We start from the raw sequence: 113,994 nt of genomic DNA, 5'->3' as shown, positions 1-113,994 counted from the left end.
ATGGTCGGCAAAGATATTCGGCAGACAATCGCTGATCTGGAGCAGGCCATGCATAATGCCGCCGCCAACCTCGAATTTGAGGAAGCTGCCCGAATCCGAGATGAAATCCGCCGACTGGAAGCATCCGAACTGGAAATGGGAAGCAGCGCATCCATCGCCTTCAAGCGGCAGGAAAAACAACGCCGCCAACAGCGGCGCCCTGCTTAAGACGATGGTTATTCCTTAGAATACAGCCCCCTATCTTAAGGTATAATTAGGTAGTGCTAATTAATAGAACTTGAAGTAAGTGGGGTGAAATTATGCACAGAAAAAGACGATTGCCACAATTACGTAACCTTGCCGATAAAACCATGAATAAAAATTGTTATTTTTCCTATTGCAATCAATTATCATACTGTTTTAATTGATATATTTTGTATTTGCCTAAATTTTAAGCAAATACGACTTTTTGGCGGTTTCCTGCGATTCCTTGCCCTCTTCACTCCCCTTTTCCACATGGTTTTCCACAGGCTTCGTGGATTAACCAAACGGCACCTTGGCCGCCCGATTCTCACACTTCATTACAGCTTCTCGCTGGCAAACCGCTGATGTTGAGGTAAAGTAATGATATGGCAGAAAAAATCGAAAATATAACCGCATCACCAACAACAGATCTTCAGCGCGGGTTGAAAATTATTCGTGATACGGCCCGCAAACTGTCAGGTCAGCCTGGTGTCTACCGCATGCTGGATGGCGAAGGCAACGCCCTCTATGTCGGCAAGGCAAAGGCTCTTGACAAACGGGTGATGAGTTACACCCGAACCAATGCTCTCAGCAATCGGCTTACCCGGATGGTCGCGGAGACGATATCGATGGAGATCGTGACCACACGAACTGAGGTTGAAGCTCTGCTTCTTGAATCCAACCTGATCAAGACACTAAGACCTCGATATAACATTCTGTTACGGGACGATAAAAGTTTCCCCTATATCATGATCACCGGAGACCATGACTGGCCCCAGTTGGCCAAGCATCGTGGGCCACGTAAACGGAAGGCGGAATGGTTTGGCCCTTTTGCTTCCGCTAGTGCGGTGAATCGAACCATCACCGAGCTTACACGTGCTTTCATGCTCCGCACCTGTTCCGATTCAATTTTCTCTGCCCGTAGTCGACCTTGCCTGCAATATCAGATCAAGCGCTGCACAGCACCTTGTGTTGGGCGCATCAGCCCGGAAGATTATGCCGAACAAGTAAAACTGGCAGCCAGGTTTCTGAGTGGCGAGTCCCGAGAAGTGCAACGGGAATTTGCCGAACGAATGCACGCCGCCTCAGCCGAGCTCGAATTTGAGACAGCAGCCTTGTGGCGGAACCGTATCCGTGCCCTCACTACAATACAAGCGCATCAAGATATAAATCTACCCAGCGAGCTGAACGCTGATATCATCGCCATCCATCAGGAAAGCGGACGATCCTGCGTTCAAGTTTTCTTCATGCGCAATGGGTCGAACTACGGCACTAAATCCTATTTTCCCCGCCATGAGGCTGAAGATGGAAGCCCCCACGTCCTTGCTGCCTTTCTAGGTCAGTTCTATGATGACAAGCCAGCACCACCAGAAATTCTGGTCAACCTTCTGCCGGAACAAGCACCTCTTATCGCCAAAGCACTATCAAGCCGGGCAGATCGAAAGATACAGATCAGCGTACCGGCACGGGGGCATCGCCGCAATCTCATGCAGATGGCGGAACGCAACGCTCACGAAGCCCTTACGCGAGAGATGGCCCAGTCCAAGAATCAGCGAGCCATGCTTGAAGAGGTGCGTGACCTTTTTGATCTTGAAGACACGCCGGAACGCATTGAAGTTTACGACAACTCCCACATCCAGGGTAGCAATGCTGTAGGCGGGATGATTGTAGCCGGACCCGATGGTTTCATGAAGAACAGCTATCGCAAATTCAATATCGTCCGAGATGAAACCACTCCCGCATTTGGTGGCGACGACTTTGCCATGATGCGCCAAATGCTACATCGCCGGTTCCGCCGTGCAATGCGTGAAGACCCTGATCGCAAGACCGGTATCTGGCCTGATCTGGTTCTACTGGATGGTGGTAAAGGGCAACTTTCATCAGCACTTGAGGTGATGGATGATCTCGGCATTACGGATGTTCCCGTTGTCGCCATTTCCAAGGGACCAGATCGCAACGCCGGGCGTGAGGAGTTCCACCAGCCAGGAAAAGATCGTTTCTCCTTGCCTCTTAATACGCCAGTGCTGCATTTTCTCCAGCGGCTAAGAGATGAAGCGCACCGCTTTGCGATTGGTGCCCATCGGGCGAGAAGGCAGAAATCTGCCGTAAGCTCCCCACTTGACCAAATACCGGGTATCGGCGCAAGACGCAAAAAAGCTCTTTTGTCTCATTTCGGTTCTGCTCGGTCCGTAGCGCGGGCAGGCATACCTGACCTGATGCAGGTAGACGGCATCAGCCGGCATGTGGCTGAGACGATCTATGGCTGGTTTCATGACAACAGCAATTCATCCTGATGCCTGATAAGACTGGTCACAACTCTCGCCAGTCGCTAGAGTGTGCGTAGATTTTTAGGAAACGGACATGATCAGGAAACTGCCCAACACAATCACCATCTTCCGGATCACCTCCAGCGCAAGCATTCCACTGCTCATTGCGGCCGGAGATGAAGATCTGCGATTTTTCGGCCTTGTTCTTTTCACCATTGCAGCAATAACAGACTGGCTTGATGGCATGCTGGCTAGACAGTTTGATGCGGTCTCCAATCTTGGTCGCATGCTTGATCCCATTGCCGATAAACTACTCGTTGCCGGTTGCCTCCTGGCTCTAGCGGTGAGCGACAACTGGGGATGGTTGATGTTTCTGCCAGCGTTGTTGATACTTTTTCGTGAAGTTTTCATCTCTGGCCTGCGGGAGTTCATGGCCGGAAAACAGGTGGTGATCCACGTCACTCCCCTGGCAAAAATCAAAACAACCCTGCAGCTCATTGCAATAGGTTTTGCCATCGGCTCACCTCTGACACCCACAGAATGGTATATTGCCAATATTACAGTCGGACTGATGTGGACTGCATCTATCCTGACAATGATGACGGGGTGGGATTATTTCAGGAAGGCAATCAGCCATGACGCCTCTGCCTAATGCGTCCAGACATAGCATGGTGTTCGGCCTTGCCGGATTTTCAGGCTCCGGAAAGACAACTCTTGCAGAAAAATTGATCCGTATCCTGACCCAGCGTGGGTATAGCGTTGCAAGTATCAAGCATGCGCATCATGCCTTCGACCCCGACACACCAGGCAAGGACAGCTGGCGTCACCGCAAAGCTGGGGCAACACAGATGCTTATCTCCTCCTCCCTGCGCCGGGTACATTTCATCGAAACACCTGACAGGGATGAAGCCGACCTCAATACCCTGCTGGGTGAACTTATGCCCACCGACATCGTTCTTGTTGAAGGTTTCAAGGATACCGATTTCCCTAAAATCGAAGTCTGGCGGGCTGAGACAGGCAATGCTTTTCTTTACCCCGAAAGGCCGGGTATTTTTGCCGTCGCCGCCGACACACCCCTTCCAGACTGTCCCCTTCCGGTGCTCGATCTTAATGACGCAGCCACCATAGCCGACACACTCATCAAAGGCTTTGACTGATGGATGATAGCCGCCGCCACGACAAGCCGCTGAACGACGCCCTGGACATCATTCTTGATCAGGTTAAGACAGTAACTGAAACCGAAATCCGTCCGCTTGAAAAATGCCTTGGCCGTATTTTGAGAGAAGATGTCATCGCACCTATCAATGTTCCGCAGCAAGATACAGCTGCCGTTGATGGCTATGCCTTTTATGCCGATGACATTGCTGATAAAAACCTTCCCTTGCCTGTGCTCGGATCCATCAAAGCCGGCCACCCCTATCAGGGCACGGCTCACCGAGGGTCGGCGTACCGCATCTTCACGGGCGCCCCTATGCCTGCCGGACCGGATACAGTGGCAATGGAAGAATATTGCACCACCGAAGAAGACGGGAGGATAACCCTCCCTCACGGGATCAGGAAAGGGGCAAATTTCCGTCCAATGGGGGAGAATGTGCGCGCTGGCGATACCGTACTAAGGGCAGGAAGCCGACTTGGACCTTCAGAAATCGGGCTTGCCGCAGCGGTCGGTGTAGACCGGCTTGAGGTATCTTCACCACTCAAGATTGCTGTCCTTTCCATGGGAGATGAAGTCCAGGAAACAGGGAGCAAGCAAGGTTTTGAGAAAGGTATGATCCACGATTCAAACAGACCAATGCTGAAAGCGCTGATGACAACAGATCAGTTCAGTGTCCTTGATGGCGGGATTATTCCGGATGATCGTACAATTCTGACCAGAGCCTTTGCTGACCTCCTTGCCAATGCCGATGTGCTCGTCACTTCAGGCGGCAGTTCGGCAGGTGAGGAAGATCATGCAAGACAGGCGATTATAGATAATGGCGGACTGATTGATTTCTGGCGCCTGGCTATGAAGCCAGGGCGGCCGATGGCAGTCGGACGTATTGGTAACAAGCTGGTATTCTGCTTGCCTGGCAATCCAGTTGCCGCCTTCGTTTGTTACAGGCTTCTTGTTGCCCCGGTGCTGACACGACTTGAAGGTGGGACAATAAAACCGGTGATGAAAATCACTGTTCCAGCAGCCTTTTCACATAAACATAAACCTGGTCGCGCTGAATACCTGCGCGCACGGCTTGCACCTCGAGAAGATGGAATTCTGGCTGTTACGCTTCATGGACGTGCCGGTGCGGGCGTGCTTTCCTCATTGACCGGCGCTGACGGCCTGGTTGAAATTCCAGCCGATATTGGCGATGTTAAGGAAGGAGATCCTCTGCCCTTTATTCCGCTGAGAGAACCTGCGTTATGAAACTGATGTATTTTGCGTGGATGCGTGAACACATAGGCACCGCTCATGAGGAGCGCACTCTGCCAGATCGGGTCAAAACCGTAGCTGAGCTGATTGCTCACCTGCGTGAGCAGAGCCCGGGTCATGCTGCAGCACTTGGCAATATGGATGTTGTCCGCGTTGCCATCAATCAGGAATATTGCGATCTTGATGCTGCTGTTGCTGACGGAGATGAAATTGCTTTCTTTCCCCCGGTAACTGGAGGCTAGAAACATGCCGGTGCGTATCCAGCATGAAGATTTTGACATCGCCGTCGAAACCCGCATTCTTGGTCAACATGGACCGGGTGGATTTCCCGGCGCCATAGTTACCTTCACCGGCCTTGTTCGAGACATGGCAAAAGGTAGAGAAATTACTGCCATGACTCTCGAACATTATCCTGGCATGACCGAAAGTGAACTTTCGCGCATCCATGATGAAGCCATATCACGATGGCCACTTAGCGGTGCGGTGATCATCCATCGGGTTGGACGTCTCTTGGCAGGTGAACAAATCGTCTTTGTCGGTTGCGCGTCTCCACACCGGGATGCCGCCTTTGAGGCAGCCCGCTTCATGATGGATTTCCTGAAAACGGATGCACCCTTCTGGAAGGCGGAGGAGAGTGATGGTCGCACCACCTGGGTGGATGCAAGAGAAAGCGACACAGCCGCACGAGATCGCTGGAAAAGCTAGAAAGACCTCACACCCTTCCCCGAAATCAACTTTCCCCCCGAACCAGCGCAGCATACGCGTCCATGATATTTCGGCTGAATGCACCTGGGTTGAAGTTATATTCACCAATACGGGAAACAGGTGTGACTTCAGCTGCTGTCCCGGTAAGGAAACATTCCGCTACCTGACTAAGCTCTTCTGGCTTTATATGACGTTCAATGACATCATACCCCATATTCTTAGCAAGTTTGATGACAGTCTGGCGGGTAATTCCATTGAGGAAACAGTCGGCTTCGGGTGTATGTATCTTGCCATCCTCCATCAGGAAAAAGACGTTGGCGCCTGTCGCCTCAGCCACATATCCGCGATAGTCCAGCATCAGCGCATCATGGAATCCCTTTTTTTCTGCTCCGTGCTTGGAAAGAGTACAGATCATGTAAAGGCCTGCTGCCTTGGCATGAACCGGAGCCGTTTCCGGGCTTGGGCGTTTCCAGTCAGCGATTCCTAGCGTGATACCTTTCATCTTGGTTTCGGGATCAAAATAGCTGGGCCATTCCCAGGCTGCGATCAGCACATGTGTTTTGGATTGCTGGGCGGAAACCGCCATCATCTCGCTACCTCGCCATGCAACAGGACGAATATATCCATCAACGATATTGTTCGCCTCCATCACCGCCTTTTTAGCTACAATGATTTCCTCATCGGTAAATGGAATGGCAAAATCAAGAATGCGTGCAGATTCCCTGAACCGGCGAGTATGCCACTCACTTTCGAAGATCGCTCCGTTATAGGCACGCTCCCCTTCAAATACCGAGCTTGCATAATGTAGCCCGTGGTTAAGTGCATGCGTTTTTGCATCACGCCATTGGACCATCTCGCCATTGAACCAGATCAAGCCATCACGGTCATCAAAAGGTAGTATTGCCATGGTTGCAGCCTTTCGGAAGTCAGGAACACCATGCGGGTATCCCTTGCGTTATATTCTTGTCAAATTGAACATAAAGCGCGAAGATAAGTCAACATGACTGACATAAAAACGCATCATAATCCTCTTTTCCTCCGCGAAGATGAATTGCGCTACAGCATTGAGCTTTTGTTTTTCGCCTATCGTGATTTCACCGCCGAAGCCGATGCTATCCTCGAAAAACGAGGACTCGGCCGAGCTCATCATCGGGTGATCTATTTTGTTGGTCGCAGCCCCGAGATCACGGTCAGCGAGCTCTTGTCGATTCTCAATATCACCAAGCAATCGCTTGCCCGCGTGCTCAACCGCCTAGTCGATGATGGGTATGTCATGCTGGAACAGGGGGTTAGCGACAAACGCCAGCGCCTGCTGTCATTAACAGACAAAGGTTATGAGCTGGAAAAGGAACTTACAGATGTTCAGAAGAGGCGGTTTACCCGCGCCTACAAGACGGCTGGTTTTAACGCGGTGGAAAGGTTTTTGGATGTCATGCGGGAAATGTTGGATGAGGAGACCAAACCATTAATCCGGCCTGAACGTGTGGGTAGTTTCCCACCTGGAAAGTAATCTCATGACCTCGATAGAAAACCCTCACATTCTGGTGATTGACGATGACAATCGCCTGCGTGAACTTTTAAGACGTTTTTTACGAGAACAGGGCTTTCTTGTAACCACCGCAGCTTCTGCAGAAGAAGCCCGCATACGGCTTGAAGGCATGCATTTCGATATGCTGGTTGTTGATGTCATGATGCCCGGGGAAAGCGGCCTTGATCTGGTCCGGGACCTTAAATCTTCGGGCATGTCCTCACCCTGCCTGATGCTTACCGCGATGGGAGAGCCAGGTCAACGTCTGCACGGTCTTGAAAGCGGCGCCGCTGACTACATGACCAAACCGTTTGAGCCGCTTGAGCTTGCCCTGCGGCTAAGAAATATTCTGGGGCGACAGGCCACGCCAGATACTCCCACATCCGGAGAAAGCAGGATCGTCCATTTTGGCCCGCATCATTTTGATCTTGGCCGCCAGCTTCTAATGACAGGAGGACAACGCCGACATCTGACCTCATCTGAAAAAGCACTGCTTTCTTGCTTTGGGGAAAACGCCGGCAAGGTCTTATCTCGGGAGGGACTTTCAGCTATGCTTGGGGGCACGATGGAAGGCCGGAGCATTGATGTTGCCGTTGCTAGATTGCGTCGCAAACTTGAACCCAATCCAGGCAGGCCGATCTATCTTGTTACTGCACGCGGACAGGGATGGGTGCTGGAGACAGATAAATCCTTTGGGGAAGGATCCTGATGAAAGCCAATACCATACTGCCGAAAACACTGTTTGGCCGGATGCTGTTGATCATCCTGACACCGATGATCCTGGTGCAGATTGTTACGGTATTGATTTTCTATGAACGACACTGGGATACCGTCACCCGCTATATGGCCGGTAATCTTGCATCAGACATTCATGTCATCGTAGACCGCTTTGCCGTAGATCAGGGCAAGGTCGGCTTTAATGAAACAGCAGCCTTTGCCAGCAAATATTTTTATTTTAATCTTGCCTGGCATGAGAAAGCGATCCTGCCGAGAATTGAAAACGCTCCCTATACTTATGCCAGCGATATGCTCCATCAGTCTCTCGAAAGCAGACTGGGCAATCCTTATGTGCTTGATTTGCATCGTAATGATGATCTGGTGTCCATTCATGTCCAGTTTCCCGATGGGGTGCTTGAGATAAAATCCAGTCGGAAACGCATCTTCAGCAGCACATCCTGGCTGGTGATATTATGGACAGTCAGCACTTCGGTCTTGCTCTTTGCTATCGCCCTGCTTTTTCTTCGTGGGCAAGTGCGCCCGATCCGGCGACTTGCCAAGGCAGCTCGCCAGGTTGGTCTCGGCCGCCCGGCGCCGGACTACCGGCTTGAAGGTGCCCGTGAAGTTCGGCTTGCCGGGAGGGCCTTTCAGGCCATGCATCAGCGTATTCAGCGCCAACTTGTTGAACGCACAGAGATGCTGGCCCAGGTTTCCCACGACCTTAGAACACCACTCACTCGGATGAAACTCCAACTTCAGTACATCCCGGAAAGCGAAGACAAGGCCGGTCTGAAAAAAGATATTGCCGACATGGAAGCCATGATCACGGGCTATATTGATTTTGCCAATAGCGCCGTAGCCGAGCAGATGGAAAGTCGGGACGTGACCGAAATTGTCAAGGACAGCATTGCTGGCTTCAATCTTCCCGATACTGTCCTTGTGATGACCACGCCTGATACAAGTGTGCCCGCTATTCAACTCCGTCCAAGGCTGATCCGCCGTGCTATCGATAACCTGATCGGCAACGCCATCCGTTACGGTAGCCGAACGGAAGTCAGCATCGAACGCGATGAGGAGCAGATTCAGATACTCGTTGATGACGACGGCCCCGGAATTCCAAAAGAACACCGGATTGGTGTTCTCCGTCCTTTTACTCAACTTGACCCTAAAGGTGGCAGTAAAGGTGCGGGGCTTGGTCTTTCAATCGCTAATGACGCTGCTCTGTCCCATGGAGGGCTGTTGCTACTCAGCGACTCACCTATGGGCGGACTACGAGCACGACTTCAGTTGCCGATCTAATGCATCCTGGCGCCATTTGGCGCAGGCTTTTCCACACCGAGCAGGATAACGCGTCCTTTTTCATCCGAAACACCAAGTGTCAGCACTTCGGACATGAACGGCCCAATCTGCCTGGGTGGAAAATTGACCACCGCCATGACTTGAAGGCCGATGAGGTCATCTTTGGTGTAATGATCAGTGATCTGAGCCGATGACTTTTTGGTCCCAATCTCTGCTCCGAAATCTATCGTAAGTTTCCACGCTGGCTTGCGGGCTTCTGGAAAATCATCCACTGCCGTGATCGTGCCCAGACGTATATCGATCTTCATGAAATCTTCAAAACTGGCTAGATCCATGATCTCCTCTCTCGCGGTCATCCGGGATAAGTCGGAAAGAAACAGCAAGGCTTTCTGCCTGCTTCAGTCTTGTGTCAAGGGCACGGGATGTTGCCGCCAGGTCTGATGTCTCGTCTTTCATCCAATCACGTTGGCAGGTCAGCGCCACAGCAGAAAGACCTTTGACACGTAGCATGCCGGTCAGGCCGTCGCCAGCTCCACCTGCGAGCCGCAGAAGTGAATGCATGGCATGATTCAAGCGCAAGATCAGCATACCACCCAAGATCGGGTTCCTGCAGGATGCCTTGTTGAGATGGTTGATTGCCATCTTGTAAGGCGCATAGGCTTCAAAGCGAACGATCAGACCTTCTAGGATCTTTTCCCGCACACTTGCTTCGGGGTCTTCAGCAAAATCTTCAGCAAGACCGAAGATTATTTTATCATCCATATCGCGAATTCCCTGATCAACCAGCACCGACATATCAGTGAAAAGGCGATGTAGTAATCCAGCATCAATCCGGGCTTCGGTGGCAACCTCATCGAGGGTAAGTGTTTCAAACGGATGCGTGTTGAGGAGCGCTAGTCCAGTTTCCCCCGCCAACCGGCGGGTCGCATCTATATTTTTCGTAGTCTCAGTCATGCCCATACCTTTCAGAAGAGAGATAGGCACTCCATGGCTAATTGCCAAGTTCCCGTGAACGTTTCCTTGCTGCCAGAACGGTTTTTTTCATCAAGCTGAGAAGACCATCTTCAGCCATCAGCACGTCCAGAGCGGCCTGCGTTGTTCCTCCCGGACTTGTCACATTAACCCGAAGCTGACTTGCGCTTTCTTCACTCTGATCCAACAATGCGGCGGCACCAACGATGGTTTGTTCTGCCAACTCGGCTGCAAGTTCAGGCTTAAGGCCGGCATTGATTGCCGCCCCTTCGAGCGCTTCCTTCAGGTAAAATACATATGCAGGCCCTGAACCAGATACGGCTGTTACCGCATCCATATCATCTTCATCATCGAGGATTACTACCTGCCCGATGACCGAAAGCAATGCCCTTGCCAGATCAGCCATTTCAACAGGAACACCCTCTCCGGTAAACATAGCGGTAATACCGCGACCAATAGCAGCGGGAGTGTTGGGCATGGTCCGAATGATCGGTGCATCTTCAGCTATTGCATCTTTGAGCCACTGGACGGAAATTCCGGCGGCTATTGAAAGCCATACAGTATCTCTCCGGCTTACCTTGATGAGCGGGGGCAATGCCTCGGCCATCATTTGCGGTTTTATGGCAAGCACAATCATGTCCGGTGATGTCATATCCGAATTCATGCTATTACTGAACGTAACCTTGGGTTGACCAGCCATAGGGTGCGTTCCATCAAACGCCGGGTCAATCACGGAAAACCTAATGCTTTCATCCATATTTTTGAGCCAGCCAGTGAGCATAGCTGTCCCCATTTTTCCGCATCCCGCGAGAAGAATATGTGTCATGGTCTTTTTGTTTCTTTTATTCAGGCCGTACCGGCGGTTTCAAGGAATGCGGTATCCACCGCCATCTCGGCCGATACTACACCGGTGGCGATCTGAAACAAGGCCGGATATGCCCGCTCACATTCACCAAGAGAAATATCAATGAGGTCTTCGATTTGTTCGGGCGTTGCACCACCCGTTCCCCTGAGGGGTAGTGTATAACGGAAAAGAACCGATCCATCATCCGGCAGCAGATCAAAATGGCCAAGCCAGATCTGGCTGTTGATCCGCGTGATAACTTCACGAGCTTGATCCAACTGCTGGTCAATGATGAATATATCAAGGCCTGCACTGACGTGAAGTGCATCATGTTTATCCTGCCAGGTGAACGTCAGGTGATAATCAGACCATTTGCCCGGCACTTCAACGCTAATCTCATCCGGGCTGGCGTGATGCAAACGCCAGTCATTTGCATCAACAAACTGTTCCATCAACTCGATGGGATTGCCGAGGGGAAGTGTAGATTGGGGAATACGAACGTCCATGACGAACTCCTTTATTCAATATTCTCCCACAAAGGCGCGGCAGTAAACACAATATTTAGTAAATATCTCTTATCCCGACCACATAGTCTTGTGGTTTTATGTCTTTTCTGAAAAAAGCAAAGGTATCATCGCGATTCGCACAATCCATCATCATGGACCTTAGAAAAGCAACCCTGAGGCATGGTCACCATTAAAATATGAGGGTTGTCTATCCAGGCAACCCAGATCATCATCCAAGGCCGAATCACTCTGTGAAATTTGCCAGGATTACTGTTCACCCAGAAACTTTATGAGGTATGATATAGGGATATTTCACCACCAGCACATGCCACCATGTTGATGATGCAGCCCAGTCAATTCCCTGAACCTTATTTTGCGGCCATCCCCTTTCCGTTGATCGATCCTGTATTATTTTCGATCGGACCTCTTGCGGTCAGATGGTATGCCTTGGCCTATCTGGCCGGAATTTTGCTTGGCTGGCAGTACCTAAAAAGATTGACCGCCAATGAAAATGATTCTGTGGGCCATGCCCCGCTTGATGCACTTATCAATGCCAGTGTGATTGGCATCATCCTTGGTGGCCGGCTTGGGTATGTGATGTTCTACAATCTTGATTACTACCTGAGCCAACCGATTGAAATTTTAATGGTCTGGCACGGCGGGATGTCTTTTCACGGTGGAATGATCGGAATGGGCCTGGCGATCCTTGCAGTGGCAAGACGTCATGGTATCAACCCGTTGGCACTTGGCGATCTGATCGCTCTTGCTGCTCCAATAGGGCTCTTTTTTGGTCGGATTGCGAATTTCATCAATGCTGAGCTTTACGGCAGACCAACCGATATGCCATGGGGGATCATCTTTCCTGGTGGAGGCGATGCCCCACGCCATCCAAGTCAGCTCTATGAAGCCGGACTGGAAGGTCTGGTACTATTTTTCATTCTTCAGATTTTCTACCGTCGTGGGGCAAGACAATTCCCGGGATTGATGATCGGGGTTTTTCTTTCAGGTTACGGTTTGGCCCGCATCCTCGTTGAATTATTCCGTGAACCAGATCAGCAGATCGGGTTTTTGATCAATGCTGTGACCATGGGCCAGGTCCTTAGTCTGCCAATGGTCATCATCGGTGTGATAATGATTGTTTATTCACGACGGAAGCAAGCATGACCGGAACACCACTTGAGGAAGTTCTCCGTCAATTGATTAAAAAGGAAGGCCCCATAGGGGTCGACCGTTTCATGGCTCTTGTACTTGCTCATCCCGAACATGGGTATTACCGCTCCTCTATCCCCATCGGCAAGGAAGGCGATTTCACCACCGCACCGGAAATCTCACAGATGTTTGGGGAGCTTATCGGTCTCTGGCTTTATCAAGAAGCATGCAATCAGCGCATCTTACCCGAAAGCAGCGACAAAGGCGCCTTTCTTATGGAACTCGGCCCGGGGCGAGGCACCTTGATGGCCGATATCCTTCGCAGTCTTGCCGTGGTTGCCGAGGGGCTGACTTGGCCGGTTCAAATGATTGAAATCAACCCGGCGCTGAAAGTAGCTCAACAGAAAAAACTTGGTAAAGTCGGCAATGCGACACCTTCCTGGAAAGGGGATATAGCCCAATTACCAGCTCATCCCCTATTGCTGGTTGCTAACGAATTTTTCGATGCCCTGCCCATCCGCCAGTATATCAGCCGTAGAACCCGCTGGCACGAGCGTCAAATATTTCTTTTTGAAGATCAACTTGCCTTCACGGAAAATGAAATCCCGGCCACTCTTGATCTGCCATTACAACAGCCCGGGACAATTGCTGAAATCTGCCCTGATGCCGTGAAGATAACCGAGAGACTTGCAGGTCACATCACCCAGCACGGAGGGGCTATGCTCATCATCGATTATGGTAAGGAATCGCCTTTCGGCGACAGCCTTCAGGCAGTCCGAAGCCACCGGCCTGTCGATGTTCTGAGCAAGCCGGGTATTACCGATCTTTCTGCATGGGTTGATTTTGCAGCAATCCGCACCTCTGCCCTTGGTGTTGGCGCTCATGTTCTTGGACCAGTTGACCAGGGAAGTTTTCTCAAAGAGCTCGGGTTGTTTCAGCGCGCAGAACAGCTTGGCCTAGGTCAGCCCCCTGCCATACGTCGACAGATTGCCGCTGCCGTTGACCGGCTGACAAGTCCGGCCCAGATGGGCAGAGTTTTCAAGGTTATGGCCATTCTGCCGGCTGAAATCACATCGCCGGTAGCCGGATTCTGAGTTCTGTGGCAATGTATGGTAATGAACGATCAATTCCCGCCTTATCTCACCCACCCGCTTGTCGATCTTCCTGGCATACGGCATGGGTTCTTCACCCGTCATGGCGGGGTAAGTACAGGCGTTTATGAGAGCCTTAATGGTGGTCTGGGCTCAAAGGATGATGCCACCCATGTTGCAGCAAACCGGTCCCGCGCCGCCAACGCCATTGGCGGCAGTGATGATACGTTGATGGGACTTTACCAGATCCATTCGTCCATCGCTCTAACCGCCTGCCCCGGAGATGATCAACGGCGAGATGGTGATGCGCTGGTGACCTCCAGCAAAGGTCTGACACTGATAATTCTGACTGCGGATTGCGTGCCCATCGTTTTTGCTGATGCAAAAAATGGTGTTATTGGTGCCGCCCATGCTGGTTGGCGAGGAGCGGTCGATGGCATTGTTGAGGAAACAATCAAAGCTCTTCTAAGCCTTGGGGCAGAAGCCGCACAGATCCGCGCTGCTATCGGCCCGGCCATCCAGCAGCCATCCTATCAGGTTGGCACGGATCTGCGGGAAGAGGTCATGGAAGCAACATCCTGGGCTGAAGCCTTTTTTGAGGCTGATTCTGAGGCATCCCGATTTCGTTTTAATCTGCCTGGATATGTGATGGGAAAGTTGAACCGCCTCGGGGTCGAATCAGCAGCAATCAATGAAGATACTTACAGTGATCATAAGTTTTTCAGCCATCGCCGGGCCACACACCAGAAATTACCTGACACCGGACGACTGATGACAATGATTCGCCTCGATTAAGGCTAACCCCATATAAAGGTTAATGATATGCCTCATCTCTATATTTTTTTAGGCCTCTTTCTGCTTGGACTAGTCGCATCATGTATTTTGATGTAACAAAACTGCAACCTAGTCCTTGCCGAGACGGTGCCATATTGCTATCAAGAATTTTAATTTTTTAATGCGGATACAGATCTGATGAAGATTTTGGCCTGTAATTCCAATCGCCCGCTTGCTGAAGCCATTGCCGCTTATCTGGACAAACCACTGACGAAAGCCGATATCCGTCGTTTTGCGGATATGGAGGTGTTTGCCGAAATTCAGGAAAATGTCCGTGGTGAGGACGTCTTTGTTGTTCAATCGACCTCGTATCCAGCCAACGACAATTTGATGGAATTGCTTGTAACGCTGGACGCTCTCCGTCGCGGTTCAGCTCGCCGCATCACCGCTGTAATACCGTATTATGGCTACGCCCGGCAGGATAGGAAATCAGGTCCACGGACACCAATCTCCGCCAAGCTGGTGGCCAACCTGATTACTTCAGCCGGTGCTGACCGTGTGCTGACGATGGATCTTCATGCGGACCAGATTCAGGGGTTCTTCGACATTCCCACCGACAATCTGTTTGCCGCCCCTGTATTGACTGATGATATCAAGACGAATTACCCCAACGACCGGCTTGTCGTAGTTTCACCTGATGTCGGCGGGGTTGTGCGCGCCCGCGCCATTGCCAAGAGGCTGGATGCCGAACTCGCAATTATTGACAAGCGTCGTGAACGTGCTGGTGTTTCTGAAGTCATGAATATCATCGGTGATGTTGAAGATCGCCGATGCATCATGGTTGACGATATCGTGGATTCAGGTGGAACTCTCTGCAATGCAGCCCAGGCGCTCATTGATAAAGGTGCAATCTCTGTCGATGCCTATGTGACCCATGGGGTGCTTTCCGGCGGTGCAGTTTCACGGGTTGCGTCTTCACCGCTTTCGTCTCTGGTGACAACCGACAGCATTCTTGCGACCGAAGCGATGCGAGTCGCCAAAAACATTCGCCAGCTGACGGTTGCCCCTTTATTGGGTGAGGCTATCCTCCGGATTAACGAAGAGCGTTCTGTTTCTTCGCTATTCAACTAGCAAAACCAGTATGAAGTTGGTTTTTTTGCTTTTCTTTTAAGGCCCAAACCAGTAGATAGGGGCATACCCAGCCATGCACCCCTGGAGGCATGGCCCATTTGATGGAGAAAATCATGTCAGATACAATGACGCTCAGCGCCTCCAAGCGCGACCGGGCAGGTAAGGGGTCCGCCCGTGCGGCACGCAGGGCAGGACTCATTCCTGCTGTTATCTATGGTGACCGTAAAGATCCCCTAAGCATCAACCTGGATGCAAATGCTTTTGGCAAACTGATCAGCACGCCGGGAATTTTCAGCCAGATTCTCAACCTCGATGTCGATGGCGAGAAAAACAACGTGCTGGCCCGTGACATTCAGTTCCATCCTGTAACGGATGTTCCCATGCATGTGGATTTTCTCCGCATTGCCAAGGGAGCTACCATTGCCGTTTCCGTGCCGGTAGTGTTCCTTAATGAAGAAAAGTCACCAGGCCTCAAATCTGGCGGTGTGCTGAACGTTGTCCGGTATGAAGTTGAAATCAACTGCCCGGCCATGAGTATTCCAGAAAATCTGGAAGTCGATCTTGAAGGAACGGTTGTTGGAGATTCCATCCATATCAGTGCAGTATCTCTGCCTGAAGGCGTGGAACCGACCATCACAGACCGTGATTTCACCATTGCCACTATTGCTGCTCCGACCGTTTCCTCGGCCGAAAGCGAAACCGCTGAAGACGAAGGTCCTGCAGTGGATGAGAGTGAAGACGACGCAAGTGCGGATGACTGATCTGCCTTGTCGGCCAGACCAGCGGAGAGATTGAATGATCGTCCTTGCTGGTCTGGGCAACCCTGGCACAACCTACAAAGGTCACCGACACAATATCGGGTTCATGTTGCTTGATGCGGTGCATCAACTCTATACTTTTTCACCATGGCGACGGAAATTCAATGCCGATATCAGCGATGGGCGGGTTGAGCATAACCGATTGATGCTGATCAAGCCCCTGAGCTTCATGAACAAATCTGGTCTGCCAATAAAACAGCATCTGGATTTCACCAAGACACCAACCGATGATCTCATCGTTGTCCATGACGATATTGATCTCGCACCAGGTAAAATCAGAATAAAGACGGGGGGTGGACATGGTGGCCATAATGGCCTGCGAGATATTGATCGTCATATCGGCCAGAATTATACCCGCCTAAGGATCGGTGTTGGGCGATCACCTTTTGCCAGTCCATCGAACAAGATGGTTGATAACCATGTGTTGTCGGACTTCACCAAAGACGAGCAGGAAACCTGGGTTCATCCTCTTCTTCGCACCATGGCCGCTGAACTTTCACTGTTGCTTGGAGAGGATTCCAACGCCTTTGCCACTACGGTAGCTCGTCTTTGCCCGGCGCCTAAATCTATATCTGAAACAGTAACGGAAAGGGATGAAACCGATGGGGTTTAAATGTGGTATTGTAGGCCTGCCCAATGTCGGCAAATCCACCCTTTTCAATGCGCTGACGGAAAGTGCGGCGGCGGACGCCGCCAACTATCCATTCTGCACGATTGAACCGAATACCGGACGCGTTGCCGTCCCTGATGACCGGCTTGAAAAACTTGCAGCGATTGCCAAATCAGCACAGATCCTGCCAACGCAATTAGAGTTTGTGGATATAGCCGGGTTGGTGCGTGGAGCGTCAAAAGGTGAAGGACTGGGCAACCAGTTTCTTGGCAACATCCGAGAAGTTGACGCTATCGCTCATGTCCTGCGCTGTTTCAATGATGAGAACATCACACATGTCGATGGGTCCGTTGATCCAGTGCGCGACGCGGATACAGTTGATACGGAACTCATGCTTGCAGACCTTGATTCGCTTGAAAAAAGAATGGCGAATCTCGTCAAGAAAGCTCGAGGACAGGACAAGGAAGCCAAAGCCATGCTGGCCTTGATGGAAAAGCTCTACAAGGGTTTATCAGATGGGCATCCTGCACGCGCGGTCCCGGGGTTGACCGAAGAAGAAGCCCGCATCCTGCCCTCATTGCAGTTGCTGACATCCAAGCCTGTCCTTTATGTCTGCAATGTCGATGAAGCTTCGGCCGCAAACGGAAATGCTCTAACCGAGCGCGTACAGGAAAAGGCTACTGCTGAAAATTCGGTACTTGTTATTGTTTCAGCGGCGATCGAAAGCGAAATCATCTCTCTTGATGCGGAAGAGAAAACCGAGTTTCTTGCAGATCTCGGCCTTGAAGAAGCAGGCCTTGCCCGAATGATACGGGCAGGATATCAACTTCTTGATCTCGTCACCTTCTTCACTGTTGGCCCCAAGGAGGCTCGAGCCTGGACCGTGTCAAATGGTGCAACAGCCCCTAAGGCTGCCGGGGTTATTCATACAGATTTCGAGCGCGGCTTCATCCGGGCAGAAACTATTTCCTATCAAGACTATATCACCTGCAATGGAGAAAGCGGGGCTAAAGAAGCTGGCAAGCTTCGCATAGAAGGTGCCGATTACAAAGTTGTGGATGGAGACGTATTCCATTTCAGGTTTAACGTCTAGCACATCATTATTCTAGCGAATGGCATTGCTCTGGCGTACGGCCTTGCGCTCACGCCGCATTTTGGTGATGGCTTTCGCCTTGCCTTCGGTCAGGCAACTCGGGCAGACACATTTCCCCGCCAGATCAAAACTACCTCGCATATTTGGCAAATTCATGCACCAGCATGAGCCAGCGGGCGTAGACCCGCAGTTGAATTGCACACCGCATTCATCGCAGGTCAGTTTCTGCATCACCCCATCCCCCTTGAGTGGCCTGATGCAGACATCTTGTCATAGAAAAAACATCCTGACGATAAAAAAACCCGGCCATTCGGCCGGGCTTTTTTTTCCTGAACAAATACGGCTTATTTCTTTACGTCCGACCAGACATAGCGCATGGACCCATAGGAGACAAAGCACATCACCACAAGGAAGACCATAGCGGCAATACCTGTCCGCTTTCTCGCTTCCATTTCCGGTTCCGCCGTCCAGGCAAGGAATGTTACAACATCCGCCGCCAGAGCTTCGACAGAAGCATTGCTTCCATCTGCCAACGTGACATCATCACCATATAGAGGCTGCGGCATGGCAATCATATGCCCGCTATAGGCCGAATTGTAGTGCATGCCTTCCGGGACAGCCACCCCTTCGGGTGCCTCACTATAGCCGGTCAAAAGGCTGTAGAGGTAATTCGCCCCGTTGGGCCTTGCCTTGATCATCAAGGAGAGATCGGGGGGATAGGCACCGCCATTAGCTACTCTAGCTGCGTTTTCATTCGGGTAGGGATTAGGATAACGGTCCGCAGGAATAGCGGCACGGTTGAACATTTCCCCTTCTTCATTTGGTCCATCGACAACTTCAAACTCGGCGGCAATAGCCTTTATTTCATCATCGTTATACCCGAGATCGGCAAAGTTCCGGAACGCGATGTAATCAAGACCATGGCATCCGGAACAGACTTCACGATAGACCTGAAACCCACGCTGAAGTGACGCCTGGTCAAAATACCCAAAGGGACCACTGAACGTCCAATCACGCTCGGTTATTGTCCCGCCTGCGCCTGCTGCTGCTGCATTTTGCGCACCTGCAAGTACACCTGCTACCAGAGCAAGGCCGAGTGCCAGTATCTTGAATTTACGCATTGGGCTTCTCCTTCACAGCAGCGCTGGCACCACTCATCGCTCCGCCACCAAACACAGGCGATGAAATTGATTGCGGCAAGGGGCGTGTTCTTTCAACAAGGGAAAGAACGGGCAGGACAATCAGAAAGTGGAAGAAATACCAACCTGTCGCCAACCGGGAAAGAATCACGTAAATCCCCTCCGCCGGCTTAGCCCCAAGATAACCGAGAAGAATACAATCCAGAAGCAACAGCCAGAAAAAGACCTTGAAGACAGGACGGAACCGCCCACTCCGCACTGGTGATTTGTCAAGCCAAGGCAGGACGAACAGTACGGCGATAGCACCGAACATGAAAAGAACACCACCAAGCTTGTCAGGAATAGCCCGAAGGATCGCATAGAAAGGCAGGAAGTACCATTCCGGAACAATATGTGCAGGTGTCTGAAGCGGGTTGGCCGGAATGTAGTTATCCGGATGCCCCAGGAAATTCGGGTAGAAGAAAACCGCTGACGCAAAAATTGTCAGAAATACTACTGCACCGAACAGATCCTTCGATGTGTAATATGGATGGAAAGGTATGGTGTCCTGCTTGCCGTTAACGTCAATCCCAAGGGGGTTATTGGAACCGAACCGGTGCAGGGCAACAATATGAAGTATCACCACCCCAACAATAAGAAATGGCATCAGGTAATGCAGGGCAAAGAAACGTGAAAGCGTTGGATTATCAACGGAAAACCCGCCCCAAAGCCAGACAACAATGTTTTCACCAATGACAGGTATCGCTGAAAACAGGTTAGTAATAACGGTTGCACCCCAGAAGCTCATCTGCCCCCATGGCAGCACATATCCCATGAAAGCTGTTGCCATCATCAAAAGAAGAATGACAACACCAAGCATCCATAGCAGTTCCCGTGGAGCTTTGTAGGAACCGTAATATAGACCACGGAAAATATGTATATAGACAACAATAAAAAAGAAACTGGCCCCGTTCATATGGATATATCGGATCATCCAGCCATGGTTTACGTCACGCATGATGCGTTCAACAGATGCAAAGGCATGATCGACATGGGGCGTGTAGTGCATGGCCAGGATGATCCCGGTAATGATCATGATGACCAGTGCAAAGCCTGCCAGAGATCCAAGGTTCCAAAGATAGTTAAGATTCTTGGGCGTCGGATATTCATGCATCTCATGGTGCATGAAACTGAACACCGGAAGACGGTGGTCAATCCACCGAACAACAGGGTTCTTGAAATTCTGCATCTCCATCGGTCTTACTCCCCTCAACCAATCTTGATTACGTTGTCGGACACAAAGCTGTAGGGCGGCACTTCAAGGTTAGCAGGGGCCGGCCCCTTACGAATGCGGCCAGAAGTATCGTAATGTGAGCCATGACATGGGCAGAACCAGCCGTTGTAATCACCTTTGACCTCACCAATTTTCTGGCCAAGTGGCACACAACCAAGATGCGTGCAGATACCCTCAATAACCAGCAGTTCAGTTTTCTGAACCCGATCAGTATCAGCTTCAGGGTCACGGAGGTCATTGAGATCAACCTGGGCCGCCTTGGTGATTTCCTCATCAGTCCGACGCCGGATAAAGACAGGCTTGCCACGCCACTTCACGGTGATAGCCTGACCCACGGCAATGCCGGAGATGTCTACTTCAATCGAGGCCAGCGCCAGGGTATCGGCGGCCGGATTCATCTGATTGATCAATGGATAAGCAACAGCAGCAGCCCCAACGGCCATCATTGTGTTTGTAGCAACAACAATAAAGTCGCGGCGGCCTTTATTCTCGGCGGTATCGGACATGATTCCCCCTTACAATACCTCTACAGAATTATGGCCAGAATATACGGCGTAGACTGGTTGAAACCAAGTTGTTTATGCTTTGCATGATGGTCATCAGGCGCCAGTGCGACCAAATGTCCCTAAATCCGCCTGTTCAGGACAGGGCAATGGTAATCTCTCTCATGGCCAGCGAACTTCTGGCGGTAACGACATGAGAATCGCTTCGACATTCCCTCCGGTCTTGAGCCCGAAGACAGTTCCTCGATCATATAGAAGATTGAACTCAACATAGCGGCCACGCCGGATCAACTGATACTGCCTGTCGGCATCGGTAAAGGGAGTTTCCATCCGGCGACGAACAAGCAAAGGATATATATCCAGAAAAGCCTGACCGACCTCACGGGTAAAGGCAAATTCCCCATCGAAATCACCTTCATCCAGATAATCATAAAAAATACCCCCGGCACCGCGCGGTTCATCTCGATGGGCAAGGTAAAAATATTCATCGCACCATGCTTTATACGCCGGGTAATATTCAGGATCATACGCATCACAGGCGGTTTTTAGTCGGGCATGGAAATCCGTGATATCATCCTCATCGGGCATGATCGGTGTCAGGTCTGCACCGCCCCCAAACCATCGCTTGCCTTCTGTTCCACCGGTATTCAGGTATCGGGTATTCATATGAACGGCAGGCACAAAGGGATTCCGCATATGGGCTACAAGAGAAATGCCGCTTGCCCAAAATGCCGGATTATCAGCCGTACCAGGTATCTGGCCCTTAAATTCCTCGCTGAAATGGCCATGGACAGTGGAGATATTGACCCCGACTTTCTCAAAAACCAGCCCGTGCATTAGTGACATGATGCCACCGCCGCCCTCAGGTCTGTCCCAAGATTTACGATTAAACCGGCCCGGCGCACCAGCTTCAGGATGGTCTGCAGCATATTCATTCTCAATCGCTTCAAACGCATCACAAATCTGATCACGCAAGGTTCTGAACCACTCGGCAGTCTGTTCCTGTCGCGTTGTCCTCTCTGTTTCCGTGATTGGTGCTGACGGATCGTGTTTTCCCATGCCCCTACCCCTATTTTGAGGAAAAGTCCTATCGTGTTGATGGCAAGGCGTCCAGTGAATTCAGCAACTCATCCCTGTCAGGTTTGAAGCCCTGGTCAATCCAATATTCTTCAAGCGTTGCAAGTGCCTGGCCCAATGCTTCACCTTCATGAAATCCTCGATCCATCAGGTCGCCACCTGTGACAGGAAAGACCGGCACCTGCCAGTCTCGAAGCCTTTTAAAAACACGCATATCCACTCTATCGTGCACGCGAATAGCCCAGACTGAGTAAAGAAAAGAGATCGTTTTTGTGTCGAGCCGGTTGTCTTTGGTAATGCTCCACGCCTCACGCTGCCAGATTTGGCCCTCTAATTCATTAATGCTGGTACTGTCCATCGCTAATCGCAGGAGCTGATGTTCAGCATTCGAAAGACGAAGCCTCTCTGCCACCAGATCGGGGGGAGCATCACCGACAAGAAACCCAAGCAATAGAATTGGAGGAATACCTGATGAAAATTCTACGAGTTTTGAAAAGTTTTGATTGGAAAAACCGCCCGCAACAATCTCCTGGTCAATGCCGGTTGCGATCATTGCATCAATTGCGGCAACTGACCTTGTTTTCAGAATACCCTTGATTTCAGCAGCAATTCTTTCACCGGAAATTTGTCTTAACCCGGCCCTTTCCCTCTTCATAGCGGCCATTGCCTCCTCATCCGCATCACCACGGGAAAAACGAGCGAAAAATCTAAAATACCGCAGCATCCGTAGGTAATCTTCCCTGATACGCGTCGTAGGATCGCCAATAAATCGTACCTTGCCTGAATTGAGGTCTTCAACGCCGCCAAAAGGGTCAAAAATGCGACCTTCTGCATCGGCATAGATGCTGTTGATAGTAAAATCCCGGCGCGCAGCATCCGCGGCCCAGTCCGTACCAAACACGACTTCAGCATGGCGGCCATCTGTCTTGATATCCTGACGGAGCGTCGTCAGTTCAACTTTTTGTTTTGGCGCATTCTTCCCCTCGGCCATCACCGTGATCGTGCCATGCTTAATCCCTGTCGGGATTACTCTTAACCCTGCATTTTTCAATGCCTGGGCCGCTTTCTCCGGGGGAAGTGTTCCCGCCATGTCGATGTCAGCATCCATCGCGAGCGGAATTCCTGCAAGAAGATCCCTTACCACTCCACCAACGTATCTGGCTTCACCACCTGCCGCCGCGACAAGGTGGATAATCTGGCACGGAAGTTCAAGCCTGAGCAGGGTTTCCCGCAGATTGATAAAGGTCCGGTCTGTCATGGAAATTGGGATATTATTCCTCTGTTGCGGCGTCAAATGACCCGGGCTGTATCCCACCATCCTGCAATGTGGCAGGTTTGTACTGTGCATCTTTCGGAGCTCTTTGCCCATCTGCCAGCAGGAAAAGACCGATGATGAGCACGGCAAAACCGGCAATCCACGGCAATAACGACATTTTTTTATGCTCTTCGACAAGAACCTGTTCCTGCCCGCGCTGATATTTTGCAAGCAGCAGTCCAAGCACAGCTCCAACCAGCACGGCAAGCCCGATGATCAGATATCGGCTCATGTTGCTGTCATCCTTTCATGTTTTGTTTTGCTGTCAGAATTGGCAAGCCCGTTTTGTCTAGACTGAATACGCTCAGACCACTGAACCAGTATTCGTGCTGTTGCCCCCCAGATATACTCCCGCTCATGCGTGATTTCCCAAGATTGATACCGTTGCCCCTTGTATTCTCGCTGGACCGAACGATGCCGTCCAGGGTCAAGCAGCGGCAGAACAGGCTCGATGAGAATACGAGAAACTTCAGCTTCGGCTGGAACCAGATTGACTTTGGCATTCACCATGGCAAGCACCGGAGCAATGTGAAAATTCGCGGTGGTCACCACACCTGGCAAAAACCCCAGAACATCGACCTTGTGGGCAGGAAGAGCGATTTCCTCTTCGGCCTCACGCAAAGCTGCGTCCAGCACCGTCTCTCCCTCATCAATCTGACCACCGGGAAAGCTGATCTGGCCAGCATGATGGCGCAGGTCTGGTGAACGCTCGGTGAGAATAATTGAGTACCCGGCCTCCTCTTCTACCAGGGCCATCAGAACCGCTGATGCCCGCCTTCCTTCCGGAAGAGGATCAGCCGTCGGCTGAATTACCGCCGCCAGGTTATTAAGGGTAAAAGGCAAATCACTCATGATGGTCCCCAGCATTATCCACCGGTAAAGATAGCGAGAAAAATTGACCGGCACTCCAAATCCCGGCTTGTCCGTTTTCATCAATCTCAGCCATCTCGGCAAGTTCATAGAATACCGATCGTGAAAGCCTAGCTTCAAGACCTCCACGCACCAGCAGATATGGTCTCGGTTCATCAGGACGCGAACCTTCCCGAATGATCAGGGGATGATCAGGACCTAGAGACACGGCATCACCTATATTGGTAACAAAGCTGATCTCACGGGCCTTGCCTTCTCCTTCAGTGGCCATGGATGTAATGACAAAAGGCACATCCACCACATCAATACGGCCACGTTCAACCGGCGTGACAAGCCAATATTCTCCATTGTCTAGCCGTGTAAGAATACTGGCGAAAAGCCGAACCAAACTGTCCCTCTTTATGGGCGCACCTTGATGATACCAGGTGCCATCTACATCAATATGCATGGCAAAATCCTGCGCCGGGATACCCTTTTCATCAAGTTTCCGCACTAATGAGGCGAGCACTGACTGGTCAAGCTGTTTTCGTTTTCCTGAAGTCATGCTTTTCTCTTGCTTCATCCGGTACTGCACTCAATGGATATTTTACCTGATTAAGAGTCAAACAACATCCGCAATTAATTTTCAACTATTAAAGGTAAATTAATATATTTTTCGTATTATTGGTAGTCTAGGGGCTGTGTGGTACAGCTAAGAGAATATTCCCCATATCGAAAACATCTGAATCCGGAGAAAGCATCCAGATGCAGATACGAACAAATAGGGGAATACTCCCATGGACAAGCCCTCAAAAACCTACAAGCGGAAACGCCGGAAGCCTATCGTTGATGGCAATATATCCGGTAGTCGCGCCACCACCGTAATGAAAGCCATGAGCAACAGCCAGCGGCTTGAAATCCTCTCACATCTGATCAATGGCGAGGAGCGTAGCGTCAAGGAGCTGGAAAATATTCTTCAGAGCTTGAGCCAGTCTGCTCTCTCTCAGCATCTTGCCCGATTACGACGAGCACAGATTGTCAAAGCAAGACGGTCATCTCAAATGGTATTCTATTCCATCGATGACGCCAATGTGGAGAGGATTATTGAACTGCTGACACAAATTTATGATGATGATCCTGTGTTGCATAAGATGCCTTAATGAACATTTGTGCCCAGTATGGCCAGAAATGTGCTCAAACTATCACCTTATTGAAGCCTTAGTGCTCGCGCTATCGGGAAAAACCTGCTAGGAGTACTGGAATATAAGAATGTTGAAGACAATTCATGTATATCTACCTTCCTATAGCAGAAATCTCGATGAACGTGTTCACGATTATTGGCCTTGGTGCCATGGTCGGAATGCTCTCAGGTATTTTTGGCGTAGGTGGTGGATTCCTGATGACTCCACTGCTTATTTTTCTGGGCGTGCCCGCACCTGTTGCCGTCGGGACTGAAGCCAATCAGATTGTTGCTTCCTCTGTTTCGGGGGTGCTGGCGCATTTCCGGCGCGGCAATGTTGACATCAAAATGGGACTTGTTCTGCTTGCTGGCGGCCTTGCAGGCTCGACCCTTGGGGTTGCGCTATTCGCACTCCTACGGCAACTTGGCCAGATTGATGTTGTCATCAAAATCAGTTTTATCGTCTTTCTCGGCATTATTGGCGGATTGATGCTGGTTGAAAGCATCCGGGCCATGTTGCGTGCCCGCCTTCCGGGTGCACGCCGCGGCAAACTGCATCAACACAATTGGTTGCACGGCCTTCCCTTCAAAATGCGCTTCCGGAAATCAAAACTCTACATTTCAGCGCTGCTGCCATTCATGGTTGGAGCACTTGTAGGTGTTCTCTCGGCGATAATGGGTGTTGGCGGTGGATTTATCATGGTGCCAGCAATGATCTATCTGCTTGGCATGCCTACGGCTGTTGTGGTGGGTACTTCGCTTTTCCAGATCATTTTCGTGACCGCCAACGTGACTTTCCTGCAATCCGTTCAGACACAGACGGTGGATATCTTGCTTGCAGGACTATTGCTGTTTGGCGCAGTGATCGGTGCACAATTCGGGACCCGAATCGGTGCAAAACTTAAAGGGGAGCAATTGCGTGGCCTTCTTGCACTTATCGTGCTGATGGTTTGCGGCAAACTGCTTCTTGATGTTGTACTGATGCCCGAAGATCTTTTCTCGCTGGAGTTTCTACGATGAAATATCATCCAGCCTATATCCTGCATATGCTGATCATGGTCTTCAGCCTTGCCCTATCCGCCAGCACGGCCGAAGCCAAGGGAACCTTGGTGGCTGACCTTGACCAGAAAGAAGTCGGCATTACCACCGATTTCAACGGCACGGAATTGCTGCTTTTCGGAGCACTGAGCAAGAACAGCAATGATCAGATAGCCATCGTCATTTCAGGCCCTCCAAAATCCATGGCATTGCGTCGAAAAGACAAAGTGGCCGGGATATGGCTTAACACGGAAAATGCCAAACTGGTTGGTATCCCGAGTTTCTATCATGTTCTTTCCACCCGGCCGCTGGAAGAAATTGCAAGCTCGGAAGAGCGTCAGAAGAACCGCCTTGGATATGAATATATTCCGCTCACGCTGGCATCCGGAAGCCGCATTGAGGAAGGTGAGGCCGAGGAATGGAAAGATGCGCTTATTCGCAATATGGAAACTTCCGAACTTTGGGATAAGCGTCCGGGCAGTATTCAGGTGCTTGAGGGCGTACTGTTCCGAACAAATGTTGTCTTGCCGGCAAATGTTATCCCGGGCCAGTATGAAGTCCGGGTCATGCATTTCAGCAACGGAGTGATGGTCAACGAGGATATCTCAACGCTGGAAGTGGCCAAATCAGGCTTAAGCGCAACGATTTATAATATTGCCCATGAATATGCACCTTTCTATGGAATTTTTGCTATAGTGTTTGCGGTAGCTTCTGGCTGGTTGGCAGCCGTAGCATTCAGAAGATAGAAAACATGGCTAGGTCCAAAAAGACATCTGCTGTTACAAACGAACCTGTTCGGGTCTTTCTTGTTGTGGTCGATGATAGCGAAGAGCTTCACCAGGCACTTTACTATGCCTGCCGAAGAGCCAAGAGACTAAAGGGCAAGATTGCCCTGATGCATTGTATTCTGCCTGCCGAATTTCAGCATTTTGCCGGCGTCGGTGAACTGATGCGCGAAGAGGCCAGGGCTGAAGCTGAAAAATTGCTTCGGGCAAACAGCGAATGGGTGCAAGAACTGACAGGTGAATTCCCCATGGTCTATCTGCGTGAAGGTGACCCGAAATCAGAACTCATCAATCTGATCAATGAAGAAGAAGACATTTCCATCCTGATCCTTGGTGCCGATACCAAGGCCGACAGTACTGGCCCCTTGATCACCTATTTGACAACTAAAGGCGCCTCGCAGTGCCGTGTGCCGATCACGATCGTACCTGGCAATCTATCCGATGAAGATATCGATCAGCTGACCTGATCTTATCGTCTGTTCGGACCTCCTTATTCCAGCATGGTATTCATTCAGTCTGCTATTTTTTGTTGCAGAACACGTCTGGCTGCGTTTGTCTTTTGAAATGAATTAATCAACTTCTTCTGAAATCCGGAGATGCCTTTAATATGCCTAAACGTGTTCTAGTTGCGGGCTTCCAGCATGAAACCAACACCTTCGGTGCAACCACGGCGAAACTAAGCGATTTTGAGATGGCCGATTCCTGGCCAGGCCTTCTAGAAGGGCCAGAGGTTTTCAGCGGCCTAGAGGGAACATCGTTGCCATTGGCTGGGTTCATGCGGGCGGCAAGGAAAATCAATAATTACGAACTCATCCCCATCCTCTGGTGCGCGGCTGAACCAAGTGCCCATGTAACGGACGAGGCGTATGAAGACATCACGGGGCGTATCCTTGATGGAATTGCCAAAACCCATGGATTGGATGGGATCTATCTTGACCTGCATGGGGCAATGGTGACCATGAGCCATGACGATGGTGAGGGAGAATTACTTGGCCGAATTCGTGATTTGACCGGGCCTGAACTCCCCCTTGTCATCAGTCTTGATTCGCATGCAAACGTAACGGAAAAGATGGTTAAGCATGCTTGTGCCATCACCATGTACCGGAGCTACCCTCATCTCGACATGGCCGAAACAGGCAACCGGGCTTTTGAGGTACTCGGGTATCTGATGGATGGCGGCAGGGTTTTTCCGGCTTTCCGGCAGTCATCTTATCTCATCCCCCTACATGCCCAATACACCGGCGCAGACCCACTCCGGACAATTTATGACAAGGTGAAAACCATGAGCTCTCCACCCCAATCCTGGGCGGAACTTGCAACCGGTTTTCCGGCAGCCGATATCCATGACGCCGGCCCTTCCATCCTTGCTTACGCCACAACCGAACAGGAAGCGGCGATGATCGCTAACCACCTTTTTAAAGATCTCGAGGATGCTGAGCCGCAACTTGATGTCTCTCTCTTCAATCCAGCCGATGCCGTGGAAACGGCCATTAAGATCAACACACGAGAAAAGACACCCGTTATTCTTGCAGATGTGCAGGACAACCCCGGTGCTGGCAGCACGTCCGATACAACCGGCATTCTCGAAGCGCTGGTTGATGCTGAAGCGCAAGGTGTTATCCTTGGCATGCTTAATGACCCTGAAGTTGCGCTTCAAGCTCATGAAAAAGGGGTTGGCGCTGTATTTCGTACCGCGCTTGGCGGGAAAGCAGGTCCTCTTGCCAAACAATTTGAGACATATGTCGAAGTCCTTGCGTTAAGCGATGGCCGCTTTGCCTTCACTGGTGAGATGTATGCCGGAAGTGTAGCCGAAGCTGGTCCATCTGCTCTTCTGCGCATTGCGGAAACGAAAGCCGATGTAAGAGTTGTTGTTTCCAGCACGAGATGCCAATGCCTGGATCAGGCAATTTTCACCCATATCGGTGTCAGGCCCGAGGAGGCTTCAATCATCGTGGTTAAGAGTACCGTGCATTTCCGGGCAGATTTTGATGCCGTCAGCACCATTGTTCTCAACACAAAGGCGCCGGGTCTCACCCCGTGTGAGCTGGAGAGCATTCCTTTCCGCAAACTTCGCAAAGGGGTAAGACTGGGCCCACTCGGACGGATGATGGCGTAAGGCCCTGCTTTCTCTTTTGCAAGAATGAAAGCTCAGGCATCTCCGCCTAATTCCTGCCAAATCTCAAGAATCCAGTTCCGAATGATCAGGGCTTCAAGCCACCGGTTTGACATCTCCCGGCCATTAGCATCGGTCATGGCGTATTCCGGCGGGCCAAGCTCACAGAGAAAAACACACTCCCCTTCGGGATTACGTGCCCGCCAACTCGAAAGTCCTTCTTTCCACCACCCGCGGAACAACTCGACCCATTTCTGATGCTGGGGAAAATCAAGCTGCAACTGTATCTGCTGACGGCTGGCAACACGCCCCTGGAAACTGTCCGAACGATGGAGGACACGGCTTATGAGGGCCATTTCCTCCGGTTGGAGCGGATGCTTGAACTCCCGGTCGACGACATAATGGGAAAGATCAGCGCAAAGCCGCATCTCCGGCACAGCATCAATGAGCGATAAGGTTGAAAACAGATCATTGGTGATGCAGTTCCGGTGCGTTTCAAACTGAACAGGGATACCTACCCTGTCAGCCATTTCGATCCACTGCCGGATAACCGGGATCATGCCATCGACGGTAAGCGGAAATACCTGCCCTATCACGTCGACAAATGGTGAGCCGAAATCTTTCGCCATCACCAATGTTTCATGCAGGGACGCAACTGTCTTGGGAAAGGCCACAATAAGGGGCGTCAATCCATGACGTGCCATGATGGGCTGGACTTCCCTTGCCTGGGCAACGTCACCGGCACCAAGATCAATGGCCATCCCATCATATCCCGCTTCGGCAACCATTCGGCAGATATCTTCATAGGGCAGAACAATGCCGGTATCGTCATGCGGCATCATCGACCAGAGCGAGGTGAAAACCTTGAGCCGCCGTGCCATGGCAGGTTTACGCCTCAAGCCTGACCTGGCGACCGCCAGATGTCGGAACGATCCAGACTTCGTTCATCGGGAAGAAACTCTCATCCTGCTGGCGGAGCTTGCGAATAGCTTCAATCTGAAATTCAATCCAGCCCATGCGATGAACTTCCCCGCAGACATTCTCGATCTTGTCGTTGAGCCGCCGCAGTTTCCAGAAGGGGACTGATGGGAAACTGTGATGTGCCGTGTGGTAAGGCATCTGCCAGCAGAGCCAGCGCATGATGGCATTGGTGCGGGTTGATCTGGTGTTGTTAAGAATATCGTCGTTATGTGACAGCCCCAGATGCTCAATCGTGTTCTGAAGCTGGTGCACAGGCTTGGTCAGCAGCATCGGCAGGAGCCAGAACGTGACCGCGGCCCAGGTTTCGAGATAAAGGGAGGCCGCGAGTATGGCGGCATATCCCACCAGATGCCAGCGTGATTCGCGGGTAACCTTTGCTTCTTCATTGGCATGGATATAGGGCTCAATAATGATGCCGCGAGCACGACGAACAATACCGACAACACGATTGCGCCAGTAGGTCAGCCCTGACATCCAAAGAAGAAAGGTAGCAAGGGTGTAGGGCTCTCGTACCAGTTCACCATCCTTGTCCCAATCCTGGGTATAGCGATGATGCGAGTAGTGCATGATCAAGTCATAATCACGAGGGAAGAGCATGAAGAAGCCAATCAGGCGGCCAAAAAATTCATTGAGCCATTTTGTGCGGAATACCGTCCAGTGCGAAAGCTCATGTTGGGCGGCATAAAGGAAGTTCACCGCAACACCAAGGCAGAAACCTGTCAAAAGCACCCACCAGCTGCCCAAGGCAAGGCTGTGCGCATATCCTAACGCCACGATCAGGCCAAGATGGCTGCACATCTGGAGCATGCCCATAAGGTCAGACCGTTCATTCAACTCCTTGAGTTCAGCCGGGGTAACGATCTTCCGGCGGGAAAATACCTCTTCCATATGTCATTTCTCCACAATATGCGGGACCGGGTTTGTAATGGTTGATGTATTCAATCACGAAACAATCCTCTTGCGCAAGATCATCCTGGCGTGGTCTCATCATCTTTATTTCCGGCGTCTTGAAGTGAGGGTATCAATGAAAGCAGGTCTCTATCGTGAAAAGGGCGAGGCCCGTTCAGTTCTCCATATTGAAGACGTGGCCGTGCCCCAGATGGGAGCAGATGATGTATTGATCCGGATTCATACATCAGGCATCAACCCTTCGGACGTGAAAATGCGCGCAGGCCAGAGCCTTGGCGGCATGACCATGCCATATCCCGAGGTGATCCCCCATAGCGATGGTGCCGGGGTGATCGAAGCGGCTGGTGATGCGGTCAAGGGTCTTGCCGCAGGTGATCGCGTCTATGTCTTTAATGCCGGTTTCAAGCGTGCCTTTGGTACGGCCGCGGAAATGCTCGTCATTCCTGCCGAGCAGGTACGCCGCCTTCCCGATCGGGTTAGCTTTGCCCATGGGGCATGCCTTGGCATTCCAGCCATGACGGCGGTGCATGCTGTCACCCGGGCACCAGTGGTCGAAGGCAAACGAGTCCTTGTCAGTGGCGGTGGCGGCGTGGTCGGGCGTTACGCGATAGAGACAGCACGCGCGCTGGGTGCTGCAACCATCATCACCACTGCATCATCAGAATTGAGCAGGAGCACCGCCAAGAAGGCAGGGGCAGATCATGTTCTTGACTATCGGGAGGCAAACCTGACCGAAGCTATCCTCGATCTAAGCGGCGGGATAGATCACGCCATCGAGGCAGAGTTTGGCGTTAACGTCGCCATGCTCGGGCAGGTGATGGCCGTGAACGGCAGCATCGCCGCCTATGGATCAGCCCTGGAACGCACGCCAACCCTGCCCTTTTATGATTTCATGTTCAAGAACATTACCGTTCACATGCTCCTTGTTTATCTGCTGGACCGGCAAACACGCAACGCCGCCACCGACTGCATGGCCAAATTGCTCGAAGATGGCAGCCTGACCGAAAATATTGCCGCAACTTTCCCGCTTGATCAGATCGCTGAGGCCCATGAAATGGTTGAGGCGTCATCAAAGAGCGGCTCGGTTATCCTGTCACTTGCTTGAGGAGAAGCACGATGCGACATGTATTCATTACGGCTGGCGGGTCTGGCCTTGGTCTTGCCATGGCAAAGACCTTCATGGCGGATGGCGCAACGGTCGCCGTAACCGATATGGATGAAGCCGCCCTTGCCACGGCCAGTGCATCCCTGCCGGGCTTGCTTACCTATGAAGCCGATGCCTCGTGCGAAGAAGCCATGCGGGATGTCTATGCCGATCTTCGTTCACGTTGGGGGCGGCTCGATGTTGTCATGGCAAATGCCGGCATCGCCGGGCCGACCGCGGCGATTGAAGATGTCCGCCTTGAGGACTGGCGGCGATGTCTTGCCGTCAACCTTGATGGCGCCTTCCTTGCCACCAGCCTTGCCACTCCATGGATGAAAAGCCAGGCTGATGGCGTCATCACCCTGACGTCATCTACCGCAGGATTGTTCGGGTATCCTTACCGTTCACCTTACGCCGCGGCAAAATGGGGCATCATCGGCCTGACAAAGACTTTGGCCATGGAGCTCGGGCCACATAATATCCGGGTCAATGCCATCTGCCCTGGGTCTGTTGAAGGTGACCGGATGGACCGGGTCATCGCCAATGAAGCGAAAGCCAGAGGCATATCTGAAGAAGACCTGCGGCAGGGTTATGCGGACTGCGCCTCGCTTCGGCGATTTGTCACCGCGGAAGACGTGGCCAATATGGCACTTTTTCTGGCTTCGCCTGCCGCGCGCAACGTTTCCGGCATGGCGATGACGGTAGACGGGCATACGGAAAAAGTGACGCTCTGAAAAAAGCCAGCCGGACAAGGTCTCCATTCAATAGTAGAGGTTAACGACATGCTCGGCTTCGGCGAAAAAGAGCCAGCGTTCAACCATCAGCCCGATCACATGCCCGACAAGAAGCAGCACCATCAGCGGTATCACCTGGGCAGGCAAAAGAAGCGCTGCAAGCAAGCATGAAAACGGCAGCACAAAGCCGAGCATGACCATCAACCGGCGCAGTTTAGCGCTGTTGGCCCGGGCAACCTTGTATCCCATTTCCCGCATGACGAAATTTGCCTGTGTATGCGCGGGTTCAACCTGCCTGATCTTGACCGCATTCGGAAAACCCAGCGCCTGCTGAACCGTATAATCGTAAGGCGCTTCATCGATTTTCTTCCAGTAAAGGAGTTTCAGCATCAGCGCGATGGCACAAAGAAGCATGGCCAGTTTCATGACCTCACCGTTCGCTACGCCGCCAAGGGTAAGCAGAACCTGCAGGAGCAACGCTCCGCTAAGCAGGGAAAGCACGATATAGATCGGGGTGGTCAGCGGCTGATACCAGGCACGGATTGTTCTGAGGCTGGCGTAGATCATCCCGGTGCAATAGACCGTGATCAAGGCAAGAATTGCCGACGCAACCCCGAGCAATGGCCTGTATTCAACCGCGGCCTCAAAAACATAGCTAAGCCCCAGCAACCCCACCGGGATATAGGTCAAGAGCGCAAAGAGGCCTTCGCGCGAAAGCCAGGAGCTGCGCCATTGAGAGATGGCCCGCCATGCCCTTTCCGGATGGCCGAGATGTGTCATGGAGGAAAAAAGGCCGATGGTCACCAGCGCCATCGAAATCCCCAGAAGCACAAGCATGAAGGCTGAATTCACTTCCAGCAAGCCAAAGCTCTGGCCAAGGGCCGTCAGCAGCAAGAGCCCATATCCCAGACCGGATATGGTCGTGAAAATGATAACTGAATAAGCTGGATGCATTTCTATTCCCCAAGCATGGATATCTTATCAGGCCAGTTTCAGCCACTCAGCACTTTATCGGCCCAGGCAAAAAACTTCTCGCTCATGCTGCCATCGGTGCCATTGCCCACCTCTTCCAGGGCAACAGGCGGTGAGGTGACATGATCACGTTTTTTCCGGGGCGGCAGATATTTATTGACGGGTTTATACCCGAATTCCTCGAGCAGATTGAACCCGCCACGTTCGGCCACCAGCTTTGAGACATCGCTGTCGGCATCCCCGAGGTCACCGAAATGCCGCGCCCCGGTCGGGCAGGCCCGCACGCAGGCTGGCTGGCGATCTTCAGGGTCAAGGTTTTCATTGTAGATGCGATCAACACAAAGGGTGCATTTCTTCATCACGCCGTGGGACATGTCGTATTCACGCGCTCCATAAGGGCAGGCCCAGGAGCAGAGTTTGCAGCCGATACATGTATCCGGGTTGACAAGGACAATGCCATCTTCGGCGCGTTTATAACTTGCCCCGGTCGGGCAGACCGTCACGCAGTCCGGCTCTTCGCAATGCAGACATGAGCGCGGGAAATGAACCGTCCGGCTGGCCACCGCATCGGTGATTTCAAATCCATGGACACGGTTGAGCCAGGCGCCGGTCGGGTCCTTGCCATAGGGATCCAGATCTGTCAGCGGCGCCGAATAGCCCGACGTGTTCCATTCCTTGCAGCTTGTCACGCAACCCTGGCATCCGACGCATGTATCAAGATCGATGACCAGCCCCAGTTTTTTATCTGTTTTCTCGGGAAGCGTTGTCATTTCGCGCCCCCCTTCTGAAACTGAAGTCCATAGGCAAGTTCGGCTGGAATTTCGCCCGCGTGGCGAGATTCAAACGGCTCAAAATACGGCGCTGATGTGCCAGCTTCTTCCGGCAGAGCTTTGGTGATATTCACCCTGAGATCATACCATGCCGCCTGCCCTGTCACCGGATCGCTGTTGCTGAAACGGTATCCGCCTTCGCGTTCCGGCAGAAGTTCGGAGATCAGGTGGTTGAGCAGAAACGCCTGTTTCATTTCAGGGGCATCCTTATCAAGCCCCCAGGCCCCGCCACGTTTGCCAATGGCGTTCCATGTCCAGAGCGTATCCGGGTTGCATCCGTCCATCAGCGCAATCTGGCATTTGACGCGGCCGATATGACTGCTGATCCAGACCCAGTCATCATCGGCAAGGCCAAGAGCCTCACCCCGCTCCCGGTTCATGTAAAGACGGTTCACGTTGGTGATCTGCCTGAGCCAGGCATTCTGCGAGCCCCAGGAATGGTACATATGCATGGGGCGCTGGGTGATGGCATGGAAAGGATAGTCATCGATTTCTATCCGGGTTCCTTCAAAGGTCGGGTACCAGAAGGGGAGCGGATCAAAATAGGTCTTGATCCTTTCGCGATGGGTTTCAGGGGGAATGATATCGCCATGCCCTGCCGCAGCAAGACGGAATTTCTGCAATGTCTCGCTGTAGAGTTCAAAGACGATCTGATCTGTTGAACCGTTGAAACCTACGGATTTGGCCCAGTCCAGATATTCCTTGTTGGCGTGTTTGTAATAGCGCATACCGGCGGGCAGCTCATGGCTGTGAAAACATCCGTTTTCAATATAGCGCTGGAGCTGATCTGGATTGACCTCACCCACGCCATAGGATTTGCCATCCTTGCCGCGCCAGCCCGTGAGCGGCCCGATCCCCGGGCTGCGTTCATGATTGACAATGTAATCAGCATATCCGCCTGGATATTTCGCCGTTCCATCCTCGTTCGTCATGCCGGGCAGACCAAGCCGGTGGCCCAGATCAAGCAGCACTGTCTGGAACGGGCGGACATTGCGATTTGGTTCAACCACCGGCTGGCGGATGGCGTCATTCGCGGAATCCGGCTCCGAAATCGGACGGTCGAGCATGGAAATGCAGTCCCAGCGCTCAAGATAGGTTGTGTCAGGCAGAATAAGATCAGCGTAGGGAACCGTTTCCGAATAGAAGGCATCGGAATAGATGATCTTGGGGATCACGTATTCATCCCCGCCGGGCTTCATGGCGGTCAGGTGATCGAGGGTGCCGCCCACATTCATGGAGGAATTCCACCCCATATTCGCCATATACATGAAGAGAAGATCGATATCATACGGATCTTCCAGACCGGCATTGTTAATGACCATATGCATCAGCCCATGGGCGGAAACCGGTGCATCCCAGGAATACCCTTTGTCAATGCGCAAGGGCGCGCCTTTCCCGTCCACCAGCAGATCTTCCGGCCCAGTCACAAAGCCAAGGGGCGGGCCGGGCAGAGGCGTGTTTGGCTTGACCTGGCCTTCCTTGCCGGCAGGCCTGATGCCGGGCGGGATTGTTTTGGGGTAAGGCGGCTTGTAACGGAAGCCGCCGGGGCAGTCGATGGAACCTATCAGTATCTGCAGGAGATGGATGATGCGGCAGGTGTTGAAACCGTTGGAATGGGCCGAGATGCCGCGCATGGCATGGAAGGATACCGGCCGACCCGTCATCGTCTTGTGGTTGCGGCCAGCCCAGTCCGTCCATTCCTGCTTGATGGTGATTTCCCTGTCGAACGCAGCTTCGGCAATCTCCGCGGCAATGCGCTTGATCGTCTCGGCGGGAAGCCCGACATCGCCTGAGACATTTTCAGGGCTGTATTTCGGATCAAGGAAACGCTCGGTAATAAGGGACATCACCGGCACCACCATCTCGCCTGAAGGGGATTTGAACTCCCCGTGGAGGGCAGGTTTTATCTTGATATCCTGAGCGTCCCTGAAGGATTTGCTGTTCTTATCATAGGCCAGGGGTTTGTTATCACCATCACGCAGGATAAGCCCGTCATTGGCTTTGCCGGGGTTCCGGATCACCAGCCAGTGCACGTTGGTATAGCGCAGAAGATAGTCGATATCGATGCGGCCAGCTTTCATCAGCTCATGGATAAGCGCGGAGGCAAAAAGCCCGTCCGTTCCGGGGCGCAGGCCAAGCCATTCATCGGCGATGGCCCCATATCCGGTGCGGACGGGATTGACCGCAACCACCTTGGCGCCACGTTTTTTCAGCTTGCCCAGGGCTTTCTTGATGGGGTTGGATGAATGATCCTCGGCCACGCCCCAGAGCATGAAATATTCGGTCAGGTCCCAGTCAGGCTCACCAAATTCCCAGAACGACCCGCCAAAGGTATAGAGGCCCGCGGCAGCCATATTGACCGAACAGAAACCGCCATGGGCCGCAAAATTCGGGGTTCCGAACTGGCTCGCCCACCAGCCCGTCAGCGCCTGACTCTGGTCACGGCCGGTGAAGAATGCCAGTTTTCTCGGGTCTTTTGACCGCACCTCGCTCATCCAGGTGGTTGCAAGCCGGAGCGCCTCTTCCCATGAAATTTCCTCAAATTCGCCGGATCCCCGCGGGCCGACACGTTTGAGCGGCGCGGTCAGCCGTGCCGGCGAGACATGCTGCATGATCCCCGATGCACCCTTGCCGCAAAGCACCCCCTTGTTGACCGGGTGATCTCGGTTGCCTTCGATATACCTGACCTCACCATTCTTGAGGTAGACCTTGATCCCACAACGGCAGGCGCACATGTAACAGGTGGTGGTTTTGACGTCGTCGCCCGGATTTGTATTCAGTTCAACAAATGGCTGGTTGAGGTATTTCTTGTCTGGCGCTTGCAAATTCATCTCCCCTAACACGCAAATTCCGGCCCGAAGCCCCGGGCCTGAATTTATCGCAATGAACATCCGGCGGACAGGTTCCCACCCTGGCAATCCATTGTCTTGTCGCACCGTCCCCCATAAGGAAGGCCGGGCCGCGCGATTGATCCTAGCATGTCCACGGCGCGGATTGAAGACATCGTTTACCCCCGTTTTCGGGCTGAAACATCAACGAGATCCCTGCCATCGGGCGAAATGGGTTCGTTTCGGGAAAAATGCAATTCCGGGATGCCTTTGATGGATATTCACTTCGCTAAAACGTGAAATATTATTTATAATCAACGTTTTAGGTGATTTTCTTATATATTCCTGTTGTTGCTGATCAATGTAGCGGGCGGATGGAAAAGGCTGATCTGTTCCGCCAGCCTTTTCCGAATTACATGCCCTTGTGGATGGCGTATCCGATGCGCTGGACTAGGCGTTCAGTTGCTGGTCCAGTGTCTTGCGGAAGACATCAACAATCTCATCGATATGCTGGCGTTCGGCGATGAAGGCTGGCGCCACGATCCCGACATCGCCGGTGAACTTGACGTGCATTCCGTTCCAGAACATGTCTTTCTGCATCTGCTGGCCGCGGCTGCCCGGGACGCCGTTGCTCTTGACCTCAACCCCGGCCATCATGCCGATCCCCCGGAGATCCTGGACCATGGGATGATCTTTCAGGGTCCAGATCGCATCGAGGAAATAGTCGGACATCGCGTTGGCGCGTTCAAAAAGACCTTCGTCTTCGTAGATCTTCTGGGTTGCAATCCCCGCCGCGCAGGCAGCCGGATGCGCCGAATAGGTATAGCCATGGAAAAACTCAATGGCATTTTCAGGCGCGGCATTGGTCACGGTCTCGTAAATCTCATCCTTGACGGCGACGCCGCCCATGGGGATCGCGCCATTGGTCAGGGCCTTCGCCATGGTGGCAATATCCGGGGTGACGCCGAACTTATGGGCCGCAAACGGCGTGCCCATCCGGCCGAACCCGGTGATCACTTCATCAAAGATCAGCAGAATACCATGGGCATCACAGATCTTGCGCAGGCGATCAAGATAGCCCACCGGCGGCACCAGCGTTCCGGTGGACCCGGCCACCGGCTCAACAAATACCGCCGCAATCGTGCTGCCGCCATAGCTGTCGCAGATGCGCTGCAGATCATCGGCGAGATCGGCACCTGTTTCCGGCTGGCCGCGGACAAAGGACTGATCGGCGGTATAGGTGTGGCGGATCATCGAGATATTCGGCAGGGTAAGGTTGAAGGTCTCCCGGTTTTTCACCATCCCGGCAAGAGATACCCCGCCCATGTTGACGCCGTGATACGCACGCTCACGACTGACAAAACGTGTCCGCTGGCCATCACCACGCGCGCGGTGATAGGCAAGAGCGATCTTCATGGCCGTATCAACCGATTCCGACCCGGAATTGGTGAAGAAAACATGATTCATCGGCTCCGGCAGAAGGCGGGCGACACGTTCGGCCAGCTCGAAGGATCCGGGGTGGCCAAGCTGGAAATGCGGCGTGTAATCGTTCTCGCACATCTGCGCGTAAACAGCGTCGGCGATTTCCTTGCGCCCATGTCCGGCCGGGCAGCAGAACAGCCCCGATGAGCCGTCGATCAGCTTGCCTCCCTTGTAATCCCAGCAATACATGCCTTCGGATTTCACAACAAGTCTCGGGTTGGCCTTGAAATCACGGTTGCCGGAAAATGGCATCCAGTGTTCTTCGAGTGAATTTGTCTCAAACGGCGGCATAGCTGTCTCCCTCATCCCTACATGATGTTAGCATTTGATGTTAGCATATCATGGCGGGGTTCCATATCGGAACCCGGGCATGAATACATACCCTGCACCTTAAAATGCTAGCCACAAGATTGCCCATGTGATAGTACCAGATATGTCTTTATCTGGTACCAGAAGGAGATGCCAGTCATGATGCGCGGGATGCCCTCCTGGATGTTTGAGCTGGATCAGGCAAGCGGCACCACCAAACAGACACAGATCCGTGAATATTTTGTCAAGGCCATCCTCAATCGCGGCATGATGCCGGGGGATGCGCTGCCTTCAACGCGCCAGCTTTCCGAGCATCTCCATGTATCACGCAACACCGTCATTCTGGCGTATCAGGCGCTGACCGACAGCGGCTATATTGAACCGGTGAGCCGTTCCGGTTTCATCGTCAGTCAGGATGCCCCCGTCTCGCCCCTGCAGGAACAGGGAAATTCCAGCCAGACAACGGATCAGGTCACCTGGGCAGATAAATTCATCCATACACCCCGGCCGCTCAATATTGTCAGCAAGCCGCTCAACTGGCGTGAATACCGCTACCCGTTCACCTATGGGCAGGCGGATCTGCATCTCTTCAGCCATTCGGAATGGCGCGACTGCGCAAGACAGGCGCTCGGGATGCGGGATTTCGGCATCACCGCCGGTGATTTCGGCTTCAATGATGATCCCCTTCTGGTGGATTATATCTGCTCGCACAGCCTGCCGCGCCGCGGTATCCGGGTCAAACCCGAACAGATACTTGTCACCATGGGGGCGCAGAACGCGCTTTTTCTTCTTGCCCAGCTGCTTGTCGATGAGACCCGGCAGGTCGTGATTGAAGATCCGTTCTACCCGGATTTGAGGGAGCTGCTGAAAAAGAGAACGCCTCTTATCCGCCGTTTGCCCGTTGATGACGACGGTATCGTGATTGATGATGACGTGATTGCCGCCTCGGATATCGTCATCGTCACGCCCAGCCATCAATGCCCCACCACCGCCACCATGAGCCGGGAGCGGCGAAACCATCTGCTGAGCCTGGCCCAACGGCATGATGTGCTGATCATCGAAGATGACTACGAGTTTGAAATGAACTTCCTCCAGACGCCGTCGCCGGCGCTCAAATCACTGGATGAGAGCGGCCATGTGATCTATGTCGGCAGTTTTTCCAAATCTCTTTTTCCGGGGCTCAGGCTTGGCTATCTGGTGGCATCGGAGACGTTGATTGCCGAGGCCCGGGCCTTGCGTCACCTGATGCTGCGCCACCCGCCCGGCCAGACCCAGCGCACCGCCGCCTATTTCATGGCCCTTGGTCATTACGACGCGCAGATCCGGCGCTTGCGTCGGCATTTCGAAACCCGGCGGCAGATCCTGAAATCCGCCCTTGATCAGGCCCCGCTGCTCAAGGAAACCGGGTCACATTTCGGCGGCACCAGTTTCTGGGTCAGGGGGCCTTCCTGGCTCGATACGCGGAAACTTGCCGAACATGCGGCAAAGCAGGGCGTGCTCATCGAAGCGGGCGACACGTTTTTCGGTGAGGCCGACCCGCCACGAAACTACCTGAGGCTTGCCTATTCCTCGATCGGGGACAGCGAGATCAGGCCAGGCTTTGCGAAACTGGCCGAAAGCGTGGAGGCGATGAAAGCAGCAGACGGACGATGAATTCTGGCACCAGAAATGCCAGAATCTGGCGCTATGCCATGGCACCGGGCATTGGGCATGCTCAATCATGTCGATCTCCGTATTTGTACAGATCCGGCAAATACGGTACTGTAACGTCCAGAAGGGTTGGGGAGCATGTCATCATTTCTTTCAGATAGATCACCCGTCTGTCCGGATGACCTCCTCATCCGGGCGCGGCAGGCACGAGGTGCACCGATGCGGCTGGCGGTGGTCAGGGCCTCGGCGTCGCTGCCTATAGTCACCGCAAAGCAGGCCTATGAAGAGGGAATTGCAACACCTCTGCTGATCGGTGAAGCGGTGAAGATTCGCGCCGAAGCCGAGGCCATCGGCTGGTCGCTCGACAGCATTGAAATTCACGACTGCAAGGGTGAGCAGGGCGCCATCGATGTCGCCATCGCCCTCACCGGCGCCAACAAGGTCGATGCCTTGATGAAAGGGCATCTGCATTCGGATGTCTTCATGGGGGGCATTGTCGCCCGCGATGCCGGAATTCGCGCCGAAACCCGCATGGTTCATGTCTTTGCCATGTTTCCTGCCGATGGCGGCAAGCCCCTGCTGATCAGCGATGCGGCGGTCAATGTCACGCCGGATACGAAAACCCGCCAGCAAACGGTCAAGGTGCTGGCCCGCACAGCCATCGCGCTGGGGATTGAGACGCCGCGGATCGCCATCCTTTCCGCCACCGAAACACCCATCGCCTCCATCCCCTCCTCCCTTGAAGCGCGCGAGCTCTGCGACTGGGCGAGGGAAAACGTGCCGGACGCCATCGTCTCCGGGCCGCTTTCCTTCGATCTTGCCATCTCGCCGGACGCTGTCGCCATCAAGGGATTTGCCGGCGATGACGTGGCCGGAAAGGCCGATGCGGTGGTGGTGCCGGAAATCACCGCCGGCAATATTCTGTTCAAGGCCATGGTCTGGTTCAACGGATCCTGCGCCGCCGGGGTGGTGACCGGCGGGAAAGTCCCGATTATTCTGACAAGCCGCGCCGATCCGCCATCGTCACGGCTTGCCTCGATCGCACTTGCCGCGCTCTTGTCCTAGCGGGCAAGAAGGATCTGGTGATGCTGGCGAATCAGCGCATCCACCTCGGCCGGAATATGGCCGGGATGGAAGGTTTCAAGAATACTGTCCTTGCGCGCCGATGCCTGAGCCACGAGATCAGGCTTGCCGAGTTCTTCCCATTCCTTGGGTGAGGACCTGTCCGCCAGCTGGGGATAGACATATTCGGTCTGCATCACCCCGATGGTGGCATCATGGCCGAGGTAATGCCCGGGCCCGCCCATGCACACATCCTTCATCACCTGCAGGCTGAGCGTCTTCTCATTCACCTCGACCCCGCGCACGCAACGCATGCACTGGCCGAGCATGTCGTTATCGATCACCAGGCTTTCAAGGCAGAAGCCAAGGAGCGAGGCATGCATGCCGGCGCTTTCATAGACCATGTTGAGCCCGGCAAGGCCGGCCATGACGGCGGTGCTCCCTTTCTCGTAGCCCGACTGGGCATCGGGCATTTTCGAATCCGCCATGCCTGATGCGGCGCCGGAAGGCAGATCAAAATGATTGATCATCTGGGCGCAGGCGGCGGTCAGCAACCCCTGCTCGCCCGAGCCGCCGGACATCGCGCCGGTTCGGAGATCGGAGACAAAGGGCCAGGTGCCGCATATCGCCGGATGCCCGGGGACCATCGCGTTGACATAGACAAGACCGGCCAGCACCTCGGCAACCGCCTGGGCAACCGCGCCTGCAATCGAGGCCGGTGCCGTGGCCCCGGCCTGCCCGGCCGACAACAGCAATACCGGCATCCCGCCCTTTATCACTTCTTCCATGACAAGGCAGGATTCAGTCGCAAACCTTAGCGGCGGCACCACAAAACAGTTGGAGTTGGAAACGAAAGGACGGGCCCGCCAGCTTTCTTCGGACCCGGCAAGCTTATGAAGCATTTCAATGGCTTCGGGGACAAATTCAGCCTCGGTGAAGCTCACGCCGACATGTTTGCGGGTCCCGGCAACACAGGCGTAAAGCGTGTTGATATCAAGGTCTTTCGCATCGACGACGTCACGGGCAACCATGGGGCGCTGAAAGAAATGGATATTGTCCATGTTTTCAACAATCCGCGCCGCATCGTAGATATCCTTGAGCGTGCTTTCCCTGTAGGCGTTGCCGTGAACATCAACCACATGCACCGCCGCCCCGGCCGTGCCGAAATGAACTTTCGTGCCGGAGAGATGGAGATCAAACTTCTCCTCCTGGCCGTGAAGGGTGATGTTCCGCGCCGCCCTTGCGATCGTATCCTCGACAAGCGCCCGGGGGAAACGCACCCGGCCATCATCTCCGGCGATTGCGCCGGCTTCGGTCATGTAGCGAATGCCGGATTCCGGCGCCTGGGAAAGACCGATCTCTTCGAGAATCTGAAAGACCGTATCCTGGACCGCGTTGACGGCGGCGGCATCAAGCGGCCGGTAGGTTCCGCCCATCAGCCCCGGACGAACCGGACGCAAGGCATCGGCAAGTGGCGCCGCCCGCAGGCTTTTGCGCGCTTCACGCCCGCCTGCACGGCGGGATCTGGGAAGTATGTGTGTCTCTCTCATGGCAGCATCTCTCTTGCGTTGGATATTTCAGGGTCAGGATTTCATCCGTTCGGCGGTCGGGTCATACATGGGCTTGAGACTGACTTCGGCTGCAACCCTCTCTCCCGCCACGTCGATCATATAATCAGACGCAAGCTGGCTTTCGCCGTCTTCGCCATCACGGCAGGGAACATAACCCATGCCGATCGCGCCGCCGAGATGATGCCCGTAATTGCCCGATGTCAGGTAACCGACGATTTCGCCATCCCGTATCACCGCTTCGTTGTGATAGAGGAGCGGCACCGGATCCTTGAGGCGGAACTGCATCATCCGGGCCTTGAGCCCTTCGTCCTTCTTGCGCATGACGGCATCGCGGCCGATAAAGTCGCCAAACCGGCCGGATTGTTTGCCGATCCGGGCTGCGAATCCGAGACCCGCCTCAAGCACGTGATCTTCGCTTGAAATGTCATGGCCGAAATGCCGGAAGGCTTTTTCGATCCGGCAGGTGTCAAGCGTATGAAGGCCGCAAAGCTTCAAAGGATGATCTTCCGCCCGCCGCATCAGCGTATCAAAGACATGAACCGCCATGTCAGCGGATACATAAAGCTCCCATCCCAGCTCGCCCACATAGGAGACCCGGTGGGCCCGCGCCTTTGCGTAGCCGATCTCAATCTCCTGCATCGTTCCGAAAGGGAAATCCACGTTGTCGAGACGCTGCGGGATCATCGGCTGAAGGAAATCCCGGGCTTCCGGCCCCATCACCACCAGCACCGATTCCATCGCCGTCACATCCATGGCCATGCAGCTGGCGCCATCGGGAATGTGGCGGGTGATCCAGTTCAGATCCCGGCGGATTGTCGCCGCCGGGGTCACGACGATGAAGCGGTCCGGATCCAGCCTCGTGATGGTCACGTCGGCTTCGATGCCGCCATGGGCATTGAGGAACTGGGTATAGACGATGCGCCCCGGTTCGACGGCAACATCGTTGCCGGCAATACGTTGCAGCACCGCTTCGGCATCGGCGCCGACGACCATGATCTTGCCAAAGCTCGACAGATCGAAAAACCCGACCTTTTCCCGGACGGCTTTGTGTTCGGCGGCGTTATGCTCAAACCAGTTCTGCCGCTTCCAGCTGTATTCATAGGCAGGGGCCTTGCCTGCTGCCATCTGATCTTCGGGCAGGAACCAGTTGGCCCGCTCCCAGCCATTGACTTCACCAAAACAGGCGCCCTGATCTTCAAGGCGGTGGTGGATCGGCGAACGGCGGATATTGCGGCCTGTTTCAAACTGCCGATAGGGGAAGTGATCGGCGTAAAGAAGCCCGAGGGTTTCGCTCACCCGGTCATGAAGATAGCTGCGGTTGGTCTGGAACGGCTGCATCCGGCGGATATCGACATCCCATAGATCCATGGGGGCATTGCCCTTGTCCATCCATTCGGCCAGCACCATCCCGGCACCACCGGCGGACTGGATACCAACCGAATTGAACCCTGCCGCGACAAAGAAATTCCGCAACTCCGGCGCCTCGCCGAGAATATAGCGGTCATCGGGGGTGAAACTTTCCGGGCCGTTGAAAAATGTCTGGATACCTGCCTGCCCCAGAACCGGCAGCCGCATGACGGCTTTTTCAAGGATGGGCTCGAAATGGTCGAAATCTTCGGGCAGGCTGTCAAATTCAAAGTCTTCGGGGATGCCGTCCATCCCCCAGGGCTTGGAGTTCGGCTCAAACGCCCCGAGCATGATCTTGCCCGCATCTTCCTTGTAATAGGCGCATTCATCGGGCACGCGCAGAACCGGCAGGTTGGATTGCAGCCCGTCAATCCCTTCGGTCACAATATAGAAATGCTCGCAGGCATGTAGCGGCACGGCAACCCCGGCCATCGCCCCGATTTCACGCGCCCACATACCGCCGCAATTGACCACGAATTCAGACCGGATCGTGCCGCTTTCGGTTTCAACCCCAACGGCCTGCCCGTTTTCCTGCAGGATGCCCGTGACCTTCACCCCCTGAAGGATGGTCGCGCCGCGCATCCTGGCGCCCCTGGCCAGCGCCTGGGTGATGTTCACCGGATCCGCCTGGCCATCCTTCGGCAGCCAGACACCACCCACCGCATCCTCGACGTTGAGACCGGGATAAAGGCGGCTGATCTCGGCTGTATCGATCTCGGTGATCTCAACCCCGAAGGCCCGCGCCATGGCGGCGCTGCGGCGAAGCTCTTCCATCCGCTCATCGGTGAGCGCCACGGTGATCGAGCCATTGCGCTTGATGCCGGTGGCGACGCCGGTTTCGTCTTCAAGGCTGAAATATAGCTCCTGGGAGTATTTCGCCAGCCGGGTCATGTTCTGGGTCGCCCTGAGCTGGGCGATCAGCCCGGCCGCGTGCCAGGTTGTCCCGCAGGTCAGCTGTTTGCGCTCCAGCAGCACCACATCCGTCCAGCCAAGCTTGGTCAGGTGATAGGCAACCGAACAACCGACAACACCGCCACCGATGATGACGACCCTTGCATGGGTGGGTAATGACTCCGACATGATCTAGCCTTTCAGTTTCAAGTTCGCGGCATCATAGAGAACGCCATTTTCAACGAGGCGGGCTTTCCTCTCGCGGCCAAGCACATCAACAACCAGTTCCGGCGCCGCCCCCTGGAAAGCCGTTTCATCGACGACGCCATAGGCGATCGAGGCGCCTGTCCGATGGCCGTAACCGGCCGAAAGCACCAGACCGGCATCCTTGCCATCCGCCCGGATAACCGAAAGATAGACCGCCTCACCAAAAGGTTCACCATCGGCCGGATCCTCAAGGGTCAGCGTGACGAAGCGGCGTTTGACGCCGCGCTGCTCTTCGGTCTGCAGCGCCGTCTTGCCGATAAAGGCCTGCTTGCCGGTATTGACCCAGCGCCCGAGGCCGCTTTCAAGCATCGTGTAATCCGATGTCAGATCCGATTTCCAGGAACGGTAGCCTTTCTCAAGCCGCATCGAATCAAGGGCCAGCATGCCGAAACAGCCGAGATCATGCCCGGCCCCGGCTTCCCAGACCGCATCCCACGCAGCTTTCAGCTTTGCCATCTCGACATGGATTTCCCACCCCGCCTCACCGGCGAAGGAAACCCGGATGGCTGTTGCCGGAACGCCGCCTGCATCAATCTGCTGGTGGGTAAGCCAGGGGAAGGCCTGCTGGCCCATATCCGCGCCTGTCAGCGCTGACATGATGGCCGGTGCCTTCGGCCCGGTGACGAGAAGGGTGCCGAGATCACGGGTGATATCTTCAAGCCTGACCGATCCATCGGCGGGCAGATGCGCGTTGAGCCAGTCCCGATCATGCCAGTAGGCACCGGCGCCGGTGATCAGCCAGTATCTGTCTTCGGCAAAACAGGTTGCCGTCATTTCGGTCAGCACCTTGCCCTTTTCAGAGGCAAAATAGATCAGCCCGATCCGCCCGGGCTTCGGCAATCGGCCGGTGACAAGACCTTCAAGCCAATCCCTTGCGCCGCTCCCCGTCAGCTCAAAGCGGGAGAACCCGGTGAGGTCCAGCACCCCGGCATGTTCCGCCACATGACGGCATTCGGCCCCCACCGTATCAAACCAGGGCTGGCGGTCATAACTGTCCGCCATATGTTCGCTTTCGCCCTGACGGGGGAACCAGTCCGCCCGCTCCCAGCCGCCATAGGCCCCGAAAACCGCGCCCTTTTCCTTGAGGGTTTCATAAAGCGGCGAGGTCTTGGCCGGGCGGCCGGCCGGCCACTGGATCTGCGGGAAATGCATGGCGTATTCATGGGAATAGGTCTCAATGGCCTTGGCGATCGAATAGGCCCGGTCCACGTGATCGGTGAATCTGCGCGGATCGACGGCCCAACTGTCGGTTTCGGGCTCACCCTCGATGATCATTTCCGCCATCAGTTTGCCCGCGCCGCCGGCCTGAACGATGCCGAAGGTGAAGACGCAGCATTCAAACGCATTGGGCACGCCGGGCATGGGGCCGATCAGCGGCAGGCCATCCGGCGCGTAGGGGATGGGGCCGTTGACAACCCGGGTTATCCCGGCACTGCCAAGAATGGGAACACGCCTGCAGGCATCATCGATATACCATTCCAGCCGTTCGAGATCATCGTTCCAGAGCTGGAAGGAGAAATCATCGGGGCGCGGGTCATCGGCGGTGATCCAGTGTGCCTTGCAGTTTTTCTCATATGGGCCGAGCAGAAGACCATCTTTTTCCTGGCGCAGATAATAGGAGGAATCCGGATCACGCAGGAGCGGCAGTTTCCTGTCCCGCGCGGTCAGTTCGGGGATGCTTTCGGTCACGAGATACTGATGCGCCAGCGAGACACAAGGCACATCACGGCCGAACATCCTGCCGATTTCATCGGCGCGGTAACCGGCGGCATTGACCACATATTCGCATCGCACCTCCCCGATCGGTGTCCGGACAAGCCATTCGTCCTTGACGCGCTCAACACCTGTCACCGGGCAGAAGCGGATGATCTGGGCACCAAGATCACGCGCGCCCTTGGCCAGCGCCTGAGTCAGCTGGGCCGGGTCAATATCGCCATCAAGCGGATCCCACTGCCCGCCTTCGAGATCGTGAGTCTCAAGGAAGGGATAAATCTCCCGCATGTCGGCGTTCGACATTTCCTCGAATTCGATTCCCATCTGCCGGCCCATCCGCTCGACATGGCGGAATTCTTCCATGCGCTGGCGGCTGTGGGCAAGGCGAATTGCCCCCGTGACATGATAGTTCATCGGATAGTCCACCTCTGCACCAAGGCGGCGGTAGAGTTCGGTTGAATAGGACTGGATCTTCATGATCGTCCAGGAGCCGACATAGTTCGGGCAGTTCCCCGCCGCATGCCAGGTCGAGCCCGAGGTGAGTTCGTTCTTCTCAAGGAGAAGACAGTCGGTCCATCCCATCCTGGCCAGATGATACAGAACCGATGTCCCGACCGATCCACCGCCGATCACCACGACTCTTGCCGTCTTCGGCAGCGTGCCGGTGGCCTTGCTTGTCTGATCCTGCTGCTTGTCTGTCATGATGTCCTCTTTCGTCCAGAAATTTGTTCAATCAGTAGATTGGCGGCGCGATGACCCAGATCACCACGGCATCTTCGGTGCCGGTGTTCTTCCAGGACATGAGCTCACCCGAAAAACGGAAACTGTCACCGGGGTTCAGCGTGTAGCTCCGCTCCCCGACACTCAGCTCCAGATTCCCCGAAACGACATAGCCCGCCTCTTCGGTCGGTCTGGTGACCGGCGCCGTGATGGCCGAGCCGGGCGCAAAAACAGATCGCACCATTTCAAAAGACCCGCCAAGATCCGGCGACAGCAATTCCTCGGTCAGGCCCATGATGTCATCGGTGATCTTGCGGCGGTGGCCGGCGCGAACAATCGTGTGTGCCTCCCCCTCAACCGGGGAATGGGCGAAAAAGAAACTCAAGGGAAGGCCGAAAATTTCAGCGATCTGGCGGATATCGCTCAAGGAAGGCTCCGAAGTGCCGCGTTCCATCTGGCTCAACCAGCCAACCGATCGCTGAAGGCGGCCGGCAAGATCCGTCAGCGTCCAGCCGCGCCCCTGACGAAGCGCGCGTATGTCCTGCCCGATCTGACCTGATGACCGTTGCAATTGCAGATTTGCATCAAGGGAATCCAGCATGGATGATCCGCACAGCTCATGAAAATTTACAAAATATTTTCACGAAATTGAAAAAGGCGCAAGAAATTTCACCAGACCCCGGGTGAAAAATTTTTCTAAATCTGTTGCTATTGACGGCAATCAATGGAATAAGGACGTGGCATTATGATTGGGTGTCCCTGCCATGGTTGAAACGCTGCTCGATTTTGAAAACATCAGCTGGATTGCATTTTTTCAGGTGGTGATGATCGACCTGATCTTTTCAGGCGACAACGCCATCGTGATCGGTATTGCCGCCGCCGGTCTGCCGCCGGAACAGCGCCGCAAGGCCATTTCCATCGGCATTGCGGCCGCGGTTGTCATGCGGATCATTTTTGCCCTTGTGGTGGTCTGGTTGCTGACGATGCCCTGGCTGAAGATCGTGGGGGGTGTTCTGCTGCTCTACATCACCTGGAAACTTGCCGACGAGCTCAGGAAAATCTCCCGCGAGAAGGAAGATGGCGAGGCCGCCGAAGCCGAACCCCGATCCCTGATGCAGGCAGCCTGGCTTATTCTGATTTCTGATCTGTCGCTGTCGCTCGACAACGTGCTGGCCGTGGCCGCGGCGGGCAAGGATTCGCCCCTTGTCATCGTCATCGGGCTTGTACTTTCGATCGTGATGATGATTTTCTTTGCCACGCTTATCGCAAAGACGCTCAGGAAATATCCGTTGATCGGCTGGGTCGGCGCGGCGGTGATCCTCTGGGTTGGCGTTGACATGGTCTATAGCGGCGTGCTGGACACCTTTCCGGGTATCCTTTCGTGATCCGCTTAAACACCGCCCATTAAGACGGCTTGACGATACGCCCCAAGATTGGCAGTAAAGGGTATCTTTACTCGTAACCCAAGGCATTTATCCTATGCGTTTTGTCTTCCCCCATATCATCGGAGCTCTGTTTTTCGCCATGACTGCAACTGCCAACGCTGCCGGCACGCTGGTGCTGGAAACCACCAAAGGGGAAGTGCGCATCGCCCTTCTCGAGACACTCGCCCCAACCCATGTGGCCCGGATCAAGGAACTTGCCAGCGACGGGTTTTATGATGGCATCATCTTCCATCGCGTGATCGCCGGATTCATGGCGCAGACCGGTGATCCTACCGGGACAGGCATGGGCGGCTCCGGCCAGAACCTCAAGGCCGAGTTTTCCGATTACGCCTATACCTATGGCACGGTCGGCATGGCTCGGGCCATGAATCCCGACAGCGCCGACAGCCAGTTTTTCATCTGCTTTGACGGCTGCAGCCACCTGACCGGCCAGTACACGGTATGGGGACAGGTGGAAAGCGGCATGGATGTCGTCGAGCAGATCAATATCGGCGAGCCGCCCGCAAGCCCCGACAGCATCATCAAGGCCAGCGTCGAGGAATAGCGGGTTTCAGGCCGCCCGCAGCCGCCAGATTTTCGGGACAGCCAGCAGAACGACGGCAAGCCACAGAAAACCAAAGGCCAGCAGATCAAGCTGGCCGAAGGGCTCATCGTAGATCAGCACCCCCAGCGTCAGATGCAGGCTGGGCGCAAGATAGAAAAGAAGACCGGCAATCGCCATGCCGATCTGCCGTCCTGATGCGATATAGAGGATCAGCGGAATAACCGTCACCAGCCCCGTGGCCAGCGCAAGACCGATATCAGCAGGCTTGCCGCTCGTGAAAACCGCCTCGCCGCTTGCGGCCATAACCCAGAGAATTGCCGCCGCTATCGGCATGTAATAGATGACCTCGACAAAAAGCCCCACCACCGGGCCTGTCTGCCGCGTCTTTCCCAGAAGCGTGTAGATGGTGAAGGTGATGGCCACGGTGACGCCGATGAGCGGAACTCCGCCGCTGCCAATCGTCTTGACAAGGAGCCCTGTCGCCGCCGCCGCCACCGACGCCCATTCCAGCCGCGAGAGGCTTTCCTTGAGGTAGAAAACCCCGAGCGCCACCACCATCATGGGATAGATGTAATAGCCGAGGCTTGCCTCGATGATCTGGCCCGTATTGACGGCGTAGATGAAGATATACCAGTTGATGAAGATACAGCCGCCGCCAATCACCGCCGAGAGCGATTCGCGCCGGGATTTCAGCGCCGCTTTCATGCGCTGATACCGCCCGGTCAGCACGATATAGATGAACATCACCACCGCCGACCAGAAAATGCGCTGCAGCATCGTCTCAAGGGGGTCAAAATGAGACATGGCCTTGAAGAAAACAGGTGTCAGCCCCCAGAAAACACTGGCGAGGACGCCGATAACAAACCCTTGATACACGAAAACCGGACTCCTCAGCAGGCGGGGGAAAATTTTCTTAAAAAACCATATTGCCTGACTGCGCGTAAAGATAGTATGATTTTCACGAAATAAAAGGAAAAAGTATGAGCGTTGCATCAGATCGACAGAAGATTGAGCGGTGGCTCCAATCCATGCCGGACACCGAGAGCGTTGCCGGTTTCGTCCCCGGCCCGGGTATCAGCAAACTCGACATGACCGTGGATATCGGCCAGCTCAACGCTGACCTCAAGGCCATCCTTGAGCGCGCAACCTTTCATGGCGACACGTTCAAGGTGCTGCCGGTGAACCACCGCCCGGGCAGCCATGATCCCGGTGCAACCGATCTTTCCGGGCGATACTATCTCCGGATGGAAAGCGGCGGCGATGAAATCGCGATGGAAGACCTGGTGGATGAAGCCGCCTATACCGAACTTGACCCCCTATTCAGGGGCACCTCTTTTGAAGATGTCTTCAATGAGCTGAAGGCGCGGTTCACGCTCGGCCGGATGCGGGTGCTTTCAAAAGTGGTGTATAGTTGCAATTCCTGGCACCGCGACCCTGAACCGCGGATACATATCCCGCTTGTCACCAATCCCGGGTCACTTTTCATCGTCAATCATCACGCCACCCATCTGCCTTGCGACGGATCGGTTTATTTCACCGACACAAGAGGGTATCATACCGCTCTCAACGGCGGCTTTGAGGACAGGATCCATATCGTTGCCGCCATCGCCAACTCCTGATCGGGAATAGTGTTTTGTACCCTCCCAGCATTGCCCAGAATACACGCCATCGAACCAACAGCATGATTGACTTCCGCAGCGACACCGTCACAAGGCCAACCGCCGGGATGATGGCCGCGATACAGGAAGCCGAACTCGGCGATGATGTCTATGGGGATGACCCCGCCACCAACAGGCTTGAAGAGATGGCCGCCGAGATGTTCGGCAAGGAAGCCGGGCTGTTTTTGAGCAGCGGCACCCAATCCAATCTTGCCGGCGTGCTCGCCCATTGCGGCCGCGGGGAGGAAATCATCATCGGAGAAGGATATCATATTCAGGCCTGGGAGGCGGGCGGCACCAGCGCGCTGGGCGGGGTCGTCATGCATACCCTGAGACCGGATCATCGCGGCGCCCTGCTCAGCGATGATATCCGGGCCGCCATCAAGCCCGATGATTACCATGCGCCGGTAAGCCGTCTTCTTTCGGTGGAAAATACCGTGAGCGGCGTCGTTCACCCGGTTTCCTATATGGATGAAATGGCCAGCACCGCCCATGAAAGCGGGCTCAGCCTGCATTGCGATGGCGCCCGGTTGATGAACGCCGTGGTTGCGCTCGGGGTCGATGCCGCACGGCTCGTCAAAGGGTGCGATACCGTTTCGATCTGCCTTTCCAAAGGGCTGGGCACGCCTGCAGGCTCGGTCCTTGTCGGTGACAAGGCCACCATCGCCAGCGCACGGCGTATCCGCAAAATGCTGGGGGGCGGGATGCGCCAGAGCGGTATCCTCGCCGCCGCCGGGATTTACGCCCTAACCCATCATGTGACGCGCATGGCCGAAGATCACCGCCGGGCAAAATGGCTTGCCGACGCCCTTTCCAGCCTTGATGGCGTCCGGATCGATGTGGCGGCGGTGGAGACGAACATGCTTTTTGTGACTCTCGATGAACGCATCGCCGTGGAGGAGATGGCCGGGTTCATGGCCGATCAGGGGATCATTCTTTCCGCAGGACGCACAACACGGATTGTCACGCATCTTGATATCGATGATGCCGCCTGCGAGGCCCTCAAGGAAGCGATGGCCGCGTTTATCGCCCGGTATGGAGGCTGAGCACGCGGATCGTGTTGGTGGTGCCAACCACCCCGAAAGGCGTGCCGGCAACCACGATGACCTGATCACCCGGTTTGCCCATCTGATTTTCGAGCATCAGCCGGCTGATCCCTTCGAGGGCATCGTCAAAACTCGAATACACTTCGGTGAGGATGCTGTTGATCCCCCAGAGAATATTCATCCGCTGGCGGATATCCTGGCGCGGGGTCATCATCACGATCGGCAGGCGCGGCCGTTCCCGGGAAAGCCGGACCGCCGTTGCCCCTGAGGACGAAAACGCCACCACTGCCGCGGCATTGATATGCTGGGCAAGCGACGTGGCGCTTTCGGCCACGGCATGATAGGTGGTGTGGCCATCGGCGCCGCTCATCTCAAGATTCTCGAAATACCCGCTGCGATGCTCGGTTTCCACCAGAATGCGATGCATGATCGTCACCGCCTCAACAGGATACGCGCCCGAGGCGGTTTCAGCCGAAAGCATGACGCAATCCACCCCGTCCATCACGGCCGTGGCGACATCGGATGCCTCGGCACGGGTGGGAGTTGGGTTGTCGATCATGGATTCGAGCATCTGTGTTGCGACAACAACAGGCTTGCCGACTTTCCGGCAGATCCGCGTGATATCCTTCTGGGCGCCGGGCACCTGTTCGGGCGGCAGTTCAACCCCGAGATCACCCCTTGCGATCATGACCCCGTCGGCGGCGGTGATGAGATCATCGATGATCCTGAGCGCCTGGGGCTTTTCAACCTTGACCATGATGGACGCCTTGTCCTTGATGATGCTTCGTGCCTCGATAAGGTCGCTCACCCGCTGCACGAAGGACAGCGCCACCCAATCCACGCCGAGCGACAGGGCAAAATCAAGATCCTTGCGATCCTTTTCGGTCAGCGGCGAGATATCAAGGCTGACATCCGGCACATTGACGCCCTTCCGGTCGGTCAGCGCCCCGCCAACATCCACCCGGGTTTCGATAATATTCCTGTCCACGCCGGTGACGGTGAATTGCAGCTTGCCATCATTGACCAGCATGCGATGGCCGGGAAGGATCGCATCAAAAATCTCCTGATGCGGAAGCATGACGCGGGAATCACTGCCGATTTCATCCTTCAGATCAAAAACAAACTTGCCCCCTTTCTTGAGGACAACACCTGCTTCGACCTTGCCAATTCTAAGCTTCGGGCCCTGAAGATCGGCAAGAATGGTGATGGGCTGGCCGCATTCTTCTGCAAGAGACCGGATCAGCCGGACACGCTCGGCATGGTCAGCCTGCACCCCGTGGCTGAAATTCAGCCGGAAAGCATTGGCGCCGGCGGCGATCATGTCCCGGATCGTCTCTTCTGAACTGCTGGCCGGCCCCAGCGTGGCAAGTATTCGTGTCGCGGAAGCCGAAAGGCCCATTTTCCTGTTCTCCTTGCGGGGGAAATCCTCCCCGCCTGCGACAACCTGGTATTTGTTGGCGCAAAAACTATCACTACTATAAACTATTGGATCTTACATCATTATTGTTTCATCCGAGCAACAAAATGGAAACAGAAAAGCTGTATCAGGAAAAAATCCTCGCCTTCGCCCGTGAGGCGCGGCAACATGGCCTCCTCGATGAGGCCGATCATCATGCCACCGTCTCCAACCCCACCTGCGGCGACCGGGTACGGCTTGACCTCAGGATTGCCCCGGATAACACGATCAGGGCCGTTGGTGCCAAGGCCGATGGCTGTGCCTTATGCGAAGCGGCGACCGGGCTTGCCCTTGCAACCCTGATCGGACGTGATGCGGCAGGTCTTTCAATCCTGGCCGAAACAATGGAAGCCTGGCTTGCCGGCAGGGGCGATGCCCCTGATCTTGAGGATTGCGGCGTTTTCACCCCGGTGAAGGATTATTCTTCCCGCCATTCCTGCGTCTGCCTGCCCTTTCGCGCCGCGGCCAAGGCTGTCAGCCCGGATGCCGACTGATCCGGATCACCCGTTGGTTTCTTTCCATTTGGTGATCGCCGCCCGCAGCTCATCTTCTTCATCGCAACCAAGCCAGCAGATCTTTTCGAGTCGCTCAAGGAGTTTCAGCGCTTCATCTGGCCGGTTCATGGTCAGGTAGAGTTCCCCCATATATTCAAGCGCGCCCTTGTGTTTGGGATCGAGCGAAAGCGCCTTGAAATAATGTGCCTCGCTTTCGGCAAGCCGGCCCAGTTTGCGCGCCGAATAACCGAGAAGATTATGGATATCGGCATTGTCGGCGTCGCGAAGGGCTTCGGCGGAAAGCAACTCATAGGCCTCCTCGAACCTTTCATCGGCAATCGCTTTTTCCGCTTTCTTCAAAGTATCGGATTTCTTGCTGGTGGTGTAGGTGGTGCCGCTATCGCCGCTGCCTGCCGCATGGGAGAGAGACGGCAGGCTGAACCCTGCCAGCGCAAGCATGACCGCAAGAGCCAAACGTGCGAAAATCGATGTCATCTGTGCTCCTTTCCCCGAGGCCATGGTCAGCGTCCCTTCCATACCGGATCACGTTTTTCGGCAAAGGCTTTCGCCCCTTCGAGATTATCCTCGCTGTCGTAGAGAATATCGACCGTCGCAAGCTGGCGGCGTGTCACCCTGTTCATGATATCCTGAAACGCCATGGCCTCGGCTTCACGCACCACTTCCTTGATCGAGGCAAAGACAAGCGGCGGGCCGGCCGCAAGATCAGCCGCGATACCGCGGACATGATCCATCAGGCTTTCGGCCGGAAGCACGGCATTGACAAGCCCGTGATGCAAAGCCTCATCGGCCTGCATCCACCGGCCGGTAAAAAGCATTTCCATGGCGATGTGATAAGGGATGCGTTTGGGCAGTTTGATCGTGGCCGCATCGGCAAGCGTTCCTGCCTTGATTTCGGGCAGGGCAAAACTGGAATGCTCGCTGCAATAGATCATGTCGCAGGAAAGGGCGAGTTCAAAACCGCCGCCCACCGCCATGCCGTTGACCGCTGCTATCACCGGCTTGTTGAGCCCGCGCAATTCCTGCAGCCCGCCAAAACCGCCGACCCCGTAATCGCCATCAACGGGATCACCATCCGCCGCCGCCTTCAGGTCCCAGCCCGCGCAGAAGAACCTGTCACCTGCGGTGCTGACAATCGCGACCTTCAGATCCGGATCATCACGGAATTCCCGGAAGGCTTCGCCCATCAGGCGACTTGTGGCAAGATCGATGGCGTTGGCCTTGGGGCGATCGAGAACAAATTCAAACACCCCGCCATTCCGGTGTGTCCTGATAACATCAGACATGGTTTTCCTCCATCCTGTATTCTAGCTAGCGTAGCGGATCAGCGCGTCAACCGCGAGGACACCTTTCCCCTCACCCCGGACGAGCACGGGATTGAGATCAAGCTCCATGAGATCAGCCTCATGGCTGAGGGCAAAACGCTGGACCGCATCAATCAGATCCAGCAGGGCATCAATATCCGCCCTCGCCGAGCCGCGAAACCCATGAAGAAGAGGCGCCATCCGGAGCCCCTCAAGCGCGGCCCTGACCTCCCCGCGGGAGGCCGGCAGCATCAGCAATGCCGTATCCTGAAGCATTTCAGCAGCAATGCCGCCGGCTCCAATGACGAGATGAAGACCAAGCACCGGGTCTCTCGCAACGCCAACCAAGACTTCGGCCAGCGCATCCTCGACCATCTCCTCGACCAGCACCGGCCCGTGCGGGGCAAATTCAGCCCATGCCCTTCGTATATCCCCAGGATCGGACAGGCCAAGGCGAACCCCGCCGGCTTCGGTTTTATGGGCAAGACCGCTTCGCTTCATCACCACCTTCTGCCCATCGGCAAAGGCAAGCGCCGCATCGAGGCTTGCCATGATCCCGCCTTCCGGCACCGGCACGCCCGCGGCCTTGAGCTCTTCCTTGGCCGCGGTTTCGGAAAGAGGTGCTTCCGGGCGGTCAAGCCTCGTTATTCCAGTCGGCCGGAAAGAGGAAGGCCTGCTGGCCTGACGCAGGGCCGCCAGCGCCTCCATCGAGGCGTCAAACCCCCGCAAGGGCGCGATCCCGTGCTCGATCAGCCACCCCGCCACTCGGCGAGGCAGGCAATCCGGCAACGACGACAATACCGCCGCCCTTGAGCCGGTGTGATCTCTTGCCGCAAGCCAGGCATCAAGGGCGATCTGCCAGTCTTCGGCGCGGCCGAGATGCGTCGAGGGAAAATCAAGGATCAGCACGCTGATGGCCTGACCTGCCTGCATCGCGGCGGCAAAGGTCTTTTCAAGCCTTTCGCGATTGCCCCAGTCAAATGTATGGTAATCAAACGGGTTGCTGACGGTCACCAGCGGGTTGACCGTGGCGGCAATCCGCGCCGATGCCGCGGCATCCAGCACGGGCATGGGAATCCCGTGCCGCTGGGCGGTATCGGCAATCAGCGACGCCTCACCCCCCGAACAGGACAGGGTAAGGATGCTCACCTCATCAAGCCTGCCGAACGTGTGGGCAAGGCCGAGCGCGGCAAGAAAGGCTTCTATGCCATTCACCATCCCGACGCCAAGCCGGGCAAGAAACGCCCCGGCAACCGCGTGGGAACCCGCCAGCGAGGCGGTATGCGAAAACGTCATCTGCCGCGCGCCTTCCGAGGCGCCGGCTTTCATGGCAATCACCGGTTTGCCGGCTTTCCTCGCCAGATGGACGGCATCGGCAAAACCGGCCGCATCGTTGAAACCTTCAATGTGAAGCCCGATGGCGCTCACCCGGTCATCTTCGGCGACGGCCCGGACAAGCTCCGCCATGCCGATCATCGCCTGATTGCCAAGTGTCAGCATATAGGCAATGGGCAGGCCGCCTTCCTGCATGGTCAGGTTGATCGAAAGGTTGGAGCTCTGGGTGATGATGGCCACCCCGCGCTCAACCCGCGTGCCACCGTGAACATCCGGCCAGAGCAAGGCACCATCGAGATAATTGATCATCCCATAACAGTTCGGGCCAAGCACCGGCATGTCACCTGCCGCCTCGACAAGACGCTTTTGCAATGCCGCGCCATCCCCGACCTCGGCAAAACCAGAGGCAAAGGCCACCGCTCCGCCTGCCCCCATGGACCTGAGCTTTTCGACCATTTCAATGGTGAGGCTGCGATTCACCCCGAGGAAACAGGCATCAGGCGGCTCGGGAAGCGCGTCGATATCAGGGAAAACCGGCAGGCCGGAAATCTCCTTTTTTTCAGGATGCACCGGCCAGATGCCACCTTCAAACCCCATCTCCTTCAGCGAGACAATCACCGCCTCCGCCCAGCGGCCGCCAAGAACGGCGATGTGACGCGGGCGAAGCAGCCGGTTCAGACCAGACCGCACCATGGGCAATACCTAGCCTCCCAGCCGGCGCAGAAGATCACGGCTGATGATATGACGCTGGATTTCGGAGGTGCCGTCCCAGATCCGCTCCACCCGCGCATCACGCCAGAAACGTTCCAGCGGAAAATCATTCATCAGCCCCATGCCGCCATGGATCTGGATGGCTTCATCGGTTACCCGGGCAAGCATCTCGCTGGCATAGACCTTGGCCGAGGCAATCTCCCGGTTGGCTTCAAGCCCTTCATCGAGGCGCCAGGCGGAAGCCAGGGTGAGCCAGTCGGCGGCATCGATTTCGGTTATCATATCGGCAAGTTTGAAACTCACCCCCTGGAATTTCCCGATCTGCTGGCCGAACTGCTTGCGGTCCACCGCGTATTGCATCGCCAGATCAAAAACACGTCTTGCCCGCCCGACGCACATTGTCGCCACGGTGATCCGGGTTGCATAAAGCCAGGTGTTCATGACCTCGAAACCGCCATCGACTTCGCCCAGCACCTGGGATGATGGCAGGCGGCAATCTTCAAATTTGAGAATCATGTTGTCATAGCCGCGATGGGAAACCGACCGATACCCCGGCAGAATTTCAAACCCAGGATGGCCGCGATCCACCAGAAAGCAGGTGATCCGCTTCTTCGGGCCTTTTGGGGTCTGGTCTTCGCCGGTTGCAACAAACACGATGACAAAATCGGCATGCGCGGCACCGGAGATGAAATGCTTGGTGCCGTTGACTACCCAGTCATCGCCGTCGCGCCTGGCGGTGGTTTTCATCCCCCGGACATCTGAGCCAGCGTCAGGTTCAGTCATGGCCAGTGCATCCATCCGTTCGCCACGAATGGCCGGAAAAAGATATTTTTCGCGCTGCTCTCCCTCACAGGCCATGAGGATGTTCTGCGGCCGCCCCCAGAAATGCGTCAGCGCCATGGAGCCGCGCCCGAGCTCACGCTCAAGCAAGGCAAATTCCAGATGGCTGAGCCCGCCGCCGCCGACCTCTTCGGGGAAGTTCGGGGCATAAAACCCCATGGCCAGCACCTTGGATCTGATCTCCTGCGCGATCTCTTCGGGCACATGGCCAAGCCGTTCCACCTCATTTTCATGGGGATAGATTTCACGTTCGACAAAATCCCGAACGGTGCTGACAATCATGTCCTGTTCTTCGGTAAGTCCAAACTTCATGTCAATCCTGCCTTTTTCGTCTGATCCCGATCCGGGCGCCAGCCGCATCGGGGCGCGGCATGTCACGCTGGCGTTCGGCAATGGTATCAAGGACAGATTTCATGGCTGAAGGCATTGCTGATCCCCGGCCTGCCTCCATATCCACATGCATCAGCATATGCTCGCCGGTGGCCAGAAGATTGTCCTTTTCAACCCCGATCATCCGATGGAAGAGATGGAGCCGTTTTTCATCATGATCCACCAGCTGGGTTTCAACCCGTATCGGCTTGCCTGCCGCCACTTCATCCAGATGCCGGATATGCGTTTCGATCGTATACCAGGATGCGCCGGAAGCCGCATAGGCCGGCCCGCCCCCGATCCAGACAAGAAGCTCATCGGTCGAGGTGCTGAATACATCAAGATAGCGGAATTCGGTCATATGGCCGTTATAATCGGTCCAGTCCGCATCGACGATGCCGGAAAAGGTCTGGAGCATGCTGCCTTCCGGCAGGGTATTGACCCCATCCGCGACGCTGGCTTTCGCCGGATTGTGCAGCAGCGCGCCGGCGCCCCAGTTGTTGCGATGAAGCACCTTGAGGAAGTCGACAAGGTTGTTGTCGCGGATCTGTTCAAGCTCGGCCACCGAAAGACCTTTTGCCTGGGCATCGCTCTGTTCGGCGATCATATCGATCAGCGCATCATCCCATTCCGGCACATCCATGAGCCTGGTCCATGGCCATTTGAGCGACGGGCCGAACTGGGCAAGGAAATGCCGCATGCCGGCCTCACCGCCGCCAAGACGATAGGTCATGAACTGGCCCATCTGCGCGTAGCGCATCCCGAGGCCATAGCGGACGACATCATCTATGGTCTCCGCCGTGGCGACGCCTTCCTTGATCAGCCAGAGAGATTCACGCCACATGGCTTCGAGCAGGCGATCCCCGACAAAGGCGTCGATCTCCTTCTGGATATGGACCGGTTTCATGCCGATTTCAGCATAGGCTTGCATGGCCCGGGAAATCGCCTCAGGCGAGGTTCTGGCGCCGCCGACAATCTCCACCACGGGCAGCAGATAGACCGGGTTATAGGGATGGGCCACCATGACCCGGTCCGCCCTCGGGGAATCGGCCTGAAAATCCGTTGGCAGAAGGCCTGATGTCGAAGAGCCGATAATGGCCCCGGCGGGGGCGGCGGCACCGATTTCAGCATGCACCTTCTTTTTTATATCAAGACGTTCAGGCGTGGATTCCTGAATAAGATCAGCGCCGTCCACCGCCTCGGCAATGCTTGAGACAAAGCGAAGCCGGCCGCGCCTTCCCAGCGCCTGCCCCTGCCATAGCCTGGCCATGGCCCGCTCCGCATTGGTCAGGAGCGCGGCAACCTTGCGTTCCGCTTCCGGATCCGGATCAAAAACATCAACATCGACCCCGGCCAGGATGAGACGGGCCACCCAGCCGCCGCCGATCAACCCGCCGCCAATGGCTGCCGCCTTACGCACGCTTCTCATCACACCCTCACCGTTTTTTCAATTTCAGCTTTGCCCGTACATCTTCGGGCGTCATGACACGGATATTCATGGCTTCAAGGATGGTCACGGCACGTTCGACCAGCTGGGCGTTGGAGGCAAGCTCCCCGCGCCTGAGGTAGATATTATCCTCAAGCCCGACCCGGACATTGCCGCCGGCGATCGGTGCCAGCGCCGCATAAGGCAACTGGCCGCGGCCGATGGAAAAGGCGCTCCAGATCCAGCCTTCAGGCATGTTGTTGACCATGGACATGAAAGTGTTGATATCATCAGGCGCGCCATAGGGTATCCCCATGCAGAGCTGCACCATCACCGGATCATCGATGAGGCCCTCGCTCACCAGCTGCTTTGCCAGGACAAGATGGCCTGTATCGAACACCTCGATTTCCGGCCGCACGCCAGCTTCCTGCATCTGGCCTGCCATGGCCCGCAGCATCGACGGCGTATTGGCCATGATATAATCGCCATGGGAGAAGTTCATCGTGCCGCAATCAAGGGTGCAGATCTCAGGCAGGAGGGTGCGGACATGTTCGGTCCTTTCGGAGGCCCCGACCATATCACTTGATGGATGAAGAGGAAGCGGCGCTTCGGCCGACCCGATGATCAGATCCCCCCCCATGCCCGCGGTCAGGTTGATCACCACATCGGTATCAGCGCTGCGGATACGGTCCACCACTTCACGGTAAAGCGCGACATCACGGGCTGGAGCGCCGGTTTCCGGATCCCGCACATGGCAATGGGCGATCGCCGCGCCTGCCTTGGCGGCCTCAATGGCGTCATTGGCGATCTGCGCAGGCGTGACGGGCACCAGATCGGATTTGCCGGTGGTGTCCCCCGCACCGGTCAGCGCGCAAGTAATAAAGACTTCGGTGTTCATCGTCATGACCTTCTCCATAGGACAGTATGAGAGAACATCATTGCCCCAGGTTCAGTCAAATGAAAACCATTTTTCACTTCCGCGCTAATCGCTGGTGGTGAAACGGTCAAGGAAAGCGCGACTATGGGCGGGGATGGTATCGTCCATACCACCTTTTTCAAGATAGTTCCGGTAGTTGCGGGCAATCGTCTTGCCAAGCTCGACCCCGGGCTGGTCAAAACTGTTCAGCCCGAGCATCCAGCCCATCACCGCGGTCACATGTTCATAATACGCAAGCAGGCGGCCAAGGCTGAAGGGTGATGTCTCATCCCAGGTCAGAAGCGTTACCGGACGCCCGCCCGCAAAGCCCTCTTCCGGCCTGCCAAGACAGAGCGCATCCGCCTGCGCCAGCATCTGTATGATCAGAAGGCGATGCTGTTCTTCCATCGCCGGATCATCCTTGCCCAAAAGACTGATCGGCCGCATCGGGCCCATCACGTCCGTCGGGGTGATCATCCTGCCCTGATGCAGAAGCTGAAAGAACGAATGCTGGGCATTGCTGCCGGGCTCACCGAAAATATAGGGCGAGGTCAGCAAGGTGGCGGGCCGGCCCTTCGCATCAAGGCTCTTGCCGTTTGATTCCATTTCCAGCTGCTGCATCCATGCAGGCAGGCGGTGAAGCCGCTGATCATAGGGGATGATGGCCTGGCCCGGCCGCCCCAGAACAGACGTGTTCCAGAAACGAAAGAGTCCGGCCAGAAGCGGCAGATTGCTCTCCGCCGGGGCGGCGGCGAAATGACGGTCCATGGCCTCAGCCCCGGCCAGCATTTCAACGAAACCTTCCCGTCCGATGGCAAGCATGATCCCGAGACCTACCGCTGACCAGAGCGAAAACCTGCCGCCGATGCCTTCATCCATCGTCAGGATCGATGAAAGGGAAATACCCTGCCCGAGCGCAGCGCCTGTATTTGACGTGATGGCAAAAACCTGCTCATCCGGCGAGGCGCCGCCACGTTTCAGCCAGTCCCTTGCCATCCTGAGATTGGCCATGGTTTCCATGGTGGTAAATGTCTTTGAAATGGCCAGCACGGCGGTGGTGGCGGGATTGAGCATCGCCAGCGTGTCGCCAAGATGCGCGGGGTCGATATTGCTGACGAAATGGACGTCCGGGCCCTGATGGAAGGGACGCAAAGCTTCCACCGCCATGGCCGGCCCTAAATCGGAGCCGCCGATACCGATGGAGACCACATCTTCGATGCCAAGGGCAAGAATACGTTCGCAAATTTCGGCCATGGCATCGACATTTGCCCGGGCCATCGGGTTTTCCGGATCACGCAGATGGGTATGCAATACCGGCCGCATCTCGGACCGGTTGATCACCGCACCGGCAAACATGTCATTCCGGCTGGCCTCGACCTTGCGGCTTGAGGCAAGTTCAAGAAGAATATCCACGCCTTCGGTCGTGATGGTCTGGCGGGAAAAATCAACCTCAAAATCATCGAGCGAGAAAACAAGCCGCTGCTGCCGTGATGCGCTTAAAAGCTGATCGGCCATGGCGGCACCCTCACCTGGCATCTCGGCCCGGGCCCGCTCAACCATTTTCATGAAATGCTTATCCGTCGACATGGGGGAAATATGCACGATACATGTTTTCGACGCAAACAAAGTCTCACCCCTGTCCATGATTGCGATATGGTCCGGGATAGGCCATCATGAAGCATGTCATCGCCAACCGTTCTCTTTATTTCACATGCCCCATCCGCGAACACGCTGCGGCTGCGGCAAGGTGCCGTTACCCGCATCACTGATGAGACCGATGTTGAGCTGATCACGAAGCCGCCGCTCGAGGCCGGTGCGGGTGATGTTCTGGCCGCGGATGCTGTTCTGATCGGCACCACCGAAAATATCGGCTATATGGCCGGGGCGACAAAAGACTTTTTTGACAGATCGTATAATGATCTGCTTGAGGTGAAGGCCGGGCTGCCCGTGGCGGTCTATATCCGGGCCGGTCTTGACGGCACCGGCTCACGCCGGGCCATCGAAGCCATCCTCACCGGTCTTCGCTGGCGGCTGGTTGCCCCGCCCCTCATTCTTCATGGCGCCTGGCAGGACAGTTTTGTCCCCGCAACAGAGGAACTGGCCCTGACCCTTGCCGCCGGCGTCGAACTTGGTCTTTTTTAATCTATCAACTTACTCTTGACGGGTATATACAGCTACGATGAACGGCTCTCTTCTCCATCGTGCGTATTCAAACGCTCCCCTGATGCTTTGCCTGGCGACGCTGGGCTGGGGCGGCAATACAATCGCAAGCCGCCTTGCCGTCGGTGAAATCTCACCCATGGCCCTGATCTTCCTGCGCTGGGCCGTGGTGGTGGTCATCCTGCTCTTCACCCATGGACGGCAGATGAAGGCCGCGTTCCCCGTCATACGCGCCCGGCTGCCCTGGATCGCCCTGATGGGCGGGCTGGGCATGACCGTATTCAATGCGCTTTTCTACATTGCCGCGCATACCACCACCGCGGTCAACCTCGGCATCATCCAGAGCACCATGCCCGGGCTGATTCTGTTTGGGTCCTTTCTGGTATACGGCACCCGGATCAACAGCATTCAGGGTATCGGGCTTGTTATCGCCTTTGCCGGGGTGGTGGTGATCGTAACACAAGGCTCGCTGGAACAGCTCTTTCACCTTACGTTTAATTCAGGTGATCTGCTGATGCTGCTGGCCTGCCTTTTTTATTCGGGATATACGATCGGCCTCAGAAACCGGCCGGAAATCGGCGGTATGGTCATGATGGGATATTTTGCCATCGCCGCCTGGATTACCACGATCCCGCTCATGCTGATCGAAGGCCAGATCACCGGTATCCTGTGGCCCGATCTTGATGGCTGGCTGATCATCCTCTATGTGGCGATCATGCCGTCGTTTCTATCGCAGGTCTTCTTCATGAGGGGGGTTGATCTCATCGGTCCTGGCCAGGCCGGGCTCTACACCAACCTGGTGCCGATTTATGGTGCCATTCTGGCGGTCATCATCCTTGGCGAAGCCCTGCACCTCTACCATGTGGCCGCCCTTGGCCTCGTCTTCTTCGGTATTTATCTTTTCGAGGTCAGGAAGACACGGGTGTCCAACTGATCCCAACTCAACTTCAGCCTTCAACCAGTTTGAGGTTCATGGCGCAGTCCTTGCCATTCTTGGATGGCATCATCTCATATTCGATGGCCTGACCTTCGATGAGTTCCTTCATGCCCGCGTCCTGTACGGCCGTGATGTGGACAAATGCATCCGCACCACCTTCTTCAGGCTCGATAAACCCGTAACCCTTGGTGACGTTGAACCACTTGACTTTACCCTTAGACATCAACTTATCCTCTTTACACCGGCCATATGGCGGTTTGACATTGCTCTCGCATACTCCGCAGGCCCGTTTCGGGAACATCGCGCAGTATCCTACCCTAAATGGTGCAAAAATCACCCCGGACAAGGGATCTTATGATTTTTTCAGTTCCAGCGCTTCATAGAGGATGGAAATATCCTCCTTCTGCCAGCCGCATTCCTGCAGAAAGGAAATCTGCTCCCCGAGCAGTTCAAGCGCGGGCAGCGAAAGCCCCCGGGCATGTGCCGAGGCGCGGGCGATCTCGATATCCTTGTCCAGAAGGCGGGATTCCATCCCCGGCGTGAAATCTCTGGTGATCATTTTCGGGCCCAGCAATTCCAGCATCCGGCTGCTGGCAAATCCGGACATGAGCACGTCCCGCACGGCATCAGGATCAGCCCCGTGGGCACCGGCAAAGCGCAATGCTTCGGCCACCCCTTGTATCGTGATGACCTGGGCAATCTGATTCGAAAGTTTGGTGATCGCACCCTGGCCAGATGCCCCCATATGGATCCGCTTTGCCGTGTAGAGCTCAAGCAGGGGAAGAACGCGCTCAACATCCTCTTTCTCACCCCCCATCATCGTGGCGAGCGTGCCTGCCTCGGCCCCCACGGCCCCGCCTGAAACCGGTGCATCGACAAACCCCGTGCCAGATTCCCTGAGACTGGCATGGACGTCGCGCGCCGTTGCCGGATCGATGGTGGAATGATCAACCACGATGAGGCCGGGCCGGGCGGCGGTGAGGATGGCATTCTCGCCTTCAAGGGTAAGGTTTCGCACATCCGGGCCTGCCATCACGTTGAGAAGAACAATATCAGATCGTGCCGCGAGATCGGCCGGGGTTTCGGCGATACTCGCGCCCGCATCGATGAGAGGTTTCAGCTCATCTTTGAATATTTCGGGCCGCCGCGCGTAAAGAACCAGCTCATATCCTGCCTTGCTGACATGACCGGCGATGGGCCGCCCCATCATGCCAAGACCGATACATCCGATGCGGGGCAGATCAGCTGTCTTCATCCGATATCTCCATTCCTTGCTGCGGGTGATGCCGCCATCAGGGGGCAATGGCTTTTCATGATATTGATATCCCCGAGGTTTGACCAGCCTCTGCAAAAGCCTGCCCCTCCTTGCTTGAATTTCATCCAGCCTGCTCTATTTCCAGGATTGCGGGGCAAGCAAAATCCCCCTTTCTTGCCCTGCACCTTCTGTTTTCTCCTTCATTTTCTTGCTCTTTTCCAGATGCTCCGGTATACAAAAATGGATGTCAGGGGCAAGGATTGTTAATCTGTCGCTCCCCATTTTATGTAATCATTTGCACCTTGATAGCGAGAACCACATATCCATGATCACGGCTGCCGAACAACTGATTGATACAATTTCGAGATCAGGAACGGATACTATTTTCAGTCTTTCCGGCAATCAGATCATGTCCATTTTCGATGCCGCAATCGACCGGCCTTTATCCCTGATCCATACCCGCCACGAGGCCGGTGCTGTCTGGATGGCTGATGGATATGCGCGCAGTTCAGGCAAGGTTGGTGTTGCCCTTGTGACCGCCGGTCCCGGATTTACCAACTCGCTTGGGCCGCTTTATCCGCTGCGGCAGTCGCAGTCGCCTGTTCTTCTTTTGAGCGGTGACAGCCCGGTATCGAAAGATGGCCAGGGGCCGTTTCAGCAACTTGACCAGTCCGCCGTAGCGTCAGGGCTTGTCAAACAGAGCTGGCGCTGCACCAACGCCGCCCGGCTTGCCGACGACATTGCCGGCGCGATCGCCCTTGCCAGATCCGGCCGTCCCGGGCCCGTGCATCTGGCCCTGCCCGAAGATGTCCTCACCGCGGAAACCCTGCCGTCACCCCCGTCCGATGAGAGTTTTCTGCCTGAAAACATGCCGCTTACAAACGCGGATGTTCATTCCATCCTGTCTATCCTTGACGGGGCTGAAGCACCCTTGATCCTGACAAGCCCGATGCTGCACCCCATCCGCTCCGGTGATCTCGCGGCCAGACTGATGAAAACCCTGCGCATCCCGGTCATCACGATGCAGAACCCGCGCGGGCTCAATGATCCCGGGCTTGGGCAGATAAAGAAAATCCTGAAAGCGGCAGATCGCATCCTGCTTCTCGACAAGGATATCGATTTCACTCTCGCCAGCGGCGATGAAGACGTCATACCGGCGGCACGGGTGGCGCTGATTGCCGCCGAAGCTGAAACCATCGCCCAGGCAAGCACGCTTATCAGCGGCAGGCTTTCCTGGGGCTGCATGGCCGACCCGATCAGTGCCGCGGAGACATTGCTGGACCAGCAGAGCAAGATCAAGGGGCCGCAAAAATGGTTTGAAACTGTCCGGAAAGCCCTTGCCGAACGGCCGAAACCGCCGAAAGCCGCCTCATCTCCTGTGGCCTGGGATTTTCTCAATGCGATTCACCAAATGACCATCGGGGAAGAGCCGCCCCTGCTGGTGGTCGATGGCGGTGAGTTCGGGCAATGGGCGCAATCGGTGCTGCCGGGTGAGCATATGATCATCAACGGGCTTTCAGGGGTCATCGGCGGGGCCATCCCGCAGGCGATCGGGGCTGCAATGGCCAATCCGTCGCGGCGGGTGATTGCGTTCATGGGTGACGGGACGGCGGGTTTTTCCTTCATGGAAATCGAAACAGCCCGGCGTCTTGCCCTGCCGATCACCTTTATCATCGGCAACGATCGCCGCTGGGGAGCAGAAGTCGAGATCCAGCTCAAGAAATATGGCGCCAGCCGCGCCGAAGGATGCTGGCTTGACGATGACACATCCTATGACCGGATGGCGCAGGCGCTGGGGGCAAAAGGTGTTCTTGCCCGAACCGCCGATGAAGCCGCAACGGCGCTGGCCAAATCGCTCAAATCCGGTAACACCACGGTGATCAACTGCCTGATGGCTGGCCTGCCCGCGCCTACACTGGGCTAGATCCGCGCCTAAAACCCTAGGGCTGGCGGGCCATGACGTCCCTCACCGCAGGCAGGGCGCCGACGTCCGCGATGATGCGCCGTATCCGGGGGCGTGAGGCGAGTTCATCCGCAAGGGTTTCATCCCAGAAGAGAAGCATATAGAGATAGAGATCCGCCGCGCTCATCTTCTCGCCGGCAAGATAGGGTTCCTTCCGGGCTTCGATCAGATCATAGATGGTGCGGCGATCGGCTTGCGCCACCGGCCTGACGCCATCCTCGGGGCCGAATCTGTCCGGATAATAATAGCGAAGATTGGCGTTATAGAGCGAGGAGGACAGAAACGACAGCCACTGCAGGCATTGCAACCGGTCAGGATTTCCCCCGGGGGCGATCATCCCGGTTTCGGGAAACCGTTCCAAGAGATAGAGCGTGATCGCCAGGCTTTCACAAAATGCATCACCTTCAGGCGTCACGAGCGCCGGAATCTGGCCGGTGGGTGAAATACGCCGGAAGGCTTCACCATCACGTTCTTCCTTTTCCAGGCAGATCAGCTCATATTCAGCGCCGGCCAGCGCCAGCAGATATTCGGCGATGAGCGAGCCTGCGCCGCTGATCCCATAGACACGAAACGGTTTCATGCTGACCCCCTTTAGGAGAAAGCCTATCTGCGATTGCAAGAAGGATCAATCCGAAACCGCGCCATCATGGGCTGTTCTGAAACATTCATGAATGGCCTCGATCAGATGCGCCTGCCGACCCACTTTGGGAAAGGCCAGCCCGAGATGGCGTTCGGCATCACCGGCCAGATCCATCACCCGGATCGATGCCGGAAGCCTGGCGGCACGCGAAAGCGGGATGACCGAAACACCAAGCCCGTTTTCCACCAGCGCCACCACCCCATCAAGGGTGTCGATCTCCATCGCCGATGCAAGTTTCAGATTCTGCCGGCGAAGGGCTTTTTCAATCAATGCGCCCACCCGTGCCCTTGGGTTAAATCTGATATATGGTCCCTGCCGCAGGCATTCGGGCGCCCGGGTATGCGGATGATCCGCAGGAACAATCACCACCAGCGGCTCGGAGATGACCTGCCGGTATTCAAGCCCACCGACCGGCATGTCCGGCAGGCTGAGACAGGCGCAGTCCATCTGCCCGGCCAGAAGCCGGGCCTCAAGCTCATGGCTGAGGCCGGGGGTGATGGTGACGATGAGTTTCGGGAAACGGGCGTGAATACATTTCAGCGCTGCCGGCATCACCCCCGCAAGCGCGGTATGCACCGTTCCCATATGAAGATGCCCTTCTTCAAGCTCGGCAGATTTTCGAGGTTTCAGCACCGACCACGCCTCAAGCACGGCATCAACCCGGTCAAGATAGGCAAGCCCATCACGTGTCAAGGGTAGGGGTTTGCGTCCACGATCAAAAAGCAGCATGCCGGCGAAGGTTTCAAGGTTGCGCATCTGCAGGCTGACGGTGCTGACCGATACACCCATTTCTTCGGCCGCCGCATTGAAACTGCCATGATTGACAACCGAGCGGAAGGTTTCGAGGGTCTTGATATCGGGCATGACTACATCAGCTCGTCTTTCCGGTCATCGGTTTCACCATAGCGGTGCAGGGCGGGCGGCTTCAGGCCGTCGTAGAGCGAGGCCAGTTTCGCGTTGATGATCTCACCCTGGCGGGCAAAGAGCGAATTCCCCTCAAAGTCACTGTCGACGATGAATGGGCCGAATTTTTCAACTTCAAACATCCACATGGCCTGGGCGATGCCAAGCTCATCCAGCCAGTGGACCGCGCTGACGCCCTTGACGCCGCGGCCGAGCAACGCCCCGGTGCCATAGCCAACCGTGGTCAGATACACCGCCCCGCGCGGCGCAAGAATGTCCTTGTAATCCGAAAGCGGCATCCCACCCTTGCCGATCACCAGTTTTGTGCCGGTCAGGTCCAGCCAGTCCGCCATCCATTTGGAAAACCGGAAAGATGCCGTCGCCGTCACCCCGCCGATGGAATAGCCGCCCCTGCCATCGGGGGCCGCCGCCGGTGAGCAATGGAAATTGACGTTGCTCAACGTGGCCAGATCCGGAACCGGCAGATCTTCCCCGCCGCCCAGAACGCGGTTGTAGACACCTTCCCGCGCGGTATAGACGATGCCGTTGAGATAGGCGACATCCCCGGGTTTCAGCCTTGCTATATCTTCAGGCCTTGCGGGAAGATCAAGGTGATGCGTTGTCAGTTTCGTTGCCGTCATTCTATGCCCTCCCGCCGCATATAGGGGGTGAACCAGTCTGGATTCGTTCGGTAGGTGATGCTTCCGTCGGCATGGATGCGCGCCGTTGCCCGCCGTGACGACAGGCAGAATGTATGAACACTCACCGGCATGCCGCCGGTATGGGTGTATCCGACCTCGATATGGCAATCCACCACCATCGATGAGCCGACAAAGCCCATGGCACCCATGCCGATGGAATTGCCAAGCTCGATCAGCTCGCCTTCAAGTTCGGCGATCTTATGGTCAGGGTTGCGGTCACCGACGACGCGCAGGCAGGCGGCCTGCTTGCCCAACTGCATGCAGGTATCCTTGGAGCCGCCGATGCCGACACCGACAATCGCCGGCTGGCAGGCAAGACCGCGTTTGCCGAAAGCGATCAGCGTGTCGAGAAAGAATCTCTTGATGCCGTCGATCCCGTCACCGGGGAAAAGCATCCGGTAGTCGCTGCCGAAAAGCCCGCCCTTGTGCACGGTGGTGATGTCGATCCAGTCGGCATCCGGCTCAAAACTCCATTCGACTTCCGGGGCATTGATGCCGAGGTTGTTGTTATGCTCGGTCCGCCAGAGGGGATGCACGCGATTGGGCCTGAGCGGCACCTCACGGGTGGCGCGGGCGGTGGCTGCACGCAACCCCCGATCCAGGCCGACGAAACTTTCAACCTTCGCCCTGTCGCCGATCTTGACGTAGTATCGGGGCAGACCTGTATCAGCGCACATGGGGCGGCGATCTTCGGTTGCGGCCTCATAATTTTCAAGCATGGCCCGGAGCACAAAAGCGGAAAGATCGCCATCCTCCTTTTCGGCCATCCCCTTGATGCCTTCGAGATAATCTTCCGGGATATCAATCGCCGCCTTCTGCATGATGGTGAAAGCAGCTTCTTCGATCGTGGCGGTGGTGATGGTCATGGCTCTACTCCGCGGCATTTCCGGGTGGCGTGGCGGCGGCGCCGTCGATCAGGCTTTCGCCCGGCCGGACAATGGAAAAATCAACTTTTTCCATCGACAGGGAAAGTTTGCCATCGGCCAGCCTGACTTTGGTATATCTGGTCTGGTCAAGATCACCTGCTTCGGGGTGATCTTCACGGAAATGGGCGCCGCGGCTGTCTTCGCGAGCCAGCGCCGAGGCGGCAATCACCCGCGAGGCCAGCACAAGCGAGCGCAGGTTGAGCCGGTCATGCCAGGTGAGATTGAAGGCACGACTGCCATCGGGAACCCCCATCTTTTCAATCTCGGCAGCAAGATTTTCGATCTCTTTCATCCCGCGTTCAAGACCTGCCCGGGTGCGGATGATCCCGACATCATCCCACATGATCTCAGCCAGACGGTCGCGGGCCGCGAAAATATCACCAGCGGGAAGACTGAACGGCGCTTCGGCCTCGGCCACCGCCCGGTCGATTTCCGCTTCATCCGGGTCTCGATGCCTGGCCACGCCCCTGACATAAGCTGCCATGCTGTCCCCGGCTATGCCGCCGAACACCGTTGAATTGGCAACACCGTTCCCGCCAAGACGGTTGGCGCCATGCACGCCGCCGCAATCCTCGCCCGCGGCGAAAAGCCCGGGGATGGCGGTGGATGTATCGATGTTGAACTCAACCCCGCCCATCATGTAATGCGCCGTCGGCACCACTTCCACCCGGCCGCCGGCAAGATCAAATCCGCAATCGCGGCAACGCTTCACCATGCCGGGAAACGCTTTTTCAACCTTCTCCGGCCCCAGATGCGCCATGCTGATATAAACGCCTCCCATCGGTGTCGTTCTGCCTTCACGCATTTCCTGATAGATGCCGCGGCTGACGATATCCCGCGTCGCCCGCTCCCCGGCCGGATCGTATCCTGCCATGAAACGTTCACCTTCGCCGTTGAGCAGATACCCGCCGGCACCGCGAAGCCCCTCTTCGAGCACCGTTCCTGTCATGCGGGTATCCGGCCCGCCCAGAAGCCCTGTCGGGTGAAACTGCACCATCTCCATATCACGAAAGGCGAGCCCGTAATCAAGCATCATCGCCACGCCATCGCAGGTCTTGTCGCCCGAAGGTGTGTGATACCGGTACATCGTGGGCCCGGCACCGGTCGCCATCAGCACGGCTTTGGCGCTGACATAGCGATAACTGCCCTCGCGCATGTCAATCAGCATGACCCCGGCAATGCCTGAGCCATCCTTCGCGGGAACAAGCCTGATGGCCCGGTGCTCTTCGAGACGTCGCACCCCGGCCTGCCGGACTTTTTCCATCAGCCTGTTGATGATCTCAATCCCGGTCAGATCAGCCTTGTGCGCTGTGCGATCAAAACTCTGGCCCGCAAAAGCCTTCTGGTGCAGGGTGCCATCGGGGTTGCGGTCAAAGAAACAGCCGATTTCATTTTCAAGTTCCTGCACGCGTTCCACCGCCGTCTCGCAGAGTTTCCACGCGAGATCCTGCCGCGGCAGCCATTTCCCCCCGACAATCGTATCCATGAAGTGACGTTCGATACTGTCACCGGGCTGGAGCGCGACATTGTACCCGCCCTGAACCATCCTCGTGCAGCCGCATTTGCCGACCAGCCCCTTGACGGCAAGTGTCACGTCAAGTTCAGGGTTGGCCTGTTTGGCATGCAGGGCGGCAAAGAGACCGGCCCCGCCGGTGCCGATGATCAGAATATCCATCTCATGGCGTTCTATTCGCATCACCCAACCCCGAGGATAAAGCCGATCCCGGCCAGAACAGCAAGGATGATCCCGCCGCCGATCCAGCCGGAACGCAGATCCCCCCGCCATGGTGCCCATTCGAGCAGCAGCACCCGCAGGCCCAGCATCAGATGCAGGGTCAGGAGCACCACCAGCCCCCATTCGGCGAATTTGACCAGCGGCTGATCGGTCCAGGCAAGGACGCGATCGAGCCGCGCCTCACCTTCGATCGCAAGCCCGAGGACCAGAAAATGAAAAGGCAGAAAAAGCGCCAGCGCCAGACCGGAAAGCCGATGCAGAAGAAAGGCAAGATATCCGGCGCTGCGGCGGGGCGAAGCGTGATTGCTCGCCATCATGTCAGCACTCCTGAGACCGCCAGCACCGCCCTTCCGCCAGCGATGAGGAGACCGGCAAAAAGCACGGCGGCAAGCCTTCCCGCCCAGCGGCGCGGCAGTCTTCCCCATTCCACCAGAATTTTCCGCAATCCCAGCGGCGCGTGGATGGCAACAGCAACGACAAAGAGGCCATAGAAGACTGTCCAGATGGTAACGCCTTCGGTCCGTGCGAGGATTTCTTCGGCGCTCAACCCGCCACGTACGGCGTAGAGGATGGTCAGAAGATGAACCCCGACAAGCGGCGCCATGATAACGGCGCTGAGACGCTGCAAGGCATAAAGACGAGATTCGATCATGGATCAACCCCGATCATGGCAAGAAGGCTCATTTTCTTGAGGCCGGCGATGCTTCGCGTCGGGCTGAGCCCGACCGGGCAGGCGGTCATGCAATTGCCCTGGCTGTGGCAGTTGCTGCACCCCCCGGGGCCAAGAGCCGCCTCAAGCGTTGCCTTCCTTGCGGTGTGGCGTTCGTCATTGACCAGCGACCAGGCGCGGTTCAGCGCCGCCGGGCCGAGATATTCGGCGTTCCATTTCACCACATCGCAGGAAGCATGGCAGACACCGCAATTGATGCATTCAATGGCGGCATCGACCTCGCCGCGGCGGGGTGAAGACGGATCCACCCGGGCCGGCGCATCCCGGCGGCTGCGGGCGCTGATGAAATCATTCCCCGCCGCACCCCATTTGTCAAAAAAGCCGGTCATGTCGCAGGCAAGATCCTTGATCCGCGGCATATTGGCCAGCGGCTCAAGCGTGACCGGCCCATCCCCGAGGCTGCGGATATGAGTCCGGCAGGTCCAGCGGGCGCGGCCATTGACGGTCATCGCGCAGGACCCGCAAACCCCGACACGGCAGGCAAAACGATAGCTTAAACTTGGATCTTCCCGACGCTGGATTTCGGTCACCACATCAAGCACGGTCTGATGCGCACGGGCGGGAATCCGGAAGGTCTGAAATTCCCCTTCTTCCGCGCCGCGCCAGACCCGCACGGTCAACATGTTTTCATCTTCCCTGTTCATGAAACCAGTATAGATACTATTTAGAAAATCGAAAATCTTTTTTTTAAGTTCAGTTTTATTAAATATATGCTTTCTTTCTTGATCCCTTTCCCGGCTGATCTAGACTGGATGGAGATACCCCTTACCCTTGCCGGAGACCAGATACATGACCAGCCCCGCAGGAACCCCCTCATTCCGGCAGCTCTGGCCGACGCAGTTCATGTCGCTCGAGCTGCCCGGCCATGACGCCGCCAATCCGGTTCTGGCTGATCTTGTGCTCATGGCCAATACCGAACGTGACGACATGACGGCGCGGTATCTTGACGGCAATCTCTTCGAGTGGGATCACCCGGCGGTGCAATGGCTGCGGCAATGCTGTGACCGCGCCATCATGGATTATGCCCGCGAACTCGGCATCGATTATGAGATGAGCTGGTCGGTGCAGGCCTGGCCAAATGTCAACATGAAGGGCGATTACCACAACCTGCACAACCATCCCCATTCCTGGCTGAGCGGAACCTATTATGTTTCGATGCCCGATCAGGCCGAGGCCGAAACCTTCCGCTCCGATCTCAACCCCGGGGCGATCAGCTTTTATGATCCGCGGCCGCAGGCCAATATGAACGCCATCCGCAGCGATGGTCAGGTTGACCCGGAACATCGCGTTCTGCCGCGCTCAGGTGATCTCTTTTTATGGCCGTCATTTCTGCATCACTTCGTGCATCCGAATATGGTGGATGCGCCGCGCATTTCAATTTCATTCAATGTGGTGTTGAAATGGCGCAAGGAATACCTGCCCTATTGATGCGGCAATATCCCGTTTTGCCGCCAGCCTGCCAGTACCTCGGCAATCATCCGGGCTGAGACGGCGAAATTGACGCCGGCATCAATATCGGCTTCCTTGGTGAAAATGGCATCGACCATGCCGATCAGCCTGCCCTCTTCATCGACGAGCGCGCCCCCCGACGCGCCGGGGTTGACGGCGGCATCGGTCTGGATGAAATCCTCAATGGCGTTAAAGCCCATGCCCTGACGCCCCGTTGCCGAGACAACGCCGCAGGAAAAGCTCAACCCCAATCCGAAGGCATTGGCAATGACGCAGACATGACCGCCGATCTCCGGTGTCTCCGGGTTGAGCGATAGCGGCGCAAGGCTGATCCTGACCCGCAGAAGCGCAAGATCCCTTTCATCATCAATGGCAAGCATCTCTGCTTCGGTGAGGCTCCCGTCATGGGGGCGAACGGCAATCTCTCTCGCCCGGGAGACCACATGGGCGGCGGTCAGGATGAAGGCGTGATCACCTTGGTGATCTATCACGACGCCGCTGCCTTCAGGCGCAACCCCCGGCGGCGCCCCAAAACCCGGTTTTGCATATCCCGGCCAGGTGGGCAGAACCGACACCACGGCCCCATGCGCCTTTTGCCAGGTTTCCGGGCCGTGATCTGCCATCGAAGGCGAGAGGTGTTGCCCCAGCATCACCAGCAGGAGGAGAAATCCGCCACAGATACGTATTGTTCTCTTCGGCATCGGCCTTCGCTTTCCCGGCGCCATGGCGGAAACCCGGGATCAGTTCAACCGCACCGCCATGCCGGAATAGACGCTCGCCGAATCTGCCCCGAGATTGGTGAGGATGAAATACGCCACCACGGCAATGACGATGGCAACTGCGCTGGAAATCGTAATCATGTTCATCAGACTCTCCTGATATCGTTGCTACTGAAGCGTCGCCTGCTTCAGAAAATTGATCAGATCTTCACGATCCTGTTTGCGCTTCATGCGCTGGATCGGCATTTTTGTTCCTGGCGTCACTTTATCCGGTCCGTCACGGAACAACAAGTCGATCGTCTCCTCATTCCAGACGATGCTGGAATTCACCAGCGCGTCCGAATAGGGATAGCCTTCAAGACTGCCGGCGCGACGGCCGAACACCCCGAAGAGCGTTGGCCCGGCACGGCGCTTGCCATCGGCCACGAGCGTGTGGCAGACACTGCATTTGCGGGCAAACTGCCGCTCCCCGTTGCTGAGATCCTTTGGCGGATGAAACCGCCTCTCGCCCGCGGTTTCGGAAAGAAATTCAGGCGGGTAGTCATTGATCTGCCAGCGGGTAAGGTGATCATCGAGCCCGGCCACCATGAGCGAGCCATCATCCGGCATCAGGACAAGCCCCCATACCGGCCCGTCGGCGGCGCGAAAATCCCTGAGCAGGGTCCAGGTGGAGGTATCGGCGATCATCACGCGGCCCTTGGCATTGCCAAATGCTATCTGGCCTGTATCCGGATTGAGATGCAGCGACAGCACGGGGGCCCGGTCCTCGCCTAGGCTGATCAGCTCATCGCGGGTATCAAGGGTGATGACTTTCATCGCCCCGTCGGTGGTGCCGTAAGCCAGCATATTCCGGTCTTCGAGCACTTCCATGACATTCACGCCCCAGCCATTCCGGACATAACTGCGCAGAAACTCCCCATCGCTCAGCCGCCAGTACCTGATATGACCATCGTAGCCGGCGCTGAAGACATGGGCGCCGTCAGCGGAAAAATCAACGGCATTGACCGGGCCTTCATGGCCGGTGATGAACCGGGAGCCCCCGGGCGAGGCAAGATCCCAGATCCCGATGCTCCCGTCCCAGCTGGCGCTGGCAAGCCGGGTGCCGTCATCGCTGAAATCAAGATCAACGATCTTGCCCTTGTGTCCCTTGAGGATGCGCGGCGTGACCGTATCGGGAGACGCCATGGCCTCATCCAGCCGCCAGAGCAGGATCTGGTAATCATCACCGCCGGTGGCAAGCCATTTCCCGTCCGGGGAGAATTCCGCCGTGTTGACCCCCGCATCATGGCCGATCAGCGAGGCGATTTCCTTCATCTCCGCAACCGACCAGAGCACGGTCGAGTAATCGAAACTGGCGGTTGCCATATAGAGCGAATTGCCGGCAAGAGTCATGCCCTTGATGGGCCCGCCATGGGCGGTATAGGTCTCAATGGCCGATACGGGCGCGGCAAAGAAAAGGGCGCCTGCCGATATTCCCATGGCGGCCTTCATGCCTTGCCTGAGAACGTGTAACAGACGCCCGATCATGGAGACCCTGGCCCTTATTCCGCCGGACCCGGCCTGGTTTTCTTGGCACCCTTCATTTCTTCAACCCAAAGACCATGGTGCTCTTTTGCCCAGTTTTCATCAACCTGGCCGGAATACATCGCATCAATCGCGCCTTCCATCCCGACCGAACCGATATAGATATGGGCAATGATCATGGTGATCAGCACCAGCGAGACGATCCCGTGCCAGACCTGATTGAGCTGCTGTTCCTGCAATGGAGTCAGATCCGTCGGCAGATCAAAGCCGATGCTGTTGAGGATGCCGAATGTCTTGGCAAACATCGCCGTCTCGTACGGGAACATGAGCGCAATGCCCGACATGCTCACCGACAGCCCGCCGATCATCACCGCCCAGAAAATGATCTTCTGGCCGGCGTTGAACTTGCGCGCCGGCGGATGCATGCCCTTGACGAAAATACCGCCGCCCTGCTTGAGCCATTCGATATCGACCTTGGAGGGAACATTATCCCGCACCCAGCGAACAAACGAGAGGGCAAGCCCGGCCATGAAGGCAAAGGCAAGATAGTTATGGGCATATTTGCCCGCCGTCGTGAAGGCACTGAACGCTTCCGGCCCGATCACCGGCAGCAGCACATATCGGCCGTATAGAAGGTTGAGCCCGGTAATGGCCAGAATGACAAACGAACCTGCCATCAGCCAATGCGCGAAACGATCAAGGGCGGCAAAGCGTTCGATGGTCTTGCCCGAAGCCCCCTTATCGATGGTGATCTTGCCACGCCAGGCATAGAAAACGGCGAGAAGAACGATTATCCCGATCACGCCGGTGGCGCCATAGACCGAGACAGGCCCGTTGCGGACCGCGCGCCAGTTGTCGCCTTCGGACTGGATCATGATCTTGGCAAGTTCATTCTTGACCGCGGCGTTGCCGGCATTTCCTTCGCGGATATATCGCCACAGATCCGCATCCGAGTTAACCCCGAGGGTCTGGCCCGGCACTTCCCCTGCCGTCTGGGCGAGAGCTTCGGGTGAGACGGCAGATATTCCCGCGGCAATGACCAGCATCAGGCACAGGAAACTCAGCTTTTTCAATAGCATAATATGATCCTCCCGGGTGTTAGTAGTAACTTTGCAGTCGGCTTCGCTGTTCCAGCTTGCTGACGATCTGTTCCGGCAGCTTGCGATCAGGCGTTCCCAGATATGTTCCTTTTTCATAGGAAAGAATTCGATTCTGCTCTTCCTTGCGGCATCCGGAGACACCGGCGGCCAAGGTCACCACAAGACCCGACATGAGAAGAAGGTGAAAAGCATAACGCATGGTTTCAACTTTCAGCACTATCGTGGGTGAAACTGAATTCACCGGATGAATTTTTGAAAAAGGCGGAACCCCGAGAAGGGTTCCGCCTCATGATTACGCCGGATCAGGAGCCCTTGATGGAATAGGCTGTACCCCATCCCCAGGCACCGGAACCAAAGCCCCGGGCGACAACACGCTCACGGAAGATGTTCGACACCTGGTCGCCATCCCCGGCAAGCAGCGCCTTGGTTGAGCACATTTCTGCACAGATCGGCAGTTTGCCCTCAGCCAGGCGGTTGCGGCCATATTTCTGGAACTCGGACTCGGACATGTCATCTTCCGGGCCACCGGCACAGAAGGTGCATTTGTCCATCTTGCCCCGCGAGCCGTAATTGCCTGCCTGCGGATACTGCGGCGCACCGAAGGGGCATGCATAAAAGCAGTAGCCACATCCGATACACAGATCCTTGGAGTGCAGGACAACGCCCTGGTCGGTCTGATAGAAACAGTCAACCGGGCAGACGGCCATGCAGGGTGCATCCGAACAGTGCATGCAGGCCACGGAAATCGACCTTTCACCCGGCTTCCCATCCTGGATGGTTACCACCCGGCGGCGGTTGATGCCCCATGGGACTTCATGCTCGTTCTTACAGGCGGTGACACAAGCGTTACATTCGATGCAACGTTCAGCGTCACAGAGGAACTTCATACGTGCCATATCATCCTCCCTTAAGCACGCTCAATGTTGCACAGGGAACACTTGGTTTCCTGCATCAGCGTCACTGAGTCATAGCCATATGTCATGGCGGTGTTAGCGGATTCCCCAAGTACGTAAGGGTCAGCCCCTTCCGGATACCTGGACCTGAGATCTTCACCTTCGAGATGACCACCATAGTGGAATGGCAGGAAGGCCACGCCCTTGGCCACACGCTCGGTGACCATAGCCATCACCTTGATCCGTGCCCCTTCAGGCGAACTTACCCAGACCATGTCCCCATCCCTGATATCGAGGGAGTTGGCATCGCGTGGATTAATCTCAACGAACATGTCCTGCTGAAGTTCAGCAAGCCACGGGTTGGACCGGGTTTCGTCACCCCCACCTTCATATTCGACCAGACGGCCGGATGTGAGAATGATCGGGAACTCCTTGGAATAATCGTTCTTCTGGATCGACTCATACATGGTCGGAAGACGATAGAGTTTCCGGTCACTATAGGTTGGGTAATCGGCCACCAGATCGCGACGGCTTGTGTAAAGCGGTTCACGATGCAGCGGAATCGGATCCGGGAATGTCCAGACCTTCACCCGTGCCTTGGCGTTACCGAACGGCGCACAGCCATGCTTGATGGCAACACGCTGGATACCGCCGGAAAGATCAACCTTCCAGTTGGTCTTGTCCCCGGCAACCGCTTCAATCGCCGCCCGCTCATCCGCCGTAAGATCACCATCCCAGCCCAGTTTCTTGAGCATGCCCATGGTAAACTCCGGATAGCCGTCCTTGATTTCGGACCCCACCGGATATGAGCCTTCGGCGAGCAGGTTGTTGCCTTCGTGTTCCACCCCGAAACGGGCACGGAAGCAGAGACCGCCTTCAGCAACGGGCTTGTTGGTGTCATAGAGCAGCGGCGTGCCGGGATGCCCCATTTCAGCTGTCCCCCAGCAAGGCCAGGGCAGACCGTAATATTCACCATCAAGCGGGCCGCCAACGGCCTGCAGCGTGGTCCGGTCAAACGTATGCTGATACTTCATATGGGCCTTCAGGCGCTCCGGTGACTGGCCGGTATAGCCAATCGTCCAGAGACCGCTGTTGAACTCACGCGTGACATCTTCGATCAACGGCTCGTCGTTGTTGACCGAAATGTTGCGGAACATTCGGTCAGCAAAGCCCAGTTTCTTGGCGAACTTGTAGATGATCGTGTGGTCAGGGAGCGAATCGAAGGACGGCTCAATCACCTTTTCACGCCACTGCAGCGAGCGGTTCGATGCGGTAACCGATCCATAGGTCTCAAACTGCGTCGTTGCCGGCAGCAGATAGACCCCATCGGTCCGGTCGGAAAGAACAGCCGAGACGGTCGGGTATGGATCGATGACCACCATCAGATCCAGCTTTTCCATCGCGGCCTTCATTTCCTTCATCCGGGTCTGGGAGTTCGGGGCATGACCCCAGAACACCATCGCCCGGAGATTATCCGGCTGGTCCATGTTGTCTTTGTTTTCAAGAACACCATCAATCCAGCGGGAAACCGGAATACCGTTTGAATTCATCAGGTTCTTGTCCTTGCCATCCTTGTCCTTGATGACGGCAAAGCGAGCCTTCAGCCATTCGTAATCTTCACCCCAGACACGCGCCCAGTGCTTCCATGACCCTGCCGCCAGGCCGTAATAGCCGGGCAGTGAGTGTGAAAGAACGCACATATCTGTTGCGCCCTGCACGTTGTCGTGACCACGGAAGATGTTGGCGCCGCCACCGGCAACACCCATGTTGCCAAGCGCCAGCTGCAGCGCACAATAGGCACGGGTGTTGTTGTTCCCGTTGGTGTGCTGCGTGCCGCCCATGCACCAGATGAAGGTGCCCGGACGGTTATTGGCCATCAGCTGGGCCACCCGGCGAAGCTGGGAGCCCGGAACACCGGTGACACGCTCGGTTTCCTCCGGCGTCCATTTGGCAACCTCGGCCTTGACGTCTTCCATGCCGTAAACACGCTGGCGGATGAATTCCTTGTCTTCCCAGCCGTTTTCAAAAATGTGCCACATGATGCCCCAGATCAGGCCAACATCGGACCCCGGACGGAAGCGGACATATTCATCCGCATGGGCCGCGGTGCGGGTGAAGCGCGGATCACAGACAATCAACGGAGCGTTGTTCTGCTCCTTGGCCTTGAGCACGTGCATCAACGACACCGGATGCGCTTCGGCAGGGTTGCCCCCGATGATGAAGATCGCCTTGGAATTGTGGATGTCGTTATATGAATTGGTCATCGCCCCGTAGCCCCAGGTGTTGGCAACACCTGCAACCGTGGTGGAGTGACAGATCCGCGCCTGGTGATCCCCGTTATTTGACCCCCAATAGGCATAGAGTTTGCGGAACAGATAGGCCTGCTCGTTATTGTGCTTGGCCGAACCGAGCCAGTAGACGGAATCCGGGCCGGACTTCTCGCGGATGTCGAGCATCTTGTCGCCAATCTCGTTGATGGCGTCATCCCAGCTCATGCGCTGCCATTTGCCGCCGACAAGTTTCATCGGGTATTTCAGGCGACGCTCACCACTGGCGGTTTCACGAACAGATGCCCCCTTGGCGCAATGCGCACCAAGATTGATCGGGCTGTCCCAGCCAGGCTCCTGGCCTGTCCAGACACCGTTCTGAACCTCTGCCATGACGGTACAGCCGACCGAACAGTGGGTACATACAGATTTCTTGATTTCAGTTGCAGCGGAAACGGCATTTGCCGCGGCTGGCTTGACGCTCGCCCCGGATAGTGCCACCGCACCGGCGATCCCGCCGATAGCAAGACCTGACCCGCGCAGAAACGCACGCCGGTCAACAACCTTGTCGGTCGCCTTGCCGCTGAAAGATTGAGAAAGGGGGCCTTTCGCTACCCCAGACTTCTTTCTAAGCATTGGACTCTCCCTGTTAAAGTATAAAGATCTAGAAACGAGCTGTCTTGTAGAAGGTCTTGACGTGCTCGGTTTCCCGATAGCCTGACCCGGAGACATTCATTTCCGTCTCTGCCGACGCGGCACCGGTCAGCGCAGCCGCCCCAGCCGCAACAGCACCCGCTGCCGACAGCTTGAGGAGATCACGACGATCAGTGACCATGTCCTTGTTTTCAGTGTTTTTCATCACTTCCTCCAACGTTGTGTCCCGAAGGACGAGATTGCGAAAGGGGCCTCTCGCTACCCTGTCGCATCCATATTGAAAGCCTGGCTTTCAATATCCATGAAGAGCTTGCCAATCGTTCCCACCGGCGCATAGAACACCGCGCTCTTTGCCGCCTCGATATCGCGGAACAGCAGGCTTGCCCAAGACGAAATATGGTTGTGAAAAAAGGCCGCCTGTTCCCCGATAGAATACGGGCGGCCGAAATCACCCCTGATCAGCCCCGCCATGATATCCATGAGCGAGGCAATATGATCTTCGGGCTCTTTTACCCCCTCAACCCTTGAAATCCCGATGGCGGCCATGTCGCCGCGCAGATTGGCAAGGGGTTTCTCATTGAGGAACCCCGTCAGGTAATAGGAGGCAAAAGGCAGAATCTCGCCACGGCCGACACCAATGAAAAGGGAGATGTATTCTTCACGGATGGCCGAAATATCAAGGCTTTTAGCCAGTTTGGCGAGGGTGGAGAACGCGGAACCAAGGGGTGTTGTATCGCCGTCTAGACTCGCAACATAGTTTACGAGATCCGCCTCCGGCTCCTTGCGCAGGATACCGCCGATCAGATCATAGATATCGGCCCGCATCATATCTTCGGTCATGATGTCAAACGGTGCTACTGACCCTTGTTTCAACATAATTTCTCCCTATTAAAACTCTATCATTAATCGAGCGATTGACAAGACCTAATTTTAGAAAGCCTAAAATCTACTGCTTTCGGAAAACCTGGCGGCGGGGACGAAGAGATGCCGTCTTGCCGGGGCCTGATGTCTTTTCAGGGAAAGTGTCCTGCCGGGTGGCAGGGGGATGCCCACCCTGGCCGGGAGGAACAGCTGCTGGAGATGTCGCTGCATCCTTGAGGACATGATCGGCCACCGGGGATGAATCCGGATGGGCGGCCTCATCTGAGGCATCATCCTTGCCATGGCCTGTTTCATCCACGGCAGGGTCTTCATCGGTGGCATCAACCTGCTCATTCCCGATCTCGTTGCTGGGCTCCCTATCCTCTTCGGGCACTTCGGCGGGGGCGTTTTCACCTCCGGCGTCTTCCTTGAGGATGTCTTCGGCTTTCCTGAGGTATCCTTTGCCGACCTGATACGCGGTCTGCATGCCTTCGATTACGGTTGCGGCATCGGTGTAGTCTTCGCCATATTCCACCATTTCATCCACCACCCCGAAGAGCGGGTTGAGCCGCCACAGCCGCCTGAGGGCCAGCTGTCGAAGCCGGTCCGGTATGCCCGCATCAAGGAATTTCTCCAGCGTGTTCTCATCATCGATCGTGGCCGGATCCGGCAGTTCATGCCGGGCCAGGAGCTCATCGTCGGTCAGCGCCGCATCCGCATCATCGGCGGCGTCAATGCTGGCCGCGGCCGGATCAATTTCATCATTGGCTTCAGGCGAATCGTCGGCAAGGTGTTCACCTTTTTTGATTCTGGATTTTCGTTCCGCCCATCTGGAAAGACGTGATTTCTCGCTCATGCACGCTCACCTTCAGGTCGCTTTTGTTTTGCCGGCCGGCGTGCGGAAAACATCACCCGGTTTATTGATCCGGGGGTCGCCCCTCGCGGCAAAGACTTCATCGGTATCAACACGGTCACGGCGCCGTTTCCTGAACACTTCAGGCTGATAGTAGGTTTCAACAAACTTTGTCACCAGATCACTGATCGGCCCGGCCAGAGGAAGCTTTTCAACCTGATCCTCGCCGCAATCTTCGTAATCCTGGATGTGATACGGGGAAAGGCTGACCTCAACCAGCCTGATCCCGGCCTCGGAGACTTCATCCTCGACCTCATCACTGCGCAGCACCACGTAGATCGACGGATCGGATGAGGCGAGATTTTCAGCATAGGCTTCGGCTTCGGCGTGGTGCAGATCAATCGCGGTTTCAGCCGTGAAAAGCTCACCTTCCTCCGTGCCGCTGTTTTCCCGCAACGGCAGAACCGCAATATTCTTCAACGGTGCATCACCCTGGCCTTCATTCAGGTCTTTCAGCACCATATCCACCAGCCGCCACCGATGATCAAGCCAGGGATTATCGACCGGCTCCTTCAACAGGATAACCTGAACGCCATAAAGAAGATGCTTTGACGGTGGTGATGTTTCCATGCCTTGACCAGTCATCCTGTCAGCAGATGCAGTGAAAATTTCGATCTTGTTCATCTTCGAAAGACGGCCGCCGGAATTCGATTTGATGACAGGCATTGCCTTTCGCTGGAATAATTCTACAGTATTAGCATCTGCTGAGAAGAGCAAGCACCATGAACAAAGATTGCAGGTCGGAAAAGATGTTGCCAATCCGTTTCGTAATGGGGAAATGTTGATGAAACATAAGGCCAGGGAGATACTGATCTGCGATTGCGGTGGGACCATGCCGATTGACGGCAAGGCCCTTGCCAACGCCTGCGGCGGCACCGGAGATGAAGTGGCGACAAGCCTCTGCCGCAGCCAGACCGACCGCATCCTCCGCGCGCTTGAAGGTGATGCCCCCGTCGCCATTGCCTGCACCCAGGAGACCGCCGTCTTTGAGGCCCTTGCCGAAGAGGCCGGAAAGCCTGCCCCTGATGTGTTCAATATCCGGGAGCGTGCCGGATGGTCCGATGAAGCGGCCAAGGCCACGCCGAAAATGGCGGCGCTCATCGCCGAGGCCATGCACGGAACGCCCGGCCCGGCCAGCATGGCGCTCATCTCCCATGGACGCTGCCTGATCTATGGCCGGGGGGAAGAAGCTCTTGAGCTTGGCCGGATGCTGAAAGATGATCTCGGCGTCACCGTGATGCTGACGGACCCGGAAAACACCGCCCCCGACGCCGCCATGGCAGGTATGGTGGTGACAGGACGAATCACTTCGGCCAAGGGATATTTCACCCATTTCAGCATCACCATTGATGATTTCGCCGAAGCGCTGCCGAACAGCCGCGATGCGTGGAAATTCGAGTCGCCAAGCGATGGGGTTGAAACAGGATGCGATATCGTGATTGACCTCACCGGCGGGACACCACTTTTCACCGGCGCGCATAAGCGGGATGGCTATCTTCGCGCCGATCCTGATGATATCGCTTCCCATGCGGCGCTGGCGGTCAAGGCAAAAAGCCTGATCGGGGAGTTCGAGAAGCCCCTTTATGTTCGCACCGATGCTGATCTCTGTGCCCATAGCCGCAACGGAATCACCGGCTGCAGCCGATGTCTTGATGTCTGCCCGGCCGGCGCCATCAGCACGGCGGGCAATCATGTGTCGATCGATCCCGGCATCTGCGGCGGCTGCGGGATGTGCGGGGCTGCATGCCCATCAGGTGCCGTCCAGACCATGACGCCGCCCGCCGAACAGACCGCCGGGCGGATGGCTACGCTGATCGATGCCTATGAGGCCGCTGGCGGCAAGACACCCTCTCTTCTGCTCCATGATGAAATCTATGGTGAGGAAATGATCAGCCTCCTGGCACGTCATGGACGCGGCCTGCCTGCACGCGTGATTCCGCTTGGCCTGCACAGCGTCGCACGGACCGGCCATGATACGATCATCGCGGCGGTGGCGCTCGGCTTTGAGCAGGTCTTTGTCCTGCTTGATCCCAACAAGAGCGATGAAAATCAGCCTGTCCATGATCAGGTCGAGCTTGCCCTGACCCTGCTTGCCGGTGCCGGTATCGAGACCGAAGGGCGCATCACGATCATCGACGATGCCGATCCGGACAAGGTGGCCGAACATCTTTATGGCACCGCGCTGCCGAAAAAATTCAAGCCCGCGCCCTTCGCCCCGGCCGGAACACCGCGCGGCATGACGCGACTGGCGATGCGCGGGCTGGCCAAGGCAAACAAGGCACCTTCGGAGATCATCCCGCTACCGGCAGGTGCCCCTTATGGCCAGGTGAGCGTCGATACCGACAACTGCACGATCTGTCTTTCCTGTGTCGGGGCCTGCCCGGCGGGAGCGTTGCAGGACAATCCCGATGCGCCGCAACTGCTCTTCCGCGAGGATGCCTGCCTGCAATGCGGCATCTGCGCTGCCACCTGCCCGGAAAAAGTCATCACGCTGGTGCCGCAATTCAATCTCGGTGATGCGGCGATGACCAACCAGCTCATCATTGAAGACGAGCCCTTTGCCTGCACGTCCTGCGGCAAGTTCTTCGGCACGAAACGGTCCATCGAGGCTATTGTGGCGAAACTGGAAGGGCACAGCATGTTCACCGGAGAAGACAAGCTCAACATGCTCAAGCAGTGCGAGGACTGCCGTGTCAAAAGTCTCTTCGGCGGTGAGGAAAAAATGGCGGATGTGGGGGAGCGGCCGAGGCCACGCACCACCGACGATTACCTCAACTGAAGATCACGCCGTTTCACCGGCAGTCTGGTCCGGGCCTGCCCGGTCAGGATGATTTTTCCGCCAGCGGCAGATTGACCAGCACATTCTGCGGCTTTGCCCGGACAATCCCCGCCGGATTCATGGCAAGGCCCATATAGACCGGGGCATTGAGATACTCCGCCTCAAACCCTTCGGCGCTGGTCAGCTGAAAAAGGCAGAGAATCTGTTTGAGCCGGTCTTCCTCCACCTCCTCCCCCCGGAAGAGATCATTGAGGATACGGGTGGAATCGACATCAAGCCCCAAATGCCAGCGCCAGTTGTCGTCATCGATCCTGACCATCGGCGCAACCCGGGTTGAAATCCGCAGGAAATGGGCAATCCAGTCTTCCAGCACCCGGCAGAGCGCATCGAGCGCCGGCTGGGTGAAGGCGATATCAACCGACATGTTAAAGAGATCATGGCGCTGCCAGTATTCGCCCGCGGTCTCCGAGGTCATGATATCGATCATGACGTTGCGGGCAGCATCTCCGGGTGTTTCATCCATGGCCTGCTGATAATCGGCCTGAAGCTGAACCGTGGTGCTGTCGGCCACCATGATGCGGCCGTCATCAATCGACACGCGCTGATCCCGAAAGAGAATCTCCGCCGCCCGCAGTTTCATCGGGTCGGTTTCGCCATCAAGGATGTTGCGCAGAATGATATGCGCCATATGTTCCATGAAGAGCGGGGGAAACTGAACCGTGGCGCCCCGTGCCGCCGCCAGATAGGCGGCCTCCAGCGTGTCGTGCCGGCTGAGGAAATCACGGAAGCGCAATACCGCCCGGTAATTATGCGCAACATCCGGGTCTTTAATCGCCTCAAGTTCGGCTTCATCAACAAGGCTGAACGGCGATTTGCTGAGTTTGCCATGAAGCGCTATCTCGGCATCGCAGCTTTCCTCAACCAGCGCGAGTTCCGGCCGGGTAAAATAGGCGGCCATGAAGTCTTCGCTCGGAATCATCCAGCCCTCGCTGTTCCGATCCAGGAGATGCCATCCTGATGTGAACCAGAAATCCTGCCCGCTCATGGCTTTTGTTCCTCGCCGCTGGTGCTGTTTTCATCCTCGATCATGGTCCAGATTTTCTGCTCCGCGCAACTCTCCGCCTTGGGCAGATGCCGGAACTTTTCATGAATACCATCCGGGGCAAGCTCACGCATGACGGTGAGCAGGGTGCCTTTCTGATGATCACGGCAAAGATCAGCCATGAAGGCGATTTCCTCATCCGCGGCGGCGCCTGCCGCTTCCCGGGACGGGGCGCCGAAATCCCGCATAAACCGGTCAATCAGGCTTTGGCGGATTTCCGCAAGATCCGCCGGGCTCACCGATGCCACGGTGACGAAGGTGGAATAACCGAAACTCGATATCCCCAGAAAACCGTTGGCGAAAGCCTGGCGCAGTTTGCCGGTGATATCTTCCGGGGTGAGATGATGGAAGGTGAAGGTACCTGTCAGCGCCCATTCCCCCTCGTCAGCGGCAACCGGAAAGATGTTGAGATCGGACGGATCAAACCGAATGGTGCGGGCAAGTTTCATGACGATGCCGACCAGACCGACGGATCAAGGAGACTAAGGCTGACCGGCGTTCCATCGCGCCGGGCAAGCCCGGCACCCTCGCCATCGACGCCCATCCATTCGAGGCTGGTATCAACCGTGGCGCAAGCCTCGTCAAGACGGGACTTCCACATATCATGAACCGGCCGGAAGCCTTCATCCTCCCAGCGGTGGAGCCAGACCAGAAAATGACGGCAGACCGATTCGAGCAATCTGGTACGGGAGACATAGCTGCCACCTTCTTCGGAAAGACTTGTTTCATCGGGTATCGTGCCTGTCTCTCCTTCGGTGAGCTCGCCGCGAAGGGCAAGGGAGGCATGGACAATCATCCAGCCCGGGCAGCCGTTTTCATCACCGGCCGCATCAATCTCAATCCCGCACCAGCCGGCATAGCCGCGATTAAGCAGGATCGCCCCCGGAAACCTGTAGGTCACGGCAACTTCGGGCGGCGCGAGCGCCCCGATCGAATCACCAAGCGCCACCATCAGCACATAATGCATCTGGACCGCCTCAGCCGAGGTCACTTCAGGGGCGAGCGTAACCGCCATCCGGAGATGATCCGCATCAACGCTGTAGCAAACAACCCCGACTTCCCCCCGGGCGGCAACCGAAACCGCCTTTGCCAGCACATCACGATCTTTTTCCACCTCAAGCGGGGTCAGGAGCGGCGGCAGTTGCGGCGCGGTGTTGTCATCAGCCGGATCAGGTTCGTAATAGAGTGACATATTTATCCCTGTTGCGGCGCATGCTGGAGATCGGCAATTTCCATCAGACGCCGGGCAATTTCCCGATATTCCATGGCCTGGGGGGATTTTGGCGCCGATACGACAATCGGCGTGCCGGAATCCGACCCTTCGCGAATATCCAAGGATAAGGGGATTTCACCCAAGAGTTCAAGACCCCGGCGTTCCGCCTCACGGGCCGCGCCGCCCTTGCCGAAGATATGATCTTCGCGGCCGCAATCCGGGCAGACCCATTTTGCCATGTTCTGGATCATGCCCAGCACCGGCACGCCGGCTTTCTGGAACATCGTCAGCGCTTTCACCACATCAAGCAGGGCGATATCCTGCGGGGTCGAGACGATCACCGCGCCGGCAAGACTGACCTGCTGGGCAAGAGATATCTGGATATCACCGGTGCCTGGCGGCAAGTCGATGATGATGACGTCAAGCTCCCCCCACACAACCGCATTGAGCATCTGGGTCAGCGCGGACTGCACCATCGGCCCGCGCCAGATCATGGCGGTTTCATCCGGCACCAGCAACCCCATGGACATCACCTTGACGCCGTAATTTTCAAGCGGCGTGACCATATCCCCGCCTGCCGCGGCGGGACGCCCGCTCACCCCCAGCATGCGGGGCTGGGACGGGCCATAGACATCGGCATCCAGAATACCCACCCGCAGCCCTTCGAGCCGGAGGGAGATGGCAAGGTTGACCGCGGTGGTGGATTTGCCGACCCCGCCCTTGCCTGAGGCCACGGCAACAAACCGGCGCACCGAGGAGGTGAGCTCCTTCTCGCGGCCTTCGGGTTCGGCCTCCTCCATGGTGGCGGCTATATCCCTTGCCTGATGGGCGGTGACAATCACCGTTGCGCTGGTCACCCCGTCAAGGGCAAGAACGGCATTCTCCGCGGCCTTGCGTACCGGTTCCATCGCCGGGCCGCGATGTGGCGGCACCGTCAGCATGACGGCAATATTGCTGTCCTTGATGGTGATGCCATCGACAAGCCCAAGGGCGACGATATCCTTGCCCTGGGACGGGTCCATCACCCCGGCAAGGGTCGCGAGAATCAGATCTTCGGTCAGATCGGTCATTTATCGCCGCCGCCGCATCAGCCCCGGTCCGGCCCGATCAGTGTCGCCGAGACTTCATGGGTGAAATTCAGCTCCGGGATGCTGATGGTGGCCGTGATCGGCAATTCCGCCCCCGGCTCAATGCCCGCCATGGCCTTTTCAAGTTCCTGATGTGTTGTCACGCCGAGCTGTTTCAGAAACTTCCGAATAGCCATGGTATAGGCGTCGTCATTCATGTCATTTTTTTGCATGGGTCTTCCCCTCCCGGATCAGAAAAGGTGTTCATGTTGAACACCTGATATGCCAATGATTTATTTTCTTTCAAGTGTATCCACATAAGCGAGGATATTTTCAACATCCATCGGGGTGAGCACGATCTCATGACTGAAGGCGGGCAGATTTTCGGGCCGATCTTCGGAGACGCCTTCAATCCGGACCAGCGACGGATGCGGCGGCAGGATGAAAAACACTTCAAACCGCGCCCGCCAGTCCGGCAGATTTTTCATCGCCTCAAAAGACGGGGTTGAACCGATCCCGCCATAGGGATTGATATCGCCGATCACATGACACCGGGTGCAGTGTTCGCGCACAAGCTGCCGCCCCGCATCCGCGCCGGCGACAGCCGGGCCGCTTGTACAGTTGAGAAAAAGAAGAGCACCCAGTGCCGTAACAGATCGTCTCATCACCGGAGCTTTCACACCGTGGGATCCGCCATGTGTTCACGCAGCATATCCGCATATTGCCGCGTCATGTGTTCGATGAAACTGTCATGGTTGTCCGTATTAAGGACATTCTTGCCGACATGGGCGTTGTAGCGGGCGGCGGCATAAAGCATGGCGTAATGCAGATCGGTTGCAACGATCTTCTTGTTTCGCGTATTTGCCAGCGAGATGAACTGATCGGCAACCTTGAGAAACTGATCCGTCCCAAGCTCGCCACTGCGCGGGTTTTCCGGCCTTATATGCCAGTCCTTCAACGTCATGATCATCTCCCTTCAATGTCATTGAAAATGGTGAAAGGTCTTTTGTTCTCTGGTAATACGTTATATGACATCGCCATTGAAATACACCGTTGAGATCCACCACGCGTCAAAAAGCGACAGGAAAACTTGATCATGGCCTCTTTCAGGTACCTTTGCTGCATCGCAGCCGCAGTTCTTGCCAGTTTCGCACCTGCCCAGGCAGCGCGGAATTCGATCACCCTCGGCATGCAGCTTGAGCCGCCGCATCTCGACCCGACCAGCGCCGCCGCCGGAGCGATCGATCAGGTTCTTTACGCCAATGTGTTCGAAGGACTGACACGTTTTGCCGCCGACGGATCGATCATCCCCGGGCTTGCCCGGCAATGGGAAATCAGCGGCGATGGCCGCATCTACACGTTTGACCTCGCCCCGGACGTGACCTTTCATGACGGCTCCCGCATGGATGCACGCGATGTCAAATTCACCCTCGACCGGGCCCGGGCAGAAACATCCGCCAATGCCCAGAAGGGGTTATTCACCGGCATTTCCTCTATCGATATCCTGAGCGATACGCGCGTGCGGATCACCCTTGCCGAACCCGATGGCCAGTTTCTTTTCAATCTTGCCTGGGGCGATGCCGTCATCGTGGCAGAAGAGAGCATTGCCGATATCAGGACAACCCCCGTCGGAACCGGCCCTTTCCGTTTCAACCGGTGGATCAAGGGTGACCGAATCATCCTGAAACGTAACCCCGATTACTGGGGTGAACCTGCCCTGCTCGAGGAGGCGACCTTCCGGTTTATCGCTGATCCTTCGGCCAGTTATGCCGCCATGATGGCGGGTGACATCGATGCCTTTCCGGGGTATCCGGCCCCGGAGACACTCGCCCAGTTCGAGGCTGACCCGCGCTTCCGCGTCACCCGGGGCTCCACCGAAGGGGAAACCATTCTGGCCATCAACAACAAGGCGGAGCATTTTTCAGATCGCCTTGTCCGCAAGGCCGTCGCCCATGCCATCGACCGGCGGGCGATCATCGATGGCGCCATGTTCGGCTATGGCACGCCGATTGGCACGCATTTCGCCCCGCATCATCCTGACTACCTCGATCTGACGGAAATCTCGGAATACGATCCGGGGAAAGCCCGTGCCCTCCTGGCCGAGGCCGGATATCCCGACGGTTTTGCAACAACGCTCAAACTGCCGCCTCCAAGCTATGCCCGGCGTGGCGGTGAAATCATTCAGGCGCAGCTTCGCGACGTCGGCATTTCGGCCGAGATCATCACCCTTGAATGGGCGCAGTGGCTTGAAGAGGTTTTCCGCGGCAAGGATTACGGCCTGACCATCGTCAGCCATACCGAACCTTTCGATATCGGCATTTATGCCCGGCCGGACTATTATTTCCAGTACGACAACCCGGCGTTTCAGGACCTGATGGCTCGCCTGAAAAAAGAAAACAATCCGGCTGAACGCCGCCGACTGAGCCAGCAGGCCCAGCGCATCATCGCCGAAGATTATGTCAACGGGTATCTTTTCCAGCTTCCCCAGACCGGGGTGATCAACCGTAAGATCGTCGGGTTGTGGGAAAACGCACCGACCCAGGCCACGGATCTGACAGCGGTTTACTGGCAGGACTAGTCGCTTTATCCTTTGACGCCGGGCTGCCATGAGGGCGCCCCTGTCCGGAGCCGTTATCATGCTTGCCTATCTGGTGCGCAAAGCTGTTCTTCTTGCCGCGAGTCTCTTGATGGCATCCCTTCTGGTGTTCGCGCTCATCGAGGTTATCCCGGGCGATCCCGCTGCCTATATGCTCGGCATCAATGCCCGGGCTGATACGCTCCTTGCCCTGCGGGCGGAACTCGGCCTCGATGCCGCCGCCCCCTTGCGATACTGGCAATGGATCAGCGGCATGATGACCGGAGATTTCGGCATTTCCTACACCTATCGGGTGCCGGTGCTGGATATTGTGCTTGAACGTCTTGCGGTATCGGTGCCGCTGGCGCTTTATGCGCTGGTGCTGGCCGTGGCCATGGCCTTTCCGGCCGCGATCATGGCGGCACATCGCAAGGGATCACGCGGTGACCGCGCCTTGCTGGTGATGACCCAGATCGGGATAGCGGTGCCGAATTTCTGGCTTGCGATACTTCTTGTGTATGTGTTCTCCCTGATGCTGGGATGGTTTTCGGCAGGCGGGTTCGACGGCTGGAGCGAAGGCGTTGCGCAAGGGATGAAGGCGCTGACCCTGCCGGCCATCGCCCTTGCCCTGCCCCAGGCGGCCATCCTTGCCCGGGTCATGCGCGAATCCCTGATCGAAACCTTGCGCGAAGACTATATCCGGACCGCACGGGCCAAGGGGCTTACCCGATTTCAAGCCCTCTTCCGCCACGGGCTCCGCAACGCGCTCATTCCGGTGCTGACCATTCTGGGGATGCAGTTCTCCTTCCTGCTGGCGGGGGCCATCATCATTGAAAATGTGTTTTTCCTTCCCGGCCTGGGCCGCCTTGTTTTTCAGGCGATCGCCCAGCGTGATCTGATCCTTGTTGAGAGCGTCGTCTTTCTCCTGATGGTCGCCGTCATGACCGTGACCTTTCTGGTCGATGTCGCTTATGCGCTTGTTGACCCGCGCATCCGCGGAGGCCGGCCATGAGGCCGCGCTCCTCCCTTGCTTTCCGGGCGGGGCTCGCCCTCACCCTTGCGATGGTGATCATGGCCGTGACCGCAAGTTTCTGGACCCCTCATGATCCGGCAGGCATGGAGATTACGTCCCGGCTCAAGCCGCCCTCCTTCGCCCATCCCTTTGGTACAGATCATTTCGGCCGCGATGTGCTGTCGATGATCATGGCCGGATCCCGGATCACCCTTGGGGTGGCGCTGGCGTCGGTGGCCATCGGGATGGGGGTTGGTATCCCGCTGGGGCTGACCGCCGCCGCCCTCCATGGCCGCGCCGCGGATGATGCGGTATTGCGGGCCAATGACCTGATCTTTGCCTTTCCGGCGCTGGTCACCGCAATACTGATCGCGGCAAGGTTTGGCCCGGGAGCCTATACCGCCATTCTGGCGATCGGTCTTTTCAATATTCCGGTCTTTGCCCGTATCACCCGGGGGGCGGCGCTGCCGCTCTGGCATCGGGATTTCATTCGCGCAGCCTTTCTTGCGGGCAAGGGAAAGATGCGGATTTCGGTTGAGCATATTCTGCCCAATATCGCCCATCTGATCATTGTCCAGGCCTCCATCCAGTTTTCCCTCGCCATTCTTGCCGAAGCAGGCCTTTCCTATATCGGGCTAGGGGTTCAGCCGCCAGCGCCAAGCTGGGGGCGACTTCTTGCCGACAGCCAGACCATGGTGGCCATCTCACCTTATCCTGTGCTGATTTCCGGCCTTGCCATCATACTGACGGTCCTCGGCTTCAATCTCATGGCGGATGGGCTGAAGACACGCTATATCCGCACCCGGGAGACGGGCTGATGGCAGAGGTGATCCGCACGAACGGCCTTTCCGTCCGGCTCCGGGAGAAGACGCTTCTTGACGGGCTTGATCTTGTGCTTGAAAAGGGGCGTATCCTCGGCATCACGGGCGAGAGTGGCTCGGGCAAATCCCTGACGGCGCTGGCACTGATGGATCTTCTGCCGCAGCCGCTCGAACGGCATGGCGAGATCCTGCTGGAAGGCCAGCGCATTGACCGCGCCGATGACAACGCCATGAGCCATCTTCGCGGCCGCAGGATGGCGCTTGTGTTCCAGGAACCCATGACCGCCCTCAACCCGCTTCTTCCCATCGGTGAGCAGGTGGCCGAAGTCTTTCGCCAGCATCGCCGGATGGACAGGACGGACGCGCGGCGCAAGGCGGGTGCCGTGCTCGAACGTGTCGGCCTCGGGCGTGAAATCGCCCCCCCTGACCGCCTGCCCCATGAACTCTCCGGCGGCCAGCGTCAGCGGGTGGTGATCGCCATGGCCATTGCCCTCGGCCCCGCGCTTCTGATCGCCGACGAGCCGACAACCTCCCTTGATGTGACAACCCAGAAAGCCATTCTCGATCTGCTCCGCTCCCTTGTGATGGAAGACGGGATGGCGATGATCCTGATTACCCATGATCTCGCGGTGATTGCTGAAACGGCTGATGATATCCTGCTGCTGAAAGATGGAAAGCCGCTGGCGACCGGCCCGGTTCAACTGCTTGCCCGCCCATCATCGATCCCCGAACTCGAGGCGCTGATCACGGCATCCTCCGGGCCTGCGGCACGCCCCGCCGGATCGGCGATGGCGGACACCCCGCCCCTTCTTGAGGTGCGTGAGGTCAGCCATGGCTATCCTTCTTCCCGGCGGCGGAATTCCGCCAGCGCAGAGGCCAGGGAAAAAGTGCTCACCGATGTTTCCTTTACCATCACCCGCGGGGAGACGGTGGGGCTGGTGGGGCGATCCGGCTGCGGGAAAACCACCTTGAGTCAGCTGGTGCTTGGCCTTGCTGCCCCGCAATCAGGGCAGATCAGGCTTGCCGGGGAAAGGCTTGATGCCCGCCATGTTCCGCGTCGATCAAGGCGCCAGATCTCGGCTGTGTTTCAGGATCCGTTCGGCTCCTTCAACCCGAGACGTCCGGTGGCATGGCTGGTGGCCGAACCACTCCATCTGCTTGACCCGGCGCCAGATCATGGGCGGAAACGTCAGCTCGCCCTTGAGGCGCTTGAAGCGGTCGGGCTTGACGCAAGCTTCCTTGACCGGCTGATCCATGAATGCTCCGGCGGCCAGCGGCAGCGTATCGCCTTTGCCCGGGCGCTGGTTACGCGGCCATCACTGATTGTGCTTGATGAACCTGTCTCGGCCCTCGATGCCCCGATCCGGCAACGCATCCTCGCCTTGATGGCGGAAACGGCGCAGGCCTTCGATATCGCAACGCTGTTCATCAGCCATGACTTATCGGTGGTGCGGTCCGTCTGCCCCCGTGTTATGGTACTGGCGGATGGGCGGCTGGTCGAAGACGGCGAAACCGAGACGGTGTTCACGCATCCAGGCCATCCGGAAACAGCACGACTGCTGGCCGCCGCACCAGACCTTACGAGCGCCCTCGCCCGGCTTGAAAAAGGGCGCCGGGGACAGAGAGGAGATAAAACCCATGCGGAAAGGTGAGCGCAACCTGATTACCGATATCCCCGGCCTCATCGTCGGCAATGCCGAAGATCACGGCCTGAAATCAGGGGTGACGGTGATTACCGCTGATGTGCCTTTCACGGCGGCGGTTCACGTCATGGGCGGCGCGCCAGGCATGCGCGACACCGCCCTCCTGGAGCCGGATAAACTGGTCGAGGAAATCGATGCGATCGTGCTTTCCGGCGGCTCTGCCTTCGGGCTTGATGCGGCGGGCGGCGTCATGCAGGCCTTGCGCGAAAAGGGCCGCGGCTTCGGGCTTGGCGACGTGCGGGTGCCGATCGTGCCGGCGGCGATACTTTTCGATCTTCTGAATGGCGGCAACAAGGACTGGCAGGAAAACCCGTATTCGGGGCTGGGCCGGGAAGCTTTTCTCCATGCGGGGACGGATTTTGAACTTGGAACGGCAGGCGCAGGCACCGGCGCGATCGCAGGCGAGGTCAAGGGCGGGCTCGGGTCAGCCTCGGCGGTGCTGGACAACGGCTTTTGTGTCGGCGCGCTGGTGGCGGTAAATGCCCTCGGCTCACCGCTTGCGCCGGGGCAGAAGAGATTCTGGGCCGCACCCTTCGAGATCGAGGCAGAATTTGGCGGGTTTGGCCTGCCCGACGCCATCGATCCGCTGGCCGAACCCCGGCTGCCGAAACTCAAGGCCCGGCCCGGCGGCAATACCACGATCGCCATTGTCGCAACCGATGCCGAATTACCCAAATCCGGCTGCCTGCGTCTGGCAACCGCAGCGCAGGACGGCATGGCCCGGGCGCTGGTGCCTGCCCATACATCTTTTGACGGGGATTGTGTTTTCGGGCTTGCCACCGGCAGCGCCGGCCCGGCCAGCCCTGTCGATCAGCTGATGCTTGGCCATGCCGCCAGCCTCTGCCTTGCCCGGGCGATTGCACGCGGTGTTCATGCCGCGCGTCCGGCGTCGGGAGACCCGTTCCCTTCGCTGAACGCCGTGTTGCCGGCTTGATGCGGCATCACCATGCCAATGCCCGATATTGAACTTGACCATGCCAGATCCCTCCGGTCATGGTAGAATCGTATTACATGATCCGATGAAATTGCTGCAGGACAGAAGAGATGACCACCCCTGATCTGATCGCCCTTGACGCCACCCGGATGGTGGAGCTGCTCAACGCCGGGGATATCACCCCCCATGACGCCCTTGATGCCATGGAACGCCGGGTTGAGGAAGTCGACGGCCATGTCAATGCCCTGCCCATCACGTCATTTGACCGCGCCCGGGCGGAGGCGGACCGGATGATGACATTGCCAAGGGAATCCCGCGGTGTTCTCAAAGGTCTGCCCGTGGCCATCAAGGATCTGAGCAATGTGGCGGGGGTGCGCTCAACCCAAGGATCGCCGATCTTTGCCGATTATATTCCGGATATATCCGATTATCTTGTCACCACGATCGAGGCGGCGGGCGGCATAGTGGCGGCGAAATCCAACACGCCGGAATTCGGGGCCGGGGCAAATACATTCAATGAGGTTTTCGGGGCGACGCGAAACCCGTGGAACACTGCCCTTTCCGCGGCCGGGTCATCCGGCGGGGCAGCCGTCGCGCTGGCAACAGGCATGGCCTGGCTTGCCCATGGATCCGATCTTGGAGGCTCACTTCGCAATCCGGCAAGTTTCAATGGCATTGTCGGCATGCGGCCAAGCCCCGGGCGGGTGGCAAGCGGCCCCTGCGCCAACCCGTTTGATTCGCTTTCGGTGGATGGACCGATGGCCAGATGCATCGCCGATGTGGCGCTTTTCCTCGATGCGATGGCTATTCATGACCCACGCGTTCCCATCAGTCTTGAAGCGCCTGCCCGGCCTTTCCTTGACGCTGCTCGGGAGGCTGTGCCGCCAAGGCGCGTTGCCTTCAGCGCTGATCTCGGCATCACGCCGGTGGATCCGGTCATCGCCGATCTCTGCTGTGCAGCGGCCAGGAAACTTGCGGATGCCGGGATCGAGGTGATCGAACGCCACCCTGATTTCACCGGCGCGCATGAGGCGTTTCAGGTGCTGCGGGCGCATGGATTTGCCGCCTCCCTCCTTGATCTCTATGAAAATCAGCGGGAGCTGCTGAAGCCGGAAGTTGTGTGGAACATTGAGCGCGGACTTGCGCTGAGCGCGGCGGATATCGCCGGGGCCGAACGCCTGCGCGGGGAGATCTTCAACCGCGCCGCAGGTTTCATGCATGACGTCGATCTCCTGCTCACCCCGGCCACGATCGTGCCGCCCTATCCGGTGGAAGAACGTTATGTGAGCGCCTGCAACGGGGTTGAGTTTGAAACCTATATCGACTGGCTGGCGATTGCCTATGCCATCACGCTCACCAGTCTGCCGGCCCTCTCCATGCCCGCCGGGCTTACCCCTGATGGCCTGCCGGCCGGACTCCAGCTTGTGGGCAAGCCCCGGGGCGAAGCCATGCTGCTGAGCCACGCGGCAATGGTTGAGACTGTCCTCGGCCGTCTGGCCATCCCGAGAAATCCTCATTCGGCATCTGCCAGCCCGGGGTGAAAACATGGCGCAGGCAAAACACAAGGCTTGAAACTCCCGCATCAAGACGATAAGAAGATAGCCATGATGAGCAATACCAAGATCAGACCCCTGCCATCCTATCTCGTCAAGCGCTACATGGGCTGGCGGTCGATGGAATACGAGGAAAACCGGAGCTGGTTTCAGCATCTGGCCAATATGGGCCAGCATCCCCGGGCCATGGTTATTTCCTGCTGCGACAGCCGTGTCCATGCCATGTCACTTTTCGGCGGCGAGAGCGGGGAGTTCTTCATCCACCGCAACATTGCCAATCTGATCCCGCCGTTTAACCCAAACGGCGACCATCATGGCACGTCGGCGGCGATCGAATACGCGGTGACGGTGCTCAACATTGCCCATCTGATCGTGCTCGGGCATTCGAACTGCGGCGGCATCAACAGCGGTTTTCATGTCTGCAATTCCGAAGAAAATCACAGTTTCAAGGATACGAGCTTTATTCACAAATGGCTGAATATCCTGAAACCTGCCTATGAAAAGCTGAACAAATCCGGGGATGAAACAAGCCAGATCCGGGAGCTTGAACAGTTGAGCATCATTGTCAGCCTGAACAACCTGATGGGCTTTCCCTTTGTCCGGGAAGCTGTCGAAGAAGACCGGCTCACCCTGCATGGCCTGTGGCACAATATCGGCTCGGGAGATCTGCTCGCCTATACAAGCGAGAGCGATCAATTTGAAACTGTCTAGCATATCATAGGGGCTGGAGCGGCCTTTTGTTCGAGCCTGGCGGCCGGCCAAGACCACCGGCCAAGATCAACGAGGTCTGGCTTTTTTCTTCTTTTTGTCTTCGGCAAGCGCGATCACCGGGCTCATGCGGGCAAGAATGCGGTCGCTTAAATGGCATTTCACCTGGTGCCCGTCTTTCAAGGTTCGTGTTTCAGGCAAGGTGGTCTCACAGAGGTTATCCTTGACATCGGATTTGTAACTGCATCGTGTCTGGAAAGGGCAACCTGTTGGCGGTTTCATCGCCGACGGGATATCGCCTTCCAGCACAATCCGCTTGCGTTTGATCCGCGTATCAGCAATGGGCACCGCGGAAAGAAGGGCTTCGGTATAGGGATGATAGGGTGGGCTGAATACCTGATCTGTGGTGCCGGATTCCACAATATGCCCAAGATACATCACGATGACGCGATCGGAAAGATAACGAACGATCGACAGATCATGACTGATGAAAAGGAGGGTGGTGTTGTTGCGACGCTGAATTTCCATCAGCAATTCGGTCACCGCTGCCTGCACCGAGACATCGAGCGCTGAAACCGGCTCATCCGCTACGACAATCTTGGCATCACCAGCAAAGGCGCGGGCAATTCCGACACGCTGTTTCTGCCCGCCGGAAAGCTGTCGTGGCATACGGCTCGCAAATTCCCGCGGCAATTTCACAAGATCCAACAGATTGAGCATCCGCTCTGTCCGCTCGGCGTCATTTTTACCTATGCCAAAGACTTCGAGCGCGCGGATAATCTGGCGGCCGACGGTCATGGAAGGATTGAGCGTATCAAATGGGTTCTGGAAAACCATCTGAACGGATGACACGGTTTTGGCGCTCCGCTCTTCGATCGGAATATCCTGGATCTCATCACCAAGCATGTTGATGATACCTTCTGAGGCGGTCTCAAGCCCCAAAAGAACTTTGGCCAGGGTGGATTTGCCGCAACCCGACTCACCAACAATCGCCACCGTTTCGGCTTCGTGAGCGGAAAAATTAATCGTCTCATTGGCTTTGATCAGCCTGCTGCCACCAGACCCAAAAAGGGCATTTGCCGAGACCCGGTAATATTTCTTGAGATTGCTAATTTCCAGCAACGTTTTGCCGGTTGAAGTATCTTCATGGGCATTATTGGCGGCGATCGCTTCGTCCCAATCGATGTCGTTAAAGCGCAAACAACGGCTGTCATGACGGGTCCGCTTATTCACCGTTTCCATGGGGATTGCAGCGTTGTTGCAAAGCCCGTCCCTGAAATACGAGCATCGAGGGCCAAAATTGCAACCATCCGGCCGTTCATGCGGCAGGGGAAAGTTGCCCGGGATAGCAACCAGCGGCCGCGTGTTTTTATCCGCACCTGGCAAGGGTATCGAGCGGAACAAAGCTTGGGTATAGGGGTGACGCATATTGTCAAAGACATCCTTGACGCCGCCAGTCTCAACCGCTTCGCCCGAATACATGACGCAGATACGATCACAGACATCCATCACCAGACCAAGATTATGGCTGATGAAGAGCATTGAGGTGCCATATTTCTTGCCCAGATCCTTGACCAGATCAACAATCCCCGCCTCGATGGTGACATCGAGGGCCGTGGTAGGTTCATCGAGAATCAACAGCGATGGTTTGGACATCAGTGCCATGGCGATCACAATCCGCTGCTGCTGGCCTCCGGACAGCTGATGCGGATAGGCTTCAAGGATTCGATCCGGGTCAGGCAGACGTACATCTTCCACCACCTGCCGCGCCAATTCGATGGCATCGGCCTTGCTCATATTCTCATGTATCATGGGCACTTCGGCCAATTGGCGACCGATTTTCATGGCCGGATTAAGCGATGCCATGGGCTCCTGATAGATCATGGCAATTTCAGAACCGCGGATTTGCCGCAACTCGGCTTCGCCCATCTCAGAGAGGTCTTGCCCCTTGAATTTGATCACGCCGCCGACAATACGGCCATTTACGCCCAGATCCTGCATCACGCCCAGGGCAACCGTGGATTTGCCGCACCCGGATTCCCCGACAAGCCCCATGGCCTCACCCGGCATCACGGTACAGGAAAAATCCATCACCGCAGGGATTTCATGCTGGCGAGTGAAGAAGGAGATCGACAGATGATCGATTTCGAGGATGGGTTGAACCTTTTGTCCTTTTGATATGGCCATGGTTCAGCTCCTAATCCTTGAGCGATTCTTCGCGCAAGCCATCTGCCAGAAGATTAAGCCCGAGCACAAGCGACATCAGGGCAATGGCTGGCGGTAGCGCAGGGTGAGGATAGATGGAAAGAAGTTTCCGGCCGTCATTGATGGTAGACCCCCAATCCGGGCTTTCAGGGCTGACACCAAGACCAAAGAAACCGAGCGTTCCGAGAAGGATGGTGGTGTAACCAATCCTGAGGCAGAAATCCACAATCAGCGGCCCTCTGGCATTGGGCAGAATTTCCCACAGCATGATGTACCAGGACCGCTCACCACGAGTCTGGGCGGCGGCGACATATTCCCGGGTCTGGATATCAAGCGTGATGCCGCGGACAATCCGGAACACCGTGGGGGAATTCACAAACACCACCGAAACAAACACATTGAGCAGATTGGGATCCATGTAGAATACGCCAAGAGGATCCGCGTTGAATGCAAGCCCGGAATAGGCCCAGAGACAGACGATCAGGGTGAGGCCGCAATAGAGGTTCCTTTTGCCGGGCTGATTGAAATAGCGTGACTGGAACAGCAGAAGCAAAAACACAATAGGGAACAGAAACAGCACCGCTGCCATGATGGTCGGAATGCCCGTGACACGGATTTCAGGGGTGACCAGCAGATAAAAGAGCAGAATGACCGGAAAGGCGAGAACAAGATTGGCAAGAAAGCTCAAGGTCGTATCAAGGCGCTTGCCAAAATAGGCGGCAGGCAACCCAAGCGTAATCCCTGCCATGAAGGCAAAGGCCGTGGCCGCCGGCGCAATAGAGAGCACGTTGCGCGCCCCCATCACCATACGAGAGAAGACATCGCGCGCCAGATTATCGCCGCCAAGAAGATAATATTCACCTTCAGCGCCCCTCAAGGGGGTGCCCGGCACTTTATTTTTCATCCCGGAAACCTGCACCAGCGGGTCGGCAGTAATGATAAAGTCAGCGAAAATGGCCGTCAGCACCCAGAACAGTACCAGGGCGAAACCTATCAGGCCAACACGAGAGCCATAAAGCCTGCCATAAAGCCCCAGCCTTTCACGGAAGATATAGGAAACAGTCATGATCACGGCCATGCCTATCCAGACAGGCGTGAACTGCGTGAATATTCTGATGATAATTTCAGACCAGCTTAATGGTTCCATATCCTCGCCTGCCTCAGGTCACCCTGATTTTGGGGTTCAGGAAAACGTATCCGATATCCGATATCAGTTGCGTGACCAGCACGACGAGCACCGCCACGATCGAGCATGACAGCAACAATTCGATATCGTTGTTGCCCGCAGCCTGGATCAACGTCCAGCCGAAACCTTTATAGTTAAACAGCGTTTCCACGATCACCACACCGGTCAGCAGCCAGGGGAACTGCAGCATGATCACGGTGAAAGGCGCAATCAAGGCGTTGCGCAACGCATGCTTTAAAACAATATTGGCAAAAGATACCCCTTTGAGCCTGGCGGTGCGAATATATTGCGCGGTCATGACCTCGGTCATGGAGGCGCGAGTCATCCGCGCGATATATCCCACACCATAAAGCGCGATGGTGACAACAGGCAGGGTAAAATTCGTAAAATTGGCATCATCCATGGCCGAGGTCGCCGTTCCATTGAACCATTTGAGGCCAAAGGCAGCGCTGGCAAAGATGGAAATAAACACCACCCCGGAGACATATTCCGGGGTTGCCGTCGTAATAATGGAGAAAGTGGATAAGGTCCGGTCGGTGCGTGAGCCTTCGTGCATCCCAGCTAAAATGCCGATGACAAGGGCCGTCGGCACCATCAGCAGCATCACGAAGCCCATCAGTTTGCCGGTCAACTCAAGCCGCTTGAAAATAATGTCCTCAACACGCCCCTGGAAAAGGGTGGTGTAACCAAGCTTGCCCTGGAAAACACCACAGAAACGAGGATATTTGCCATCTTCATCCGCCAGATACCCGCACCTGGCGATTTCGCTTCCATCCTCGTTGGTATATGTCCACCCCGGCATAAGCCCCAGCCATTCGCCATAGCGCAAAAAAAGATTTTGATGATAGCCATGGCGATCAAGCCAACGCACCACCTCTTCTTCGGTCATCCGGTTATTGGCTTCGGTCTTGGCCAGTTTCTTAAGATTTGGCTCAAGGTTGGTGAGAAAAAACACAACAAAAGTCAGGCACAACGAGGTCAATACCATTAAGCCCAGTCTTTTGATGAGGAAGATCAGCATATTTACCCGTAGATCAAATAAGCCATGCCGAATACTCGACATGGCTTATTGTTATGAGAGGTATTAAGAGGCAAAGCCCATATACTGGAAGCGATTCTCAAAGGTCACGTGCATGTCGGCACCTTTGAGATTTTTCCGGATATAGCGGAAAATGGCCCGCCAGTAAGGCTGAATTGTAACGCCTTCGGACTGGACAATTTCTTCCATCCTTCGCATGAGTTTGCGCCGCTCATCAGCATCGGCAATGGCCAGTGCTCTTTCCAGCAAGTCATCAAACTCCTTGTTGCTCCAGCCGAATTCGTTCCAGGCTTCACCTGAACGATAGGCAAGACCATAGATCTGGACACCTAATGGACGCTGGTTCCAGTTGGTGGAGGAGAAAGGATATTTCGTCCAGTCATTCCAGAACACCGACCCGGGCAGAATGGTTCTTTTCACCTTGAAGCCCGCATCACGCAACTGCTGCGCCACGGCATCCGTGGTGTTCTTCCGCCAGTCATCGTCAATCGAGACGATTTCATGCTCGAAATCTTCCATCCCGGCTTCCTTCATCAACGCCATGGCTGCAGCCGGATCATGCTTGAGCGGCGGCAGTTTTGCGTATTCGGGATGGATAGGGCAAACGTGATGGTTTTCAGCCACCTCGCCAAGCCCCGCATAGCCGAGCTCAAGGCAGACCGCATTATCCACCGCCAGCGCTATGGCGCGGCGAACACGGGCATCAGCATATGGCTTTTTGCCATCCACTTCAGCTTCCTGGTTAGGACGAATAACGATGGTGGCCGCCGTAACAACCTGCGACTTTTCAAAGGATCCAAGTGCGTCCATGACCTCAACAAAGTCACCCGTCATCTGGTGCACCATGTCAATCTCATCGGATTCGCAAGCTGCCACCCATGCCGATGGATCGGTACCATAGTCAATGATCTCAATCCGGTCGAGATACGCGCCATTGCCTTCGTTCCACCATTTATGGCTGGGATTGCGTTCCAGCACAGCCTTGACCCCTACCTCATGGCTTACCGGCAGATATGGACCGGTGCCAATCGGGTTGTTGACAAGCATGTCGGCCGTGTTGTCGTAGGACTTGTGCACGATAGCGGCAGGATAATCCGCCGCACCAACGATGATGGTGATATCCGGCTTTGGCAGATTGAGGCGAACCGTGTGGGAATCCACCACTTCAATCACGCCTTTTGCAGCTTTGTTCGTATCCGGGTCAATCAGCGTTGCCATACGGCCTGCCATTGAATTACCTTCAACGGTCTTGTCGCACCAGCGCTCAATATTGAAGGCAACATCGGCGGCGGTGAAGTCATCGCCATTGTTCCATTTTACGCCTTTGCGAACATGCAGCGTGTACTGGGTGGCGTCTTGGCTGACCTCCCAGCTCTCCAGCAGCTGGCCTACCAGGCTGCCATCGGTTTCGTAATGGACGAGATACTCAAGAAAGCCGCGGCAGAAATTGGCAATTTCAGACCAGTCCCAGGTTCGGGGGTCTTTCATTGGGCGAACTTCCATCTGGCACCGCAATGTGCCACCCATTTTCGGCGCATGACCATCAGCAAGTGACGGGGTCATGCCGATCATGGAATATGCGGCAACCGTGGAGACACCAAGGGCCGTCGCCCGCGTCAGAAATTCCCGGCGGCTCAATTCGCCAGCCTTGAATTCATTCGCATACATCTCTGCTGCGTTATGCGTGTATCTTCCTGTTATCTTGTTGTGAGACATTCATTCCTCCAATGAAGTTTTTTTCCACTCCAGAAAACAGATAAACATAAAATATCAGGATGATCAATTCCCGCGGTCGAAATGACCGTGTTTGCCGGTCGTATCCGACATGAGTTATTAAACATACGTTATATAACTGTATTCTTTCATAAAAATTATATAATATAAAAAACAGAGGGCGCAACATGGCTTGAAGCAAAGCCAAACCGGGAAAGTGATTGAGACTCAATCGGGGATTATCAGCGCATCCACCGCGCAGGCCCTGTCTTCGCTGATGATGACCGGATTGATATCAGCCGAGGCGATGTACGCCCTCATGTCATGGGCAAGATGGGAGAATCGTGCGGCCATCTCGGCAAAATCCTCAATATTGAGGCGAGGTCTGCCCCTGTATCCTTCAAGCAGCCGGTAAATCTTGAGAGACGGGAGCTTTTCCAGCACCTCTTCGGCCGAAAACGGGGCCATCAGGATGAGTTTGTCATCAAGCAGTTCAACCCCTGTGCCGCCGGCGGAAATCATCACCGCCATGCCGAAATCCGTATCGTTCACCGCCCCGAGCGCCATTTCCGCCTCACCACGGATCATGCGGGCGACAAGCACCTTTTCCGACAGCCTGCCAGCCAGATCATGATAGGCATCAGCAACCGCATCGGAGGTTTCAAGGCCGATCTTCACGCCGCCAACCTCGGTTTTATGATGCACCCCGTCGGCGAGGGTCTTGAGCACAACAGGAAAACCCATGCGCATCGCCGCGGCCACGGCCTCATCACTTGAGGAGGCAATCCCGGTTTCAGGGGTTGTGATACCGTAATCACGCAGCAGGGCGAGCGCCGCATCTTCCCCCGGAGGCGATGCGGAGATTTTCTTCTTCCAGGCAGAAGCGTTCGGATGTTCCGGCATGTCAGGTGGCGGATAGCACCCCCGGCCATGATGGAGAAGATGCCGCACCGCGATCAGCGCTTCACGCGTGCCTTCCACCAGCGGGATATTCAGGTCCGCCATGCGGGAGGCCATGTCGCGGTTGTTGGTCAGCGCATAATTGCTGGCGGCGATCACAGGTTTGGTGGTGGTATGGGCTAACGAGCAGAGCACCTTTTCATGCATTTCATGCAGGTAATATTCCTGCCGCCAGTCCATCATGTAGAGGCCCGCCGCCACGGCCTTATCCGCAAGCATGGCCTTGAAGGACGTGGTGAAAATCATATCGGCGCCGTAGCCTGTTCCCCAGGCATCCATTGGGTTGTCGGCTTCCATCCCGGGCTCAAGGCAGGCCTGTATCTCAGCCCGTGTTTGAGGCGAAAGACGGGCAAAGGGAACTCCGAGATCTTCGGCGAGATCGGCAATAAGTTCACGTTCACCGCCGGAATCGTGGATCGTGGCAATTCCGTCGCCCGCGGCCCGCCGACCCTGGCTGAACACCGCCAGCGTTGCCGCCATCTCATCCAGGGTTTCCACCAGATGCGCGCCGCGGCTTTCCACGGCGGCGCGAAAGACCTCATGGTTTCCGACGATGGCCCCGGTATGGCTGAGCGCCATTCTCGCGCTGGCTGCACTGCGCCCAACCTTGAGGATGACAACCGGAATATCACGTCGCCCCGCCTCTTCCAGTGCGTCGATGAATCCATCCGGATCCCGCACCGCTTCAAGGAAAAGACCAGCCACGCGGGTGCCGGGCAGATCAATCACCCATTTCAGGTAATCGGCGGCGGTTGTCACCGCCTCGGCCCCGGTACTGATGACCGTATTGAACCGGAGGCGGCGGTCGTTATTGACCAGCGCGCCGAGAACAGAGCCGGACTGGATGATCGCGGCGATCCCGCCCGGCTTGAGGTCAAGCGGCATCGGAAAAGGGGTAATCCGCAGTTTAAGGTCAAGGTTGTGCAGGCCCATGCTGTTCGGCCCGACAAGCGGAATACCGGCTTCCCGCGCCATATCCCCGATCCGTTCTTTCATGGCCCTGTCCCGGGTATCGGCAAAGACGGTGGCGGCTCTCGTGCCGGCCCTGATCGCCGCTTCGAGCGCCGCCTCGGCACGTTCGGTTGCAACGGCGATCACCGTATGATCCGGGGCGGCGGGAAGATCCGCCATGGAGCCGTAGAAGGCGGCATCATCGCTCTTGCCGACATAGCCTGGATTGACGGGATATACGGCACCTTCATAGCCGCCGGATTTGAGCATGTCATAAAGAACATATCCGTAGGAATCGGGCTTCAGCGAAGCCCCGAGAAGGGCAACCGAAGAAGGCGCAAGCAACGGCGCAAGAGGCGGGTTGGTTGATCCCATGGCAATTCGGCTGAAACGCGCCCTTTCACAAATCCTTGGACACTCTATTCAAAAAAATTCCCGCATGACAACTGCTTTGTTGCCCCGGGTCCTGATTGTGCAAATCCTGCTTGCATGGAGTTCGGCTTTCACGATACGGTCCTTGAAGGGGCGGGCATCGGGTTCCCCCGGGAATGCGTTGCCCCGCGCCGTGATCAACCCCGTGCTGTGATAAACCCCGTACTGGGATAAACTAGGACGATTTTATCGGGGAGTATAAAGACAATGGATGATCTGCATGAAACCTCTCATGCGCTGAAGGAGGCTGTCCCGACGCTGCCCTCCTCATGGTATGGTGATGCCGACCATCACCGCCGTGAAGAGAAGCATATCTGGCAGGCGGAATGGGTCTATCTCTGCCACGGCAGCGCCCTTGCAACCCCGCGCCAGTTCCGGACGATCTGTCTCGGGGATCAGCCGATCGTGGTGGTGCGCGACGAGAACGGCATCTTGCGCGGATATTACAATACCTGCCGACATCGGGGGTCTATCCTGTGCCAGGCGGAAAGCGGACGACTGGATTCAAATGCGCTTGTCTGCCCGTATCACCAGTGGTCCTACCGGCTGGCGAATGGCCAGCTTGCAGCAACAACATCCTTCACCGAAGCCGATGGGTTCAGCAAGGATGACTACCCGTTATTCCCCATCGCCGTGCGTGAGTGGCGGGGGGTTGTCTTCATCCATCCCGATCCGGGTGCGGAATGGAATCCCGATTCTCTTTTCCAGCGATCGGCCGACGGGCTCAGGCGGTTCCCGCTCGAAGACATGAAGATCGGCAAGACCTGGTCCAAAATCATCAACTGCAACTGGAAGCTTTTCTGGGAAAATTTCAACGAATGCCTCCATTGCCCGAATATCCATCCTGAATTGACGGAACTGGTGCCGCTGTATTCACGCCGCATCATCAACAAGATGGACATGCCTGGCTGGACAGATCACGAAAGTTCAAACGATCCGCTTTATCGGGGCGGGCTCCGGCCAGGGGCGCAGACATGGTCAACAGATGGTTCAGCCCAGGGACATATCATCGCGAGCCTGAGCGATGAGGAAATCGAACGGGGCCAGCTCTACGCCTCGGCCTGGCCGTCGATGTTCATCGCCGGATACGCTGATCACATGCGGATCGTGCGGGTGCTACCAAAAGGCCCGACAACAACCGAAATCACCGCCGAATGGCTGTTTGAGGACGCAACGCTGGGCGATCCGGACTACGATATTGCCAATGTTGTCGATTTTGCCACCCTGGTGATGGAGCAGGACGGCGGTGCCTGCGAGATGAACCAGCAGGGTCTGGGTGCCGATCCCTATTCCGTCGGTGTCCTGATGCCTGAGGAATACCTGCTGAAACGGTTTCACGACTGGGTCCGCGCCCGAATGGACAAGGTATAGACACCCTCGAAGGAACCCGGAACAAGCACAGGGACGCAACTGCCGATATGGTAATTTTGAAAAGGTCACTCAATGAATACCATCCATCTTGAACAGGCCGATGGCGTTGCGAAGCTGACATTGAACAGGCCCGATGTGCTCAATGCCATTAACGAGGCCATGGTTGCCGAAACCAACGCGGCGATGGCTGAACTGGCCGCGGATGACCAGGTGCGAGCCATTGTTGTCACGGGAGCGGGGCGGAGTTTTTCCGCCGGATTTGACATGAAGGAAGCGGCGGCAAAGGAGATCAGCGGCCGGGACGCCTGGCGTGAGGTGCTCTTGCGTGATTTTGATTTTGTCATGCAATTCTGGACCTGCCCGAAGCCGACCATTGCGGCGGTGCATGGATACTGCCTTGCCGGTGCGTTTGAGCTCATGCTCGCAACCGATATCAGCGTTGCCGACAGATCGGCGCTCTTCGGCATGCCCGAAGTCCGTTTCGGCTCCGGCATCATCACCATGCTGGCGCCCTGGGTGACGGGGCCGAAACAGGCAAAGGAGCTGCTTCTGACCGGCCATGACCGCTTCACCGCCGATCAATGCCTGACCATGGGGGTGATCAACCGCGTCGTTGCGGATGGCACGGCCGGGGACGAAGCCCATGCCATCGCCAGCCAGATTGCGCATTCAGCGGCAAAATCGGTTCAGCTCACCAAACAGGCCATCAACCGCAGCTACGAGATGGCGCGGATGCGTGAGGCGCTCGACGCTGCGCTGGAAATCGACCTTGAGATCGAGAGCGATGAAAGCCCTGAACGGCTCGAGTTCAACTCCATCCGAAAGGAAAAGGGGTTGAAAGCTGCCCTCGCCTGGCGGGACAGCAAGTTCACCTAGACAGAAAAGCAACACAGGGGGGGGAGATTTCATGCAGCAATATGGTCTTGTCGGGCTGGGCAACCTTGGCGGCAAGATAGCCGATAATCTCCTCAAGGCAGGCTTCCCGCTCAAAATTCATGACACGGGCAAGGCCAAAGTGACGTCACCCATTCAAAAAACTTCCAGATCAGGACAGGCTAGACCGGAATGAAAATAGCTCTTTTCGAGGGACCAGCAAAAGACCGCCCCATGGCCGCACTCGGCCTGCTGCTGATGGGGGTGAGTTTCCTTGCCCTTCAGGACTCGATGATCAAGATGTTCGCGCCGGCAACTACCTTCTGGCAGTTTCAGGCCATACGATCCGTCTTCAACCTGATCTTTATCCTCTTTCTCGCAAAAGCATCCATCGGGATAGGGCAGCTCTGGCCCAACCGGCCCTGGCCTGTTTTCATGCGCGCGCTGATGCTGACCTGCTGCATGCTGTTTTTCTTCGGCGCCGCCCCCCAGATCAGCGTCAGCCAGATGGCGGCGGGGCTGTACACCTACCCCTTTTTCATCACGCTGATGGCGGGCCCGTTTCTTGGTGAGGCGATCGGCCCCTGGCGGCTTGCCGCCCTCGGGCTCGGCATGGCCGGGGCATTTACGGTGCTTGACCCGCTGGCTGAAGGGTTCCGCTGGGTGCAGATCATGCCGGTCATTGCCGGGTTTTTCTATGCCCTGAACCTTTTGATCCTCCGGCGCTGGTGCCGCAATGAAAGCCCTCTTGCGATTGCCTTTATTGTCGCGCTGGTGTTTATCATCTTCGGCACAACGGGCGGGACCATCATCTCCTCCCTGCCGCTTGCTGCCGAAACCCGTTCAGCTGTTCCTTTCCTGCTGAACGTCTGGCCGGAGATCAGCCTTGCCGTCCTCGGCTTCTGTCTTTTCGCCTCATGCCTTAATCTGACGGGGAATATCTGCCTCAGCCGTGCCTATCAGACGGCGGACAGCAGCTGGCTGGCGCCGGCGGATTTCAGCTATCTTCTTTTTGTGGCGATATGGAGCCGGGTGTTCTACGAAACCTGGCCGACGCCGCAGGCCGCAACCGGCATGGCGATGATCGCGCTTGCCGGCGGGGTGACCGCGTTAAGGGAGCGGCTTCGCAGCCGGGTACCTCCAGCCCTTGAAGCACGGCAGAAATAGATCTTTCTAGAATGCCTTGAAGGTCAGGGTGGTCAGGGAGCGGTCAATATTCGGGATGTCGAGAATATTGTCGTTGATGAAACGGCCAACCTCTTCGCCGGAAGGGATGTAGATGATCATGAAAAGATCCCACTCCCCGCTGGTTGAGTAGAGTTCCGAGACGATTTCCCGCTCATAGATCTGATCGGCCACATCATAGGCTGTTCCCGGGCGGCAACGGAGTTGAACAAAAACCCGGGTCGGCCCGGCGGTGGAAGTGTTCATACCTCTCTCCTCTCAGCGCAGCAGGCAAGGTGCCGGCGACGCAAGCAGTATACCCTTTCCTGCCTTTCGGTAAAGAGCCGAGGCTTGCGGGCGGGCGGATCATGTCCGGAGCGAGGTCTTGACCGCCAGCGGCTTGCGCCGCACCCCTTCGCGGATAAAAATGAAGAGACCGCTGGCAACAATCGTCACCATCCCGATACCCGAAAGGAGATCTGGTATCTCATCGAAAAGAAGATAGCCAAAAAGGGATGCCAGCAACAGAAGGGAATATTCGAACGGTGCCAGAACCGGCGGCGAGCCGACCCGATAAGCGCTTGTCAGCAGCAGCATCCCGAGACTGCCGAATGCCGCCACCGTCGCCATGGCCAGAAGAAGGAAGGGATTGTCAAAGCTCCAGCTCCGGACGAGATAATCCAACTCGGGAAAGGTATCGGCATCAATGCCGAGGAGGTTGAGCGCCAGCGCCGCGACCGTGCCGAAAACAGCACTGCCGATGTAAAGCTGGAGCATCTGCTGGAAGATCGTATCCTTGTCCCGGGTATGCCGCGCGATCATCATGGCAATCGCATAACCAAGGGCGGTGAATACCGGCAACAGGGCTATCGCGTTGAACTGCCCCGGTGAGGGTTTGATGATCATCAGCACACCGGCAAAGCCGCCAACAATCGCCGCCCCCCGATACCAGCCCACATCGCTCTTGAAGACCAGTTTTGAAATGATCGTGATGAAAATAGGGCTGACAAAAAAGAGACTGGTGGCCTCGGCCAGACTCATGCCTGAAAGAGCAAAATAAAAGGCCAGAAAGCCACTGAAGAAAAGCAGGATACGGATCAGGGCCAGAACAGGATAGGCTGAACCTATGCGAATGGGCCGCCCGGTCAGGCGAAGAAACGCCATCAGCACAAGACAGCCAAGCAGACCACGGAAAACCATGATCTGGACAAGCGAGCCTTCGCTTGCCATCATCCGGATCAGCACATCCTGCACGCTGAAGAGAAGCATGCCGGATAGAATAAACAAGATACCGCGTAAATCGTCCTGCACTGTCACCCTCACCAGGCATATTGCTCAATGGCACCCAGCAGAGTGCTGTTAAAATGATGAGGTGAATTGACATGGGTGGCAAGATGATTTTTTAAGACAAATCAGTCGCTTACAGAACATTTTGAGAGAGTTTTCCCGGCCTGATCGAGCAGGTTCAGCGCCTTGCCTGAGGGCGCGAAGCCGGCATTGCCCGAAGAGCCTCGGATACTCTTCAACCGAAGAAATGATGTTTGGTCAAGCCCGTCTCTTGATGTACTCTTTTCAAGATGATCAGCGTGTTGAAATATATCCTTGCCGCCTTTATCGATTTGCCCCGGCAGTTCAGGCTGAGCTATCTGCCTCCGCTCATGGTCTATGCCGCGGCGGGTATTTCCGGGCTCACGGCCATTGTCGGCACGTTCTTCATCAAGGATTATCTTGATCTGTCCGCCGCTTTTCTTGCGGGGCTTGGTTTCTGGGCGGGGCTGCCATGGGCGCTCAAGATGCCGCTCGGCCATCTGGTTGATCTCATCTGGAAGCACAAGAACTATATGGTTTTTGCCGGCGCCGCTGTCA

At 56.2% G+C, this 113,994-nt stretch carries 116 protein-coding genes (2 of these 116 running past the window's edge); 48 read left to right on the top strand and 68 right to left on the bottom strand.

The genetic code is table 11. From position 1 onward, the window contains the following. The 7 genes from uvrB to AB8880_01910 all read left to right on the top strand — a co-directional run. Positions 1-207, top strand: the 3' portion of a protein-coding gene (gene uvrB / locus AB8880_01940) for an excinuclease ABC subunit UvrB (protein ID XDZ67093.1). The gene continues 1,881 nt to the left of window position 1, outside the view; 207 of the gene's 2,088 nt are visible here — the last part of the coding sequence; the start codon falls outside the window, past its left edge; its stop codon occupies positions 205-207. A gap of 401 nt (positions 208-608) precedes the next feature. Continuing rightward, positions 609-2,516: an excinuclease ABC subunit UvrC gene (uvrC, locus tag AB8880_01935; GenBank protein XDZ66178.1), complete on the top strand. Its 1,908-nt coding sequence runs from the start codon at positions 609-611 to the stop codon at positions 2,514-2,516. Positions 2,517-2,583: 67 nt separating this feature from the next. Continuing rightward, the gene (gene pgsA, locus AB8880_01930; protein ID XDZ66177.1) at positions 2,584-3,141 is read left to right on the top strand and encodes a CDP-diacylglycerol--glycerol-3-phosphate 3-phosphatidyltransferase; all 558 of its coding nucleotides are present in this window, start codon (positions 2,584-2,586) and stop codon (positions 3,139-3,141) included. Then, complete coding sequence (gene mobB / locus AB8880_01925; GenBank protein XDZ66176.1) at positions 3,125-3,646, top strand: molybdopterin-guanine dinucleotide biosynthesis protein B; 522 nt, start codon at positions 3,125-3,127, stop codon at positions 3,644-3,646. The genes pgsA and mobB overlap by 17 nt, the downstream gene beginning before the upstream one ends. Further along, positions 3,646-4,890: a gephyrin-like molybdotransferase Glp gene (gene glp / locus AB8880_01920; GenBank protein ID XDZ66175.1), complete on the top strand. Its 1,245-nt coding sequence runs from the start codon at positions 3,646-3,648 to the stop codon at positions 4,888-4,890. Before mobB ends, glp begins: the two co-directional genes overlap by 1 nt. Next, a complete protein-coding gene (moaD, locus tag AB8880_01915) occupies positions 4,887-5,138 on the top strand; it encodes a molybdopterin converting factor subunit 1 (protein ID XDZ66174.1) in 252 nt (83 codons plus the stop codon). The genes glp and moaD overlap by 4 nt, the downstream gene beginning before the upstream one ends. Positions 5,139-5,142: 4 nt before the next feature. Then, positions 5,143-5,601, top strand: coding sequence for a molybdenum cofactor biosynthesis protein MoaE (locus tag AB8880_01910; GenBank protein XDZ66173.1), 459 nt, complete (start codon positions 5,143-5,145; stop codon positions 5,599-5,601). A gap of 25 nt (positions 5,602-5,626) precedes the next feature. Here AB8880_01910 and AB8880_01905 read toward each other — a convergent pair whose 3' ends face one another. Continuing rightward, positions 5,627-6,508, bottom strand: a complete 882-nt coding sequence (locus tag AB8880_01905) for a branched-chain amino acid aminotransferase (GenBank protein XDZ66172.1) — start codon at positions 6,506-6,508, stop codon at positions 5,627-5,629. Between the two features lie 93 nt (positions 6,509-6,601). On the opposite strand from AB8880_01905, the gene AB8880_01900 reads away from it, so the two are divergent. From AB8880_01900 to AB8880_01890, 3 genes are read left to right on the top strand one after another with little or no spacing between them, the layout of a single operon-like run. After that, positions 6,602-7,111: a MarR family winged helix-turn-helix transcriptional regulator gene (locus tag AB8880_01900; protein ID XDZ66171.1), complete on the top strand. Its 510-nt coding sequence runs from the start codon at positions 6,602-6,604 to the stop codon at positions 7,109-7,111. A gap of 4 nt (positions 7,112-7,115) precedes the next feature. Continuing rightward, the gene (locus tag AB8880_01895) at positions 7,116-7,838 is read left to right on the top strand and encodes a response regulator (GenBank protein XDZ66170.1); all 723 of its coding nucleotides are present in this window, start codon (positions 7,116-7,118) and stop codon (positions 7,836-7,838) included. Continuing rightward, the gene (locus AB8880_01890) at positions 7,838-9,145 is read left to right on the top strand and encodes an ATP-binding protein (protein ID XDZ66169.1); all 1,308 of its coding nucleotides are present in this window, start codon (positions 7,838-7,840) and stop codon (positions 9,143-9,145) included. The genes AB8880_01895 and AB8880_01890 overlap by 1 nt, the downstream gene beginning before the upstream one ends. On the opposite strand, the gene AB8880_01885 is transcribed toward AB8880_01890, so the two are convergent. The 4 genes from AB8880_01885 to AB8880_01870 all read right to left on the bottom strand — a co-directional run bounded on the left by AB8880_01885 (position 9,142) and on the right by AB8880_01870 (position 11,467). Continuing rightward, positions 9,142-9,480, bottom strand: a complete 339-nt coding sequence (locus tag AB8880_01885; protein XDZ66168.1) for a tRNA-binding protein — start codon at positions 9,478-9,480, stop codon at positions 9,142-9,144. The two genes, AB8880_01890 and AB8880_01885, sit on opposite strands and share 4 nt — an antisense overlap. Further along, entirely contained in the window at positions 9,461-10,099 is a 639-nt protein-coding gene (locus AB8880_01880; protein XDZ66167.1) for a hypothetical protein, read from the bottom strand. The genes AB8880_01885 and AB8880_01880 overlap by 20 nt, the downstream gene beginning before the upstream one ends. Before the next feature lie 37 nt (positions 10,100-10,136). After that, on the bottom strand, positions 10,137-10,874 hold the full coding sequence (gene proC, locus AB8880_01875) for a pyrroline-5-carboxylate reductase (GenBank protein XDZ67092.1): 738 nt from the start codon (positions 10,872-10,874) through the stop codon (positions 10,137-10,139). Positions 10,875-10,963: 89 nt separating this feature from the next. Continuing rightward, complete coding sequence (locus tag AB8880_01870) at positions 10,964-11,467, bottom strand: YbjN domain-containing protein (protein XDZ66166.1); 504 nt, start codon at positions 11,465-11,467, stop codon at positions 10,964-10,966. A 342-nt stretch (positions 11,468-11,809) separates the two neighbouring features. Between AB8880_01870 and lgt the strand changes: the two genes are divergently transcribed. The 7 genes from lgt (at position 11,810) to ychF (ending at position 18,133) form a co-directional block, all read left to right on the top strand. Next, entirely contained in the window at positions 11,810-12,631 is an 822-nt protein-coding gene (gene lgt / locus AB8880_01865) for a prolipoprotein diacylglyceryl transferase (protein ID XDZ67091.1), read from the top strand. Beyond that, positions 12,628-13,710 (top strand): class I SAM-dependent methyltransferase, encoded by a 1,083-nt coding sequence (locus AB8880_01860; protein XDZ66165.1) that lies wholly within the window; start codon positions 12,628-12,630, stop codon positions 13,708-13,710. The genes lgt and AB8880_01860 overlap by 4 nt, the downstream gene beginning before the upstream one ends. 21 nt (positions 13,711-13,731) lie before the next feature. After that, positions 13,732-14,502, top strand: a complete 771-nt coding sequence (gene pgeF / locus AB8880_01855) for a peptidoglycan editing factor PgeF (protein XDZ66164.1) — start codon at positions 13,732-13,734, stop codon at positions 14,500-14,502. 177 nt (positions 14,503-14,679) lie between these two features. Beyond that, positions 14,680-15,612 (top strand): ribose-phosphate pyrophosphokinase, encoded by a 933-nt coding sequence (locus AB8880_01850; GenBank protein XDZ66163.1) that lies wholly within the window; start codon positions 14,680-14,682, stop codon positions 15,610-15,612. A gap of 113 nt (positions 15,613-15,725) precedes the next feature. Then, the gene (locus AB8880_01845) at positions 15,726-16,373 is read left to right on the top strand and encodes a 50S ribosomal protein L25/general stress protein Ctc (GenBank protein XDZ66162.1); all 648 of its coding nucleotides are present in this window, start codon (positions 15,726-15,728) and stop codon (positions 16,371-16,373) included. Positions 16,374-16,407: 34 nt separating this feature from the next. Next, complete coding sequence (gene pth / locus AB8880_01840) at positions 16,408-17,043, top strand: aminoacyl-tRNA hydrolase (GenBank protein XDZ66161.1); 636 nt, start codon at positions 16,408-16,410, stop codon at positions 17,041-17,043. Beyond that, a complete protein-coding gene (ychF, locus tag AB8880_01835) occupies positions 17,033-18,133 on the top strand; it encodes a redox-regulated ATPase YchF (protein ID XDZ66160.1) in 1,101 nt (366 codons plus the stop codon). The genes pth and ychF overlap by 11 nt, the downstream gene beginning before the upstream one ends. 12 nt (positions 18,134-18,145) lie before the next feature. On the opposite strand, the gene AB8880_01830 is transcribed toward ychF, so the two are convergent. The 9 genes from AB8880_01830 to AB8880_01790 form a co-directional block, all read right to left on the bottom strand. Then, the gene (locus AB8880_01830) at positions 18,146-18,364 is read right to left on the bottom strand and encodes a cysteine-rich CWC family protein (GenBank protein XDZ66159.1); all 219 of its coding nucleotides are present in this window, start codon (positions 18,362-18,364) and stop codon (positions 18,146-18,148) included. A gap of 113 nt (positions 18,365-18,477) precedes the next feature. Further along, a complete protein-coding gene (locus AB8880_01825; protein ID XDZ66158.1) occupies positions 18,478-19,254 on the bottom strand; it encodes a cytochrome c1 in 777 nt (258 codons plus the stop codon). Further along, positions 19,247-20,506, bottom strand: a complete 1,260-nt coding sequence (locus tag AB8880_01820) for a cytochrome bc complex cytochrome b subunit (GenBank protein XDZ66157.1) — start codon at positions 20,504-20,506, stop codon at positions 19,247-19,249. Before AB8880_01820 ends, AB8880_01825 begins: the two co-directional genes overlap by 8 nt. A gap of 14 nt (positions 20,507-20,520) precedes the next feature. Further along, complete coding sequence (gene petA / locus AB8880_01815) at positions 20,521-21,051, bottom strand: ubiquinol-cytochrome c reductase iron-sulfur subunit (GenBank protein XDZ66156.1); 531 nt, start codon at positions 21,049-21,051, stop codon at positions 20,521-20,523. Positions 21,052-21,210: 159 nt separating this feature from the next. Then, entirely contained in the window at positions 21,211-22,107 is an 897-nt protein-coding gene (gene hemF / locus AB8880_01810) for an oxygen-dependent coproporphyrinogen oxidase (GenBank protein ID XDZ66155.1), read from the bottom strand. 28 nt (positions 22,108-22,135) lie between these two features. Beyond that, a complete protein-coding gene (locus AB8880_01805; GenBank protein ID XDZ66154.1) occupies positions 22,136-23,383 on the bottom strand; it encodes a CCA tRNA nucleotidyltransferase in 1,248 nt (415 codons plus the stop codon). 13 nt (positions 23,384-23,396) lie between these two features. Then, complete coding sequence (locus AB8880_01800; GenBank protein ID XDZ66153.1) at positions 23,397-23,672, bottom strand: hypothetical protein; 276 nt, start codon at positions 23,670-23,672, stop codon at positions 23,397-23,399. Further along, positions 23,669-24,292 carry a CoA pyrophosphatase gene (locus AB8880_01795; protein XDZ66152.1) on the bottom strand — a complete coding sequence of 208 codons (624 nt, stop codon included), beginning with the start codon at positions 24,290-24,292 and terminating at the stop codon, positions 23,669-23,671. The genes AB8880_01800 and AB8880_01795 overlap by 4 nt, the downstream gene beginning before the upstream one ends. Further along, complete coding sequence (locus AB8880_01790) at positions 24,285-24,884, bottom strand: DUF1285 domain-containing protein (GenBank protein ID XDZ66151.1); 600 nt, start codon at positions 24,882-24,884, stop codon at positions 24,285-24,287. The genes AB8880_01795 and AB8880_01790 overlap by 8 nt, the downstream gene beginning before the upstream one ends. 202 nt (positions 24,885-25,086) lie before the next feature. Between AB8880_01790 and AB8880_01785 the strand changes: the two genes are divergently transcribed. The 5 genes from AB8880_01785 to AB8880_01765 all read left to right on the top strand — a co-directional run bounded on the left by AB8880_01785 (position 25,087) and on the right by AB8880_01765 (position 29,408). Then, positions 25,087-25,449: an ArsR/SmtB family transcription factor gene (locus AB8880_01785; GenBank protein ID XDZ66150.1), complete on the top strand. Its 363-nt coding sequence runs from the start codon at positions 25,087-25,089 to the stop codon at positions 25,447-25,449. A 125-nt stretch (positions 25,450-25,574) separates the two neighbouring features. Further along, the gene (locus tag AB8880_01780; GenBank protein ID XDZ66149.1) at positions 25,575-26,489 is read left to right on the top strand and encodes a sulfite exporter TauE/SafE family protein; all 915 of its coding nucleotides are present in this window, start codon (positions 25,575-25,577) and stop codon (positions 26,487-26,489) included. Continuing rightward, positions 26,486-27,253, top strand: a complete 768-nt coding sequence (locus AB8880_01775) for a TIGR02186 family protein (GenBank protein ID XDZ66148.1) — start codon at positions 26,486-26,488, stop codon at positions 27,251-27,253. Before AB8880_01780 ends, AB8880_01775 begins: the two co-directional genes overlap by 4 nt. A 5-nt stretch (positions 27,254-27,258) precedes the next feature. Continuing rightward, on the top strand, positions 27,259-27,759 hold the full coding sequence (locus tag AB8880_01770) for a universal stress protein (GenBank protein XDZ66147.1): 501 nt from the start codon (positions 27,259-27,261) through the stop codon (positions 27,757-27,759). 140 nt (positions 27,760-27,899) lie between these two features. Then, positions 27,900-29,408 (top strand): M81 family metallopeptidase, encoded by a 1,509-nt coding sequence (locus AB8880_01765; GenBank protein XDZ66146.1) that lies wholly within the window; start codon positions 27,900-27,902, stop codon positions 29,406-29,408. 32 nt (positions 29,409-29,440) lie between these two features. Here AB8880_01765 and AB8880_01760 read toward each other — a convergent pair whose 3' ends face one another. Further along, entirely contained in the window at positions 29,441-30,304 is an 864-nt protein-coding gene (locus AB8880_01760) for a sugar phosphate isomerase/epimerase family protein (GenBank protein ID XDZ66145.1), read from the bottom strand. Further along, on the bottom strand, positions 30,294-31,274 hold the full coding sequence (locus tag AB8880_01755) for a fatty acid desaturase (GenBank protein ID XDZ66144.1): 981 nt from the start codon (positions 31,272-31,274) through the stop codon (positions 30,294-30,296). Before AB8880_01755 ends, AB8880_01760 begins: the two co-directional genes overlap by 11 nt. Before the next feature lie 37 nt (positions 31,275-31,311). Here AB8880_01755 and AB8880_01750 point away from each other — a divergent pair, with 37 nt between their 5' ends. Both AB8880_01750 and AB8880_01745 read left to right on the top strand, forming a co-directional pair. Further along, the gene (locus AB8880_01750; protein XDZ66143.1) at positions 31,312-32,400 is read left to right on the top strand and encodes an NADPH:quinone reductase; all 1,089 of its coding nucleotides are present in this window, start codon (positions 31,312-31,314) and stop codon (positions 32,398-32,400) included. A gap of 11 nt (positions 32,401-32,411) precedes the next feature. Further along, positions 32,412-33,173, top strand: a complete 762-nt coding sequence (locus AB8880_01745; GenBank protein ID XDZ66142.1) for an SDR family oxidoreductase — start codon at positions 32,412-32,414, stop codon at positions 33,171-33,173. 27 nt (positions 33,174-33,200) lie between these two features. Here AB8880_01745 and AB8880_01740 read toward each other — a convergent pair whose 3' ends face one another. The 4 genes from AB8880_01740 to AB8880_01725 form a co-directional block, all read right to left on the bottom strand. After that, positions 33,201-34,067: a dimethyl sulfoxide reductase anchor subunit family protein gene (locus AB8880_01740; protein XDZ66141.1), complete on the bottom strand. Its 867-nt coding sequence runs from the start codon at positions 34,065-34,067 to the stop codon at positions 33,201-33,203. A 98-nt stretch (positions 34,068-34,165) separates the two neighbouring features. Next, positions 34,166-34,915 carry a 4Fe-4S dicluster domain-containing protein gene (locus AB8880_01735; protein XDZ66140.1) on the bottom strand — a complete coding sequence of 250 codons (750 nt, stop codon included), beginning with the start codon at positions 34,913-34,915 and terminating at the stop codon, positions 34,166-34,168. Beyond that, positions 34,912-37,755, bottom strand: a complete 2,844-nt coding sequence (locus AB8880_01730) for a molybdopterin oxidoreductase family protein (GenBank protein ID XDZ67090.1) — start codon at positions 37,753-37,755, stop codon at positions 34,912-34,914. Before AB8880_01730 ends, AB8880_01735 begins: the two co-directional genes overlap by 4 nt. A gap of 498 nt (positions 37,756-38,253) precedes the next feature. After that, on the bottom strand, positions 38,254-39,576 hold the full coding sequence (locus AB8880_01725; protein ID XDZ66139.1) for an aspartate aminotransferase family protein: 1,323 nt from the start codon (positions 39,574-39,576) through the stop codon (positions 38,254-38,256). Between the two features lie 177 nt (positions 39,577-39,753). On the opposite strand from AB8880_01725, the gene AB8880_01720 reads away from it, so the two are divergent. Together AB8880_01720 and AB8880_01715 are read left to right on the top strand one after the other, a co-directional pair. Then, the gene (locus AB8880_01720) at positions 39,754-41,247 is read left to right on the top strand and encodes a PLP-dependent aminotransferase family protein (protein XDZ66138.1); all 1,494 of its coding nucleotides are present in this window, start codon (positions 39,754-39,756) and stop codon (positions 41,245-41,247) included. Positions 41,248-41,382: 135 nt separating this feature from the next. Next, positions 41,383-42,309 (top strand): phosphate acyltransferase, encoded by a 927-nt coding sequence (locus tag AB8880_01715; protein ID XDZ66137.1) that lies wholly within the window; start codon positions 41,383-41,385, stop codon positions 42,307-42,309. Here the strand turns inward: AB8880_01715 and AB8880_01710 are convergent. Genes AB8880_01710 through AB8880_01695 form a run of 4 tightly spaced genes read right to left on the bottom strand, consistent with a single transcriptional unit; the run spans position 42,306 to position 49,476 of the window. Next, positions 42,306-43,856, bottom strand: coding sequence for a trimethylamine methyltransferase family protein (locus AB8880_01710; protein ID XDZ66136.1), 1,551 nt, complete (start codon positions 43,854-43,856; stop codon positions 42,306-42,308). The genes AB8880_01715 and AB8880_01710 overlap by 4 nt on opposite strands. 33 nt (positions 43,857-43,889) lie before the next feature. Beyond that, positions 43,890-46,364: an FAD-dependent oxidoreductase gene (locus tag AB8880_01705; protein XDZ66135.1), complete on the bottom strand. Its 2,475-nt coding sequence runs from the start codon at positions 46,362-46,364 to the stop codon at positions 43,890-43,892. 3 nt (positions 46,365-46,367) lie between these two features. Beyond that, positions 46,368-48,857 (bottom strand): FAD-dependent oxidoreductase, encoded by a 2,490-nt coding sequence (locus tag AB8880_01700; GenBank protein XDZ66134.1) that lies wholly within the window; start codon positions 48,855-48,857, stop codon positions 46,368-46,370. 31 nt (positions 48,858-48,888) lie between these two features. Next, entirely contained in the window at positions 48,889-49,476 is a 588-nt protein-coding gene (locus AB8880_01695; GenBank protein XDZ66133.1) for a helix-turn-helix domain-containing protein, read from the bottom strand. Positions 49,477-49,639: 163 nt separating this feature from the next. On the opposite strand from AB8880_01695, the gene AB8880_01690 reads away from it, so the two are divergent. Both AB8880_01690 and AB8880_01685 read left to right on the top strand, forming a co-directional pair. Next, a complete protein-coding gene (locus AB8880_01690; GenBank protein XDZ66132.1) occupies positions 49,640-50,260 on the top strand; it encodes a TerC family protein in 621 nt (206 codons plus the stop codon). A 139-nt stretch (positions 50,261-50,399) separates the two neighbouring features. Further along, the gene (locus AB8880_01685) at positions 50,400-50,864 is read left to right on the top strand and encodes a peptidylprolyl isomerase (GenBank protein ID XDZ66131.1); all 465 of its coding nucleotides are present in this window, start codon (positions 50,400-50,402) and stop codon (positions 50,862-50,864) included. 6 nt (positions 50,865-50,870) lie between these two features. Here AB8880_01685 and rarD read toward each other — a convergent pair whose 3' ends face one another. Continuing rightward, the gene (gene rarD, locus AB8880_01680; GenBank protein ID XDZ66130.1) at positions 50,871-51,740 is read right to left on the bottom strand and encodes an EamA family transporter RarD; all 870 of its coding nucleotides are present in this window, start codon (positions 51,738-51,740) and stop codon (positions 50,871-50,873) included. A 104-nt stretch (positions 51,741-51,844) separates the two neighbouring features. On the opposite strand from rarD, the gene AB8880_01675 reads away from it, so the two are divergent. Together AB8880_01675 and ltaE are read left to right on the top strand one after the other, a co-directional pair. Continuing rightward, complete coding sequence (locus tag AB8880_01675; GenBank protein XDZ66129.1) at positions 51,845-52,483, top strand: hypothetical protein; 639 nt, start codon at positions 51,845-51,847, stop codon at positions 52,481-52,483. A gap of 62 nt (positions 52,484-52,545) precedes the next feature. Further along, positions 52,546-53,568, top strand: a complete 1,023-nt coding sequence (ltaE, locus tag AB8880_01670; protein ID XDZ66128.1) for a low-specificity L-threonine aldolase — start codon at positions 52,546-52,548, stop codon at positions 53,566-53,568. Here ltaE and pyk read toward each other — a convergent pair. Continuing rightward, on the bottom strand, positions 53,546-54,967 hold the full coding sequence (pyk, locus tag AB8880_01665; protein ID XDZ66127.1) for a pyruvate kinase: 1,422 nt from the start codon (positions 54,965-54,967) through the stop codon (positions 53,546-53,548). The genes ltaE and pyk overlap by 23 nt on opposite strands. Positions 54,968-55,092: 125 nt before the next feature. Between pyk and AB8880_01660 the strand changes: the two genes are divergently transcribed. Then, positions 55,093-55,518, top strand: a complete 426-nt coding sequence (locus AB8880_01660) for an iron-sulfur cluster assembly scaffold protein (protein XDZ66126.1) — start codon at positions 55,093-55,095, stop codon at positions 55,516-55,518. Between the two features lie 6 nt (positions 55,519-55,524). Here AB8880_01660 and AB8880_01655 read toward each other — a convergent pair whose 3' ends face one another. The 7 genes from AB8880_01655 to AB8880_01625 form a co-directional block, all read right to left on the bottom strand. After that, a complete protein-coding gene (locus AB8880_01655) occupies positions 55,525-56,013 on the bottom strand; it encodes a tetratricopeptide repeat protein (protein XDZ66125.1) in 489 nt (162 codons plus the stop codon). Positions 56,014-56,039: 26 nt separating this feature from the next. After that, complete coding sequence (locus AB8880_01650) at positions 56,040-56,822, bottom strand: carnitinyl-CoA dehydratase (GenBank protein ID XDZ66124.1); 783 nt, start codon at positions 56,820-56,822, stop codon at positions 56,040-56,042. A gap of 21 nt (positions 56,823-56,843) precedes the next feature. Continuing rightward, positions 56,844-58,868 (bottom strand): acetate--CoA ligase family protein, encoded by a 2,025-nt coding sequence (locus AB8880_01645; GenBank protein ID XDZ66123.1) that lies wholly within the window; start codon positions 58,866-58,868, stop codon positions 56,844-56,846. Positions 58,869-58,877: 9 nt separating this feature from the next. After that, entirely contained in the window at positions 58,878-60,038 is a 1,161-nt protein-coding gene (locus AB8880_01640) for an acyl-CoA dehydrogenase family protein (GenBank protein XDZ66122.1), read from the bottom strand. 1 nt (position 60,039) lies between these two features. Further along, entirely contained in the window at positions 60,040-61,524 is a 1,485-nt protein-coding gene (locus AB8880_01635) for a carnitine 3-dehydrogenase (protein ID XDZ66121.1), read from the bottom strand. 7 nt (positions 61,525-61,531) lie between these two features. Next, positions 61,532-62,419 carry a 3-keto-5-aminohexanoate cleavage protein gene (locus tag AB8880_01630; GenBank protein XDZ67089.1) on the bottom strand — a complete coding sequence of 296 codons (888 nt, stop codon included), beginning with the start codon at positions 62,417-62,419 and terminating at the stop codon, positions 61,532-61,534. Between the two features lie 84 nt (positions 62,420-62,503). Then, entirely contained in the window at positions 62,504-64,024 is a 1,521-nt protein-coding gene (locus AB8880_01625; GenBank protein XDZ66120.1) for a glucose-6-phosphate isomerase, read from the bottom strand. Positions 64,025-64,117: 93 nt separating this feature from the next. Here AB8880_01625 and AB8880_01620 point away from each other — a divergent pair, with 93 nt between their 5' ends. Continuing rightward, on the top strand, positions 64,118-64,579 hold the full coding sequence (locus tag AB8880_01620) for a flavodoxin family protein (protein ID XDZ66119.1): 462 nt from the start codon (positions 64,118-64,120) through the stop codon (positions 64,577-64,579). A 37-nt stretch (positions 64,580-64,616) separates the two neighbouring features. After that, on the top strand, positions 64,617-65,531 hold the full coding sequence (locus tag AB8880_01615; GenBank protein ID XDZ66118.1) for a DMT family transporter: 915 nt from the start codon (positions 64,617-64,619) through the stop codon (positions 65,529-65,531). A gap of 13 nt (positions 65,532-65,544) precedes the next feature. Here the strand turns inward: AB8880_01615 and AB8880_01610 are convergent, their stop codons facing one another. Continuing rightward, on the bottom strand, positions 65,545-65,757 hold the full coding sequence (locus AB8880_01610) for a cold-shock protein (GenBank protein XDZ66117.1): 213 nt from the start codon (positions 65,755-65,757) through the stop codon (positions 65,545-65,547). 129 nt (positions 65,758-65,886) lie between these two features. Then, a complete protein-coding gene (locus AB8880_01605; GenBank protein XDZ66116.1) occupies positions 65,887-66,789 on the bottom strand; it encodes an NAD(P)-dependent oxidoreductase in 903 nt (300 codons plus the stop codon). A gap of 325 nt (positions 66,790-67,114) precedes the next feature. Between AB8880_01605 and AB8880_01600 the strand changes: the two genes are divergently transcribed. Then, entirely contained in the window at positions 67,115-68,713 is a 1,599-nt protein-coding gene (locus tag AB8880_01600) for a thiamine pyrophosphate-binding protein (GenBank protein ID XDZ66115.1), read from the top strand. Positions 68,714-68,729: 16 nt separating this feature from the next. Here the strand turns inward: AB8880_01600 and AB8880_01595 are convergent, their stop codons facing one another. From AB8880_01595 to AB8880_01560, 8 genes are read right to left on the bottom strand one after another with little or no spacing between them, the layout of a single operon-like run. After that, positions 68,730-69,332: a glutathione S-transferase family protein gene (locus AB8880_01595; GenBank protein XDZ66114.1), complete on the bottom strand. Its 603-nt coding sequence runs from the start codon at positions 69,330-69,332 to the stop codon at positions 68,730-68,732. Between the two features lie 45 nt (positions 69,333-69,377). Continuing rightward, complete coding sequence (locus tag AB8880_01590) at positions 69,378-70,256, bottom strand: LysR substrate-binding domain-containing protein (protein ID XDZ66113.1); 879 nt, start codon at positions 70,254-70,256, stop codon at positions 69,378-69,380. Between the two features lie 2 nt (positions 70,257-70,258). Then, positions 70,259-70,936 carry a fumarate hydratase C-terminal domain-containing protein gene (locus AB8880_01585; GenBank protein ID XDZ66112.1) on the bottom strand — a complete coding sequence of 226 codons (678 nt, stop codon included), beginning with the start codon at positions 70,934-70,936 and terminating at the stop codon, positions 70,259-70,261. Next, positions 70,933-71,862 (bottom strand): fumarate hydratase, encoded by a 930-nt coding sequence (locus tag AB8880_01580; protein ID XDZ66111.1) that lies wholly within the window; start codon positions 71,860-71,862, stop codon positions 70,933-70,935. Before AB8880_01580 ends, AB8880_01585 begins: the two co-directional genes overlap by 4 nt. Positions 71,863-71,866: 4 nt before the next feature. Beyond that, entirely contained in the window at positions 71,867-73,618 is a 1,752-nt protein-coding gene (locus AB8880_01575) for an L-aspartate oxidase (protein XDZ66110.1), read from the bottom strand. Further along, positions 73,618-73,974, bottom strand: coding sequence for a succinate dehydrogenase (locus AB8880_01570; GenBank protein XDZ66109.1), 357 nt, complete (start codon positions 73,972-73,974; stop codon positions 73,618-73,620). Before AB8880_01570 ends, AB8880_01575 begins: the two co-directional genes overlap by 1 nt. After that, positions 73,971-74,309 (bottom strand): succinate dehydrogenase, encoded by a 339-nt coding sequence (locus tag AB8880_01565; GenBank protein XDZ66108.1) that lies wholly within the window; start codon positions 74,307-74,309, stop codon positions 73,971-73,973. Before AB8880_01565 ends, AB8880_01570 begins: the two co-directional genes overlap by 4 nt. Further along, positions 74,306-75,010 (bottom strand): succinate dehydrogenase/fumarate reductase iron-sulfur subunit, encoded by a 705-nt coding sequence (locus AB8880_01560; protein ID XDZ66107.1) that lies wholly within the window; start codon positions 75,008-75,010, stop codon positions 74,306-74,308. The genes AB8880_01565 and AB8880_01560 overlap by 4 nt, the downstream gene beginning before the upstream one ends. Before the next feature lie 166 nt (positions 75,011-75,176). On the opposite strand from AB8880_01560, the gene AB8880_01555 reads away from it, so the two are divergent. After that, positions 75,177-75,815: a 2OG-Fe(II) oxygenase family protein gene (locus AB8880_01555; protein XDZ66106.1), complete on the top strand. Its 639-nt coding sequence runs from the start codon at positions 75,177-75,179 to the stop codon at positions 75,813-75,815. Here the strand turns inward: AB8880_01555 and AB8880_01550 are convergent. From AB8880_01550 to AB8880_01500, 11 genes are all read right to left on the bottom strand, one after another. Then, entirely contained in the window at positions 75,809-76,537 is a 729-nt protein-coding gene (locus tag AB8880_01550; protein XDZ66105.1) for a S1C family serine protease, read from the bottom strand. The genes AB8880_01555 and AB8880_01550 overlap by 7 nt on opposite strands. Positions 76,538-76,576: 39 nt before the next feature. Then, on the bottom strand, positions 76,577-76,702 hold the full coding sequence (locus AB8880_01545) for a hypothetical protein (protein ID XDZ66104.1): 126 nt from the start codon (positions 76,700-76,702) through the stop codon (positions 76,577-76,579). 21 nt (positions 76,703-76,723) lie between these two features. Beyond that, complete coding sequence (locus tag AB8880_01540; protein XDZ66103.1) at positions 76,724-78,082, bottom strand: c-type cytochrome; 1,359 nt, start codon at positions 78,080-78,082, stop codon at positions 76,724-76,726. Positions 78,083-78,096: 14 nt separating this feature from the next. Beyond that, on the bottom strand, positions 78,097-79,158 hold the full coding sequence (locus AB8880_01535) for a formate dehydrogenase subunit gamma (protein ID XDZ66102.1): 1,062 nt from the start codon (positions 79,156-79,158) through the stop codon (positions 78,097-78,099). A gap of 19 nt (positions 79,159-79,177) precedes the next feature. Beyond that, entirely contained in the window at positions 79,178-79,378 is a 201-nt protein-coding gene (locus tag AB8880_01530; protein ID XDZ66101.1) for a hypothetical protein, read from the bottom strand. A 103-nt stretch (positions 79,379-79,481) separates the two neighbouring features. Next, positions 79,482-80,075: a formate dehydrogenase FDH3 subunit beta gene (fdh3B, locus tag AB8880_01525; protein ID XDZ66100.1), complete on the bottom strand. Its 594-nt coding sequence runs from the start codon at positions 80,073-80,075 to the stop codon at positions 79,482-79,484. A gap of 11 nt (positions 80,076-80,086) precedes the next feature. After that, the gene (locus AB8880_01520) at positions 80,087-82,975 is read right to left on the bottom strand and encodes a formate dehydrogenase subunit alpha (GenBank protein ID XDZ66099.1); all 2,889 of its coding nucleotides are present in this window, start codon (positions 82,973-82,975) and stop codon (positions 80,087-80,089) included. Between the two features lie 28 nt (positions 82,976-83,003). Continuing rightward, complete coding sequence (locus AB8880_01515; GenBank protein ID XDZ67088.1) at positions 83,004-83,198, bottom strand: twin-arginine translocation signal domain-containing protein; 195 nt, start codon at positions 83,196-83,198, stop codon at positions 83,004-83,006. 53 nt (positions 83,199-83,251) lie between these two features. Continuing rightward, complete coding sequence (locus AB8880_01510) at positions 83,252-83,869, bottom strand: molecular chaperone (protein ID XDZ66098.1); 618 nt, start codon at positions 83,867-83,869, stop codon at positions 83,252-83,254. A gap of 70 nt (positions 83,870-83,939) precedes the next feature. Then, positions 83,940-84,710 (bottom strand): DUF3306 domain-containing protein, encoded by a 771-nt coding sequence (locus AB8880_01505; protein XDZ66097.1) that lies wholly within the window; start codon positions 84,708-84,710, stop codon positions 83,940-83,942. A gap of 12 nt (positions 84,711-84,722) precedes the next feature. Continuing rightward, entirely contained in the window at positions 84,723-85,337 is a 615-nt protein-coding gene (locus AB8880_01500) for a DUF3305 domain-containing protein (protein ID XDZ66096.1), read from the bottom strand. 214 nt (positions 85,338-85,551) lie between these two features. On the opposite strand from AB8880_01500, the gene AB8880_01495 reads away from it, so the two are divergent. Next, positions 85,552-87,546: a 4Fe-4S dicluster domain-containing protein gene (locus tag AB8880_01495; protein XDZ66095.1), complete on the top strand. Its 1,995-nt coding sequence runs from the start codon at positions 85,552-85,554 to the stop codon at positions 87,544-87,546. Between the two features lie 43 nt (positions 87,547-87,589). Here AB8880_01495 and AB8880_01490 read toward each other — a convergent pair whose 3' ends face one another. The 7 genes from AB8880_01490 to AB8880_01460 are packed head-to-tail and all read right to left on the bottom strand — an operon-like array spanning position 87,590 to position 91,892. After that, positions 87,590-88,591 carry a DUF6352 family protein gene (locus AB8880_01490; protein XDZ66094.1) on the bottom strand — a complete coding sequence of 334 codons (1,002 nt, stop codon included), beginning with the start codon at positions 88,589-88,591 and terminating at the stop codon, positions 87,590-87,592. Next, on the bottom strand, positions 88,588-89,097 hold the full coding sequence (locus AB8880_01485) for a DUF6505 family protein (protein ID XDZ66093.1): 510 nt from the start codon (positions 89,095-89,097) through the stop codon (positions 88,588-88,590). Before AB8880_01485 ends, AB8880_01490 begins: the two co-directional genes overlap by 4 nt. Then, the gene (locus AB8880_01480) at positions 89,094-89,840 is read right to left on the bottom strand and encodes a biotin/lipoate--protein ligase family protein (GenBank protein ID XDZ66092.1); all 747 of its coding nucleotides are present in this window, start codon (positions 89,838-89,840) and stop codon (positions 89,094-89,096) included. The genes AB8880_01485 and AB8880_01480 overlap by 4 nt, the downstream gene beginning before the upstream one ends. Positions 89,841-89,842: 2 nt before the next feature. Next, the gene (locus tag AB8880_01475; GenBank protein XDZ66091.1) at positions 89,843-90,931 is read right to left on the bottom strand and encodes an Mrp/NBP35 family ATP-binding protein; all 1,089 of its coding nucleotides are present in this window, start codon (positions 90,929-90,931) and stop codon (positions 89,843-89,845) included. A 17-nt stretch (positions 90,932-90,948) separates the two neighbouring features. Then, positions 90,949-91,161, bottom strand: coding sequence for a DUF6494 family protein (locus AB8880_01470; protein XDZ66090.1), 213 nt, complete (start codon positions 91,159-91,161; stop codon positions 90,949-90,951). Positions 91,162-91,221: 60 nt separating this feature from the next. Next, positions 91,222-91,593: a hypothetical protein gene (locus AB8880_01465; GenBank protein XDZ66089.1), complete on the bottom strand. Its 372-nt coding sequence runs from the start codon at positions 91,591-91,593 to the stop codon at positions 91,222-91,224. An 11-nt stretch (positions 91,594-91,604) separates the two neighbouring features. Then, entirely contained in the window at positions 91,605-91,892 is a 288-nt protein-coding gene (locus tag AB8880_01460; protein ID XDZ66088.1) for a DUF3144 domain-containing protein, read from the bottom strand. A 132-nt stretch (positions 91,893-92,024) separates the two neighbouring features. On the opposite strand from AB8880_01460, the gene AB8880_01455 reads away from it, so the two are divergent. From AB8880_01455 to AB8880_01425, 7 genes are all read left to right on the top strand, one after another. After that, positions 92,025-93,506: an ABC transporter substrate-binding protein gene (locus AB8880_01455; protein XDZ66087.1), complete on the top strand. Its 1,482-nt coding sequence runs from the start codon at positions 92,025-92,027 to the stop codon at positions 93,504-93,506. A 58-nt stretch (positions 93,507-93,564) separates the two neighbouring features. Then, positions 93,565-94,515, top strand: a complete 951-nt coding sequence (locus tag AB8880_01450; protein ID XDZ66086.1) for an ABC transporter permease — start codon at positions 93,565-93,567, stop codon at positions 94,513-94,515. Continuing rightward, complete coding sequence (locus AB8880_01445) at positions 94,512-95,333, top strand: ABC transporter permease (GenBank protein ID XDZ66085.1); 822 nt, start codon at positions 94,512-94,514, stop codon at positions 95,331-95,333. The genes AB8880_01450 and AB8880_01445 overlap by 4 nt, the downstream gene beginning before the upstream one ends. After that, complete coding sequence (gene nikE, locus AB8880_01440; protein ID XDZ66084.1) at positions 95,333-96,988, top strand: nickel ABC transporter ATP-binding protein NikE; 1,656 nt, start codon at positions 95,333-95,335, stop codon at positions 96,986-96,988. Before AB8880_01445 ends, nikE begins: the two co-directional genes overlap by 1 nt. After that, the gene (locus AB8880_01435) at positions 96,975-97,973 is read left to right on the top strand and encodes a P1 family peptidase (GenBank protein ID XDZ66083.1); all 999 of its coding nucleotides are present in this window, start codon (positions 96,975-96,977) and stop codon (positions 97,971-97,973) included. Before nikE ends, AB8880_01435 begins: the two co-directional genes overlap by 14 nt. A 110-nt stretch (positions 97,974-98,083) precedes the next feature. Beyond that, positions 98,084-99,514 (top strand): amidase, encoded by a 1,431-nt coding sequence (locus AB8880_01430; GenBank protein ID XDZ66082.1) that lies wholly within the window; start codon positions 98,084-98,086, stop codon positions 99,512-99,514. Between the two features lie 63 nt (positions 99,515-99,577). Continuing rightward, on the top strand, positions 99,578-100,237 hold the full coding sequence (locus AB8880_01425; protein ID XDZ66081.1) for a carbonic anhydrase: 660 nt from the start codon (positions 99,578-99,580) through the stop codon (positions 100,235-100,237). 66 nt (positions 100,238-100,303) lie between these two features. On the opposite strand, the gene AB8880_01420 is transcribed toward AB8880_01425, so the two are convergent. The 5 genes from AB8880_01420 to AB8880_01400 form a co-directional block, all read right to left on the bottom strand. Further along, entirely contained in the window at positions 100,304-102,421 is a 2,118-nt protein-coding gene (locus AB8880_01420) for a dipeptide ABC transporter ATP-binding protein (GenBank protein ID XDZ66080.1), read from the bottom strand. Between the two features lie 10 nt (positions 102,422-102,431). Further along, the gene (locus tag AB8880_01415) at positions 102,432-103,586 is read right to left on the bottom strand and encodes an ABC transporter permease (GenBank protein ID XDZ66079.1); all 1,155 of its coding nucleotides are present in this window, start codon (positions 103,584-103,586) and stop codon (positions 102,432-102,434) included. Between the two features lie 13 nt (positions 103,587-103,599). Beyond that, positions 103,600-104,646 carry an ABC transporter permease gene (locus AB8880_01410; protein ID XDZ66078.1) on the bottom strand — a complete coding sequence of 349 codons (1,047 nt, stop codon included), beginning with the start codon at positions 104,644-104,646 and terminating at the stop codon, positions 103,600-103,602. 63 nt (positions 104,647-104,709) lie between these two features. Then, the gene (locus AB8880_01405) at positions 104,710-106,380 is read right to left on the bottom strand and encodes an ABC transporter substrate-binding protein (protein ID XDZ66077.1); all 1,671 of its coding nucleotides are present in this window, start codon (positions 106,378-106,380) and stop codon (positions 104,710-104,712) included. A 225-nt stretch (positions 106,381-106,605) separates the two neighbouring features. After that, positions 106,606-108,663: an acetate--CoA ligase family protein gene (locus AB8880_01400; GenBank protein ID XDZ66076.1), complete on the bottom strand. Its 2,058-nt coding sequence runs from the start codon at positions 108,661-108,663 to the stop codon at positions 106,606-106,608. A 264-nt stretch (positions 108,664-108,927) separates the two neighbouring features. Between AB8880_01400 and AB8880_01395 the strand changes: the two genes are divergently transcribed. From AB8880_01395 to AB8880_01380, 4 genes are all read left to right on the top strand, one after another. Next, positions 108,928-110,091: an aromatic ring-hydroxylating dioxygenase subunit alpha gene (locus tag AB8880_01395; GenBank protein XDZ66075.1), complete on the top strand. Its 1,164-nt coding sequence runs from the start codon at positions 108,928-108,930 to the stop codon at positions 110,089-110,091. A gap of 72 nt (positions 110,092-110,163) precedes the next feature. Continuing rightward, entirely contained in the window at positions 110,164-110,967 is an 804-nt protein-coding gene (locus tag AB8880_01390) for an enoyl-CoA hydratase/isomerase family protein (GenBank protein XDZ66074.1), read from the top strand. A gap of 31 nt (positions 110,968-110,998) precedes the next feature. Next, positions 110,999-111,160 carry an NAD(P)-binding domain-containing protein gene (locus AB8880_01385; GenBank protein ID XDZ66073.1) on the top strand — a complete coding sequence of 54 codons (162 nt, stop codon included), beginning with the start codon at positions 110,999-111,001 and terminating at the stop codon, positions 111,158-111,160. Continuing rightward, on the top strand, positions 111,157-112,131 hold the full coding sequence (locus AB8880_01380; protein XDZ66072.1) for a DMT family transporter: 975 nt from the start codon (positions 111,157-111,159) through the stop codon (positions 112,129-112,131). The genes AB8880_01385 and AB8880_01380 overlap by 4 nt, the downstream gene beginning before the upstream one ends. Before the next feature lie 6 nt (positions 112,132-112,137). Here the strand turns inward: AB8880_01380 and AB8880_01375 are convergent, their stop codons facing one another. Further along, on the bottom strand, positions 112,138-112,395 hold the full coding sequence (locus AB8880_01375) for an Lrp/AsnC family transcriptional regulator (GenBank protein ID XDZ66071.1): 258 nt from the start codon (positions 112,393-112,395) through the stop codon (positions 112,138-112,140). A 99-nt stretch (positions 112,396-112,494) separates the two neighbouring features. Continuing rightward, on the bottom strand, positions 112,495-113,415 hold the full coding sequence (locus AB8880_01370) for a DMT family transporter (protein XDZ66070.1): 921 nt from the start codon (positions 113,413-113,415) through the stop codon (positions 112,495-112,497). 290 nt (positions 113,416-113,705) lie between these two features. On the opposite strand from AB8880_01370, the gene AB8880_01365 reads away from it, so the two are divergent. After that, on the top strand, positions 113,706-113,994 hold the beginning of the coding sequence (locus AB8880_01365; GenBank protein XDZ66069.1) for a hypothetical protein. 1,325 nt of this gene lie beyond the right edge of the window; only the first 289 of its 1,614 coding nucleotides appear in the window; the start codon lies at positions 113,706-113,708; the stop codon falls past the right edge of the window.

The sequence above is a fragment of the Alphaproteobacteria bacterium LSUCC0684 genome (genome assembly GCA_041228335.1).
Lineage (GTDB): Bacteria > Pseudomonadota > Alphaproteobacteria > Puniceispirillales > UBA1172.
This window is presented reverse-complemented; position numbering and strand designations above follow the sequence as displayed.

Bases quoted from the DNA above. Each gene is read 5' to 3' on its own strand.
- AB8880_01795 (XDZ66152.1), bottom strand. From the start codon at position 24,292: ATGAGTGATTTGCCTTTTACCCTTAATAACCTGGCGGCGGTAATTCAG.
- AB8880_01780 (XDZ66149.1), top strand. From the start codon at position 25,575: ATGTATATCTACCTTCCTATAGCAGAAATCTCGATGAACGTGTTCACG.
- AB8880_01655 (XDZ66125.1), bottom strand. From the start codon at position 56,013: ATGACATCGATTTTCGCACGTTTGGCTCTTGCGGTCATGCTTGCGCTG.
- AB8880_01570 (XDZ66109.1), bottom strand. From the start codon at position 73,974: ATGATGGCGAGCAATCACGCTTCGCCCCGCCGCAGCGCCGGATATCTT.
- AB8880_01490 (XDZ66094.1), bottom strand. From the start codon at position 88,591: ATGAGCGGGCAGGATTTCTGGTTCACATCAGGATGGCATCTCCTGGAT.
- AB8880_01610 (XDZ66117.1), bottom strand. From the start codon at position 65,757: ATGTCTAAGGGTAAAGTCAAGTGGTTCAACGTCACCAAGGGTTACGGG.
- uvrC (XDZ66178.1), top strand. From the start codon at position 609: ATGGCAGAAAAAATCGAAAATATAACCGCATCACCAACAACAGATCTT.
- AB8880_01725 (XDZ66139.1), bottom strand. From the start codon at position 39,576: ATGCCGCCGTTTGAGACAAATTCACTCGAAGAACACTGGATGCCATTT.
- glp (XDZ66175.1), top strand. From the start codon at position 3,646: ATGGATGATAGCCGCCGCCACGACAAGCCGCTGAACGACGCCCTGGAC.
- AB8880_01890 (XDZ66169.1), top strand. From the start codon at position 7,838: ATGAAAGCCAATACCATACTGCCGAAAACACTGTTTGGCCGGATGCTG.
- AB8880_01435 (XDZ66083.1), top strand. From the start codon at position 96,975: ATGCGGAAAGGTGAGCGCAACCTGATTACCGATATCCCCGGCCTCATC.
- AB8880_01475 (XDZ66091.1), bottom strand. From the start codon at position 90,931: ATGACCGATCTGACCGAAGATCTGATTCTCGCGACCCTTGCCGGGGTG.
- AB8880_01850 (XDZ66163.1), top strand. From the start codon at position 14,680: ATGAAGATTTTGGCCTGTAATTCCAATCGCCCGCTTGCTGAAGCCATT.
- AB8880_01415 (XDZ66079.1), bottom strand. From the start codon at position 103,586: ATGGAACCATTAAGCTGGTCTGAAATTATCATCAGAATATTCACGCAG.
- AB8880_01895 (XDZ66170.1), top strand. From the start codon at position 7,116: ATGACCTCGATAGAAAACCCTCACATTCTGGTGATTGACGATGACAAT.
- AB8880_01845 (XDZ66162.1), top strand. From the start codon at position 15,726: ATGTCAGATACAATGACGCTCAGCGCCTCCAAGCGCGACCGGGCAGGT.
- AB8880_01695 (XDZ66133.1), bottom strand. From the start codon at position 49,476: ATGCTGGATTCCCTTGATGCAAATCTGCAATTGCAACGGTCATCAGGT.
- AB8880_01560 (XDZ66107.1), bottom strand. From the start codon at position 75,010: ATGTTGACCGTGCGGGTCTGGCGCGGCGCGGAAGAAGGGGAATTTCAG.
- AB8880_01605 (XDZ66116.1), bottom strand. From the start codon at position 66,789: ATGAAGACAGCTGATCTGCCCCGCATCGGATGTATCGGTCTTGGCATG.
- AB8880_01575 (XDZ66110.1), bottom strand. From the start codon at position 73,618: ATGCGAATAGAACGCCATGAGATGGATATTCTGATCATCGGCACCGGC.
- AB8880_01400 (XDZ66076.1), bottom strand. From the start codon at position 108,663: ATGGGATCAACCAACCCGCCTCTTGCGCCGTTGCTTGCGCCTTCTTCG.
- AB8880_01765 (XDZ66146.1), top strand. From the start codon at position 27,900: ATGCCTAAACGTGTTCTAGTTGCGGGCTTCCAGCATGAAACCAACACC.
- AB8880_01430 (XDZ66082.1), top strand. From the start codon at position 98,084: ATGACCACCCCTGATCTGATCGCCCTTGACGCCACCCGGATGGTGGAG.
- AB8880_01675 (XDZ66129.1), top strand. From the start codon at position 51,845: ATGAGCGTTGCATCAGATCGACAGAAGATTGAGCGGTGGCTCCAATCC.
- AB8880_01590 (XDZ66113.1), bottom strand. From the start codon at position 70,256: ATGCCCGATATCAAGACCCTCGAAACCTTCCGCTCGGTTGTCAATCAT.
- AB8880_01480 (XDZ66092.1), bottom strand. From the start codon at position 89,840: ATGTCACTCTATTACGAACCTGATCCGGCTGATGACAACACCGCGCCG.
- AB8880_01705 (XDZ66135.1), bottom strand. From the start codon at position 46,364: ATGTCGGAGTCATTACCCACCCATGCAAGGGTCGTCATCATCGGTGGC.
- AB8880_01505 (XDZ66097.1), bottom strand. From the start codon at position 84,710: ATGAGCGAGAAATCACGTCTTTCCAGATGGGCGGAACGAAAATCCAGA.
- AB8880_01405 (XDZ66077.1), bottom strand. From the start codon at position 106,380: ATGTCTCACAACAAGATAACAGGAAGATACACGCATAACGCAGCAGAG.
- AB8880_01735 (XDZ66140.1), bottom strand. From the start codon at position 34,915: ATGACAACGCTTCCCGAGAAAACAGATAAAAAACTGGGGCTGGTCATC.
- proC (XDZ67092.1), bottom strand. From the start codon at position 10,874: ATGGATGAAAGCATTAGGTTTTCCGTGATTGACCCGGCGTTTGATGGA.
- AB8880_01530 (XDZ66101.1), bottom strand. From the start codon at position 79,378: ATGCGTTATGCTTTTCACCTTCTTCTCATGTCGGGTCTTGTGGTGACC.
- AB8880_01825 (XDZ66158.1), bottom strand. From the start codon at position 19,254: ATGCGTAAATTCAAGATACTGGCACTCGGCCTTGCTCTGGTAGCAGGT.
- mobB (XDZ66176.1), top strand. From the start codon at position 3,125: ATGACGCCTCTGCCTAATGCGTCCAGACATAGCATGGTGTTCGGCCTT.
- AB8880_01545 (XDZ66104.1), bottom strand. From the start codon at position 76,702: ATGAACATGATTACGATTTCCAGCGCAGTTGCCATCGTCATTGCCGTG.
- pgeF (XDZ66164.1), top strand. From the start codon at position 13,732: ATGAACGATCAATTCCCGCCTTATCTCACCCACCCGCTTGTCGATCTT.
- AB8880_01660 (XDZ66126.1), top strand. From the start codon at position 55,093: ATGGAAACAGAAAAGCTGTATCAGGAAAAAATCCTCGCCTTCGCCCGT.
- AB8880_01785 (XDZ66150.1), top strand. From the start codon at position 25,087: ATGGACAAGCCCTCAAAAACCTACAAGCGGAAACGCCGGAAGCCTATC.
- pgsA (XDZ66177.1), top strand. From the start codon at position 2,584: ATGATCAGGAAACTGCCCAACACAATCACCATCTTCCGGATCACCTCC.
- AB8880_01640 (XDZ66122.1), bottom strand. From the start codon at position 60,038: ATGAAGTTTGGACTTACCGAAGAACAGGACATGATTGTCAGCACCGTT.
- AB8880_01465 (XDZ66089.1), bottom strand. From the start codon at position 91,593: ATGAGACGATCTGTTACGGCACTGGGTGCTCTTCTTTTTCTCAACTGT.
- AB8880_01410 (XDZ66078.1), bottom strand. From the start codon at position 104,646: ATGCTGATCTTCCTCATCAAAAGACTGGGCTTAATGGTATTGACCTCG.
- AB8880_01885 (XDZ66168.1), bottom strand. From the start codon at position 9,480: ATGGATCTAGCCAGTTTTGAAGATTTCATGAAGATCGATATACGTCTG.
- AB8880_01615 (XDZ66118.1), top strand. From the start codon at position 64,617: ATGAACGGCTCTCTTCTCCATCGTGCGTATTCAAACGCTCCCCTGATG.
- AB8880_01710 (XDZ66136.1), bottom strand. From the start codon at position 43,856: ATGAGAGAGACACACATACTTCCCAGATCCCGCCGTGCAGGCGGGCGT.
- pyk (XDZ66127.1), bottom strand. From the start codon at position 54,967: ATGGGCCTTTCGGCTTCCGCGACACGAATACTTGCCACGCTGGGGCCG.
- AB8880_01445 (XDZ66085.1), top strand. From the start codon at position 94,512: ATGAGGCCGCGCTCCTCCCTTGCTTTCCGGGCGGGGCTCGCCCTCACC.
- AB8880_01470 (XDZ66090.1), bottom strand. From the start codon at position 91,161: ATGCAAAAAAATGACATGAATGACGACGCCTATACCATGGCTATTCGG.
- AB8880_01585 (XDZ66112.1), bottom strand. From the start codon at position 70,936: ATGACGGCAACGAAACTGACAACGCATCACCTTGATCTTCCCGCAAGG.
- AB8880_01720 (XDZ66138.1), top strand. From the start codon at position 39,754: ATGATGCGCGGGATGCCCTCCTGGATGTTTGAGCTGGATCAGGCAAGC.
- ltaE (XDZ66128.1), top strand. From the start codon at position 52,546: ATGATTGACTTCCGCAGCGACACCGTCACAAGGCCAACCGCCGGGATG.
- AB8880_01800 (XDZ66153.1), bottom strand. From the start codon at position 23,672: ATGAGCCGATATCTGATCATCGGGCTTGCCGTGCTGGTTGGAGCTGTG.
- AB8880_01635 (XDZ66121.1), bottom strand. From the start codon at position 61,524: ATGAGAAGCGTGCGTAAGGCGGCAGCCATTGGCGGCGGGTTGATCGGC.
- AB8880_01620 (XDZ66119.1), top strand. From the start codon at position 64,118: ATGTCATCGCCAACCGTTCTCTTTATTTCACATGCCCCATCCGCGAAC.
- AB8880_01550 (XDZ66105.1), bottom strand. From the start codon at position 76,537: ATGCCGAAGAGAACAATACGTATCTGTGGCGGATTTCTCCTCCTGCTG.
- AB8880_01565 (XDZ66108.1), bottom strand. From the start codon at position 74,309: ATGATCGAATCTCGTCTTTATGCCTTGCAGCGTCTCAGCGCCGTTATC.
- AB8880_01540 (XDZ66103.1), bottom strand. From the start codon at position 78,082: ATGATCGGGCGTCTGTTACACGTTCTCAGGCAAGGCATGAAGGCCGCC.
- AB8880_01775 (XDZ66148.1), top strand. From the start codon at position 26,486: ATGAAATATCATCCAGCCTATATCCTGCATATGCTGATCATGGTCTTC.
- AB8880_01820 (XDZ66157.1), bottom strand. From the start codon at position 20,506: ATGGAGATGCAGAATTTCAAGAACCCTGTTGTTCGGTGGATTGACCAC.
- petA (XDZ66156.1), bottom strand. From the start codon at position 21,051: ATGTCCGATACCGCCGAGAATAAAGGCCGCCGCGACTTTATTGTTGTT.
- AB8880_01520 (XDZ66099.1), bottom strand. From the start codon at position 82,975: ATGCTTAGAAAGAAGTCTGGGGTAGCGAAAGGCCCCCTTTCTCAATCT.
- AB8880_01535 (XDZ66102.1), bottom strand. From the start codon at position 79,158: ATGCTATTGAAAAAGCTGAGTTTCCTGTGCCTGATGCTGGTCATTGCC.
- AB8880_01805 (XDZ66154.1), bottom strand. From the start codon at position 23,383: ATGACAGACCGGACCTTTATCAATCTGCGGGAAACCCTGCTCAGGCTT.
- AB8880_01595 (XDZ66114.1), bottom strand. From the start codon at position 69,332: ATGAAACCGTTTCGTGTCTATGGGATCAGCGGCGCAGGCTCGCTCATC.
- fdh3B (XDZ66100.1), bottom strand. From the start codon at position 80,075: ATGGCACGTATGAAGTTCCTCTGTGACGCTGAACGTTGCATCGAATGT.
- AB8880_01645 (XDZ66123.1), bottom strand. From the start codon at position 58,868: ATGGTGCGGTCTGGTCTGAACCGGCTGCTTCGCCCGCGTCACATCGCC.
- AB8880_01450 (XDZ66086.1), top strand. From the start codon at position 93,565: ATGCTTGCCTATCTGGTGCGCAAAGCTGTTCTTCTTGCCGCGAGTCTC.
- AB8880_01515 (XDZ67088.1), bottom strand. From the start codon at position 83,198: ATGAAAAACACTGAAAACAAGGACATGGTCACTGATCGTCGTGATCTC.
- AB8880_01870 (XDZ66166.1), bottom strand. From the start codon at position 11,467: ATGGACGTTCGTATTCCCCAATCTACACTTCCCCTCGGCAATCCCATC.
- AB8880_01750 (XDZ66143.1), top strand. From the start codon at position 31,312: ATGGTTGATGTATTCAATCACGAAACAATCCTCTTGCGCAAGATCATC.
- AB8880_01420 (XDZ66080.1), bottom strand. From the start codon at position 102,421: ATGGCCATATCAAAAGGACAAAAGGTTCAACCCATCCTCGAAATCGAT.
- AB8880_01690 (XDZ66132.1), top strand. From the start codon at position 49,640: ATGGTTGAAACGCTGCTCGATTTTGAAAACATCAGCTGGATTGCATTT.
- nikE (XDZ66084.1), top strand. From the start codon at position 95,333: ATGGCAGAGGTGATCCGCACGAACGGCCTTTCCGTCCGGCTCCGGGAG.
- AB8880_01500 (XDZ66096.1), bottom strand. From the start codon at position 85,337: ATGGAAACATCACCACCGTCAAAGCATCTTCTTTATGGCGTTCAGGTT.
- AB8880_01580 (XDZ66111.1), bottom strand. From the start codon at position 71,862: ATGACCATCACCACCGCCACGATCGAAGAAGCTGCTTTCACCATCATG.
- AB8880_01630 (XDZ67089.1), bottom strand. From the start codon at position 62,419: ATGAACACCGAAGTCTTTATTACTTGCGCGCTGACCGGTGCGGGGGAC.
- AB8880_01755 (XDZ66144.1), bottom strand. From the start codon at position 31,274: ATGGAAGAGGTATTTTCCCGCCGGAAGATCGTTACCCCGGCTGAACTC.
- AB8880_01905 (XDZ66172.1), bottom strand. From the start codon at position 6,508: ATGGCAATACTACCTTTTGATGACCGTGATGGCTTGATCTGGTTCAAT.
- AB8880_01860 (XDZ66165.1), top strand. From the start codon at position 12,628: ATGACCGGAACACCACTTGAGGAAGTTCTCCGTCAATTGATTAAAAAG.
- AB8880_01715 (XDZ66137.1), top strand. From the start codon at position 41,383: ATGTCATCATTTCTTTCAGATAGATCACCCGTCTGTCCGGATGACCTC.
- AB8880_01380 (XDZ66072.1), top strand. From the start codon at position 111,157: ATGAAAATAGCTCTTTTCGAGGGACCAGCAAAAGACCGCCCCATGGCC.
- hemF (XDZ66155.1), bottom strand. From the start codon at position 22,107: ATGGGAAAACACGATCCGTCAGCACCAATCACGGAAACAGAGAGGACA.
- AB8880_01460 (XDZ66088.1), bottom strand. From the start codon at position 91,892: ATGACGTTGAAGGACTGGCATATAAGGCCGGAAAACCCGCGCAGTGGC.
- AB8880_01455 (XDZ66087.1), top strand. From the start codon at position 92,025: ATGGCCTCTTTCAGGTACCTTTGCTGCATCGCAGCCGCAGTTCTTGCC.
- AB8880_01600 (XDZ66115.1), top strand. From the start codon at position 67,115: ATGATCACGGCTGCCGAACAACTGATTGATACAATTTCGAGATCAGGA.
- AB8880_01485 (XDZ66093.1), bottom strand. From the start codon at position 89,097: ATGAAACTTGCCCGCACCATTCGGTTTGATCCGTCCGATCTCAACATC.
- AB8880_01770 (XDZ66147.1), top strand. From the start codon at position 27,259: ATGGCTAGGTCCAAAAAGACATCTGCTGTTACAAACGAACCTGTTCGG.
- AB8880_01700 (XDZ66134.1), bottom strand. From the start codon at position 48,857: ATGACAGACAAGCAGCAGGATCAGACAAGCAAGGCCACCGGCACGCTG.
- lgt (XDZ67091.1), top strand. From the start codon at position 11,810: ATGCAGCCCAGTCAATTCCCTGAACCTTATTTTGCGGCCATCCCCTTT.
- AB8880_01375 (XDZ66071.1), bottom strand. From the start codon at position 112,395: ATGAACACTTCCACCGCCGGGCCGACCCGGGTTTTTGTTCAACTCCGT.
- AB8880_01910 (XDZ66173.1), top strand. From the start codon at position 5,143: ATGCCGGTGCGTATCCAGCATGAAGATTTTGACATCGCCGTCGAAACC.
- AB8880_01625 (XDZ66120.1), bottom strand. From the start codon at position 64,024: ATGTCGACGGATAAGCATTTCATGAAAATGGTTGAGCGGGCCCGGGCC.
- AB8880_01425 (XDZ66081.1), top strand. From the start codon at position 99,578: ATGATGAGCAATACCAAGATCAGACCCCTGCCATCCTATCTCGTCAAG.
- AB8880_01510 (XDZ66098.1), bottom strand. From the start codon at position 83,869: ATGTTGAAACAAGGGTCAGTAGCACCGTTTGACATCATGACCGAAGAT.
- AB8880_01745 (XDZ66142.1), top strand. From the start codon at position 32,412: ATGCGACATGTATTCATTACGGCTGGCGGGTCTGGCCTTGGTCTTGCC.
- AB8880_01880 (XDZ66167.1), bottom strand. From the start codon at position 10,099: ATGACTGAGACTACGAAAAATATAGATGCGACCCGCCGGTTGGCGGGG.
- moaD (XDZ66174.1), top strand. From the start codon at position 4,887: ATGAAACTGATGTATTTTGCGTGGATGCGTGAACACATAGGCACCGCT.
- AB8880_01495 (XDZ66095.1), top strand. From the start codon at position 85,552: ATGAAACATAAGGCCAGGGAGATACTGATCTGCGATTGCGGTGGGACC.
- AB8880_01650 (XDZ66124.1), bottom strand. From the start codon at position 56,822: ATGTCTGATGTTATCAGGACACACCGGAATGGCGGGGTGTTTGAATTT.
- pth (XDZ66161.1), top strand. From the start codon at position 16,408: ATGATCGTCCTTGCTGGTCTGGGCAACCCTGGCACAACCTACAAAGGT.
- AB8880_01900 (XDZ66171.1), top strand. From the start codon at position 6,602: ATGACTGACATAAAAACGCATCATAATCCTCTTTTCCTCCGCGAAGAT.
- AB8880_01390 (XDZ66074.1), top strand. From the start codon at position 110,164: ATGAATACCATCCATCTTGAACAGGCCGATGGCGTTGCGAAGCTGACA.
- AB8880_01685 (XDZ66131.1), top strand. From the start codon at position 50,400: ATGACTGCAACTGCCAACGCTGCCGGCACGCTGGTGCTGGAAACCACC.
- AB8880_01385 (XDZ66073.1), top strand. From the start codon at position 110,999: ATGCAGCAATATGGTCTTGTCGGGCTGGGCAACCTTGGCGGCAAGATA.
- AB8880_01555 (XDZ66106.1), top strand. From the start codon at position 75,177: ATGACCAGCCCCGCAGGAACCCCCTCATTCCGGCAGCTCTGGCCGACG.
- AB8880_01830 (XDZ66159.1), bottom strand. From the start codon at position 18,364: ATGCAGAAACTGACCTGCGATGAATGCGGTGTGCAATTCAACTGCGGG.
- ychF (XDZ66160.1), top strand. From the start codon at position 17,033: ATGGGGTTTAAATGTGGTATTGTAGGCCTGCCCAATGTCGGCAAATCC.
- AB8880_01395 (XDZ66075.1), top strand. From the start codon at position 108,928: ATGGATGATCTGCATGAAACCTCTCATGCGCTGAAGGAGGCTGTCCCG.